Source organism: Kitasatospora brasiliensis (assembly GCF_032654805.1).
Lineage (GTDB): Bacteria > Actinomycetota > Actinomycetes > Streptomycetales > Streptomycetaceae > Kitasatospora > Kitasatospora brasiliensis.
The window spans coordinates 796,132-907,951 of the sequence record NZ_JAUOOW010000001.1; the positions used below are offsets into that span (position 1 = coordinate 796,132).

Genomic DNA, 111,820 nt, shown 5'->3' on the forward strand with positions numbered 1-111,820 from the left:
TGTTCCAGCGCCGACGCGTCCACCTCGCGCGGACGGGCCAGCGCGCTGCGGTGGCCGTCGATCACGATCCGCCGGGCGACCGTGACCAGCCAGGGCCGCAGCGAACCGGCCTCCGGGTCGAGCCGGTGGATGTTGCGCCAGGCGCGGAGCAGCGTCTCCTGCACGACGTCCTCGGCCCGCTGCCGGTCTCCGGCGACCAGGTGGAGCACGAATCCGAACAGCGGACCGGCGTGCTCCCGGTACAGGGCGCGCATCAGATCCTCGTCCGGCGCCCCCGCACGGTGGCCGCCCGGGCGACCGACGGAGTGCTCCTCGGTCACCAGTTCATCGTTGCGCACCCGGGGCTCCTGGGCGAGGGATCAGTAGCCGGGGCTGCCGGGCATCGCGCCCGCTTTGCCGCCGCTCGGGGTCAGCGCGAACCAGGTGCCGCCGACGCCCTGGCCCTTGGTGTCCCCCGGCTTGGTGTCCGGCGAGTAGCGGTAGGCCGGCCGGCCGTTCAGGGTGACCTGCTTGGTGCCGTCGGCGCGGGTGACGGTGCCGACCAGCTTGCTGTCGATGCCCTTGACCGTGACGTTGCCGGTGGCGTGTTCGGGCGGCCAGATGGTGGCGCAGCTGCCGTTGCAGTACGACTCCGGCGGGTTGTGCTCGTCCTGGTCGAAGCGGTACAGCGTGAAACCCGCGCTGTCGGTGACGATGGTGCCCAGTTTCGGGTCCTGGACGGTCTGCAGGGTGACGCTCGCGCTGCTCGGACTGCTCGGACTGCCGCTCGACGGGCTTGAGGAGCCGCCGGACGATCCGCAGCCGGCGATCAGGGCAGCCGCCGCGATGCCGGACGCGGTCAGCGCGACGCTCCGGCGGGTGATGCGGGGTGTGCTGCGCATGGAGGGTGCCTCCCACAGGGGGAAGGAGTCGGACGGACCGGACACCCTCCCGTACGGACGGCGGCCGCCGACTGCTCAACCAGGCCGTCGGGAGTGTGCGGAATACCCCGCCGACCGGGACGGTTGTGGCGGCTACATGGCCTGGCCGCCACCTCCGGAAGGGAAGGAATCACGAGATGAGCAACACGGTCGAGCTGACCAAGGAGAACTTCGACGACATCGTCCCGGGCCCGGAGGGCAAGGACTTCGTCTTCATCGACTTCTGGGCGGGGTGGTGCGGGCCGTGCCGCCAGTTCGCCCCGGTGTACGAGAAGGCGGCCGAGCGCCACTCGGACCTGGTCTTCGCCAAGGTCGACACCGAGGCGCAGCAGGAGCTGGCCGCCGCCTTCGGCATCCAGTCGATCCCGACGCTGGCGATCGTCCGTGAGGGCGTGCTCGTCTTCTCGCAGCCCGGCGCGCTGCCGGAGGCGGTCTTCGAGGACCTGATCGGCCAGGCCCGCGGGCTGGACATGGCCGAGGTGAAGCGCAAGGTCGCCGAGGAGCAGGCGGCCGGCGGCCAGGCCTGATCCGAAGCGTCCTGGGCCCGGGGAGCACCGCCTCCCCGGGCCTTCGGCATGCCCGGGTGCCGGTCAGGCCGCCTCCCGTCAGGTCGGCTCCCGTCGGGCCGGCTCCCGTCAGGTCGGCTCCGCGCCCCAGGCGGCGAGCCGGGCCGCGAGGGCCCGCACCTCGGCGCGCAGCGCGGCGGGCTCACGGACGGTGAACGGCCACCCGAGGCCGGCCAGCAGCACCGCGACGCCGTCCAGGTTCTGCGCCCGGGCCCGCAGCAGCACCCGGCCCCCGGCGAGTTCGGTGAGCGTGCCGACGGCGGGCGGCAGTCGGCGGCGGGCCGCGGTGAGGGTGGTCTCCAGCTCCACCTCCACCCGGTGCCGCCAGGGCGCCCCGGTCAGTGACTCCACCACGTGCTGGACCGGGTCGAAGCCGTCGGGCGGCTCGAATCCCGCCTCGCCCTGCTCGACCCGGGTGATCCGGTCCAGCCGGAAGGTGCGCGGCTCGCCGCTGCGGTGGTCGAGCCCGGTGGTGTACCAGCGCCCGGAGTGGAAGACCAGCCCGTACGGGTCGAACTCGCGCTCGCTGGGGCGGTCCTCGCGGTCCCGGTAGCCGAGCCGCACCCGGCGCCGCCGGCGTGCCGCATCGGCCAGGGTGAACAGCGCGGTGGCGGCCGGGCCGGGGCCGGTGGCGGGGGTGGCGGTGAGGCCGAGGGTCTGCTCGACGGCGGTGACCCGGTCGCGCAGCGGCGGGGGCAGCACCCGCTGGATCTTGGCGAGCGCGGTCTCGGTGGCCCCCTCCCCCACCGACAGGCCGGAGCTGCGGCCGGCCAGCAGGCCGAGCACCACGGAGGCGGCCTCGTCCGGGTTGAGCATCAGCGGCGGCAGCCGGTAGCCGGGCCGCAGGCGGTAGCCGCCGTAACGGCCGCGTTCGGCCTCCACGGGGATGCCGAGCTCGGCCAGCCGGGCGGCGTAACGGCGGACGGTGCGCTCGTCCACGTCGAGCCGGGCGGCCAGTTCGGCGCCGGTCAGGCCGGGGCGGTCCTGGAGCAGTTCCAGCAGGGCGAGGACGCGGCTGACCGGGTGCTCCATCGTGCGCGCCTTCCTCTCGGTGCCGTGTTCCGTGCGCCGCTTCCGCCGTCCGCCGGAAATCCGGGCGACTTCTGTCCGGATTCGATCCTAGAGTCGGCGGTGGAGCAGGCCCCACCGGGCCCCGGGCCCCTGCCTCTCCGACACATCCCGGATATCCCGGACACCCCCCGATGAAGGAGCGATCCGCCATGAGCACGTTCGTACTGGTCCCCGGGTTCTGGCTCGGCGCCTGGGCCTGGGACGAGGTGGCCGCCCCGCTGCGCGCGGCCGGGCACCGCGTCCATGCAGTGAGTCTGCCCGGATTGGGCGAACGGGCGGGCGAAAAGGGCGAGTTCGGGCTGGAGGAGCACATCGCCGACCTGGCCGAACTGCTGGTCAGGGAGGACCTGCGGGAGGTGGTACTGGTCGCGCACAGCGGCGCCAGCGCGCCGGTGGGCGGGGTCGCGGACCGGATGCCGGAGCGGATCCGCCGGGTGGTCTACCTGGACAGCGGCCCGATGGCCGATGGCTCGTCGGTGTACGGGCTCTGGCAGCCGGACTTCCAGCGGCTGGCGGACGCCTCGCTGGTGGACGGCCGGCTCCCCTTGCCGTCCTGGGAGTTCCTGGCCGAGCACGGTTCGAGCGTGGCCGGACTGGACGAGGCCGCCCTCGCCCACGTCCGTGAGTTCGCCACCCCGGAGCCGGCCGAGGCGTTCCGGGACCGGCTGCGGCTGACCGGCGCCGGGGAGCACCTGCCCCACGCGCTGGTCTCCTGCTCCTACCCGCTCGCCCAGGTGCGGGAGCTGATCGCCGCCGGGCACCCGTTCTTCGCCGCGCTGTCCGGGCCGAACTGGGAGCTGCGCGAACTGCCCACCGGGCACTGGCCGATGTTCTCCCGCCCGACCGACACGGCGGCGGTGCTGGCGGAGCTCGCCGCGCTCTGAGCCCGATGCCCTTGGGCCCCGGTGGCGGCGGGCTGTCCCGTCCGCGCCCACCGCTGTCCCGACGGCGCCCTCGGCGGGCCCGTCCGTCGCGCGAACCCGCCGGGTTCGGCAGGATGGGGCCCACGCCGTATCCGAGCGGAGAACGGGCCCATGCGCGCGCGGCCGAGCCTTACCGAACCGCCCGCCGCCGGGCCGGAGTTCGGGCCGGCCCGTGGCAGCGGGCCGGTCACCCGGCCGCGCGGGGGCCGCGAGAAGTGGCCGTCGGCGGCGGTCCGGGTCAGGCTCGGGTACGGGACCGAAGGCGGCCGCGGCCCGCTCCCCCGTGGGCGCGCCCGGCTGTTCGACCACCGCGGGCGCACACCCGCCGCCCCCGCCCGGCGGGCCGGGGCGGCCATCGAGACGACGGAGGACAGGGCATGACCAGCACCGCCGAGGAGTACGACGTCATCGTCCTGGGGGCCGGCCCGACCGGCGAGAACGTGGCCGACCGGACCGTCGCCGCCGGGCTGCGCACCGTGATCGTGGAGGCCGAACTGGTCGGCGGCGAGTGCTCGTACTGGGCCTGCATGCCGAGCAAGGCGCTGCTGCGCCCGGTGGCGGCGCTGGCCGACGCCCACGCCGTGGCCGGCTCCCGGGAGGCGGTCGGCGACCGGCGGCTGGACCCGGAGGCGGTGCTGGCGCGGCGGAACTCCTTCGCCTCGGATTGGAAGGACGACGGCCAGGTCCAGTGGCTGCGCGACACCGGCATCGAGCTGGTCCGCGGCCACGGCCGGCTGGCCGGGGTGCGGACGGTGACGGTGGAGGCCGAGGACGGCAGCGAGCGGGTGCTCACCGCCCGGCACGCCGTCGCGGTGTGCACCGGCAGCCGCCCGGTGCTGCCCGCGCACGTCCCCGGGCTCGCCACCGTCCACCCCTGGACCAACCGGGAGGCGACCGGCTCGCCGACCGTCCCCGGGCGGCTGGCGGTGGTCGGCGGCGGGGTCGTCGGGGTGGAGATGGCCGCCGCCTGGCGGGCGCTCGGCTCCGAGGTGGTGCTGCTGGTGCGCGGTCACGGCCTGTTGCCGCGGATGGAGCCGTTCGCCGGCGAGCTGGTCACCGACGGCCTGCGGGCGGCCGGGGTGGACGTCCGCTTCGGCACCGAGGTCACCGCGCTGGAGCGGGTCGACGGCACGGTGACCCTCACCCTGGACGACGGCGGGACGCTGGCCGCCGACGAGGTGCTGTACGCGACCGGCCGGGCCCCGCGCACCGCCGACATCGGGCTGGAGCAGGTCGGCCTGAAGCCGGGCGACTGGATGGACGTGGACGACAGCTGCACGGTGCTCGGCGTGGACGGCGAGTGGCTCTACGCCGTCGGGGACGTCAACCACCGGGCGCTGCTCACCCACCAGGGCAAGTACCAGGCGAGGATCACCGGCGCGGCCATCGCCGCCCGCGCCCAGGGGCGCGCGCTGGACACCTCGCGCTGGGGCGCGCACGCCGCGTCCGCCGACCTCGCGGGTGCGCCCCAGGTGGTGTTCACCCAGCCGGAGGTCGCCGCCGTCGGCCTCACCCTGGCCGCCGCCGAGGAGGCCGGACTGCGGGTGAGGACCGTCGACCACGAGATCGGCGCCGTCGCCGGGGCCTCGCTCTACGGTGACGACTACCGCGGCCGGGCCCGGGTGCTCTTCGACCTGGACCGCGAGGTGATCGTCGGGGCCTGCCTGGTCGGCCCCGGGGTGGCCGAGCTGATCCACTCGGCGACCGTCGCGGTGGTCGGCGAGGTGCCGATCGACCGGCTCTGGCACGCGGTGCCCTCGTACCCGACGATCAGCGAGGTCTGGCTGCGGCTGCTGGAGGGCTGCCGGGGGTGAGCGCGGGCCCGGCGGGCGGGCGCGGGTCGGCGGGCCGGCGTGGGTGCGCGCCGGGTCGGGCGCGCGGGTGAGCGCGGGGGCGGCCCCCGCGCTCCCGTCGGCCTCCCGGGTGACGGCGCGGCGAGATGTGACCATCGGTGGACGGGGTGAGACTGGCAGTCGGGGGTCTTCCCGGGGGGCCGTGCTCGTGACCCAGGTGGTGTGAGGCATGACCGAAGTGCTGTTGGCCGTCGGAACCGAGAAGGGCCTCTTTCTCGGCCGCAGCCGCGACCGGCTGACGTGGGAGTTCAGCGGGCCGCACTTCCCGATGAACGCGATCTACTCCGTCTCCATCGACCGCCGCGACGGTCGGACCAGACTGCTCGCCGGGGCCGACAGCAGTCACTGGGGCCCGGCGCTCTGGCGCTCGGACGACCTCGGAGCGAGCTGGGACGAGGCCCCGCAGTCGGCCATCCGCTTCCCCGAGTCCACCGGCGCCTCGCTCACCCGGGTCTGGCAGCTCCAGCCCGCCGGACCGGAGGCCCCCGGCGTCGTCTACGCCGGCACCGAGCCGGCCGCGCTGTTCCGCTCCACCGACGGCGGCGAGTCCTTCGCCCTGGTCGAGCCGCTCTGGAACCATCCGCAGCGCCCGCAGTGGGGCGCCGGCTACGGCGGCCAGGGCCTGCACACCATCCTGACCGACCCGCGCGACCCGCAGCGGCTGCTGGTCGCCGTCTCCAGCGGCGGCGTCTACCGCAGCAAGGACGGCGGCGACAGCTGGGAGCCCTCCAACACCGGTCTGCGCGCCGAGTTCTTCCCGGAGGAGAGCCAGTACCCCGAGTTCGGCCAGTGCGTGCACAAGATCGCCCCGGACCCGGCCCACCCGGACCGGCTCTACCTCCAGAACCACGGCGGCGTCTACCGCAGCGACGACTGGGGCGGCAGCTGGCACTCGATCGCCGACGGGCTGCCCGCCGAGTTCGGCTTCGCCGTGGCCGCCCACCCGCGCCGGGGCGACACCGCGTACCTCTTCCCGCTCGGCGGCTCGGACGACCGCATCCCGCCCGGCCGCCGCTGCCGGGTCTTCCGCACCACCGACGGCGGCACCAGCTGGGAGCAGCTCGCCGAGGGCCTGCCCGGCGAGGACCACTACGGCATCGTGCTGCGCGACGCCCTGCGCACCGACGACGCCGACCCGGCCGGGATCTACTTCGGCAACCGGACCGGCGACGTGTACGGCAGCCACGACGAGGGCGAGAGCTGGTCGCTGCTGGTCTCCCACCTGCCGGACGTGCTCTGCCTGCGGGCGGCCGTGGTGGGCTGACGGACCCGGCCCACGGCCGTCCGCCCACCCCTGGAAATCCGGTTGCCCACGGAGGGAACCTCGGTGAGCATGAGCCGCTGACGGACGATCACACGATTGTGGGGTGGGCCATGGCCGAGGACTGGGTGGTCAGGCGGAATTCCGACGGCGAGCCGGTGCTGCGCTACCTGCTGGACGAGCGGGAGGGGCGGCCCTGGGCCGATCTGCTGGAGGTCCTGGACGAGTCGGTGGACGCCGCCGGGTACATCCGGGCCGAGCTGCCCGGCTGGGTGGTCTCCGGCCCCCCGGAGCTCGGGCAGGAGCTGGTGGCGCACGGCGCGCGGGTGCTGCGGCACGCCCACACCTTCCACCGCGACCTGCACGCCGATCCCCCGCCCGCCGACTGGGCCGGGGCACCGCTGCGCGAGGGCCTGCGGGCGGTGCCCTGCGACCGCTCGCCCGAGGACCTGTACGAGGCCTGGCGGGCCGCCTTCCCGGCGGACCACGTCGACTACTACCCGGGCGAGGACGCCCAGGTGCTGGCCGAACGCCTGGCCCCGCTGCTCGCCGGGAGGGTGATCGGCCCGGTGCTGCCGTCCAGCGTGCTCGCGGTGGACGCCGAGGACCGGGTGGTCGCCGGGCTGATCCTCACCGACCGTGACGGCCGACCGTGGATCGCCGACGTCTTCCGCCACCCGGAGCACGGCTACCGAGGCCTCGGCGCCGACCTGCTGCGCTGGTCGCTCGGCGACGCCGCCGAGCGCGGGCTCCCCGACATGACCCTGGTGGTGAGCGAGGGCAATCCGGCCCGCCGGGTCTACGAGTCGCTGGGCTTCCGGCTCCAGGAGACTTCGCTGACGGTGGTCGTGCCCGACGCCGCGTAGCAACCGCGTCCGGACCTCGCCCGCGCCCCGCAGGGCCCGCGTGCCCCACTGTTCAGGGCCGGGCGAGTTCCAGGACGGCCATCCCGCCCGGCACCGTGAGCGCGGCCGTCATCCGCAGCCGGCCGAGGCGCTCGCGGAACACCACGGCGGCGATCAGCGCCGCGATCACGATGCTGGTCTCGCGCAGCGCCGCGATCGCCGACCTGCTGGACGGCGCGGGCCGGGTGGTGCTGCTCGGCGCCGGGCTGTCCGGCGCCGTGGTGCTCGACCTCGTCTACCGGCTGCGCGCCCTCGGCCTGCTGGTGGACGCCCTCACCCAGACCCCTGCCGGCGCTGCGCGGCCCCCGCGCCGAGCGTGCCCTCGGCCTCTCGGCGGACGTCACGGCGGACTACGCGTACGAGCGCGGGTGCCCGCCCTCGATCCGGGCGCCGCGGACCACGACCATGGTCAGGCCGACCGCGACCAGCAGTTCCGCCCAGAAGAACGCCGCGTAGTCCAGCAGCGAGCCGATCGGCGGGCTGCCGGGCGCGGCGTTGCGCATGCCGACCAGGGCGAACAGCGTGGCCGCCATCCAGCCGAGGGCGGGCCAGACGATGCCGCGCCGCTGCCGGACGATCAGCCAGGCGGCCACCAGCACGGACAGCGCCAGCGCCCACATCGCGGCCATCATGAACCAGGCCAGGATGAAGGTGCTGCGCGAACGGCTGATCCGCTCGGTGACGGCGACGCCGAGGTCCACGCTCTCCTTCCCGGCCTGCCGGAAGGCGAAGAAGGGGTCGGCCTCCTGGAGGCCGACCACCACCGGGACGGGGCGCCCGCCCGCGGTGGCCTGGAATCCGACGAGCGCGTTGTAGTGATCGAACGGGTAGTCCGAGATCCGCCCGTCGAAGAGGTTGAAGGTCACCGCGCTGGAGCCGACCTGCCGCCCGGCCGGGTAGCTGAGCGAGCCCTGTTCCAGCGAGGTGGTCTCCAGCACCACGTCCGTCGCCGGAACGAGCGGGTTGTCCGCCTGGTGCAGGGCGCCGTGCGCCAGGACCAGGACCTTCGCGGTGAGCGTCTGCGCGGCGGCGTCCACCCGTTGGAGTGTCACGTCGACCTCCAGGAAGTCCGGGCCGGGCGCGGCGCCCACCACCTGGGTGCTGCCCCGGCTGGAGCGCTCGTCCAGGTAGAGCAGCAGCCCGGCCGCGCAGAACACCAGGATCACGGCCAGCACCGCGTACGGGCGCCAGGGAGCCACCCTGGGCACCGGTGGCGGGGCGCTCGCGGCGCGCCCCCGGGCGTGGAGGCGGACCCGCGGCCGGGCCGCCGGGCGCGTGCGCCGGTCGGCCCGCCGGTGCGGCGGCGCGCTCATCGGCCTGCTCCCACGGTCGGCGGTGGCGGCTCGTACCGCCCGTCCCGCCACCCTCCGGGCGGTCGGGGCCGCGGGCAACCGCAGAGGGCCGATCGGGCTGCCGCAGGCTCGGCAAACGGGCTGGTCCATGGGGCTGTGTAGGCTCAACCGTCATGGCGAGGGTGACGCGGGACGATGTGGCGCGGGTGGCGGGGACGTCCACGGCGGTCGTGAGTTATGTGATCAACGACGGGCCGCGGCCGGTGGCGCCGGCGACCCGGGCGCGGGTGCTCGCGGCGGTCGAGGAGCTCGGCTACCGGCCGAACCGGGTCGCCCAGGCGATGGCCCGGCGGCGGACCGACCTGCTCGGGATGGTCGTGCCGGACGCCCGTCAGCCGTTCTTCGCCGGGCTCGCCCATGCCGTCGAACAGGCCGCCACCGAGCACGGCCGCCTGCTGCTGATCGGCAACTCCGACTATGCCGACGAGCGCGAGGCGCACTACATCCGGGCCTTCCTCGGCATGCAGGTGGACGGTCTGATCCTGGTCACCCAGGACCCGGCGACCCCCGGGCTGACCGGCTTCGACGTGGGCGACGGCACCCCGGTGGTGCTGCTGCACCACCGCGCGGAGACCGCCGACGGCGTCGCCGTGGTCGCGGACGACGAGGGCGGCGCCCGCGAGGTGGTCCGCCACCTGCTCGGGCACGGGCACGCCGAGGTGCACTGCTTCGGCGGCACCCTCGCGCTCAGCCCGCACGACCCGGTCACCGGGCGGACGGCCGGCTGGGTCGCCGCGCTGAAGGAGGCCGGGCTGCCCACCGAGGGGCGGCTCGTCCCAGCGCCGTTCGACCGGGTCCGGGCGCACCGCGAGGCGCTCGCCCTGCTCGCCCGGCCCGACCGGCCGTCCGCCGTGTTCTGCGCGACGGACGACCAGGCGATCGGTCTGCTGCGGGCCGCCGACGACCTGGGCATCCGGGTGCCGGAGGACCTCGCGGTGGCCGGCTTCGACGACATCGCCGAGGCGGTGATCGCCGGGCCCGCGCTGACCACCGTCACCACGGCGCAGGACGAGATGGCGCGCGCCGCGCTGGAACTCGTCCTCGGCGGGCCGCAGCGCCGGGCCCAGGGCGCCCGGACCTTCCCGGCCACGCTGGTGGTCCGGCGCTCCTGCGGCTGCCCGTCACCCGCCCGGGCCTGAACTCAGTCTTCGAGGAGTTCGTCCGCCAGCAGGTCCATCAGCAGGTTGTCGTGCCAGGTGCCGTCCGCGCCGCGCTCGTACTGGCGCATGGTGCCGACGGTGCGGAAGCCGACCTTGGTGTAGCAGCGGATGGCGGCGAGGTTGTCCGCGGCCGGGTCGATCACGAGACGGTGGTAGTGGTGGTCGTGCACCAGGTACTTGGCCATCGTGCGCACCGCGTCGGTGCCCAGGCCCATGCCGTGCACCGTCGGGTCGATGTAGAGGTCCATCCCGGCGTGGCGGTACTCGTCGTCGTTGTTGGCGTACCACTGGATGGCGCCGACCACCTTGCCGTCGAGGTCGATCGCGAAGGTCTCGGTGCCGGGCGATTCCAGGTCGTTGGCCACCTCGCCGGCGAGGTCGTCGCCGCCGCGCCAGCGGGCGAACACCTCGGGCGTGCCGCGGATGGCCGCCAGCTCCGGAATGTCCTCGCCGGTGGCCGGGCGGAGCGTGACCAAGGTACCGTGCAGAATCGTCCCCATATGGGGCATGTTGGCACGGAAACCCGGCTCCGGCGAGTGATTTCGGACGGCCGTCCGGCCCTCTCGTGACCACTGCCGCCCGAGGTCAGGCGGCGGGGTGCGCCGGGTCGGGAGGGCCCGCAGCTCCGCGACCGTCAGCTCGGCGGGGCGGTCGAGGTGGCCGTGCAGCCGGACGGTGGGTGTCGCCGAGGCCATGGGTGCTCCCTCCTCCGGGTCGCGGCGCCGCGGCCCGGGAGGAGCCCTGCCCGAGCGGCGGCCTCACCATTCGCAGATGCGATGGATGAGGTGCACGTCGGCTCGCAGTTGCTGGTTCCGGGCGGGAGCCGGGAAGAGGCGGAAGAATTCTTCGGGACGGGTGTCGATCCGGCGCCGGCCCGTTCGACGCAGGGGTGAGAGGCGGGGAGGGTCCCCGCCCGCACGACCGAGGAGTCACCATGCCGCGCTTCATGACGCTGATCCGCATCGACGAGAACGCCCGCGGCGGCTGGGAACCGGACCCGGGCTTCGGCCAGCGGATGGGGGCCCTGTTCGAGGAGATCACCAAGGCCGGGGTGATGCTGGAGACCGCCGGGCTGACCCCGACCTCCCAGGGCACCAGGCTGACCTGGAACGACGGGAAGATCGGCTACACCGACGGGCCGTTCACCGAGACCAAGGAGGTCGTCGGCGGCTACGCCATCCTCCAGTGCAAGGACCACGCCGAGGCCCTGGAGTGGACCCGGCGCTTCCTCCAGACCCACCCCGCGCACTGGCCGGTCGAGGCCGAGGTCCGGCAGATCGACGAGATGCCGGAGCCGCCGAGGTAACCGTGGCCGGGTTTGCCTCCCTCTCCGCCGGCTGCTCTGATGGGTGGCCGTGACGGAGAGGGCCGGCACCCACGGGAGCGGGGCCGTGGCTGCTCACAGGAGCGTGGCGGCGCACAGGAACGTGGCGGCGACCGTCGAGACGGTGTTCCGGATCGAGTCCGCGCGGATCATCGCCGGGGCCGCCCGGATCGTCCAGGACGTCGGCATCGCCGAGGAGCTGGCACAGGACGCCCTGGTGGCCGCACTCGAACAGTGGCCGCGGGAGGGCGTCCCGGACAACCCGGGCGCCTGGCTGACGGCCGCCGCCAAGCACCGGGCGATCGACCTGGTCCGCCGCCGGGAGGTCTACGCCCGCAAGCTCGCCGAGGTGGGACGGTCGCTGGAGGACGTGCCGGCGCCCGAGCCGGCCGGGCCGGACGACATCGACGACGACCTGCTGCGGCTGATCTTCACCGCCTGCCACCCGGCGCTGTCCGCCGAGGCCCGGATCGCGCTCGCCCTCCGACTGCTCGGCGGGCTGGCCACCCCGGAGATCGCCCGCGCCTTCCTGGTGCCCGAGCCGACGGTGGCGCAGCGGATCGTCCGGGCGAAGCGGAGGCTGGCGAAGGCGGGGGTGCCGTTCGAGGTGCCGTACGGGCAGGACCGGGAGCGACGGCTCTCCTCGGTGCTGGAGGTCATCTACCTGATCTTCAACGAGGGCTACTCGGCGACCATGGGGGACGACCTGCTCCGCCCCGGGCTGTGCGAGGACGCCCTGCGGCTGGCCCGGGTGCTGGCCGCGCTGATGCCGACCGAGCCGGAGGTGCACGGGCTGGCCGCGCTGCTGGAGTTCCAGGCCTCCCGCACGGCGGCCCGGACCGGGCCGGACAGCCGGCCGGTGCTGCTGGCCGAGCAGAACCGGAACCGGTGGGACGGGCTGCTGATCCGGCGCGGCTTCGACGCGCTCCAGCGGGCGGGCACCGGGCCGTACTCGGTGCAGGCCGCTATCGCCGCCTGCCATGCCGGGGCGCGGCGCTACGCGGACACCGACTGGGCGACGATCGCGGCGCTGTACGAGCGGCTGCTGGCGTTGACGCCGTCCCCGGTGGTGGCGCTGAACCGGGCGGTGGCGGTCTCGATGGACCGGGGTCCGGCGGCCGGACTGGAGCTGGTGGACGAGCTGGTGGCGGAGCCCGCGCTGCGCGACTACCACCTGCTGCCGAGCGTGCGGGGCGATCTGCTGGCCCGGTTGGGGCGGGCGGCGGAGGCCCGGGCGGAGTTCGAGCGGGCGGCGGGGCTGACCCGCAACGAGCGGGAGCGGCAGCTGCTGCTGGATCGGGCGGCCTCGCTCGGCGAAGACTAGGCCTCGTCCAGGCGCAGCCGGGCGCTGACCGCGCCGAGGCCCTCGGCGAGCACCGCGAGCTGTTCGCGGCTGAGCACGTCGATCAGCAGCTCGCGCACCAGGGCGACGTGTCCGGGCGCGGCCTGGCGGAGCGCCTCCCGGCCCTGGTCGGTGAGCTCGGCGATGACGCCGCGGATGTCGCTGGGGCAGGAGCGGCGGGCGACCAGGCCGATCCGCTCCAGCTGGGTGACCTGGTAGGTCAGGCCGCTCTTGGAGGTGACCAGGTTGTCGGCCAGTTCGGTCATCCGCAGCGAGCCGCCGGGGGCGGCGGACAGGTGCACCAGGATCTCGTATTGCTGGTGGGAGAGGCCGGAGTCCTCCTTGAGCTGGCGTTCCAGCCGCCGGTTCAGCAGGTTGCTCGCGGTGACGAAGCCCCGCCAGGCGGCCGCCTCGTCCGGATCCAGCCAGCGGGGTTCGCTCAGTGGGGACATGAGGCCAAGCCTACTCCTGTTGTTCAAATTCGAACTAAGGTGTACCGTCGATCGCAGTAGACGTTCAAATTTGAACTACATTTCCCGACCATCGATCACCGATCACCCGATCACCCGATCGTCGAACCGTCGAATTCGTCCCGAGGAGGACGCCATGAGCGCCGCGGCCCCCGAGCGCATGCCCGCCCTGTACCTGTCGCACGGCGCTCCGCCGCTGGCCGACGACCCGATCTGGCCGGGCGAGCTGGCCGCCTGGTCCGCCGACCTGCCGCGCCCCAAGGCCGTGCTGATGGTCTCCGCCCACTGGGAGGAGGCCCCGCTCGCCCTCGGCGCCGTCACCACGATCCCGCTGGTGTACGACTTCTGGGGCTTCCCCGAGCACTACTACCGGGTCCAGTACGCCGCGCCCGGCGCACCGGAGCTCGCCGAGCGCGTGCGCAAGCTGCTGCGCGCCCCCGGCACGCCCGTCCAGGACATCCCCGACCGAGGGCTCGACCACGGCGCGTACGTCCCGCTGGTCGAGATGTACCCGGACGCCGACGTCCCGGTGCTCCAGATCTCGATGCCCACCCTCGACCCGCGGCGGCTGATGGAGATCGGCCGCAAGCTCGCCCCGCTGCGCGACGAGGGCGTGCTGATCGTCGGCAGCGGCTTCTTCACCCACAACCTGCGGGTGCTCAGCAGCGACGGGCGGGTCAGCTCGGTGATGGCCGAGTTCGACGACTGGGGCCGGCGCGCCCTGGAGGCCCAGGACCTGGACGCGCTGCTCGACTTCGAGCACAAGGCGCCGGCCGGGCGGCTGGCCCACCCGCGCACCGAGCACTTCGCACCGCTGTTCGTCACCCTCGGGGCCGGCGAGGACGACCTGGACAGCCAGCGCAGCGTCATCGACGGGTTCTGGATGGGGCTGGCCAAGCGCTCCGTCCAGCTGGGCTGACCCCCGGCGCGGCCCCGGGGTGCTGGGCCTATCGTGTGACGCTCCGTCGTCCCTCGAAGGAGTGATCATGCGCAACGGCGACACCGTGCGAACCGCCCTGGACGCCTCGCTGGCGGTCCTCGCCCCGCACACCGGGGACCGCGACTGGGGCGCGCCCGCCGGGCTCCTGGAGTGGAGCTGCCGCGACACCGCCGCCCACATCGCCCACGACCTGCTCGCCTACGCCGGCCAGCTCGCCGCCCGGCCCCGGGACCGCTACCTGCCGCTGGACCTCACCGTCGAACCCGAGGCCGACCCGGCCCAGGTGCTCACCGTGGTCACCGCCGCCGGGCAGCTGCTGGCCACCGCCCTGGACGCCGCCCCACCCGAGCTGCGCGCCTACCACCACGGGCCCTGCGATCCGCTCGGCTTCGCCGCGATGGGGGTCGCCGAGACCCTGCTGCACACCCACGACATCACCCGCGGCCTCGGCCTGCCCTGGCAGCCGCCCGCCGAGCTGTGCCGATCCGTGCTCGACCGGCTCTTCCCGCACGCGCCGGAGGAACCGGACGCCCACCCGGCGGAGGTCCTGCTCTGGTGCACCGGGCGCGGGGAGCTGAACGGCCGCCCGCGCAAGTCCTCGTGGACCTGGCGGGCGGCCATGGGCGAGTGGCCGGACTAGAGCCTGCGGCTCAGGACTCTGCTCAGGCCTCGCCGGTGGCGACCCGCTCGGCCGGGCTGCGCTCGACGCAGAACTCGTTGCCCTCAGGGTCCGTAAGGACGAGCCACCCCGTGCCGTCCGGGCGGCGGTGGTCCGCCAGCACGGTGGCACCCAGGGCGACCAGGCGCTCCACCTCCTCCTCCCGGCCGCGGTCCTGCGGCTGGAGGTCGAGGTGGGTCCGGTTCTTCACCGACTTCGAGTCAGGCACCCGGATGAAGAGCAGCGAGGCGCCGGCGGACTCCACCACGGCCATCGGGTCCCCGGGGTGGTCGTCCTCGCCTCGGGTGCCGTCCAGGGCCTGGGCCCAGAAGCCGGCCAGGGCGTACGGGTCGGCGCAATCGATCGTCACATGTCGTACCAGAGAAGCCATGGGACCCAATCTGACCTGCGTCATTCGGGTGCGTCCAGCCATTTTCGGGAGTGCCGGTGGCCGTCCGGACGGAGGCCCGGGACGGGCTGCTGGCGGCGCTGGCGGCGGCCGGGGCCGGCGCACCGGCCACGGACGGGTGACACCCCCGATCGGGGGTGTGCAGCGGGCGGGCGGGAGAGGACAGTGGGGCCCATGCAGATTCCACTCTCCGTGATGGACTTCCTCGACCGGGCCGAGCTGGTCTACGGCGACCGGGTCGGCATCGTCGACGAGCCGGTGCAGCCGGCCGAATCCTGGGGCGAGCTGAGCTACCGGCGGGTCGCCGAACTCGCCCGGGCGCAGGCCGCCGGGCTGGACCGGCTCGGTGTCGGGCCGGGCGAGCGGGTCGCGGTCGTCTCCCACAACTCGGCGCGGCTGCTGACCTCGTTCTTCGGGGTGAGCGGGTACGGCCGGGTGCTGGTGCCGGTGAACTTCCGGCTGCGGGCCGAGGAGGTGTCGTACATCGTCGAGCAGAGCGGCGCCTCCGTGCTGCTGGTCGACCCCGAGGTCGCCGACTCGCTGAGCGGGGTGGTGGCCAAGCACAAGTTCGTGCTCGGCGCGGACAGCGACGCCGTGCTGTACGACTTCGACGCCGCCCCGCGGCGCTACGCGGTGGACGAGAACGACACCGCCACCATCAACTACACCAGCGGAACCACCGCCCGCCCCAAGGGCGTTCAGCTCACCCACCGCAACGCCTGGCTGAACGCGACGCTGATGGCCCTGCACTACGGCGCGAGCGACCGGGACGTCTACCTGCACACCCTGCCGATGTTCCACGCCAACGGCTGGGGCATGCCGTTCGGGCTCACCGGCCTGGGCGCCCGGCACATCGTGCTGCGCAAGGTGGACGGCGCGGAGATCCTGCGCCGGGTCGAGCGGCACGGGGTGACCTTCCTGTCCGGCGCGCCCGCCGTGGTCCAGATGGTGCTGGACGCGGCCGCCGACTGGGACGGCCCGGTGCCCGGCCGGGACCGGGTGCGGATGGTGGTGGCCGGCGCCCCGCCGCCGACCTCGGTGATCCAGCAGGTCGAGGAGCAGCTGGGCTGGGAGTTCATGCAGCTCTACGGCCTGACCGAGACCGCCCCGGCGGTCACCGTCAACCGCTCGCGGGCCGAGTGGGACGCGCTGCCGGCCGCCGAGCGGGCCGAGAAGCTGGTGCGGGCCGGGGCCCCGGCGCTCGGCACCCAGCTGCGGATCGACCCCTCCGGGGAGGTGCTGGTGCGGTCCAACACCGTGCTGGAAGGCTACTGGCAGCAGCCGGAGGCTTCGGCCGAGGCGCTGCGCGACGGCTGGTTCCACACCGGCGACGGCGGCACCCTCACCGACGGCCAACTGACCATCTCGGACCGCAAGAAGGACGTCATCATCAGCGGCGGGGAGAACGTCTCCTCGATCGAGGTGGAGGACTGCCTGTACGACCATCCGGCGGTCGCCGAGGTCGCGGTGATCGGGGTGCCGCACGAGAAGTGGGGCGAGACGGTGAAGGCGCTGGTGGTGCTCCGGGAGGGCCACCAGGGCATCACCGAGGCCGAGTTGATCGCGCACTGCAAGCAGCGGCTGGCCGGCTACAAGTCGCCGACCACGGTGGAGTTCCGGGACGCGCTGCCGCGCACCGCCACCGGGAAGTTGCAGAAGTTCCGGCTGCGCGAGCCGTATTGGGCCGGGCGGGACCGCCAGGTCAACTGAGGCGGGCGCGACCGGCGCAGGGCTCGCCGGGGTTCAACCGACCAGCCCGGACTCCCTTGCGGCAAGCGCGAGTTCGGTCCGGTTGCGAACGCCGAGCTTGTGCATCGCGGACTTGAGGTAGCCCGTCACGGTGTTGCAGGTCAGGCCCAGGTGGGTGGCGATCTCCGGGTTGGTCCGGCCGGTCGCCGCCCACCGCAGCACCTCGTGCTCGCGCGGGGTCAACGGCGGTACGGGGGCGGCCTGTCGGGGCTTCGCGTGGCTCCAGGCGGCGGCCCCGGCGAGCGCCCTGGTGGCGGCCTGGGCCAGCTTGCCGACGGCGGAGATCCGCACGTCGCCGAACGGGACGACGGCGCGCAGCGAGGCGTACACCACGCCGTGCACGGTGCCGCCGTCGATCAGTGGGACGGTGAGCATCGCGTACAGGTCCTCGGCGGCCACGGCCGCGTCGTAGTGGTGCGAAATGGTCGTCGCCGCGCGGTAGTCGGGCACCCAGGTGGGCGCCCGTTCGGCGAGCGCCCGGCCGCCGAGGCCGTGTCCGGCCGGGACGGGCACGTCGTGCAGCAGGTCGGCCCGGGTGCCGGCCCAGTGGCGCAGCACCATGCCCTCGCTGCCGGGGCGGGTGTCGGGCAGTGGCTCGGGCACGCCGACCAGTCCGACGTCGGCGCCGCACTCGGCCACCACCCGGCGGGCGAGGTCGCCGAGCACGGCGTCCCGCACCAGCTCGGCGGCGCGCGCGGTGAGTTCGGGATCATCGGGTTGCGCAGCGTCGTCGACGGGTTGCGCAAGGTGGGGGTCCGCAGCCCTTGTCATCGCGGAATTGTCACATGCGGTGGGGCCGGTGGCGAGAGTCCTGACATGCGTGTTTCGTGGAGTCTCGGACGTCGGCGCCGACCGGGCGTAGGGTGCGCCCGTACGCTACCGGCGGGTAGCAACTCCCGTGGCCGGAAGGGGATCCGATGTCGGAGGAAGAAGCCGGGGGAAAGCCGATGAGCGAGCCGACCGCCGCGGGCGGCGTCCTGGACGGGCTGCTGGCGGACCTGCGGGCCGAGAGCGCGGTGCTGGACGGGCTGGTCGCCGGGCTGCCGGCCGAGGACTGGGCCCGTGCGACGCCCGCCGAGGGCTGGACGGTGGCGCACCAGATCGCCCACCTGGCCTGGAGCGACGACTTGGCGGCGCTGGCCGCGCGCGACCCGGAGGCCTTCGGCGCCTGGCTCGGCGGGAACTTCACCGAACCGCCGGCGGCCGGCGCCGATCCGGTCGAGGAGGGCGCCCGCGAGGGTGCGGCCGCCGAACCCTCGGCGCTGCTCGCCCGCTGGCGGGCCGGGCGACAGGAGGTGCTGGACGCACTCGGCGCCGCCCCGGCCGACGTCCGGGTGCCCTGGTTCGGCCCGCCGATGAAGCCCGCCTCGATGGCGACCGCCCGGCTGATGGAGACCTGGGCGCATGGCCAGGACGTCGCCGACGCGCTCGGCGCCACCCGCGAGCCCACCGACCGGCTGCGGCACATCGCCCACCTGGGGCTGCGCACCCTGGGCTTCGCCTTCGCCCTGCGCGGCCTGCCCGTGCCCGAGCGCCCGGTCCGACTCGAACTGACCGCGCCCGACGGCGGGGCCTGGTCCATCGGGCCGGCCGGTGCCGAGGACGTGGTGAGCGGCCCGGCCCTGGACTTCTGCCTGCTGGTCACCCAGCGCCGCCACCGGGACGACCTCGCCCTCACCGCCGCCGGGCCGGTCGCCACCGCCTGGCTGCCGATCGCCCAGGCCTTCGCCGGGGTGCCGGGCCAGGGGCGGCGGCCGGGCGGGTAGCGCGCACCGGCCCCGGACGGGTAGCGCGCGCCGAGCCCCGGGCACGGCGCTGTCGGCCCCCCGGGGTTGAATGACGGTATGAACGACCTGCTCAGCCGCCTGCCCGCGATCCCCTGCCTGCGCGACCGCTGCCGCGCGCTGGCCACCCTCGACGCGATTCTCTGCCCGGACGACTGGGGCTCGCGGTACCACTCCTTCGACTCCGCCTGGGGGGAGGACGAGGAGATGGCCTCGATGCGCGACGGCGAGGGCGACGACTGGTTCGTGGTGTTCTCCCCCGTCGGCGTCTACGGGCGGGGCTTCGACCACGAGGCGCCCAACGCCCCGGAGCTGCTCGGGTCCGTGCCCGAGGAGTTCCGCCGCTTCGCCGAGGAGCCCGCCTTCGGGGACGAGGACGGCCCGACGGTCACCCGCTGCTTCTGGCGCGCCCACCGGGACGGCGACTGGCACGGCGTGGCCGCCGAGCGCGGGGGTGAGCACCTGTTCGCCATGCTGACCGACGGCTCGGCCGAGGTCTACCGGGACTGGGCCCAGGAGTACTTCGAGCCGGAGCACGAGCTGGACCTCGGCGCGGTCGAACACGTCCTGGCGCTGCGCCCGCTCACCCCGGCCGTGGTGGCGGCGCTCAACCCGGAGACCGACCTCGACGAGCTCGCCGAGGACCTCGCGGAGATCGGCTACCCGAACTGACCCATCGCCCGGCGGGCGTGCGGACCCGGGCTCAGGAGCGCGGCCGGGCGCACGGCGCCGGAGCCGAAGCGCCTCCCGGCCCGGTCGATGACCGGCTCCAGCGCGCGGGCGTCCTCGATGAGCCGGTCGAAGGTCAGTTGCTCGGCCGTACGGGCCGCTGCGGCCGGTTCGCCGACCCGGACGGTCACCGCCCGCACGCGTGCCCGCTGGAGCGCGAGCGCGGAGAACAGCTCGTACAGCACCCGTTGCAGGGCTGGGGTGTGGGCAGTGGGCTCGCGCAAGGTGCGTGAGCGGGTGGTGGTGGAGCGGTCGGCATAGCTGACCTGCAGTTCGACGGTTCGGGCGATCTGCCCGGCTGCCCTCAGCCGGGCCCCGAGGTCGGTGGCGGCGGCGAGCAGCGCGCGCCGGAGCTCAGCGGGGTCGAGGACGTCGCGGTCGAAGCGTCGGGTGCTGGTGATGCCGGCCGGTGGTCCGGCCTGCGCGACGGTGCGCCGGTCGGTGCCGTGGGCGCGCTCGTGCAGGAGACGGCCGGTGGAGACGCCGGCGATGCGCTGCACGGTGGCCGGCGGAAGGTCGGCGAGGTCGCCGACCGTCTCGATCCCGTACCGGGCCAGGGAGCGCTCCAGGGCGGGACCGATGCCGGGCAGGGCACGCAGTCGGCGGCTGCGCAGGAAGTGCTCCGACTCCTCCGGGTCGTCGGGCAGGACGTGGACGGTGCCGGGCGTGGCGGCGTCGGCGGCCAGGGTGGCGAGCATGCGGTTGGGCCCGATCCCACCCGTGCTGGCCAGTCCGTACCGGGCCGCGAGCCGGGTCTGCAGCCGGTCCGCGAGCTGTGCCGGCGTCAGGCCGAAGTACCGTGTGGCGCCGGCCAGATCGAGGAGCGCGCTGTCCGGGGGGAGCGCCTGGATGACGGGAGTGGTGTCGCCGAGCACCGTGAACAGTTCGCGGTAGGTCTCGAAGTCGGCGCGGTGGAAGCGCAGGTGGAGGATCGTCCCCGCACTGGCGTCGGTGGTGGTCATCCGGCGCTCCCCTGGCTGGCGGACCACAGCCGGCCCGCGCCGCCGCCCGGCCTCGGCCGGACCTTCTCCACACCGTCGGCGGTGGAGTGCGGTGCGGGATCGGTGGCGAGCAGGGCCCGGACAGCGGCGGCGCCGCCGTCCTCGTGGGCGTCGGCGATCTCCTGGAGGTTCCAGGCGTGGGTGCCGATCACGGTGACGGACTTGCCGCGGCGCGAGACGGTGCCGCGGGCGAGCAGCAGGAAGTGGTGGAAGAGCGGGTAGGCGGCCTGCTCGTGGGTGTCGTCGAAGTAGGTGAGGTCGACTTGGCCGCCCTTGCCGCCGTCGTCCAGCGACACGAAGATGGTGCGGCGCCCGGACCGCATGGGCGGGGTCTGGATGGCGACCTTCGCACCGGCCACCAGCACGGTGGCGCCGGTCGGCTGCTTCCCCAGCAGGTGGGAGAAGGTGACACCGAGTTCGTCCAGCAGCGGATGCAGCGGCTCCATGAGATGCCGAGAGGCGTCCAGGCCGATCACGTCCAGTTCGGCCTCCATCTCCTGGCCGGGGGTCATCGGCGGCAGTCCGCTCGCCCCCGCGGGCGGGGCGACGGGTGGGGCGAGGGCGAGCTGGCCCGGGCCGACGGCGGCACGGCGGTGCCGGTGGAGTTCGTCGATCTGGAGCAGCAGGTCGCGGCGCTCGCTGCCGGGGGCGATGGTGGCGAACGCGCCGATCCGGGCCAGGCGGTCGGCGACCGGGCGGCTGGGCCGGGCGCGGGCCCAGAAGTCGGCGAGGTCGTGGAAGGGCTGGCCTTCCTGGATGCGCGCGGCCTGGTCGGTGGTGATGCCGTGGACATCGGCCAGCGCGATGCGCAGGCCCAGGCGGCCGTCCGCGAGCCGTTCGGTCCGGTAGTCGGCGGCCGAGTGCTGGACGTCCACCGGCAGGATCGGGACGCCGCGTCGACGCGCGTCGGCCAGCACGAGCCGCTTGGGGTACATGCCGGGATCGTGTTCGAGCAGCCCGGCGTAGAACGGCGCCGGGTGGTGCGCCTTCAACCAGGCGCTCTGCAGGGTCGGCAGGGCGAACGCGGTCGCGTGGGCGCGGGCGAACCCGTAGGCGCCCATGTTCTCCAGCATCCGCCACACCCGGTCGATCACGTTCGGCTCGTATCCGGCCTCGGCGGCGCGCTGCCGGTACCAGGACTGGAGTCTCGCCAGGCGCTCGGGCTTGGCCAGAGCGCGCCGGGCCTCCTCGCCCATCGCCAGATCGGTGCGGGTCATGGTGGCGAACAGGCCGGCCACCTGCTCGTTGTAGATGACGACGCCGTAGGTGGAGCGCAGCCACGGCTCCAGGTCGGGGTGGGGGTAGGTGACGGGCTTCTTGCCGTGGCGGCCGAGGAGGAAGGGCCGGATCATGTCCGCCTGCACCGGGCCCGGCCGGAACAGCGAGATCTCCGCGACCAGATCGGCGAACGTCTCCGGCTGGAGGCGGCCCAGGAGGTCCTTCTGGCCGGGGGACTCCAGCTGGAACACGCCCAGCGACTCGCCCTCGCGCAACAGCTCGAACGCCTCGGGGTCGTCGAGCGGGACCTGGACGGGGTCGTCCAGGTCGATCCGCTCGCCGGTGGTCCGCTCGATCTCACGCACCGCGTACGCCATGGACGACTGCATGCGCACGCCCAGCACATCGAGCTTCAGGAGACCGAGGCCGTCACCCTCGACGTCCTCCTTGTCGAACACCGTGGCGGGAAATCCCTCGGTGGCGGTCGGTACGACGGGGGTGCGGCGCAGCAGGGTGGCGTCGGAGAGGATGATGCCGCACGGGTGCATGGCCGTGCCGCGAGGAAGCGCGTCGAGGCCTTCGACCAGGTCCCACAACCTTCCGTACCGGCCCGCCAGGGCGGCGACCTGCCGCAGTTCCGGCAGTTCCCGCAGCGCGGTGCGGGCCGAGCGGGCCGTGATGTGCGGGAACGCCTTGGCGAGCCGGCCGACCTCGTCCGGAGGCAGGCCGAGGGCGAGCCCGGCGTCACGGATCGCCCCCCGCACCCGGTAGGTCTCCGGCATCGACAGGGTGCACACCCGCTCGGTGCCGAACCGGTCCATGATCCGGCGGTAGACCTCCAGACGGCGGGCGGACTCCACGTCGATGTCGATGTCCGGCAGGGAGCGGCGGCGCAGGTTGATGAACCGCTCCATCAGCAGTTCGTGATCGAGCGGGTTTGCCGAGGAGATGCCGAGCAGGTGCACGACCAGCGAGCCCGCGCCGGACCCCCGTGCCTGCACCCGGATGCCCATCTCCCGGATGTCGTCGACGATCCGGGCGACCGTGAGGGCGTACGTGGGCCAGCCGAGCGTGTCGAGTACGCGCAGTTCGGTGTCCAGGCGGGAGCGCATCGTGGCGGAACGGTCGTAGCCGTGGCGGATCATGGCCGCCTCGCAGCGCTCGCGCAGGACTCGGGCGGAGCTGCCGGGGGCGACGTCGATGACGCGCTCCTCGGGGAAGTGCACCCGCCCGATCCCGAGGTCGGCGGACGGGTCGAGGCCGCATTCGGAGGCGATGCGGGCGGTGGCCGCCAGCAGGTGCGCCGCCCCTTCCGGCCCCTGGCCGGCCGCGCGGGTGGCCTCCTCGGCGAGGTCGGCCATCTCGACGGCCCCTTTCAAGGACCGCTCCCCGTTGCAGACGCGGCCGGGCTGGACGGGGGTGAGCAGCCGAGCCGAATCCAGGACATCGGCGATCGCGGCCCGGTCACGGGTCGCGTAGCGCACGGCGTTGGTGAGGACCGCCGGCAGGTCGAGTTCGGCGGCCAGGCCGACGGTGCGGGCGGCCAGCCGCAGCGACCCCGGCCCGGTGCCGGTGCGGCGGTGGTGCACGGCCTCCAGCCGTAGGTACTGCCCGAAGACGTCACGCCACGGCGCCAGCAGTTCGGCCGCCAGGTCCGGTCGGCCGGCGGCCAGCGCCCGGCCTGGCTCGGATGCCGGGCCCAGCAGCGCGGTCAGGCCTTCGGAGTGCTGCCGGATCATGCGCCAGGGGACGACCGGCTGCCCGCCGCCGGCGTGTTCTCGGGCGGCCCAGCCGGCGGTGATCAGCGAGCACAGGTTCGCCCAGCCCTGCCCGTCACGGGCCAGCAGCGTGATCCGGGGCGCGGAGTCGGCGACGAACGCACCGCCCCGGGCGGGCGGGCGGCCCGTCCGCGGTGCCGGGTGTGCCGGGCGCAGGGGCGGGACCGCGAGGTCCGCACCGAACAACGGCCGGATCCCGGCTCCCGCACAGGCCTGGGCGAATCGGACCGCCCCGGCCACCGTGTCGCGGTCGGTCAGCGCCAGCTCCCGCAGGCCCAGCTCCGCCGCCCGTTCGACCAGCCGGTCCGGCGGCGAGGCGCCGTAGCGCACCGAGTAGCCGGAGGCGACATGCAGGTGGGCGAACACCCGGGACCACCTCCAGCTCCTTCTGTCAGCCCCCTTCTTCGTCTCTTCGTCGACACCCGGCTCCCTCCGGCTCCTCCAGCGTAGACCACATTCGATTACTTGTTCGATTCCCCGTTCGAAACGTCACCCTGGGTAGGCACTTCCTCACTCGTCGCCGCGCGGGGGCCGGCCCGCTCACCGGCCCACCGGCCCGCCGGCCCACCGCGACGGACCGTGCAGCGTCCGGACGGGCTCCGACCGGCGCGATCCGACGTGATCCGCCGGGCCGAGCGGGCCTCACCGCGGCCCGACCTGCGTCAACCGCTCGGCGATGTCACGCAGTTGATCGGCCAGCTTGCGCTGTCAGCGAACGATCCCGCAGCCCCTCATACCCCTGGTGAGATCGTGTTACGTTCATTCAGAACGCTGCGTCACAAGGAAGTTGATGCAGCACCTTTTTCAGGGCTGCGACGGTGGGGCGGCTCGACTGGCTGCGAGATCTACAGGGGGTCCGATGGACTTTCGACAGGGAAACCGGGACGCGATTCTTCCTCGGGCGAACGGCGGTGCGAGCATGAGCATGGGCGACCACGTGTTCAACAGGCTCCTGGGCGATCGGATCGTCTTCCTCGGCCAGGAAGTCGACGACGACATCGCCAACAAGATCACGGCGCAGCTGCTGATGCTGGCGGCCGACTCCGACCAGGACATCTACCTCTACATCAACTCGCCGGGCGGGTCGGTGACCGCCGGTATGGCGGTCTACGACACGATGAACTACATCAAGAACGATGTCGTGACCATCGCCATGGGCTTCTGCGCCTCCATGGGCCAGTTCCTGCTGACCGCCGGCACCAAGGGCAAGCGCTTCGCGCTGCCGCACACGAAGATCCTCATGCACCAGCCCTCCGCGGGCATCGGTGGTTCCGCCACCGACGTGCGGATCTACGCCGAACAACTCGTCCGCACCAAGCGGGAGATGGCGGAGCTGATCGCCCTGCACTCCGGCCAGGACGTCGAGAAGATCGTCAAGGACTCCGACCGCGACCGCTGGTTCACCGCGCAGGAGGCCAAGGAGTACGGCCTGATCGACGAGGTGATGCTCAGCGCGTCCGGACTCCCGGGCGTCAGCGGCGTGATCGGCGTCTGAGCACGCCGTCGGCAGGGGGGACGCCCCGGACCGGAGGACGACCCCCCTGCCAGGAGAGCGCAGCCATGTAGGTATCGACATCCGAGAAGGTCACCGCTATGTCAACGGCAGCTCAAGGCCGCTACATCGTGCCCCGCTTCACCGAGCGGACCTCGAACGGCACTCGTGAGTACGACCCGTACAGCAAGCTGTTCGAGGAACGCATCGTGCTCATCGGCGCCCCGGTGGACAACACCGTCGCCAATGACATCATGGCGCAGCTGCTGTGCCTGGAGGCCGCGGATCCGGACCGCGACATCTCGCTCTACATCAACTCGGCCGGCGGGGAGATCACGGCCCTCACCGCGGTCTACGACACCATGCAGTACGTCAAGCCCGACATCCAGACCGTCTGCATCGGGCAGGCGCTCTCCGTCGCGGCGGTCATCCTCGCGGGCGGCACCAAGGGCAAGCGGGTCGCCCTGCCGCACTCCCGGATCCTGTTGCAGCAGCCGCAGTCGTCAGGCAGGCGCGGCCAGGTCTCCGACCTCGAAGTCGAGGCCCGTGACCTGATCCGGATGCGCGAGCGCGTGGAGAGCCTGCTGGCCGCACACTCCAACCGGGACATCGAGCAGATCCGCCAGGACATCGAGCGCGACACCGTGCTCACCGCCCAGGAGGCGCTGGACTTCGGCCTGGTGGACCACATCGTCACCCCCCGGAACATCAACTCCGCGGTGTAGTAGGGCCGTTCGCGGTCCGGCACCCTCACTCCGTCACGGGCAGGCATTCGGCGAGCAGGTTGACGACGTCGCGCCAGGCGCGTCGGGCGTGCTCCGGGTGGTAGCCGACACCGGGGAGCACCGTGTGGTCGACCGGCGGATGGTGGAAGGCGTGCAGGGCGCCGCCGTAGACCACCAGGCGCCAGTCGACGCCCGCGTCCTGCATCTCCGCGGTGAACGCGTCCCGTTGTGCGGGCGGCATGATCGGGTCCTCCGACCCGACCCCGACCCACACCGGGCAGCGGATGCGCGCCGCCTCGCCCGGCCGGCCCGTGGTCAGGGCGTTGATCGTCCCGATCACCCGCAGGTCGACGCCGTCCCGTCCGAGTTCCAGCGCGATCGCTCCCCCGGTGCCGTAGCCGACGGCGGCGATCCGGTCGGGGTCGGTCCGCGGTTCGGCGCGCAACACGTCGAGCGCCGCGTGGCCGATACCCCGTATCCGGTCGGGGTCGGCGAGCAGGGGGATCGCCCGGGCCAGCATCTCCTCGGGATCGGTGAACCAGCGCCCGCCGTTGATGTCGAAGGCCATCGCCACGTACCCCAATTCGGCCAGGGTGTCGGCTCGGCGGCGCTGGAAGTCGTTCAGCCCCGCCCCCTCGGGCCCGACCAGGACCGCGGGCCGGCGGCCGGCACCGACCGGGAGCGCGAGGTGCCCGACCATCGTCAGGCCGTCGGCCGGGTACTCGACCGTACGCGTTGTCACCGTCGTCATGGGGCCGGACTGTAGTGATCGTCGAGCGCTTCGACGGTGTCGCCACGCTGCCCCTGCTTCGTGTTCACGAGAACCGGGAGTTCCGTACCGCCCCGCAGGTCGACCTCATGTCCTGGTCACGGGCGTCCGTGCGACCGGGCCCTGCGGGTGAACGGCCTTCGGTGGCACGGCCGGTCGGGCTCGGTCCGGTCAGTGGCCTCCCTTGAGCGCCCGGACACTCACCGAGTCGATCGTGGCCCGCACCCAGTCCAGGTCGCCGCCGGCACCGGGTTCGTCCGGGACGACCCGGTAGAGCTCGGCCCAGACCCTGGCGGTGGTCCACTCGGTGAACCGCCGGTGGACCGTCTGCCAGGAAGCCCCGAACACCGGCGGGAGCTGCCGCCAGCTACAGCCCGTGCCGGCGGCGAACACGATCGCCGCCAGGATCTCCCGGTCGCCGGCCCGCCGTCGCCCGCCGCCCTGCGGTCGGACGGGCGCGGCGGGCACCACTTGCTGGAACAGCTCCCACAACTCGTCCGGAACCAACCGGTCGACTACGCCCATGGATCACGGCCCCGGTACGGGTCAAGAGTGAACAGCGGGTCGGACGGATCCATGGATCGCTCCTTGGACGGTTGCGGGCGGTTCGGCGGGACGGGCGCGGTCATCCCAGCGGGGGCCAGGTGAGGAGCGCTTCGTTCTGGCTGGTGAACTTGGACATGGGCGCGAACCGGAAGTAGAGGTCGCGCATCCGGGAGGAGAACGGGCCTTCCAACTGCTCGGTCTCACTGAGCGAACGGGCCGCGGCGACCAGCGCCTCGGTCCGGGGCCGGCGCTGGTCCTCGTAGCCGCGCAGGGCCGAGGGCAGGTCCGTCGCCCCCCTGAGGTGCTCGGCGAGCACCACGGCGTCCTCGATGGCGAGCGCCGCGCCCTGGCCGAGGCTCACCAGCATCGGGTGCGCCGCGTCCCCGAGCAGGGTCATGCGTCCGGTGCCCCACCGCTGCCGGAACGGGCGGTCCTTGGCGGTGATGCTGACGATCGTCTCCTCGGGAGTGACCCGGATCGCCTCCCGCACCTCATCGGCCCAGCCGGCGAAGAGGCCGGCGATCTCCTCCTTGTCGAACGGCCGGCGCCTGGTGGCCCAGGACGGGACGTTCTTCGTCGCCCACCAGTACGCGCGGCCGTGGCCGATGTCGGCGAGGCCGAAGCGCTGGCCCCGCCCCCAGTAGTGCGCGGCGTAGCCCTTGGTCAGCCGCGGATGGCTGAAGGGCACCGTCGCCAGCCAGCACAGGTAGTTGCCGGGCCGCGGATCGTCGGCGTGCGCCGCCTGCCGGCGGATCGCCGAGTTGAAGCCGTCCGCGCCGATCAGGATGTCGCCCGAGACCTTCCGCCCGTCCTCGAAGGTCACCTCGACCCCGTCGTCGCCGGTGACGAACCCCGTGGCCGCGGCGTTCAGTTCGATGACCCGGTCGTCTCCGAGCGCGTCCAGCAGCGTCCGCTGGAGATCGGCCCGGTGGACGGCGTAGTTCGACGCGCCCAACCGCTCCGCGAGTTCACCGAACGGAAGGGCCCTGATCGACCGGCCGCGCTTGGTGAGGAACTTCAGCTCGTCGAAGACCTCACCGCGCTTCTCCAGACCCGAGGCGATGTCGATGTCCAGGGTGCGCAGCGCCAGGATCGCGTTGGACATCAAGGAGACCGCCGTGGTCCCCGGGCGCAGTTCGGGAGCCCGCTCGAAGATCCGGACCTCGACGCCGACCCGGCGCAGCGTGGCCGCGGCCGCCAGCCCGCCGATCCCGGCCCCGATGATGACGGCCGTGGGTGTGGAGTTCTGCGTCACTTTCCGCTCCTGTCGGCCTGCCGGTGATCGAGGCGATCGACCACCGCTTCCACGATCTTCTCGGCGATGACGTTCACGTGCGGCTCCTCCAGCAGGACCAGGTGGTCACCGGGAACGTCCACCACCTGAAGACGACCGGTGGTCAGGGCTCCCCAACCGTTGGTGGGATCCTCGTGCAGGCTCCGCGCGGCCGAGTGCATCGGCCGGAGGATCTCCGGCAGCCCCCCGGTGGCGCGCAGCAGCACCAGGTCCTCGTCCCCCGGTTCGGGCTGGTAGGAGAGGATCGCCTGCCAGTGCGCCTTGAACATCCCGAACAGGCGCCGCACGGTGGTGCGGGAACTGCCCGCCGGCAGCACGCCTGCCTGCGTGGCGTGTTCGACGATGAAGTCGAACTTCTCCTCCTCCGCCAGCCCGTCCGGCAGCGGAACCACCGGCGCGGTCCCGCTGCGGCCCGTCCACAGCAGCTCCCAGAAGAACCACTCCAGCAGCGAGTGGTCGGCGGCATCGGGCCGCTCCCCCTGCTTGACGAAGATCGGATCGATCAGCACGGCGCTCCGGAGGGCATCCGGGTCGGCGCGCCGCAGCTGACGCGCCATCTCGAAGGCGATGAAGCCGCCGAACGACCAGCCGCCGATGACGTACGGGCCTTCGGGGCAGGCCCGGCGCATCGCCTTCAGATAGCTGTCGGCCAGCTCGGGTATGGAGCCGAGGGGCTCCGTGCCGGAGACGGTCCCGGCGGCCTGGAGCGCGTAGACGGGCTGGTCCTGCGGCAGCAGGCGGGCGAGGCGGACGTAGCACAGCACGTGGCCGCCGAGCGGGTGGACCAGGAACAGCGGTGGCTTGTCGCCCTGGGTGCGGATCGGCACGACGGGGTCGAACTCCGCCGCCGAGTTCCCGGCCCGCAGCCGTTCCGCGAGCCCGGAGACGGTCGGCGCCGCGACGAACGACGAGATCGGGACGCTGACGCCGTACCGCTTCTCGATCGTCATCACCAGCCGCATCGCGGTCAGCGAGGTACCGCCGATGTCGAAGAAGTTGTCCCGCACGCCGACCGTGGGCAGCTCCAGCAGCTCCGCCAGGATGCCCACCAGCGCCTTCTCGTGCTCGTCGGCCGGCGGGGCGGCGTGCGCCGTCGGCGCGGCGAGCGGCATGCGGCGCAGCAGCGCGTCGTCCCGCTTGCCGCTGGGCGTCAGGGGCAGGCGCGGCAGCCACTCCAGGTGCGAGGGCACCATGTAGTCCGGCAGCGCCGTGCGCAGGCGGGTCCGCACCTCGTCCAGGTCCACGGCCTCCGCGTCACCGACGAGGAACGCCGCGAGGAACGCGTCGGCGCCCTCCCGGCGCCGGGCCACCACGGCGGCCTCGCGGATGCCGGGCTGCTCCTCGGCGAGTTTGGTGATCGCGAGCTCCACCTCGGCGAGCTCGACCCGGAAGCCGCGCACCTTCACCTGGGAGTCGGCGCGGCCGAGCCACACGAGGTTGCCGTCGGGCATGACCCTGGCCAGGTCTCCGGTGCGGTACAGGCGGGCGCCCGGCTCACCGGAGGGATGCGGTACGAAGCGCTGCTCGGTGAGATCGGGCCGGTTGCGGTAGCCGTGGGCCAGGCAGACACCTCCGACGTAGATCTCGCCCTTCGCACCCGGCGGCACCGGCCGCATCAGGCCGTCGAGCAGGTGCAGCTCGATGCCGTCCACGGGCACGCCGACGGGCGGCAGGTCGGGGAAGTCGGCCGGGTCGCCCGTCATCGTGTGATGGGTCAGCAGATGCGTCTCGGTCGGTCCGTACTGGTTCTCCAACACGGTGCCCGGCAGCGCGGCGCAGAACCGCCGGATCTCGTCGGTGATCCTCAGCTGCTCGCCGGAGGAGATCACGACCCGCAGGGCGCGGGGCCGGATGCCCAGGGCCTGGGAGGTCTCCGCGAGCTGCTGGAGCGCGACGAACGGCATGAAGGCCCGTTCCACCTCCTCGCGGTCCAGGAGGCGCAGCAGCGCCGGCATGTCGCGCCGCTCCTCCTCGGAGAGCAGTTGCAGGGTGCCGCCGCCGCACAGGGTGGAGTAGATCTCCTGGAACGCCACGTCGAAGCTCAGCGGCGCGAACTGGAGGGTCTTGCCGCCGGCCGCGCCGCTGGCGGCGGGGATCTGCCAGCTCATGTAGTTGGCGAGCACCCGGTGCGGGAGTTCGACGCCCTTGGGCTCGCCGCTGGACCCGGAGGTGAACAGCAGGTAGGCGACGGTCTCGCCGGTGATCTCCGGCAGTTCCGTACCGCCGACGGGGGCCGGCTCGACGGCGAGCAGGTCGTCCACGTGCAGCAGCCGGGCGGACCGCTCGAAGAGGTGCGCGTGCGTCTCGTGCGTGATGATCCGCAACGGGTCGGCCTGGGCGACCATGGAGGCGAGCCTGGCCGGCGGGTAGCTGACGTCGAGCGGGACGCAGGTGGCGCCGGCCTTGCCGACCCCCAGCACGGTGGCCAGCGTCTCGGGCGAACGGTCCATGGCGATGCCGACGGTCGATCCGGGCCGGGCTCCGGCGTCGATCAGGCCGCGGGCGATGCGGTTCGCGGCCTCGTCGAGCTGTGCGTACGTCCACTGCCGTGATCCGCAGGAGACGGCCACCGCGTCCGGAGTGCGTGCCACGTGCTCGTCGATCCGGCGGATGACGTTCATGGGCGCGTCCCCGTCGGGGCCGGGGGTGGTGCCGGTGCCAGAGGTGGTGCCGGGGGTGGTGCCGGCCCGCAGTGCCGCTTCGTCCCGCGGATCGCACAGGAAGGCGAAGTCCACGTCCGCGTCGGGGTGTTCGGTCATCCGCTGGAGCACGGCGAGGTACGTCCGGCCGAGGCTCTCCACCTGGGCCCGGGAGAAGGTCCGTCCGTCGCAGTCCATGCGCAGCCACAGGCGCTCGTCCACCGGGTCGACGACCGCGTTGACCAGGAGCTTGAAGTTCGTCTCCTCCCAGGTCCGGAAGTCGGCCAGCACCATGTCGGTGTCCTCGAAGAGCGAGGTGAGGACGTGCAGGTGGACGTAGTTGAAGGCGGTCTCGAAGATGACGTCCCCGCCGCGGTCCTCCTGGATCGCGCTGAGCGGGTAGCGCCGGTGGGGGTGGCTGTCCCGCTCCTGCTGGTAGACCTCGCGCGCCGAGTCCAGCCAGGTCCGCGGCTGGGTGTCGAGGCGCAGCGGCAGCGTCTCCAGGAAGAGTCCGGTGATCCGTTCGGCGCCGGCCTCCTCCGGCCGGCCGCCGGTGACCAGGCCGGTGGTGATGTCCCGCGTGTCGGAGAACAGCCGCAGGGTCAGGCAGTGCGCCGCGAGCAGCAGGGACTTGACCGGCAGGCCGTGGGCGCGCGCCAGGCTGCGCGCCGTGGCGCCGAGGCCGTCCGGCAGTTCCACGTGGTGGACGATGAGTTCCTCGTCGCCCGCGGGCTCGTACGGCCGGAATCCGTCGATCTGGACCAGTTCGGCGCCGGTAAGCAGCCGCTGCCAGTAGCTCCTGGTGGAGTCGGAGGCGAGGGCCCGCCGCTCCTCGCGCACGTAGAGGGCGGGGGACGGCAGCGGTCCGGACGGGACGGCGGCGACGGGCCGCCCGGCGTTGTGGAGGAAGTCCTGGAGCAGTTCGCGGACGAGGGTGGCCACGCTCCAGCCGTCCAGGATCGCGTGGTGGAAGCTGAACACCAGCTCCACGGAGGCGTTCAGGACGTGCGCGCGGAACAGGTACAGCGGCGGGCGGTCCAGCCGGTACTCGTGGTAGCGCCGCTCCTCGACGTGCCGGGCGACCTCGGCCTGCGCCTCCTGCTCGCCGAGGTCGCGCAGGTCCGCGATCTCCAGCCCGCCGTCGACCTCCTGGTGGACGAGCTGCAGCGGTTCGGAGTATCCGCCCAGGTCGAAGGCGGAGCGCAGCACCGGGTGGCGCCGAACCAGGCTGTCGAAGGCCCGGCGCAGCGCCTCCTCGTTCCATTCCGTCGTGAGGGAGTAGCGGAAGACGTCGTGGTACACGGCCGTCCGCTCGCGTTCCCGGCTGTGGTAGAGCAGGCCGAGGTGCAGCCGGGTCGCCGGGTAGGCGTCCGCCAGGCCGGTCAGCCGCGCGCGGTCGATGCCGGACACCAGCGCGAACGGCTCCAGCGGGGCGTCCTGCCCGGTCGGCGACGAGGTGGTCGCGGTCGCGGCGAGCGCCGCCACGGTGGGGTTGCGGACCATGTCGGCCAGGGTGAAGTGGACGCCCGCGCGCCGTGCCTCGGCCTGGATGCGGAGCATCATGATCGAGTCCCCGCCGAGGGAGTAGTAGTCCTGGTCGACGCCGATCCGGTCGGTTTCGAGGACCAGCGACCAGGCCGCCGCGATCTTCGCCTCGATCTCGTTGGTCGGTTCCGCGGTCTTGGCGTCCGCCTCCGCGGCGGGAGCGGGCAGCCGCCGCCGGTCGGCCTTGCCGTTCGCGGTGAGCGGGATCCCGTCGATCCGCACGAAGAACGCCGGGATCATGAACTCCGGCAACGACTCCAGGAGCCGGGCTCGAAGGTCCGCGAGCCGCACGTCCTCGTCCGCGACGTAGTAGCCCACCAGGTGGACGCCGCGGGCCGGCGAGTTCCGGTCCACGACGATCGCGTCCCGGACGCCAGGGAAGGCCGCCAGACGGTCGCGCACCTCACCGAGCTCCACGCGGTTGCCGCGGATCTTGACCTGGTCGTCCAGGCGGCCCAGGTATTCGAGGGTGCCGTCCGCGAGCCACCGCGCCCGGTCGCCGGTCCGGTACATCCGCCCCCGTCGCCCCTCGCCGGACAGGGGCTCATCGCCGGGTGTGAACGGGTCGGCCACGAACACCGCCGAGTCCAGCTCGGGCCGGTCCAGGTAGCCGCGTGCCACGCCCACGCCCGCGATGCACAGCTCACCGGGCACCCCGACGGGCTGGAGGTCGCCGTGTGCCCCGACCACGTAGAGCCGGATGTTGTCGATCGGTCGCCCGATCGGCACCCGCCGTACCTCCTGCGCCGCGTCACCCGGGCAGTCGTGGTACGTGACGTCGACGGTGGCCTCGGTCGGACCGTAGAGGTTGACCAGCCGCGGCGCCGGCCGCCCGGCCGCGGCGAAGATCCGGTTGAACCGGTTCACCTGGGTCGGCGCCAGGGCCTCGCCGCTGCAGAACACCTGCCGCAGGGACGCGACGCCGTCGAGCAGCGCCGGATCCTCTTCCAGCAGGTCGAGGAAGGGGCCGAGCATCGAGGGCACGAAGTGGGCCACGCTCACCCGGTGCGCCCTGACCGTCCCGAGGATGGCCCCGGGATCCCGCTCGCCCCCGGGCGGGAGCAGCGCGAGCCCGGCACCGGTGATCGCCCACCAGAACAGCTCCCACACCGAGACGTCGAAGGTCACCGGCGTCTTCTGGAGCAGGACGTCCCCGTCGCCGACCGGGTAGCGGCGCTGCATCCACTCCAGCCGGTTCACCACGGAACGGTGCTCGACCTGGACGCCCTTGGGCTGTCCGGTGGATCCCGAGGTGTAGATGACGTAGGCGAGGTCACCCGGGCCGCCGACGGGCCCGGACGGCGCGGGCGCGGTGCGCGGGGTGGCGTCCAGCCGCAGCACCGGCACCGCGTCACCCACCAGGGAGGCGGAGACGGTACTGCCCAGCAGCACGGACCTCGCCCCGCTGTCGGCCAGCAGGAACCTGACCCGTTCCGCGGGATGGCTCGGGTCGACCGGTACGTACGCGCCGCCCGCCTTGAGGACCCCCAGGACGGCCGCGACGAGTTGCGGGCCGCGTTCGGCCACCACGGCCACCCGGTCGCCGACGTCCACTCCGTCGCCGCGCAATCGGTGCGCGACGTGGTTCGCCCACGCGTCCAGCTGCGCGAAGGTCAGCGACTCCGCGGGGTCTTCGGCGATGACGGCCGGCCGATCGGGCGTCCTGGCCGCCTGCCGCTCGAACAGCGCGTGGACCGTGGTGTCCTGGGAGTAGTCGGTCACCGGTCCGCTGCCCGCCGCGATCAGGGCGGCACGCTCGGCCTCGCCGATCATGGGGACCTCCGACAGCGGACGGTCCGCCTGGTCGAGGGTGCCCCTGAGGATCGCCTCGATGTGGGTGGCCACCGACTCGATGGGGAAGTCCGCGTCGAAGACGTCGAGGGCGTAGTCCATGTCGACCAGGACATCGCTGACGTCGTCCAACTCGTTGACGACGACCGCCAGTACGTCGTCGTCGTGGGCACGGCCCTGCACGACGGTCTCGTACTCCACGCCCTGGACGGCCAGCGGGCTGGGCCAGCGCAGATAGGCGATGGTGGTGTCGAACAGCCGCTTGGGGCCGCTGCCTTGGAGCGGCACCGAGCGCAGCAGGTCTCCCACGGAGAATCGCTCGTGGGGCTTGAGCGCCCGGGTCCCGGCCTGCACCTCGGCGACCAGTTCGCTCATCGTGCGGTCCCTGCCGGGAGTCACCCGCAGCGGCAGGGTGTTGGCGACGTGGCCGACGGTCTGCTTCTGTCCGGCGGTGGGCCGGTTCAGCAGCGGCACGCCCAGGACGACCTCGTCGCTGCCGTGGATCCGGGAGAGGTAGACGGCGAAGGCACCCGCGACGAACGCGAAGACCGAATGGCCGCGTTCACGTATGCGTTCGATGAGATCGCGCTCGATCAGGAAGCTGTGGCGGGTGCTCCGCCGGGAGCCGGCCGGCGCGGTGCGGCGGAAGAAGGCCGGGGTGACGCCCGCCAGCCGCTCCTGGAAGAACTCGCGGTCCCGCTCGTGGTCGTCCGACCCCCGGTAGCGGCGCTCCTCCTCGACGAAGCCCAGGTACGACGGCACGGGCCGGTCATCGAACCGCCCGGTCCGCCGCACCTGGTCGTACTCCGCGCGGACCTGGGACATGAACAGGTTCAAGCCCCAGGCGTCCGCGATGATGTGATGGACCTTCACATAGGCGTGGACGACGTCCTCGCGCTCCTTGAGGACCGCGATCGTGAACAATCGGCGGCGCTCCACCTCGAACGGGACGTCGAACGCGTCCTTGATCCACGTCTCACAGGCCTCACGTGGCGCGGCGGCTCCGGAGAGGTCGATCGTCGGAATGTCGAACGTCTCGTACTCGGCCCACTGGCACGGAGTTCCGTCCTCCGGAGCGATCCGAAGTCGAAACGCGTCGTTGCGGTCGGCCGCGCGGCGCAGGCACTCCTTGAGCAGTTCGACGTCGACCTCACCGGTGAAGCGGTCGGTGATGAAGCAGTTGAACTGCGGAAGGTCCGGGAAGAGGGAATTCGCGGCCCAGATGTCCTGCTGATAAGCCGTGAGAGGGTAGCGCCCCGGTAGATTCACAATCGCTCCATTGTTCTCGACTGCTGCCTTCGATGTCCGAGCTGTGCGACTACCTCAGTGGGCGTTCTCCGCGGCGATCGTGCTGCCGTGGTACCAGGGGTTTCCGGCGGCCTCGGAGATGAGGTTGCGCGACTTCGTCTCCCGGACCCGACCGAGATCGAGAGTCAGGTACTGGACGAATTCCAGCGCGGTGAAGTACTGGCGCATGAAGGTCGGCTGGTCGAGCTCGATCTCGGTCACGGTGACGTTCGCGTTCTGCGGGATCGGGGCGGTCAGCAACGCCACCAGGTTCTTGCGCTTGGCCTGGGTGTAGTCGTCCTCCTCCGGGTCGGAGAAGACGAGAACGCTGTGCCGGCGCTCGGGGTCGGTGAGCGTGGCCACCTCGCTGTGGCAGAACTCGTGGAAGTAGTTCCGCGTCGCCGGCACCATGGCGATCTCGTTGAAGTGCATCTTGGCGAGCTTCAGCAGGCTCTCGTGCCACTTGGGCGACCCGAGCATGATGATGTTGGCGTTCTCGCTCCGGACGGCGGCGTCGGCGGCCAACTCGCGCAGGGCGGGCGTGAAGTCGGTCTCCAGGGTCTGGGCCAGGGCGCGGACCTCGGGGCCGTAGTCCCTGTCGAGGAGCCCGAGCTTCAGGAACATGTCAACCAGAATGGAGAAGTACTGGCCGACGTGGAACAGCGGGTACTCGCGGTCCGGCTTGCTCAGCGTCCAGCGCGCGATGGACACGCCGTGCTCCTCGCCCAGCTCGCCGAGTCGGCCGCCGGAGGTGAGCAGCAGCACCCGGTCGTGCATCGGGCGCAGCGCGTGGAAGGCGCGGACCGGCTCGTTGGAGTGGCCGCTGTACGAGCTCAGGATGATGAGCGTCCGGTCGTCCTCGATCACCGAGCGCGGAATCAGGTACTCGAATTCGTAGTCGTTGAAGACATGGACTTCGAGGTCGCTCCTGATCGAGTTGAAGAAGACTCGAATCACGTCCGACACGATGGCCGAGCAACCCATTCCGCTGAACACGATGCGGGTGAACCGACCGTCCTGCAGTTGCTTCACGAGATCATCCGAGATCCCGGAGATGTCGTACTCGCCCGACTTCGTGAAACCGGAACGGTACTCCTGCTCCAGGAACTCCTGGTAGCGCTCAAGGCGTGATCGCATGACTTTCCCCTCTTCCTCAATTGCGAGTGATGCCAGAAGGTGGCTTTCAGATTCGCGATCCTCGGATCCGCGGCCTTCGGGTGACTTCCGGACCGGTCACCACATGAACTGCCCGCCGTCCACGATCAGCTTCTGGCCCGTGATGTAGGCGGCGCCGCCACCCACCAGGAACTCCAACGCGTCCGCCATCTCGTCGGTGGCGCCGATCCTGCGCTGCGGAATTTCGTCCAGCAGTGCGTTCATGTATTCCGGCTCAGCCACGCGGTAACGGGTCCGCATCTCCTCCGTGTCGATCATCCCCGGGATGAGGCAGTTCACCCGGATGCTCGGCGCGAGTTCCATGGCCAGACACTTGGTCAGGTGGAGCAGGCCCGCCTTGCTCGAACAGTAATTGGCGCCGTTCAGGCGGGGGCGGATTGCCGTGGTCGCGCCGATGTTGATGATGGAGCCGCCGCCGGCCTCCACCATGTGCGGGGCGAACGCCCGGGTCATGTAGAAGGGTCCCGAGAGATTGGTTTCCAGCACCCGGCGCCAGTCCGAGTCGGAGATCTCCAGCACCGGCCGGTCGATGTTCAGCCCGGCGTTGTTGACCAACACCTGCGGAACTCCGTGCTCGGCGCGCACGAGTTCGGCCAACCGGGCCACGTCGTCGGGGTCCGACACATCCGACCGGACGACCGACAGCCCTTTTTCCATCTCTTTCAGGGCCTGATTCGCGGACTCCTCGTCACTGCGAAACGTGGCGACCACCCGGTACCCCATCCGGGTGAGCCTGTGGCTGAATGCCAACCCGATGCCCTTGGTTCCGCCGGTGACAATGGCCAGCCTGTCAGGTGATTCCACTCAAACCCCCCGTACGGAGCGACTCGGAGCGGCAGCGGTCCATCGCCACCGCGGTGAACCGGCCGCCGATGACGTGGTCATGGGCGGCCGGCTCCAGCCAAATGCGGCAGTTCCTCCGACCGAACGACGACGGCTCAGCCGGCCGCGGGCTTGCGGGCACTGAGGATGACGTCGAACCGCCCGGAGTACTGGCGATCCATCGGCTCGAAACCCGCCTCGGTGTACCACTGCTCGAAATCCCGGGGCGTGTAGATACGGCCCTCGGGCGACGCGACCGTCTGGACGTACGCCGACATGAACGCGGCGTGCGCGGGGCCGGTCTCGTCGTCGTTCTGCGCGCAGGCGACGACCACCAGGTGACCGCCCGGCTCCAGGGCCCGGTAGGCCTTCGCGAAAAGGGCGCGGACCTGCTCCGGGGACCAGATTTCGAGGAACCGGGAGAACACCACGCAGTCGTGGGACGACGTGGGGAACTCGTCCTGCATGACGTCGGCTCCGACCGCGCGAACCCGCTCCGACAGCCCGACCTCGGCGATCCGGTCGTTCGCCATCTTCGCCACGTTCGGCAGTTCGAGGATGGTCGCCTGGAGGTCCGGCCATCGCTGGGCGAAGCCGATGGCGTTGGTTCCGGTGCCTCCGCCGACGTCCAGCACGTGGTGGTACGACGAGAAGTCCACGGCGTTGACGAAGTCCTCGACCACGGAGCGGCTCTGGTGCTCCATCATGGCGGTGAACACCTTTTCGAGGTTCTCGTCCTCGGCGAGGCGTTCGTAGAGCGTGGTCGCCGAGGATCCGGCGAGCAGCTCACGATGCAGCCCCAGGTTGTCGTTGTTCACCAACGATTCGTAGAGCCAGCCAATCGGCCGGTACAACATCTCGTGGGTGTAGCGGATGATGACGGGCATGAAGCCGTCCGGATCGCCCGCCAGGAGATCGGTCGCGGCGGTGTTGTGATATCCGTCGCCGTCCTTGCGCACGAGCTCGAACGTGCAGCACCCCAACATCAGTACGTGTCCCGCGCGTTCTTCCAGCCCCAACGCGTCGGTGATCTCGTCGAGGGTGATGCCCGGCCGCTCCTTGAGCAGGGCGAACAATTTCAGGCGCAATGCGGCGTGCAGGTACGGGAACTGGAAGCTGGTGTACACCATCTTCCACAGCTCGTCCGTGGCGATCGCTGATGGTTCGGTCAAGGTGATCCCCTTCACGGTATCGCGGGCCTCAGGTGCGCACCTTCAGCCGAGTCATGGTGAAGTCCGGCATCGTCCGGTCCTGCCGATCGATGGCCGCTCGGGGCAGACAGCGGGATCAGGCGTTACGGATCGCCATCCGCAGCCCCGGCTGCCCCATCCCGGACATGGAGCATTTCTTGTTCAGCAATCGGCGGGCGTGTCGGCGGAGTTCGTTCTGGTGGGCACAGAGCGCGGCGGCGACGTGGTCAACCTCGGCAAGGTGTGGGCCGGCGTGGCGGCACCCTCCATAGCGACTCCCCCCTCTGGCCCGGCTATTCCGACACGGGTGAACGACATCAGGCGAGCGGTGTCGTCCCTCCACGATCTCCCGCAACACCGGCTCCTCCCGCTGCAAGAGCCAACCTCAAACTCGGAGTTCACACAAGAGCCCTGAAATCACCACCCCTCCGTGGGTGGCTTGAATCGTGCGGCGCCCCCTTCCGCATCCCAATCCATTCACTTGAGAGGCTGTCTCATTTGGAGATCCGCCGGTGGCAAATGAGGGTGGCCACGAAGACGGGGGGAGGCGAGCGGTAGGCGAGGGGAGGCGAGAGAGTGCGGTGCGGCCGTCTCGCTGGTGCGATCGTCTCGGTGGTGCGGCCGCCCTGAGCGCCGCCGCGAGCCGTCCGGAGCCCCGCCGTTCAACCGTGCGCCCGTGCACGACCAAGCGGCCGTCTTCCAAACGAGACACTCTCCCGGGCCACCGGAGCCCCGCAGACTACCGAAGGTTCGGTCGGCTATGCGACTGAAACCTTTCCATCACGGCAGCTACAAGTCATGCCGAAGGGCCCGTCCCGTCCCTCTCCCCTGCTGGTGGAGAGCATCATGTCGGTCGGATCGCCGTGTGGCACCCTGCACTGACCACCCCCGGCGCCGACAATTCCCAGCACACAGCCCCTCACGAGAACCGAGGAACCACCCGTGCGCACCCTGATCAGCACCGCCTTCATCTCGCTCGACGGCGTCGTCGAAGGCCCCGGCGGCGAACCCGGCTACCGCAACTCCGGTTGGACCTTCAAGGACATCGACTTCCTCCCCGAGGCGTTCGAGATCAAGGGGCGGGAGCAGGAGGAGGCCACCGCGATGCTTCTGGGCCGGGTCAGCTACCAGGCGTTCAGCCCGGTCTGGCCGGACATGCCGGAGTTCGCCCGCTACAAGACGCTGCCGAAGTACGTCGTCTCCAGCACCCTCACCGAGGGCGACCTGGTCTCGAACTGGGGCGAGACCTCCATCCTGCGCTCGCTCGACGAGGTCGCCGCGCTGAAGGAGACCGAGGGCGGCCCGATCATCGTCCACGGCAGCGCCACCCTGAACCACTCGCTCTCGGACGCCGGCCTGATCGACCGCTACCACCTGCTCGTCTTCCCGCTGCTGCTCGGCGCCGGCAAGCGCCTGTTCAGCACGACGGACAAGGACACCCAGAAGCTGAAGCTGATCGAGCACGAGACGTACCGGAACGGCCTCCAGAAGCAGGTCTTCGACGTCGTCCGCTGATCGGCACACCTCTTCGGATGACGGGCCGAGCCGGATCCGTTCGGCCCGTCAACGCTCCTGCGTGTTACGCCAGATGAACACCTCGCTGCTGGGCTGCCGCGCCGAGAAGAGGCCCGACGGCGAGCTCCTGGCAAGGAGGCGGCGGAGGTCCGCCTCGAAGGCCGGGCCGCGCTCCGCGAAGAGGTGCGGGGCCGAGGAGGAGAGCGAGAAGACGCCCGCGACCGCGTCGTCGGCCGTGCGCTCCAGCGGCTGCCCGCCCGGGACGACGATCCGCTGCGGGCCGGCGAAGCCCGCCCGGGCGAGGACGGCGGACTCGTCGCCCGGCGTGCCGTGCGGCAGCAGGCCCTGTCCGGCGCGGCGGACCGGGCCGAGGTAGTGCCGGACCAGTTCGCCGATCTCGGCGTTCGGCACCGACGGATGCGGCAGCCCCTCGGTGGGCCGTGGTTCGCCCTTCAGGTCCGAGATATGCGCCAGGGCGCCGCCGGGCCGCAGCATGCTCCGGACGGTCGCCGCCACCAGGTCGCGGTCCATCCAGTGGAAGGACTGGCCGAAGGTTGCCAGCGTGAACGTGCCGAGGCCCGGCGGCAGTTCCTCGGCCCGGGCCCGCACCCAGGTCGCCTTGGGCTCCGCCGCGCCCGCCCGCCGCGCCTCGGCGATCATCCCCGCGTCCGGGTCCACCCCGACGACCTCGGCGAACAGGTGCGCCAGCCCCAGCGCCAGCGTCCCCGGCCCGCACCCCACGTCGAGCAGCCGCCCCCGGCCGTCGAGCCCCAGCGCCTCGGCCAGCGCCTCCGCCAGCCCGGGGGCGTACGGGAGTCGGCCGCGCGGGTAGTGGACGGCCGTTCCGGCGAACAGCGTCTCGTCCCAGGACCAGGCGCCATCGGCCATGGTCACTCCTTCGATGAGGTGCTCATTGTTTGCGAACGTTCCAGATCTTGACATGAATTGACCGCACATCAGGAATGAGGTGGATCGGAAATCGTTGGACAGGTTTACGGTGGCCAACAGACTGATCCCATGACCGCGACAGATGACAAGACCGACCTTCGGATCTACATCCAGGATGCCCGCGACGCCCTGCTCTGGAAGCTCGAAGGCCTCTCCGAGTACGACCTGCGCCGCCCGCTCACACCCACCGGCACCAACCTGCTGGGGCTGGTCAAGCACGTCACCGGCGCCGAGGCGCTGTACTTCGGCGACACCTTCGGCCGCCCCTTCCCCGAGCCGGCCCCGGTGTGGATCACCGGCCAGACCGAGCCGAACGGCGACCTGTGGGCGCGGGCGGAGGAGAGCACCGAGGAGGTCATCGGGCGCTACCGACGGGTCTGGGCGCACTCCGACGCCACCATCGAAGCCCTGCCGCTGGATGCCGTCGGCACGGTGCCGTTCGGCGCCCGCCACGAGCAGACCCTGCACCGGGTCCTCGTCCACATGATCGCCGAGACCCATCGCCACGTCGGCCACGCCGACCTGGTCCGCGAACTCGTGGACGGCTCCACCGGCCAACGCTCCGACGGCGTCAACACCGCCCCCGGCGACGCCGACTGGTGGCGGGCCCACCACGACCGCGTGGAGCAGGCGGCCCGGGAGGCCGGCGGACTCGACTGAGCCCCGGCCGGGATGGGCCGGGACGGGTGGACCGGGACGGGTGGCCCGGGACGGGGATGGGCCGGGACGGTCGGCCTCGGCACGCTGATCTGTGTGTTCGGGCCGCGCGTAGGCTGGGCCGGTTCGGTCACTCGAAGGGGCGTCGGAAGGACACACGAGGGATGCACGGCGATACGAGGGAGCTCTACCAGGCGTTCGCGGAGCGGGAAGCGCGGGGCAACTCGCCGATCTACCAGGAGCTGGCCGAGCGCGTCGCCGAGGACGATCAGTTGCGTGTGCTGCTGGACGGGCTTGCGGGCACGAAGCGGCAGCCGAACCTGCTGTTCGGCGCGGTCCGGCACCTGGGCGGGCCGGTGGCGGAGGGCTGGTCGGCCTTTCGCGACTGGACGGCGGAGCACTGGGCCGAGGTCTCGACGACGATGCTGGAGCGACGGACGCAGACCAACGAGGCGGGTCGCTGTGCCACCCTGCTGCCGCTGCTGGCCACACTGCCGCAGCCGCTCGCGCTGATCGAGGTGGGGGCCTCGGCCGGGCTCTGTCTGTACCCGGACCGGTACCGCTACCGCTACCTGGCCGGGGAGGGGGACGGCGGGGACGGAAGGGACGGACGCGAGCGCGGGAGTGGGAGTGGGAGTGGCACCCCGGTGGCCGAGTTCGGCGCCGTGGCGAGCCCGGTGACGCTGGACTGTGTGGTGAGTGGACCGGTACCGCTCACCGACGCCCTGCGGGAACGACTGCCCGAGGTGGTGTGGCGGGCCGGGATCGACCTCAATCCGCTGGACGTGCGGGTGGAGGAGGACATGCGCTGGCTGGAGTCGCTGGTCTGGCCGGAGCAGACCCACCGGCTGGACCGGTTGCGCGGCGCCGTCCGGGTCGCCCGGGCCGAACCGCCGCTGCTGGTGCGCGGCGATCTCAACGCGACGGTCCGGAAGTTGGTGGCGCGGGCCCCGGCAGGGGCGACGCCGGTGGTGTTCCACAGTGCGGTGCTCGCCTATCTGTCTTCGGAGGAACGGGAGGAGTTCGCGGCGACCATGCGCGAGCTCCCCGGGCACTGGATCTCCAACGAGGCGGTCTCGGTGCTGCCGACCGTCGCCCGGCGTCTCCCCCGCCAGGCCCCCGCCGGCTCCGGGCTGTTCGCGCTCGCCCTGGACGAGCGGCCGGTGGCCTTCACCGGTCCGCACGGGCAGTCCCTGGACTGGTTCGACGAGGGGTAGGCCGCGCGCAGACTTCGGGCATGAATTCGGGCTTGAAGCTGCCGCAGCGGCAGCTTCTACCGTCGTGACCAGGGCCGGAGAACCGGCCCTGGTCCAAGCGAACGTACGAACGCGGGACGTTGGACGCGGGAACGTTGGGGCCCGGGACGTTGGACGCGGGAACGTTGGGACGCGGAACGAGGGAGGCAGCGCATGGCCTGGCCGATCGCGGAGGTCGCCCGGTTGTCGGGCGTGACCGCCCGGACCCTGCGGCACTACGACGAGGTCGGACTGCTGCCTCCGGCCTGGATCGGTTCCAACGGCCACCGCTACTACGAGGAGCGGCAGTTGCTCCAGCTGCAACAGATCCTGGTACTGCGGGCCCTGGGCGTGGGGCTGACCGAGATCGCCCGCATCCTGGGCGACCAGGTGGACGAGCTGGAGGCCCTTCGGGGCCACCGCCGGCGGCTGGTCGCCGAGCGCGACCGGCTCGACGCCCTGGCCGCAACCGTGTCCCGCACGATCGCCGACCTGGAACGCTCCCAGAAGGACGGCACACCCATGACCATCAACCGCCCCGAGAACCTGTTCGACGGAGTCCAGCCCGAGGACGTCGATGCGAGCCTGCGCGACTTCCCCGAGCACGCCGAGGCGGCCCGGCGCGCGACCGCCGCGATGTCCCCGGCCGAGATCGAGGCCGGACAGCGCGAGCGGACCGCCCGCATGATCCACCTGGCCGAGCTGATGGCGGCCGGCCACCCGGCCGAAGCCGAGCCCGTACAGAGCACGATCGACGAGGAGTACCGCCTGCTCGGCACCATCCGGTCCGTCCCGACCGAGGAGTACCTGGAGATCGCCCGCTCCTGCACCGAGAACGAGCAGTGGAGCGCCGCGTACGAGGCCATCGCCCCGGGCCTGGCCGCGTACCAGCGTGCCGCCATGGAGGCGTACGCGGCGGAGCGGCTCTCCTGAGTCGGTCCTGGTCAGGTGGCCTGGGTTGGGTCGGACAAACCCAACCCAGGCCGGCCCGGCTCGGTGACCCGGCCCGGTGACCTGGCCGGGTGACTTGGCGAGGTGACCCGGCCTGGCGGCCTGGACCGGCCGACGCCTGGCCTCTCCCCCGCCGTCACTCCGTCCGCAGCGCCGTGACCGTCCGGGTGCGGGCCGCCCACGTGGCCGGGAGGACGGCGCCGAGCAGGCCCAGCACCAGGCCGCCGAGTATCAGCGGCCCCGTCACCGACGGAGCGAACACGGCGAGGTCGGCGTCCGGCATTCCGATCCCGGCGGCCCGGGCCATAGCGGGCATCACCTGGTGGTGCACCAGGATGCCGATCGGGACCCCGATCAGCCCGGCCACCAGCCCACTGCCGCAGACCGAGGTGAGCACCATGCCGACGGTCTGCCGGGGCGACATCCCGAGTGCCTTGAGCACCCCGAGGTCGTGCACCCGCTCCCGGGTGTCCAGGAGCACGGTGTTGAGCACCCCGAGCCCCGCCACCACGGAGAGCAGCAGCGTGAGCACGCCCGCCAGGGTGTTCATCGCCAGCACCACGATGTTGAGGTGCTCCTCGCCGGGCTCGGCGCCCAGGCCCAGTGGCTTCACGGCCTGGTCCAGCCCGTCGGCGTAGGCCTGCGCATCGGCGCCCGGGGTGAGGTCGATGTGGAAGGAAAGCGCCTCGGGATGGATCGCGCCGCCGAGCGGCGCCAGCGTGGACCGGTCCGTGAACACCAGGTCGTTGGTGGTCAGCACCTCGCCGGTGATCTTCGCCGGGGTGCCGTGCCCGTGGTCGGTGAGGGTGACGATGTCACCGACCTTCGCCTGGTTGGCCCTCAGGTAGGCGGCGGCCACCACGACCTCGCCGGGGCCGTGGAACCAGCGGCCGGAGACCAGCTGGAAGCCGCTCCAGGAGGCGTCGCCGTTGAACGCGACCACCATGGAGCGCCCGGTGTTGCCGGCGAGGGCGACCGAGGTCGGGACGCTGCTGTACCAGGCCCGGGTGTCCGGACGGGAGTCGATGGCCTTGGCCACCGCTGCCTCGTCCACGTGGTCGACGGGCTGCGTGGAGCCCTCGATCGGAGCCTGGACCACCACTTTGCCCGCGCGGTCGGCCGTCAGGCCGTCCTGGAGGGAGCTCAGCGAGAGCGTCAGGCCGACGCAGAGGGTGACCCCGACCGTGCCGAGCACCACGGCCGCGCCGGTGGTCGCCGAGCGGCCAGGGCGGTTGAGCGGGGAGGCCAGCCCGAGGCTGAGCGCCCGTGGCAGCGGCAGCCGGCCGATCAGGTCCTGCGCCCGGGACAGCAGGCCCACCGCTCCTGCCCCCTCGGCCCCGCCGCTCGCGGCCGCCCGCTTGGCGCCCGGCGCCGCCCGGCCGACCGCGAGCGCCTGCACCGTCCGCAGCCGTCCGGCCCGCAGCGCCGGTACCAGCGCGGTGCCCGCCACGGCACCCAGCGCCGCCACCACGACCACGGCGTCCACCCAGAGCGGTATGCCGAGCAGCCCGCCGCGCAGCGCCTTGTGGGCCAGCCCGAGGACCGGCACGGACAGCAGGTTTCCGAGGAGCATGCCGAGCGCCGTCCCGACCCCGGCGGGGATCAGCGCCTGGGCGACGTAGGCGCGGGCCACAAGGGCCGGAGTGAAGCCCAGGGACTTGAGGATGCCGATCCGCCGGGTGGCGGCGCTGACGGCGCCGCTGACCACGACGCCGATGATCAGCACCGACATGGCCAGCCCGAGCACCCCGAAGGCCGTGACGAACGGGACGAAGGTCGAGGCCGTCCGGTTCGCCTCCGCCTGGGCGGGCCGGTAGGAGGTGGCCTTGGTGAGCGCCCCGCCCGGGACCGCGGCGGCCAGCACGGCGTGGTCGGCCTCCACCTCGGCGTCGCTGCCGGCGTGGGCGAAGCGGTAGAGGTACTGGGCGGCGGGCGTGGTGCCGGGCGGCGTCAGCCCGGCCACCTGCTCCGGGGCGACCCAGCCGTCCGCGCTCCAGGAGACCGAGGCCGCCAGCCCGACGACCTTGAGCGTCGGCTGCCCCGGCAGGTCCGGGAACGCCATGCTGTCGCCGACCGCGAGCGGGGAGTGCCCGTCCAGGAGCACCACCTCGCCGGGGCCCGCGATCCAGCGGCCGCGGGTGATCCGCAGGTCGTCCAGCGGGCCGCTCTCGGCGCGGCCGACCAGCGTCATGGGCGGCAGCGGGCTCCCGGGCGGCGGGATCTGGGTGCCGGCGCCGGAGCGCGGCTGGACGGTGACCGCCTGGTAGGGACCGGCCGAGGCCGTCACACCGGGCGCGTGGGCCGCCCCGGCGAGCTGGGCGGGGCTCGCCTTGGCCTGGTCGTACAGCACATTGAGGTGGGCGCCGTGCTGGTCGGCGAAGGAGCGCTGGTACGGGCCCTGGGCGGCGACCAGCAGCCCGAGCGCGAGGATGCACGCCGTCACGGACATCATCGTGGTGAGCACCATGACCAGGGTCTGCACCCGCCGGCGGCCGACCCCGGCGCGCACCACCTTGCCGAGCGCGCTCATCGGCCACCGCCCGGTGCCGGCACGGCCGCCGTGTCCCGGACCAGCCGACCGTCGAGCAGCTCGATCGTGCGGTCGGCGCAGGCCTCGGCGAGCGCGGTGTCGTGGGTGACCAGCAGGATCGTCTGGCCCTCAGCGTTGAGCCCGCGCAGCAGGTCGCGGACGTCGGCGGCCGAGGCGGTGTCCAGCGCCCCGGTGGGCTCGTCGGCCAGCAGCAGCGGCGGACGGTTCATCAGCGCCCGGGCCACCGCGACCCGCTGGCGCTCGCCACCGGAGAGCCGGCCGGGGAAAGCCTTGGCGTGCCGGGCCACCCCCAGCCGCTCCAGCAGCTCCGCCGCCCGGGCGCGGGCCTGCTCCCGTCGCATCCCCGCCAGCTGGGCCGGGAGCAGCACGTTGTCCTCCGCGTTCAGGTCATCCAGCAGGTTGAAGAACTGGAACACCATGCCGATCCGCTCCCGCCGGTACTCGGCCAGCGCGGCCTCGCCGAGCCTGTGCACGGCCACGCCGTCCACCTCCACCTCGCCCTCGCTCGGGCGGTCGAGGCCGGCGATCAGGTTCAGCAGGGTGGACTTGCCGCTGCCCGAGCGGCCGAGCACGGCCAGCGCCTCGCCGGCCCGGACCTCCAGGTCGAGCCCGGCCAGGGCGGGTCGGGCGGCGTCGGATCGGTCGTACGTCTTGCTGACGCCGCGGATCCGGATGATCGGCGCGTTCACGGGCCCTCCACGATTCGAGGTCCGGCCACGGGAGCCCCGGACCGGCTGACGGAACATCACGCTAGGAATCGGAGGCGGGGGGCCGACAGCCGTCTGGACGGCCTCTGCGGGGTGTATCCAGATACACCCCGAACTGGGTGTTCAGGCCTAGAGCGCCGGGTGTCTCGGCCGGGCAGACTGACCCATCGACAGACCGGAACCGGGGCCCACGGGGGGCTCCCGGGCCGCGGTTCGAGGCCCCCTGGACGGGGGCTTCGGAAGGGAAAGGGGGCGCGTCATGAGCGCGGGAGTGCTGAGTGGGCTGACCCTACGGGTCGGCCGGGCCTGCGTGGACGGGGTGCGCGCCTGGTACGCGGTGACGCTGGCGGTGACGGGCTTCCTCGCGCTGCTGGCCGCGCCGGTCGCGCTGGCCGCCGCGCTGTTCGGTCCGGACGAGCCCCGGCCGGACTTCCACGCGGGCGGCCCGTTGATCCTGGCGGTGCCGATGGCACCGGTCGCCCTCTGGGCGCTCTGCTGGGCCACCGGGGGCGGCGGCCGAGCGGTCGGCGCCGCGCTGTTCGCCCCGGGCGCGATAGCGCTGATGGCGACGCACGTCTACGGCGGTGCCGCGCCCGGCGGCCGGTCCGTCTCGGTCGGGCTGGCACCCTCGCTGTTGTTGCTCGGGCTGTTCGGCGCACGCTGGATCGCGACGGAGAGCAGGCGGATCGTCGGCAAGTGGAGCGGGCGGCCGATCCCGGTGCCGCACCGCCGGGCACCCGGCGCCGGGCCCTGGCAACGGCTGCGGGCCGGCGGCTGGCTCACCGACCCGGCGACCTGGCGGGACTTCGCCTGGACACTGCTCACCGGCGGCGCCGTGCTGATCACCGCCGCGATCGTCCTGCTGGCCCCCGTCGCCCTCCAGGTCTTCGGCCGGAACGGACCGTTCTTCGCGCTGGGCGTCATCTACGCCCTGGGCCTGTGGATCGCCCCGCTGGCCGTCCTGTGGGCCGCCCCTCCGGTCCTGCGGATCCATGAGCGGGCCGCCCGGGCCTTGCTCGGGCCCTCCCGACGGGCCGAGCTCGCCCGCCAGGTCCACCACCTCGCGCGGACCAGGGCGGACACCATCGACGCCGGAGCGGCCGAGCTGCGCCGGATCGAGCGGGACCTGCACGACGGAGCGCAGGCCCGGCTGGTGGCACTGGGCATGCTGCTGACCGTGGCCGAGCAGCTGAAGGACGACCCGGACGCCATCGGACCACTGCTGGCCGAGGCCCGGCAGTCCTCGGTGAAGGCACTCGGCGAGCTGCGGGACCTGGTCCGCGGCATCCACCCGCCGGTGCTCGCCGACCGCGGCCTGGCAGACGCGGTGCAGGCGACGGCACTGGACCTGCCGCTGCCGGTCAGCTTCACCGGCAATCTGCCCGGCCGGGCGCCCGCGCCGGTGGAGTCGGCCGCCTACTTCGCGGTGACGGAGCTGCTGGCCAACGTGGTGAAGCACGCCGAGGCCTCGCACGTGTGGATCGAGATAGGGCACAGTGGCGGACTGCTGCGGATATCGGTCACCGACGACGGGCGCGGAGGCGCCGACCCGTCCCGGGGAACCGGCCTCAGCGGAACCGAACGCCGCCTGGCCGCCTTCGACGGGGTGCTCGCGATCAGCAGCCCGTCCGGTGGGCCGACCATCGTGAACCTGGAGATCCCTTGCGCGTTGTCATCGCCGAAGACCTCTTCCTCCTCCGGGACGGTCTGACCCGGTTGTTGGAGGCCAACGGCATGAAGGTCACCGCGGCGGTGGAGGACGGCGAGCAGCTGCTCGCCGCGGTGGCCGCGGACCGGCCGGACATCGCCGTGGTCGACGTCCGGCTCCCGCCGAGCTTCACCGACGAGGGGCTGCGGGCCGCCCTGGCGGCCCGTCAGGCCCACCCGGGCCTGCCCGTCCTGGTGCTGTCGCAGTTCGTGGAGCAGTTGTACGCGCGCGAGCTGCTGGCCGGCGGCACCGGCGGGATCGGCTACCTGCTCAAGGACCGGGTGATGGGCGGCACCCAGTTCATCGACGCCGTGCAGCGGGTCGCCCAGGGCGGCACCGTGATGGATCCGGAGGTGATCACCCGGCTGCTCACCCACAACTCCTCGGCCGGTCCGGTCTCCACCCTCTCCCCCCGTGAGCGGCAGGTGCTGGCGCTGATGGCGGAGGGGCGTTCCAACGCGGCGATCGCCCAGCAGCTGGTGATCACCGAGCGGGCCGTCGCCAAGCACACCGCGTCGATCTTCGTCCGGCTCGACCTCCAGCCCTCCGACGACGACAACCGCCGGGTCCTGGCCGTCCTGGCCTACCTCAACAACTCCTGAGCCGCCCCGGCCTCCCTCATCCACCTAGGAAACAGGAAAGGAGCCGCCACCGCGCGCACCGCCACCGGCCCGGTCCGCCCCCCTACCCACCCCGCCCTACCCACCCCGCCCCGCCCTGCCCTGCCCGGCCCCGGCAGCCCGGCCCCGGCAGCCCGGCCCCCTGCGAATGCCCCACCGCTGCACGGGGCTCGCCTACCGCCGAACGGGTCAATTAGGCTGAGGAGGTGCTCATCCTTGTTCGCCGCCGCCACGTGGACCTGCTCCGCGTGACGAGCATGTCCTGTCGACGCTCCGGCTGAACCCCGCGCCACCCACCCTCAACGGCGGCCCCGCCAGGCCGCCACCACCTCCCGGCTCCCGGAGCGCCCGCCGCACCAGGCGGCTGCTCCGGCCGTCCACGGTCGACCACCGGGACCAGTCGGGACGAGACCAGCGGATGTCACACATGACGCAGCAGCACACGCCCATATCCGGCATATCCGAGACGGGCCGCGGCTCCACCCCGGCGGACGCCCTCCCGGTGATCGACCTGTCGCTCGCCGACGGCAGCCCGGACGACCGCCGCCGACTGCACGACGAGCTCCGCGCCGCGGCCACCGGCGTCGGCTTCTTCCAGCTCGTCGGGCACGGCGTCACCCCGGAGGAGACGGCCGCCCTCACCCGGGCCATGCACGCCTTCTTCGCTCTCCCCGAGGCCGACCGCCTCGCCGTGAGCAACCTCAACTCCCCCCACTACCGGGGCTACACGCGCACCGGCGACGAGCGCACCGGCGGCAGCCAGGACTGGCGCGACCAACTGGACATCGGCGCCGAGCTGCCCCCGCACGTCCCCGGCGCGGGCGAGCCCCCGTACTGGTGGCTGGAGGGGCCCAACCAGTGGCCCACGGCGCTCCCCGAACTTCGCGGCGCCGCACTCGGCTGGATCGACCACCTCGGCGCGGTCGCCCGCCGCCTGCTGCACGAACTCCTCACCGCGATCGGCGCCCGCCCCGACTTCTACGACGAGGCCTTCGCGGGCCACCCCCACCTGCGCCTCAAGCTGGTCCGCTACCCCGGCACCGCCCCGACCGGCGCCGGCCAGGGCGTCGGCACCCACAAGGACTACGGCTTCATCACTCTGCTGCTCCAGGACACCGTCGGCGGCCTCCAGGTCGAACGCGCGGACGGCACCTTCCTGGACGTCCCCCCGCTCAGCGGCGCCTTCGTCGTCAACCTCGGTGAGCTGCTGGAGGTAGCCACGGACGGCTACCTCAAGGCCACCAACCACCGGGTGGTCAGCCCGCCCGGCGCCCGCGAACGCTTCTCCGTACCGTTCTTCTACAACCCCCGGCTCGACGCCCACATCGAGCCACTGGACTTCCCGCTCGCCCACCACGCCCCCGGTGCCACCGAGGACCCGGACAACCCGCTCTTCGCCGATTTCGGCCTCAACGAGTGGAAGGGCTACACCCGAGCCCACCCCGAAGTCACCCGCCGCCACCACACCACCCCCGCCTGACCCCACCACGGGCAGCCCCCGACGCCCCTGCCCGCCGCTGCCCCCGGCGGATCGCAGGGGCGTCGGCGCATACACGTGCGCCGACCCGGTCGCGCACCCGGCTCAGTGCCGACTTCGGCCCCCACGAGTGGAAGGCCTACACCCGAGCCCATCGGTGGACCCGGCGCACTCGCCACTGTCACACTGCTGGTGTCACAGCGGGAGTGTGCCAGTGTGGGAGGCGGCTACGGATGGGGGAGTTCGGCGAGGCGGGGGGCGAGGTGCGGCTGACGGTGGACGAGTTGGCGGCGCGGGCCGGGGTGACGGTGCGGACGGTGCGGTTCTACGGGACGAAGGGGCTGCTGCCGCCGCCGGAGCTGGGGCCGCGGCGGGTGGGGCTGTACGGGGAGGCGCACCTGGACCGGCTGGGGCTGATCGAGGAGTTGCAGCGGCAGGGGCTGACGCTGGCCGCGATCGAGCGCTACCTGGCGCGGCTGCCGGAGGACAGCACGCCGCTGGACCTGGCGATCCACCGGGCGCTGGTGGCGTCCTGGACGCCGGAGAGCCCGGAGCAGGCCACCAGGGCGCAGCTGGAGCGGCGGGCCGGACGGGGGCTGACGGAGGAGCAGGTCGAGCGGCTCGCCGCGATGGGCGCGCTGGAGCGGACATCGGATCCGGAGGTGTTCCGGGTGGATCCGGGGCTGCTGCCGCTGGGCGTGCGGATCCTGGACGTGCCGATCCCGCTGGAGACGCTGCTGGCCGCCCGCTCGGTGGTGCTGGAGCACAGCCGGGCGACGGCGCGGGAGTTGCAGCGGCTGTTCCGCGAGACGGTGTGGAAGCCGTACCGGGAGAGCGAGCCCGCGCCGGCGGAGCTGGCCCGGATGAAGGCGTTGACGGACCACATCCAGCCGATGGTGGCGCAGGCGCTGGTCACGGCCTTCCAGCGGTACCTGCGGGAGGAACTGGGCGAGGAGTTGCGCCAGGAGTACTGACGGGTCCCGAGCCCGGTGGGGCCGCACGCCGCACGGCCCCACCGGAACCCGAGCCGGAACCCGAGCCGAATCCTCGGGTCAGTCCGTGAAGGTCAGTCCGTGAAGGTCCGTCCCTCGGCCGCCACCCGCTCCAGAAGCGCCGGCGGCGCGAACCGCTCGCCGTACGCGGCGGCGAGTTCCCGGGCGCGGGCCAGGAAGCCGGCCGGGCCGCCCTCGTACCCGTTGATGTACTGGAACACGCCGCCCGTCCAGGCCGGGAAGCCGATGCCGAGGATCGAGCCCACGTTGGCGTCGGCGACCGAGGTCAGCACGCCCTCCTCCAGGCAGCGCACCGAGTCCAGCGCCTCGCTGAACAGCATCCGCTCCTTGAGGTCCTCGAACGGGACCTCGAACGGGACCTCGGAGGAAGCCGATGCCGAGGCCGATGAGCCGCCGAAGTGCTCCAGCAGCCCCGGCCAGATCCGCCCGCGCTTGCCGTCCTCGCCGTACTCGTAGAAGCCCGCGCCGCCGCTGCGGCCCGGGCGGCCGAACTCGTCGACCATCCGGTCCATCACCGTGTCCGCCGGGTGCGGGGTCCAGGTGCCGCCGGTGGCCTCCACCGAGCGCCGGTACTCGTCGCGGATCTTGCGCGGCAGGGTGAGGGTGAGCTCGTCCATCAGGGAGAGCACCTTGGCGGGGTAGCCGGCCTGGGCGGCGGCCTGCTCGATGCTGGCCGGGTGGATGCCCTCGCCGACCATGGCGACGCCCTCGTTGAGGAACTGGCCGATCACCCGCGAGGTGAAGAAGCCACGGGAGTCGTTGACCACGATCGGGGTCCGGTCGATCTGCCGGACCAGGTCGAAGGCGCGGGCCAGGGCCTCGTCACCGGTCCGCGGGCCGCGGATGATCTCGACCAGGCGCATCTTGTCGACCGGCGAGAAGAAGTGCAGCCCGATGAAGTCGTCCTGGCGCTCGACGCCTTCGGCGAGCAGGCCGATCGGCAGGGTGGAGGTGTTGGAGCAGAGCAGTGCGTCGGGGTCGACCACGCTCTCGATCTCCTGGAACACCTTGTGCTTGAGTTCGGTGTTCTCGAAGACCGCCTCGATCACCGCGTCGCAGCCGGCCAGGTCCGCGGCCTCGGCGGTGGTGGTGATCCGGGCGAGCAGTTCGTCGCGCTTGGCCTCGGTGGAGCGCCCGCGCGCGATGGCCTTGTTCAGCAGCCCCGCGGAGTAGGCCTTCCCGCGCTCGGCGGCCTCGACGCTGACGTCCTTGAGCACGACCTCGATGCCGGCCTTGGCGCAGGTGTACGCGATGCCCGCGCCCATCATCCCGGCGCCGAGCACCGCGACCTTGCGGACCAGCCGCTTCTCGACGCCCTTCGGGCGCCCGGCACCGGAGTTGACCGCCTGCATGTCGAAGAACAGCGCCTGGATCATGTTCTTGCTGGTCTGCCCGCAGGCCAGCTCGGTGAAGTAGCGGGCCTCGATCACCATCGCGGTGTCGACGTCCACCTGGGCGCTCTCCACGGCGGCGGCCAGCACGTTGCGCGGGGCCGGGTAGGGCGCGCCGTTGAGCTGCTTGCGCAGGTTGGCCGGGAAGGCGGGGAGGTTGGCCGCGAAGGCCGGGGTCGCCGGGGTGCCGCCGGGGATCTTGTACCCCTTGACGTCCCAGGGCTGGACGGCGGTCGGGTTGGCCTCGATCCAGGCGCGCGCCCGGGCGGTCAACTCCTCCGGCGTCCCGACCAGTTCGTGCACCAGTCCGTGCTCCAGCGCCTGCGCAGGGCGGTACTGGCGGCCCTGGATCAGGAACTTCAGCAGGGCGTCGGTGATGCCGAACAGCCGGACCGTACGGACCACTCCGCCGCCACCCGGCAGCAGGCCGAGGGTGACCTCCGGCAGGCCGATCCGGCTGGCGGGGGTGTCGAGCGCGATCCGGTGGTGGCAGGCGAGGGCGATCTCCAGGCCGCCGCCGAGCGCGCTGCCGTTGACGGCGGCGACGACCGGCTTGCCGAGGGTCTCCAGCTTGCGCAGCGCGCGCTTGATCCGCATCGACTTCTCGAAGACGGCCTCGGCGTCCTCGGGTCGGGCGGCGGAGAGCATCCGGAGGTCTCCCCCGGCGAAGAAGGTCTTCTTGGCGGAGGTGATCACCACGCCGCGCAGCGCGTCCGGGGCCTGCGCGGAGGCCAGGTCCGCCAGCCGGTCGACGACGGTCTCGAAGTCGGCGGTGAAGGCCTCGTTCATGGTGTTGACGGACTGGGTGGGGTCGTCGAGGACGAGGGTGACCACGCCGTCCTGGTCCTGCTCCCAGCGGATGGTGGTGGTGTCGCTCATCAGGTACTCCAGATCTGGGAGGGAGGGTCAGACGCGCTCGACGATGGTGGCGATGCCCATGCCGCCGCCCACGCAGAGGGTGATCAGGCCGTAGCGCAGGTCGCGCCGCTCCAGCTCGTCGACCACGGTGCCGAGCAGCATGGCCCCGGTGGCGCCGAGCGGGTGGCCGAGCGCGATGGCGCCGCCGTTGACGTTCACCTGGTCGTGGCGGAAGCCGAGTTCGCGGATGAAGCGGAGCGCGACCGCGGCGAACGCCTCGTTGATCTCGACCAGGTCGATGTCGGCGGCGGTGAGCCCGGCCTTGGCGAGCGCCTTGTGGGTGGCCGGGGCGGGGCCGGTGAGCATGATGGTCGGCTCGGAGCCGGAGACGGCGGCGGAGACGATCCGGGCGCGCGGGCGCAGCCCGTACCGCTCGCCGACCTCGCGGTTGCCGATGGCCACCAGCGCGGCGCCGTCGACGATGCCGGAGGAGTTGCCCGCGTGGTGGACGTGGTCGATGGCCTCGACCCAGTGGTACTTCTGGAGCGCGACGGCGTCGAAGCCGCCGGCCTCGCCGATGGCGGCGAAGGAGGGCTTGAGGCCGGCCAGGGTCTCGACGGTGGTGCCGGGGCGGATGAACTCGTCGCGCTCCAGCACGACCAGGCCGTTGCGGTCGCGCACCGGGACGACCGAGCGGTCGAACAGGCCGTCCGCCTGGGCCTTGGCGGCGCGGGCCTGGGATTCGGCGGCGAAGGCGTCCACGTCGGTGCGGGAGAAGCCCTCGATGGTGGCGATGAGGTCGGCGCCGATGCCCTGGGGAGCGAAGTTGGTCTCGTACGCGGTCATCGGGTCGGCGAACCAGGCGCCGCCGTCGGAGGCCATCTTCACCCGGGACATCGACTCCACGCCGCCGGCCAGGATCAGGTCCTCCCAGCCCGAACGGACCTTGGCGGCGGCCAGGTTGACGGCTTCCAGACCGGAGGCACAGAAGCGGTTCTCCTGGACGCCGGCGACGGTGTCCGGCAGGCCGGCCGCGACGGCGGCGATCCGGGCGATGTCGGAGCCCTGGTCGCCGACCGGGCTGACCACGCCGAGCACGATGTCGTCGATCGCGGCCGGGTCCAACTCGGGGTAGCGGTTGCGCAGTTCGTGGATCAGTCCGACGACCAGGTCGATCGGCTTGGTGCCGTGCAGCGAGCCGGAGGCCTTGCCCCGGCCGCGCGGGGTGCGGATCGCGTCGTAGACGTACGCTTCGGTGGTCACGGTGGGAACGCCTTTCAGCGGGATTTCAGGGGCAGTTGCGGAGGGAGCGCTCAGCCGAGGATCGAGCGGCCGACGATCTCCTTCATGATCTCGGTGGTGCCGCCGTAGATGGTCTGGATGCGACCGTCGGTGAATGCCCGGGCGACCGGGAACTCATTCATGTACCCGTATCCGCCGTGCAGTTGGAGGCACCGGTCGGCGGTGCGCTTCTGTAGTTCGGTGGCCCACCACTTGGCCATCGAGGCGTCGGCCGGGGTGAGCGCGTAGCGGTTGTGCTCGGTGATGCAGCGGTCCACGAAGGTCCGGGTGACGGCGCACTCGGTGGCCATTTCGGCGATCTCGAAGCGGACGTGCTGGAGCTTGGCGAGCGGACGGCCGAACGCCTCGCGCTGCTTGACGTAGTCGGTGGTGATCTCGACCAGGTACTCGGCGCCGGCGATCGCCGCGGCGGCGATGGTGAGCCGCTCCTGGGCGAGGTTCTGCATCAGGTGGACGAAGCCGCCGTTGAGCTCGCCGATCAGGTTCTCCTTCGGGACCCGGACGTCCCCGAAGAACAACTCCGCGGTGTCCTGGGCCTTCTGGCCGATCTTGTCGAGGTTGCGGCCGCGCTCGAAGCCGGGCGTGCCGCGCTCGACGGCCAGCAGGCTCAGCCCGTGCGCGCCGCCCTCGGGGGTGGTGCGGGCGACCACGACCACGAGGTCGGCGAGGATGCCGTTGGAGATGAAGGTCTTGGCGCCGTTGAGCAGGTAGTGGTCGCCCTGGTCGACCGCCTGGGTGCGGATGCCCTGGAGGTCGGATCCGGTGCCGGGTTCGGTCATCGCGATCGCGGTGATCAGCTCGCCCGAGCAGAAGCCGGGCAGCCAACGGCGCTTCTGCTCCTCGGTGGTGAGCGAGGTGAGGTACGGGCCGATGATGTCGTTGTGCAGGCCGATCGCCAGGCCGGAGGCGCCTGCCCGGGCGAACTCCTCGGCCAGCACGGCGGCGTAGCGGAAGTCGGGGGTGCCGCCACCGCCGTACTCCTCGGGGACGGCGAGGCCGAGCAGGCCCTGCCGGCCGGCCGCGAGCCAGACGGAGCGGTCGACGATGCCGGCCTTCTCCCAGCGGTCGTAGTGCGGCAGCACCTCCTTGGCCAGGAAGGCCCGCACGGTGGCCCGGAAATCGTCGTGCTGCTCGGTGAAGATCTCGCGCTGCAACGCTACTCTCCTTGCTCTGCCGTGGAGTTGGTGGATGGGGCGCCGGGCTCCAGAGAGGCGACGCCCCAGTCCCGGGCCACCTCGGCGGTGTCCGCGCCCGGCCGGGCCGGCGGGCGGCGCAGGGCGCCGGGGGTGGCGGAGAAGCGCGGGGCGGGGGCCGGCTGGGTGACGCCGTCCACCTCGACGTACGTTCCCCGCGCCAACAGGTGCTCATCCGTGGAGGCTTGACGCATCGTCAGCACTGGTTCCACGCAGGCGTCGGTGCCGGCGAACACGGCCTCCCACTCGGCCCTGGTCCGGGTGGCGAAGCGGGCGGCGATCAGGGCGTGCAGCTCGGGCCAGCGGGCGAGCTCGTACTGGCCGGGCGCGTCCGGGCCCAGCTCCAACAGCCGGGCGAACTCGGCGTAGAAGCGCGGCTCCAGCGCGCCGACGGCCAGGTGGCCGCCGTCGGACGCCCGGTACACCGCGTAGAACGGTGCGCCGCCGTCGAGCAGGTTGACGCCCCGGCGGTCCTGCCAGTGGCCGGCCGCGAGCAGGCCCCACAGCATGCTGGCGAGGTGCGCCGCACCGTCCACGATCGCGGCGTCGACGACCTGTCCGGCACCGGTGGTCCGGGCGTGGTGCAGCCCGGCGAGCAGGCCGACGACCAGGTAGAGCGAGCCGCCCGCGTAGTCGCCCAGCAGGTTCGCCGGGATGCCGGGAGGCTCCTCGGCCCCGCCCGGCGCCGCCACCATCCCCAGCACGCCGGCCACGGCCGCGTACCCGAGGTCGTGCCCGGCGGTCGCCGCCCGCGGCCCGTCCTGCCCCCAGCCGGTCATCCGCCCGTACACCAGCGCCGGGTTGCGCGCCAGGCACGCCTCGGGCCCGACCCCGAGCCGCTCCGCGACGCCCGGCCGGTAGCCCTCGATCAGCAGGTCCGCCCGCTCGACCAGGTCCAGCACCCTCCCCCGCCCCTCGGGGGACTTCAGGTCGATCAGCACCGAGCGCTTGTTGCGGTTGCTGAGGTCGTACGCCGGATCCGTCCCGAGCGGCGAGGGCTCCGGCCGGTCCACCCGCACGACGTCCGCCCCGAGGTCGCCCAACAGCATCGCCGCGAACGGCCCCGGCCCGATCCCGGCGAGCTCCACCACCCGCACCCCCACCAACGGCCCCCTGGCCTCCGGCGCCCTGCTCGCGTCACGCACTGGCTGCTGAACCCTTCCCTGGGGTTTGACAGTAAAGCTGTAACACTCGGGATGATAGGCAAGCGACCCGCCGGTAACAAGACCTCCACACCAGCGCCGAACCGCCGATTCCCCCTTGACCGAACCTCGGTGAACCCGACGACTCCCCGCGCATCCGGTGCCACGGAGGGTGGGTCCGTGTGCTGACGGAGGCTCCCTGTACGGTCGTCATGTAGCGGAGGGGGAACAGCCGCTCTGCACAGTGGGGAGGAATGCACACAATGAGCACCCAAGGGTTCATCACGGGCCCGGTCGCCCCGGCCCCGGCGCCGATACCCGAAACCGCCGCGACGCCGCCCTACGCCGGGCTCGTCCTGGCGAGCGCCGGAAGCTCGGCCGCGTCCTCACCCGGCTCGGGGACCACCCAGCTCGACACCCCGTACGAGCTCGCCGCCTCCGCCGGGATGGCCCGTCAGATCGCCACCGACCTCGACAGCGCCAACGGCAAGGCCGGCGCCGGCGCGCACAGCCTCACCGAGTACGCGAGCACCGCGTCGACCAAGCTCCGCGGCTTCTCCTTCGGCGGCGCCCTCACCAGCAGCACCGAGCGGTGGATGCAGCAGTGCAAGGCGCTGCACGACAAGCTGGGCAGCGCCGCCGAAAACCTCGACAAGACCCAGCAGAACTACCACGCCAACGAATCCCGGACCGCCGCCGATCTCTGCGCGGTCCGGTAGCGGGGGAGGGAAACAGACAGATGGTGTCCTTCAAGGAACTGCACGAGGCCGACTTCTCCGGGATCAACGACGCCGCCGAGGCGTGGTCCGGCGTCGCCAAGGCCCTCACCTCCCTGGACGGTCGAGTCGCCAAGGACCTCACCAGCACGGCGCAGCGCGCCGGTTGGAAGGGTACGGCCGCCGACGAGGCGACCAAATCCCTTCAGGGCATGGACAGCGACTTCAAGCAGGCCTCGGCCGTCGCCACCGCCCTCGCCGCGATCATGAAGACCGCCGCCGAGGACTTCGCCGCCGCCCGCCGCGACCTCGACACGGCGATCCACGACGCGCAGACCGACAACATGACCGTCTCCGCGGACGGTGCGGTCAACTGGACCCTGCCGAAGGAGGCGCAGAACGACACCGACCGCGACGTGGTGGCGAAGGAGCAGAAGGCCAAGGCCGAGGCCATCGCGGCCCGCTTGACCAAGGCCGTCGAGAAGGCCACTTCGGCGGACCAGCGAGCAACCGTCGCCCTCCAGGGCGACATCGGCACCAGCACCACGTCCTTCAACCCCGCCCCGTACGGCGGCGGCCCGGTCGCGGACGCCAACCGGGCCAAGGACCTGATGTCCAAGGGCGGCAGCCTCACCGACGACCAGCTCAACCAGTTGCAGGCCCTCATGGCCGCCAACGCGGAGAACAAGGACTTCTCCACCACCCTGCTCAACGGCCTCAACTACGGCGGCAAGACCGGTCCGGACGCCCTGCTGGAGTACAGCAAGGTCTACGACGGCCTCGCGCACGGCAACCACAACGCCAAGGGCTACCAGGACGTCTACGGCAACCTGTCCGTCGTGCTGGCCACCGCCACCCGCGACGGCGGGATGGGGAAGGCTTGGGAGGACGGCCTGCTCGCGGCCGCACACCGCCCCGGCGCGTCCGCGGCCGGGTACAACGACAACTACCCCGCGCTGACGAAGCTGATGGGCGCCAAGGGCGTGTTCGACAAGTCGTTCCTCCTCAAGGTGGGCAACGACCTGGTCGGCTACGAGCGCAACAGCAAGGTCAAGGGTGAGGAGCTCTGGGGCCCGGACTGGAGCGCCATCAGGGGCCAGACGGACCCGGTGGGCGGCCTGATGACCGCGCTGAGCCGCAACCCGGACGCGTCGAAGGACTTCTTCGACCCGGGGAAGGGCAAGAACCTGGACTACATGCTGCACGATCGGAAGTGGCCCAACCAGGGCTACGAGCAGAACCAGACGGGCGACCTGGTCCGCGACACCTCACGCGCGGCGTTCGGCGACGCCTTGGAAGCCGCCACGACCGGCCGGGACCCGCACGGCAACCAGCCGCCGGTCCGCCCGCACGACAAGGTCATGTCGCAGATCATGGACGAAACCATGAAGTCGTTCGCCGGCACCGGCCAGGGCGACAAGACGTCCCTTCCGGCCGGACTCCGGCGGCCGATGGCCGACATGATCGCCGACTACGCGGCCGACATGCACGAGATCCTCGGCAAGGAGCACCTGCACGGGCCCTCCGAACCCGACGGGCTCACCGTCTCCAAGGACCAGCTCCTGCGACTCATCCGAGGTGCCACCGAGGACCCGGCTTCCTTCGCCGTCATCCAGCACGCCGAGACCCAGGAGATCGCCCGGCGCCTGGACGCACTCGACTACGACGCCATGAAGCCCGATGCGACGGGCCACACGAAGCCCGAACTGGAGTCCCTGATCCACAACTCGGCCAACAGTCTCGGCGCACTCGATGCGGTGTACGCCGACTCCGCGGTCGACCACGCGGACAGCGACAAGTCGGCCAAGGACTGGCAGGCGAAGATGAACTACCACCTTCTCGGTACACCCGCGAACCTGCTTCCGGGTGTGGGCGACATCGCTCAGCGCTACGTCGACATCGGGACCGCCACGTACGCCGATGCCGCGAAGGCGGAGATCGATACCAAACTCAAGGACAACTTGAGCTCCCACTTCTCAGCCGGACGCCAGCAGTTGGACGCGATGATCGAGCAGAAGATGGTCGTCTCGGGATACGACGGCAAGTCCTTGGACCGCGATGGCAGCGTCCCGCGACAAGCCCAACAGCAGGCAGGGATCGCCTACAACTCCGGCATCGACAACACCTATCGCACCGTGTTCGGAAGGTCGTGAACTCGTGGGAACGCCGAACGGGACCGGGAGTCCCCGCGACTGCGCGGGGCTGACCGACAAGGCCGACGCGGCACTCGACCGGCGGGGGTTCACCACCCGGGGGCTGCGGTCGCGGGCAGCCGCGGTGGTGCTGGCGCTCTCGCTCGTTCCGGTCGGGGCGGCGGGGTTCGCGGCCTACCGGCTGACGAACCTCGGCGGGCCGGACAGCCTGTGCGACGGGGCCGTCACGGCGGATCAGGTGCACGATCTCCTGGGGGGCGGGCGGGTCGAGGACAGCAAGGAGCCGCGCTACTCGATGACGGAGGACTACAGCGGGAACAGCTGCTCCGTCCGGGTCCGTTCCGGCCTGTTCGACACTTCCGAGAAGCACGTACAGGTCACGATCGCCCGGAACGCTGACGACGGCCCGGGCACGTTGGCCGCGTCGAACGCCCGGCTGTTCTCCGGTGACTCGGCCGGTTCGGTGACCCCGAACCTCGCGTGGGCCGTACTCCCCGAGGGGTGCCAGAAGGGCGTGCGCATCGAGGTCCGCACCAGCGAGGCCGGCGCTGACGAGGCGAGGGCCCGTCTGGCCGTGGCCTTCGCCAATGGTGTGGCCAAGGCGCGCTCGTGCGGGGACCGGGCGCTCACGGCTCCGAAGGAGCTGTCGGCGAAGGCTGCGGAGACGGCTCCTGACTGGGCCAACCTCTGCGGACTACCCGGGTTCGCACCCGCGAGGAACCCCGAGGCCCAGTGGCGCGAGGCACAGCAGGTGACGACCGGCTCCGCCCCGATCTGGTCCTGCACGATCGGCGGGGATCCGAAGTATGACAGCCGGTCGAAGGTCTTCTCGATCACCACCGACCCACGGGTCACCGCCCTGACCCAGAAGGACGGCAAGGAGCCGCCCGGCCCCGGGCGGGCCCGTTGGGTGGCCGGCGGGACCCTCGTCGTCGCTTGTCAGGGCAAGGACGTCTTCTTCACCCTCGCGGGCGACACCGGAAGGCCTTCCTTGTTCCCTGACCAGGAGGACCTCGTGCGCCAGTTCCTCACCGCGGGCGGCAAAGCGATCGGCTGCGAGCCGATCCTGTAGCGGGCGGGGAACGGGCGGGGAACGGGCGGGGAACGGGCGGGCGGAAATGGGCGAGCGGGCGTCGCGGGTAATGGTCTATCGTGCGATGGAACCATTACGCGATTCCCGGGGAGCGCCATGACCACCATCACCGACCCGACCGCCCGCACGATCGTCGCCGTCTCCGAGCGGCTGGTGCTGACGCAGCCTCAGGATAGCGATCTGGAGGCGATGTTCGCGATCCACGGGGATCCGGAGACCAACCGGTACAACCCGGACGGGCCGCAGCGGGAGATCGCCGAGGCGCGGGAGATGCTGGACGGGTTCGTCGCCGACTGGGTGCGGGACGGGGTGGGGTACTGCGCGGTCGCCACCCGGGAGGAGCCGGGGGTGGCCATCGGGTTCGCCGGGCTGTATCTGCACACCCTGGACGGGGAGCCGGTGTTCAACCTGTACTACCGGTTCCGGCCGTCCGCCTGGGGCCGGGGGTACGCGGCGGAGGCGGCCCGAGCGGCGATGGCCGAGGCGTTGCCGCGCTTCCCGGGCATCCCGGTGATCGCGCTGATCCACGCCGACAACCTGCCCTCGCGGCGGTTGGCCGGGCGGCTGGGGCTGGTCGCCGACCCGGACGGGCGGACGGACGAGGAGGACCGGCTGATCCACCGGATGGTCTGAGCCGTGGGTCCCCCGCCGGGGGGAGGGGGATCGCCCCCTCGGCGGAGGACTCGGGGCGGGGCCCGGCGGAAGGCTGGGGGCATGAGGATCGACGAGCGCGCGGTACGGGCCGGGGCGGCGTGGACGGCGGTGGCGGCGACGGTGCCGTACCTGACGCTGAAGACGCTGTGGTTGACGGGGCATCCGGTGGGGACGGACGATCCCGCCGCGATGGACCGGCTGTGGCTGGTGAACCTGCTGACCGTCGGCATGGACGCGATCGCCGTGGCGCTGGCGCTGGCGTTCGTCCGGCCGTGGGGTCGGCGGGCGCCGGCCGGGCTGGTGGCGTTCCCGATGTGGGTGGCGACCGGGTTGCTCGGCACGATCCTGGTCGCGCTGCCGCCGTACCTGCTGAGCCTGCTCCTGCTCGGGCCGGAGAGCGGGAGCGGCGACCCGGACGACCAGGGCCCCGGGGACTGGGTCTTCCTCCTGGTGTACGGCGGCTTCGCCGTCCAGGGCGTCGCGCTGCTGACCGCCTTCGCGCTGTACGCCCGCCGCCGCTGGGCCGGGCTGCTGCGGGAGCGGATCGGCGACCTGCCGGACTCCCCCACCCTCAGCGTGCAGCGCGTCCTCGCCTGTGTGGCCGGGCTGCTCGCCGCGGGCGTCGCGGCGGCCCGGGCGTACTGGGCGCTCGGCGGCACCGCCGGACTGCCGCAGGCCATGGTGGAGGACCGCAACCGGGGCATGGCGGTGATGGACGGGGTGGCCGCGGTGATGGCGGTGGCGGCGGTGGCGGCGCTGCTGGTCCTCGTCTTCCGGGTCCGGCCGGAGCGCCGGCTGCTCCGGCCGCTGCTGGTGGTCTGGACGGCGGCCGGCTCGCTGTTCGGTTGGGGCGGCTGGCAGTTGGTGGCCCTCGGGGTCTCGACGACCCGGGTGACCGAGCTGCGGATGGCCGTGCCCGGACTGCTGCCGCTGGTGGAGGCCGCCCAGGTGGTGGCCGCGGTGCTGGTCCTGGCGGTCGGGGCGGTGGCGCTGACCGAATGGGGCGCCCGCCGGCGCGCCGCTGCCGTAGAGTCGCACGAATGATCGCGGGGGCGGGCGAGCGGGCCGCGGGCGAGCGGGCCGTGGACGAGCGGGCGGCAGACAAGTCGGCGGCGGGCGGCAGACTACGGCGTACGGTCGGGGCGGCGGTCGGGCGGCGGGCCCGGCTGCGCTGGGTGCACCTGGTGCTGGGCGGCGCGCTGCTGATGCCGTACTGGATGCTGTCCATGGTGCTGCTCGGAGCGCTCAACCCGAACCAGTCGCCGGCCCGCCAACTGCTGCTGTACGTCCTGTCGTTGTTCACCTCGCTGCCGATGGCGGCGATCACCGCGCTGGTGCCGACCGTCCGGGGCCTGGAGGGCGCGGCGGCGCGGGCGCTGTGCGCGGCGGCCCGGCCGGAGGAGCTGGCCACCGGGCCGGCCCGCTCCTGGGCGGCCCGGTGGCGCACCGCGCTCTGGTACGTGCTGCACGTGCTGTTCGGCGGGGTGGTCGCCGGGATGACACTGACCGGCACCCCCGTCGCGGTGGTGCTGTTCCTGAGCTTCGAAGGCACCGACGAGTTCGTCCGGGCGTGGCGGCGGCACTTCCCCGACTTCCTGGCCGCCGGTCCCATCCTCGGCCTCGGCCTGCTGCTGCTGATCGTCGGCACCAACGCCGCCTGCGGCGCGCTGCTCGCCCGCTGGGCGCCCGCCCTGCTCGGCCCGACCCCGGAGGAGCGGGTGGCCGCCGCCGAGCGCCGGGCCACCGTGCTCGCCCAGCGCAACCGGCTGGCCCGCGAGCTGCACGACTCGGTCGGGCACGCGCTCAGCGCGGTCGGCATCCAGGCCGCGGCCGCCGCCCGGGTGCTGCGCAGCAACCCCGACTTCGCCGCCGAGGCCCTCGAAGCGATCGAGGAGACCGCCCGGGCGGCCGTCACCGAACTGGACACCGTGCTCGGGCTGTTGCGCGAGGAGGACCCGGAGGTCGCCGAACCGGCCGGGCCCACCCTCGCCGGGCTGGACGACCTGCTGCGCCAGCTCGGCCGCGCCGGGGTCGCGGTGGACGCCGACCTGGCGCCCGGACTGGCCGCACTGCCGACGGCCGTCTCCCGGGAGGCGTACCGGATCGTGCAGGAGGGCCTGACCAATGTGCTGCGCCACGCCGGGCCCGCCCCGGCCGGGCTGCGGGTCGCGCTGGCCGACGGCCGGCTCGACATCGAGCTGACCAGCCCGCTGGGCACCTCGCGCCCGAGTCGCCCCGGCGGAGGGCGCGGGCTGCGCGGCATCGCGGAGCGGGCGGCCGTCCTGTGCGGCGGCAGCACGGCGGGGCCCGGCGAGGACGGAACGACGTGGCGGCTGGCCGTCTGGCTGCCGGTGGGAGGAACGACGTGAACGACGTGAACGACGTGAACGACGTGAACGGCACGAACAGCATGGACCCGAACGACGCGACGGGTACGGGATCCGACAGCATCCGGGTGGTGATCGCGGACGACGAACGGCTGGTCCGCCTGGGCCTGCGGGTGGTGATCGACAGCGAACCGGACCTCACCGTGGTCGGCGAGGCCGCCGACGGCGCCGAGGTCGTCCCGCTGGTGCGCGAGCTGCGCCCCGACGTGGTGCTGATGGACGTCCGGATGCCCGGCATCGACGGCATCCGGGCCACCGAGACGCTGGTCAACGGGATGACCCCGCCGCCGCGCATCCTGGTGGTCACCACCTTCGAGCACGACGACCACGTGTACGACGCGCTGCGCGCCGGCGCCACCGGGTTCCTGCTGAAGCGGGCGCGGGCGGAGGAGATGGTGCAGGCGGTGCGGCTGGTCGCGCGCGGGGACTCGCTGCTCTTCCCGGCGGCCGTCCGCGACCTCGCGCTGCGCCACGGCGCGGACCGGCGGCGGGAGGCCGACGCGGCGGACCGGGACCGGGGGCCGTTCGGGCGGCTGACCGAGCGGGAGGGACAGGTGCTGCGACTGATGGCCACCGGGCTCAACAACGGCGAGATCGCACGGCAGCTGGTGGTGAGCCAGGAGACGGTGAAGACCCATGTCGGCAGCGTGCTGGGCAAGTTGGGCGCGCGGGACCGCACCCAGGCGGTCATCGCCGCGTACGAGTCGGGCTTCGTGCTGCCGGGCTGACGTCCGTTCAGGTCCGCCACGGTGGCACCGGGCCGCCGCGCCCGCCGAACGCGGGTTCCATCCGATCGACACCAGCGAGTAGAGTGCAGCCTTCCCCCCTGACGCCCGATACATCCCGTATCGCCTGAAACGAACTGGTGGCCGCATGACAGTCCGGACCCGACCCGCGCTGTGGTGGCGCATGGGAATCGTGCTCTCGGCGGGCCTCGGCCTGAGCCTCGGCACCGCGCCGCTGGTGTACTTCACCGTCCAGAGCAATGTGGTCGTGTTCGGCTACTTCATCGGCGCCGTGTACTGGATGCTCAAGCGCGACACCGTGGACGCGCCCGCGCCCCGGCTGCGCGGCGCCGCCACGCTGTACATCCTGATCACCGGACTGGTCTCGCACATCCTGCTCGAACACGGCGCCAACCCGCTGCCCGGACTGGTCGACGGGCCGGACAAGCTGGCGCACTGGTCGTCGTTCTTCCTGCACTACGTGACGCCGGTGATGGTGATCGTCGACTGGCTGGTGCTCAAGCCGCGCAACGCCTCGGCCTGGAAGGACATACCGCTCTGGCTGGCCTTCCCGCTCGGCTACGCGGCGATCGTGCTCACCCGCAACGCGCTGTTCGACAACTACCCGATGCCCTACCCGTACTTCTTCTTCGACCCGACCACCAAGGGCTACGGCTACGTCTGGGGCCAGATCGCCCTGCTGACCGTCGAGTTCGTGGTGCTCGCCGCACTCGTCGTCGGGCTGGACCGGCTCGGGACGCGGGTCGCGGGCAGGCTGCGACCGGCACAGCAGGCGTAGCACCCGGACGTCCACGGCGACGCCCGACGGACGTCCATGCGCGGCGGCCGGCCTCAGATCCGCCGGCCTCAGATCCGCCAGGCGCGGATCCGGTCGGCCGCCGCGTACACGTCCGCCCGGCCCTCGGCTATGTCGCGGGCCAGCTCGACCAGCGCCCCGTAGGGCGGGTCGAGCCCCTCCCCGGCCGCGTGCATGTACGCGGCCGTCGTCATGCAGGCGTACAGGTTGTTGCGCACCGGCAGCGGGCGCAGCAGCACGATGGTGTGCATCAGGGTGGCCGCGCACCAGGACGGGTCCGCGTCGTGGCCGAGTTGCGCGGTGTTCACCCGGTGCCGGGCGACGGCGGCTTGCAGCGCCGAGTAGTCCCGCACGCTGAGGTCCTCCGGGGAGGCCAGCTCCTGGACGTCGAGCAGCCAGCGCAGGTCGACGCGGAGCAGTGACGCTCCCCCGTTCCTCACCGCGCCGCTCCCCCGCCCCTCACCGCGCCGCTCACGCGGCGGGCGCGTCCTCGGGGAACGCGGCGTCGAACTCGGCCCGGTGCGACTTCCAGAAGGCCACCGCGTGGTCCACGAAGACCCGCCGCTGCTGCTCCCGCACGCTGAGGTCGTGGACGTACGCCTTCACGGTCTTGCCGTCCGCTGCGGCGGCCTCGCGGATCGCGGCGAGCTCGTGCTCCGTGTACTCGATGTTGAGCGCAGGCATGTCGCCGATGGTACTGGAGCGAACGGGAGTTGGGGGCGCGACCGGTGGATTTTCACCCGCACCGAGACGGTTCGCCGTCGCGCCCGGGGAGGATTCGGCGGGCTCCGGATGGGCCCGGAGGAGGAAGCCACGGCGACTCACCGGATGACGCCCGGGCGGCGGGGCCGGCCCTAGCGTCGTACGGGAGCGGTGGCGGAGGGGTTCCGCGGGGGAGACCGGGGTTCGGCGGAGGCCGGAAATGACACGCAAGAGCACGCGCGGGAGCGCACGCACGAACGCGCAGGAGAGCGCACGTATGAACGCGCACGGGAACGCGCGCACGAACACGCGCGGCAGCGCCCGCAGGAACGCCGGCAGGGTGGCGGCCGCGACGGTGGCGCTCGCGACGGCGGTGGGCCTGGCGGCGCCGGGGGCGGCCGCGGCGCCGAGGGGGCCGCTGGAGGGGATCTGGCGGACGGAGGGCTACGGCCTGCTGATCGCGGTCGACGGGGACCATGTCACCACCTACGACGTGACCGGGCACAGCTGCGTGCCCGGCTGGATCACCGGGACGCGGTCCGGCCCGCCCGGCCCGGACGGCACCATCCGCTACGCCGTGGGCAACCTCGCCCTGACGCTCACCCCCAAGGGCCGCGACCGGGCCGTCGAACGCGAGGAGGGCGGGGTCGGCACCAAGTCGCTCAGCCGGCTGGACGCCCTGCCGCCGTTGTGCGCCACGCCGGCCCCGAACGACCCGCTCGCGGTCTTCGACCGGTTCTGGGAGAACTTCGAGGAGAACTACCCCTTCTTCGCCGCCAAGGGCATCGACTGGCACGCCGTCCGGGACGAGAAGCGGCGCACGATCACCCCGGCGACGACCGTCGACCAGTTGCAGGCCGTCTTCACGGACATGCTCCGCCCGCTCGGCGACGCCCACACCGGACTGGCCCGGGTGGTCGACGGGCAGCCCAAGGCCGTCTTCGACGGGCAGCGGCCCGGGACGACAGTGCAGACCGATGAGCTGACCGCGCGGGCCCGGCAGGCCGCGGCCGCCCAGCTCACCGGCCCTGAGCAGCTCTTCGCCGGCGACCGGCTCGGCGTGGGCCGGCTCCCGGGCGGCATCGGCTACCTCCGGGTGAGCAGCTTCTCTGACTACACCGACGGCGACTTCCCGAGCCAGGCCGACGAACTGGACCGGGCGCTGGACGCCGTGCTGGCCGGCCCGAACCGGCCCACCGGCCTGGTCGTCGACGTGCGGCTGAACGGCGGTGGCTCGGACTCGCTCGCGCTCCGGATCGCCGCCCGGCTCACCGACCGCCCGTACGTCGCCTATCGGAAGGTCGCGCGCAACGACCCGGCCGACCCGACGAAGTTCACCCGGCCCGAGCCGATCACCGTACGGCCCTCGGCGGGCGCGCGCTTCACCGGCCCGGTGGCGGTGCTCACCTCCTCCATCTCCACCAGCGCCGCGGAGACCTTCACCCAGGCCATGATGGGCCGCTCCCCGCACGTGCTCCGGGTCGGCGAGAACACCCAGGGTGTCTTCTCCGACATCCTGATCAAGACGCTCTCGCCGGACTTCCTGGTCGTCCTGCCGAACGAGAAGTACCTCGCCCGGGACGGCGGCACCTTCGACGGACCGGGCATCCCGCCGGACGTGCGCACCCCGGTGTTCACCCCCGCCGAGCTGGCCGGGCTCAAGGACTCGGCCCTGAGCACAGCCCGCCGGATGCTCGCCCGGAACGCCCAGAACGCCCAGAACGCCCAGGGCGACCAGAACGTCCGGGGCCGCGAGCAGTAGCCGCTACATCGGCTCCACCGCCCGCAGTTCGCCGTCCAGCTCCAGCCACCGGGTGAGGCCCAGCCCGCGCAGGAACGGCAGGTCGTGGCTGGCCACGATCAGCGCGCCTTGGTACGCGGCCAGCGCCTGGGTGAGCTGGCGGACGCTGGCGAGGTCCAGGTTGTTGGTCGGCTCGTCGAGCAGCAGCAGCTGCGGCGGCGGGTCGGCCAGCAGCAGGGCGGCCAGCGTCGCCCGGAACCGCTCGCCACCGGAGAGCGTGGCGGCGGGCTGGTCGGCCCGGGCGCCGCGGAACAGGAAGCGGGCGAGCCGGGCACGGACGGCGTTGTCCCCGGCGGCGGGGGCGAACAGCTTGACGTTCTCCGCCACGGAGCGCTCGTCGTCCAGCAGGTCGAGCCGCTGCGGGAGGTGCCGCAGCGGCACCGGGGTGATGACCTCTCCTTCCAGCGGGGCGAGTTCGCCCGCGATGGTGCGCAGCAGGGTCGTCTTGCCGGCGCCGTTGCGGCCGACCAGGGCGATCCGCTCGGGTCCGCGCAGATCGAGGTGGGCGGTGGTGCCGTGGGGCAGCCGGACCTTGTCCAGGGTGAGCACGGTACGGCCGGCCGGGACGGCGGTGCGCGGCAGGTCGATCCGGATCTCGGCGTCGTCGCGCACCGCCTCCTCGGCCGCGTTGAGCCGCGCCTTGGCCTCCTCCAGCCGCTCGGTGTGCATGCCCTGGAGCCGGCCGGCCGTCTCCTGGCCCTTGCGTTTGAGCATGCCGGCGAAGATGTGCGGGTCGTTGCGGGTGACGGAGCGCTTCTTCCCGTACGCGGCACTGCGATCCAGCCGGCTGCGGGCCTCGACCAAGTCCCGCTTCTGGCGCTGGACGTCGGCCTCGGCGTTGCGCAGCAGCCGCTCGGCCGTCTCCTGCTGGGCGGCGAGGGTGCGCTCGTAATCGTCGAAGTTGCCGCCGTACCAGGTGACTTCGCCGTCGCGGAGGTCGGCGATCTGGTCGACGTGCCGGAGCAGTTCGCGGTCGTGGCTGACGATCACCAGCACGCCCGTCCAGCCGGCCACCGTCTCGTAGAGCCGCTCGCGGGCGGCCCGGTCGAGGTTGTTGGTGGGCTCGTCGAGCAGCAGGACGTCGGGGCGGGCCATCAGCAGGGCGGCCAGCCGCAGCAACACCGCCTCGCCGCCGGAGAGTTCGCCGGTGGTGCGGTCGAGACCGAGGCGGTGCAGGCCGAGCCGGTCGAGGGTGGCGCGGGCACGCTCCTCGACGTCCCAGTCGTCGCCGACCGCGTCGAAGTGGTGCTGGCCGGTGTCGCCGGACTCGATGGCGTGCAGCGCCTCGCGGGTGGCCCGGATGCCGAGGGCTTCGTCCACCCGCAGCGTGGTGTCGAGCGTCAAGCCCTGTGGCAGGTAGCCGAGTTCGCCGCCGATCCGGACGGTGCCGCCGGTCGGGGTGAGCTCCCCGGCGATCAGCCGCATCAGGGTGGACTTGCCCGCGCCGTTGAGCCCGATCAGGCCGGTGCGGCCGGGGCCGACGGCGAGGTGGAAGCCGTCCAGGACGGACTTGCCGTCGGGCCACTCGAACGACAGCTCGGTGCAGAGGACGGCGGTGGTGGTGGGTTGGTGTGCCATACAGGCCTCCCGGGGTGGTTGCCGAAGGGGTGGTGAGCAACACGGGAGACACCGCGGGTGCGGAACCGGAGACGGCCGGAAGGAGGTGAAGGGGTGGTGGCGTCACGCAGAGGAGCGCCACGGGCCGTGACTGAGGTCGCACACTCGCACACCGCGCGACGGCAGCAGTGCCTGCGCGGCGGGGGCGGTGTCCCGGGACCTCAGTAGAGCAACGGCCTTCTCCTTGTCTGGCTGATGACCCGGACCACGCTAGGCACTCGACACGACCCCCGCAACCGAATTATTCGGCGAAGACCCCGCAGGCCCCCACACGCGGGCCCCACACACAGGCCCCCACACGCGGGCCCCACACAGGCCCCCACAGCCCCGCGGCAAAGGCCCGGTGCCGATCCCGTGCCGATCCGGTGACAGGCCCGCACCGGTCGGGGGCGGGTGCCGGGAGTGTCCGCGCCGCATGGCAGACTCCTCACCTGCCATGCCTGCGGCCGAGTGGGGCCGCACCCGGGGACCGGGCCGCATGGCGGTAGTCAACAGGGGGATTTGAACTCATGTCACCGATATCCCGGCCGAGCCGTGCCGTCCTGGGCGCTTCCGTCGCCGCGCTGACCATGGTGGTCGCCACCGCCTGCGGGCCGGACAACGCCGACCCGGCCGTGACCGCGGCTCCCGCCGCCGACGCCGGCGCCAGTGCCAGTGCCACCGGCAAGCCGGGTGCGGCGCCGATCAAGCTTCCGACGCTCGAAGAGCTGAAGACCTGGAAGCTGGAGGACTGGGACAAGTGGGCCCAGGCGAACGTGATCACCCCGGCGGTCAAGGGCTACTGGACGCTCCAGAAGCTGCTGGAGGCCAAGCCGAAGCCGCTGCCGCAGCCCGCGCCGGACGCGACCCAGCCGCCCGCGCAGCCCACCAGCGCCGCACCGGCCACCAGCGCGCCCACCACCTCCCAGCCCACCGCGGCCCAGCCGGGCGGTTCGGACCAGCTGCCCGCGATGGTCCCGGCCAAGCCCGTGGCGCACCCCTTCCCGAAGAACATGCACGTCAACGGCAAGATCTTCTTCAAGGACGGCGGCGAGGACTACGTGTGCTCCGGCACCGTCGTCTCCGACCCGACCAACCCGGGCAAGAGCAACCTGGTGTGGACCGCCAGCCACTGCCTGCACGGCGGCAAGGGCAACAAGTACTACACCGACATCACCTTCGCCCCGGCCTTCAACAGCAACGGCGTGCTGAGCAACGGCAACCGCCAGGCCAAGCTGGAGGACGCCGAGCCGTACGGCGAGTGGCCCGCCACCTCCGGCATGGTCTCGCCGCAGTGGACCGCCGAGGCCGACCCGGAGAAGGGCGGCCCGTGGAGCCAGTACGACTTCGGCATCATCAAGGTCGCCAACCCGGCGGGCGGCAAGTCGCTGGAGGAGACCGTCGGCGGCTCCGTCCCGCTCTGGTTCAACGCCCCGCGTGACCAGGTCGGCAGCGTCAGCAACTACGGCTTCCCGGAGGGCAAGCCCTTCGACGGCGCCGAGCTGGAGCACTGCGACGGCGGCAAGCCGTCCAAGAAGGCCGCCGACCCGAGCCGCCCGGCGATGCTGCTGATCGGCTGCAACATGACCGGCGGCAGCAGCGGCGGCGGCTGGTACGCGACCAAGGACGGCAAGCCGGCGCTGGTCAGCGACACCTCGATCGGCAACGCCGCCAACACCTACGAGGCCGGTCCGTACCTGGAGGACGTGGCCCAGCACATGTTCGACTACTTCTCCAAGAAGGCCAAGTGACCTCCTGAGGAGGACCCCGGGGGCCGTGGCTTCGACAGCCGCGGCCCCGCGTCTTTTCCGCCACCCGGCCCGCTCCTCCTACAATCGGCCTCATCATGAGCGCCACACTCGTAGTCAAGGACCTCAGCGCCGGCCACGGCGAACGCATCCTCTTCTCCGGCCTGGACCTGGTGGTCGCCCCCGGCGACGTGATCGGCCTGGTCGGCGTGAACGGTGCCGGCAAGTCGACCCTGCTGCGGCTACTGGCCGGACTGGACACCCCCGAGGGCGGTTCGCTGCGGCTGAGCCCGGCGAGCGCCAACGTCGGCCACCTGCCGCAGGAGCCGGAGCGCCGCGAGGGCGAGTCGGTGCGCGACTTCCTGGCCCGCCGCACCGGCGTGTCGGCCGCCCAGGCCGCGCTGGACGAGGCCACCGAGGGCCTGGTCGAGGGCCGGGCGGGCGCCGACGACGCGTACGCCGTCAGCCTGGACCGCTGGCTGGACCTCGGCGGCGCCGACCTGGAGGAGCGGGCCGAGGAGGTCGCCGACTCGCTCGGGCTGAAGGTCTCGCTGGACCTGCCGATGACCACCCTGTCCGGCGGCCAGGCCGCCCGGGCCGGCCTCGCCTCGCTGCTGCTCTCCCGCTACGACCTCTTCCTGCTCGACGAGCCCACCAACGACCTCGACCTGGACGGCCTGGAGCGGCTGGAGGCCTTCGTCAAGGGCCTGCGCGCGGGCACCGTGCTGATCAGCCACGACCGCGAGTTCCTGGCCCGCACCGTCACCAAGGTGCTGGAGCTGGACCTGCACCAGCAGCAGGTCAACGTGTACGGCGGCGGCTACGAGGCGTACCTGGAGGAGCGGGCGGTGGCCCGTCGGCACGCCCGCGAGGAGTACGAGGAGTACGCCGACACCAAGTCCTCGCTGGAGGCCCGCGCCCGGATGCAGCGCGGCTGGATGGAGAACGGCGTGCGCAACGCCCGCCGCAAGTCCTCCGACAACGACAAGATCGGGCGCGCGATGCGCACCGAGTCCACCGAGAAGCAGGCCGCCAAGGCCCGGCAGACCCAGCGGATGATCGAGCGGCTGGACGTGATCGAGGAGCCCCGCAAGGAGTGGGAGCTGCGGATGGAGATCGCCACCGCGCCGCGCTCCGGCTCGGTGGTCGCCACCCTGCGCGGGGCGAGCGTGCGGCGCGGTGACTTCGCCTTCGGCCCGGTGGACCTCCAGATCGACTGGGCCGACCGGGTCGCCATCACCGGCGCCAACGGCGCGGGCAAGTCCACCCTGCTGGCCGCGCTGCTCGGCCGGCTGGAGCTCGACGGCGGCAGCGCCACGCTGGGCTCCGGCGTGGTGGTCGGCGAGGTGGACCAGGCGCGCGGCCTGTTCCTCGGCGGGGAGCCGCTGTCGGAGGCCTTCGCCGCCGCCGTGCCGGAGCTGGCGCCGGAGGAGGTGCGCACCCTGCTGGCCAAGTTCGGCCTCAAGGCGGCGCACGTGCTGCGCCCGGCCGACACCCTCTCCCCCGGCGAGCGCACCCGGGCCGCGCTGGCGCTGCTCCAGGCCCGCGGGGTCAACCTGCTGGTGCTGGACGAGCCCACCAACCATCTGGACCTGCCCGCGATCGAGCAGCTGGAGTCCGCGCTCGGCTCGTACACCGGCACCCTGCTGCTGGTCACCCACGACCGGCGGATGCTGGACACGGTGTCGGTGAACCGGCGGCTGGAGGTCCGGGACGGGCGGGTGCACGAGCTGTAGGCCTCCGACGGCCCTTCAGCGGCCCTCCCCGGCCCCTCCGGCGGCCCTCCGCCGGACCCGATTGGTCTCTACCTCTCGGTCTGAACCTCTTCCCGGGAGGAGTCGTCATGTGCTGTGCTGTCCGCCATGGTTGACAGCACAGACAGCGCCGTGGCGGAGACGTCCTACCCGACCGTCCCGCTCACCCCGATGACGGTGCCCGCCCACGAGGCCGAGGCCCGCGGCAGGTCCTTCCACGACGTGATGGCCCAGCGCCGGACCGTCCGCGACTACTCCACCCGCCCGATCCCGGACGGGGTGATCGAGTGGGCGGTCCGGACCGCGAGCACCGCGCCCAGCGGCGCCCACGTCCAGCCCTGGCGGTTCGTGGTGATCACCGACCCGGAGCGCAAGCGGCTGCTGCGCGAGGCGGCCGAGACGGAGGAGCGGGAGTTCTACGGCCACCGGGCCTCGGAGGAGTGGCTGGCCGCGCTCGCCCCGATCGGCACCGACTGGCGCAAGCCGTTCCTGGAGGACGCGCCGGCCGTGATCGTGGTGTTCGAGGTGCACAAGGGCCCCAACTCGCCGCGCCCGTACTACACCAAGGAGTCGGTGGGGATCGCGGTCGGGCTGCTGCTGGCCTCGCTGCACCAGGCCGGGCTGGCCACGCTGACCCACACGCCGAGCCCGATGAAGTTCCTCAACGAGGTGTGCGACCGCCCGGCGGAGGAGCGCGCGGCGTACGTGATCCCGGTCGGCTACCCGGCCGAGGGGGCGCGTGTGCCGGATCTGCGGCGCAAGGAGCTCGACGAGGTGATGGTCCGGCTCTGACGCGCCGGGGCGCGGCCGGGCGCGCCCTCCGTCGGGGGGACACCGGGTGCTGGCAGGTCCCGGCCAAGGACATAATCGCCGCCATGAGCCCAGCACAGCCACGGCCTCGTGGCCCCGCGCCGGCCACGGGCCCGGAGGCGGTGACGGTGACCCCCGGACGGCCGCCGGAGCGGCTGCGGCTGCCCGGCGGCCTCTGGCTCCGGCGCTGCCGCAGCAGCCACGCGGCGGCGCTCAACCAGGCCGTCCGCGCCGACCTGGACCATCTGCGGCCCTGGATGGCGTGGGCCGCCGAAGCCCCCTCCCGGGCGCAGACCGCCGAGCTGACCAGGGCCGGCGCCGCCGCCTGGGAGGCCGGCACCGACTTCATGTACGTGGCCGGCCTGGACGAGGAGCCCGGCCGGGTGATCGGCGCCTTCGGCCTGCACGGGCGGATCGGCCCGGGCGCGCTGGAGCTCGGCTACTGGGTCGCCGCCGGGCACATCGGCCGGGGCATCGCCACCGCCGCGGCCGGGGCGCTGACCGAAGCCGCGCTGGCGCTGCCCGGGATCACCCGGGTGGAGATCCGCTGCGACCTGGCGAACGTCGCCAGCGCGGCCGTCCCGCGCAAGCTCGGCTACCGGCTGGACCGGGTCGCCGAGGCCGCCGTCCGGGCTCCGGCCGAGACCGGACGGCAGCTGGTGTGGGTCATGGAGCGCTGAACGCCGCCCCCGAACCCCGCCCCCTGAGCGCGGTGCCTCAGTAGCGCGTGCCGGTCGCGGCCGGCAGCGCGTCCAGCTCGGCCAGGTCCGCCGCCGAGAGCTCGACCCCGGCCGCGCCCACGTTGTCCGCCAGGTAGCGCGGCGTCTTGGTGCCCGGGATCGGGAAGACGTACCGGCCCTGCGCCATCACCCAGGCCAGTGCGACCTGCGCGGGGCTGGCGCCGATCCGCTCGGCGACCGCCCGGACCTTCCCGACCAGCGCCAGGTTGGCGGCCAGCGCGTCCTGCTGGAAGCGCGGCAGCCGGCGGCGGAAGTCGTCGGCGGGCAGCTCGTCGACGGAGGTGATGCCGCCGGTCAGGAAGCCCCGGCCGAGCGGCGAGAACGGCAGGAAGGCGATGCCCTGCGACTCGGTGTACGGCAGCACGTCGGCCAGCACGTCCCGGGTCCACAGCGACAGCTCGGACTGCACCGAGGCCACCGGGTGCACGCTCTGCGCCCGCTTGATCTCCTCGACCGTCGCCTCGGAGAGGCCGATGCTCCGCGCCTTGCCCGCCGCGACGACCTCGGCGAACGCGCCCCAGGTCTCCTCGATCGGGACGTCCGGGTCGACCCGGTGCAGCTGGTAGAGGTCGACGTGGTCGGTGCCGAGCCGGCGCAGGCTCTCGTCGATCGAGCGGCGCACGTGCTCGGGCCGGCCGTTGCGCTCCTGCTGGCCCGCGCCGCCCGGCACGATGCCCACCTTGGTGGCCAGGAAGGCGCGCTCCCGGTACGGGCCGGCCAGCGCGGCGCCGACCACCTCCTCGTTGGTGTACGGGCCGTACATGTCGGCGGTGTCGATCAGGTCGACGCCGAGGTCGAGCGCCTGCCGGATGACCCGGACGGAGTTCTCGTCGTCCCGGTTCCGGACGTCGTACGCCCAGGTCATCCCCATGCAGCCGAGGCCGATGACGCCGATCTCGGGGCCGTTGGTGCCGAACGAAGCCTTGCGCATGACGGTGCTCCCATCGTGGGTGCCGCGGTCGGGCCGCGGCGCTGTCTGATCAACGCGTTCAGCTTTCACCTTGGAGTGCACTCAAGGTCAAGTCCCTTCAGAACAGGGGCGCAAGCGGGGCGTGCACTTCCGGTTTCACCACCGGGCCCGGAGCCCCCGCCGTCAACCCGCGTTGCCCACCACCGGCCCCTTCACCCGGTCGCCGCAGGTGACCGCCCGTCAAACCGGCGCGCGAGAGCCCGGGGGCGGACCTCCGCACCACCGGGCGCCACCCGGTCGGTCTTGGCAGCGGCCACGGCGACGGTCGACGCTCTGTGCACGGCAGATCATCGGCTCATCACCGCACCATCCGCCGCACCACCCGCCGTACCGCTCACCGGGGAGAAACCATGTCGCTCGTGCGCACCCGCGTCGCCGTCGTCGCTCTGCTCGCCGCCACCGCCACCGCCACCGCCACCGCGCTCAGCGTCCCGGCGCAGGCCGCCGCCAGCCGCTTCGACGACGGCAGCTTCGAGTACCCCAAGGCCCCGGCGAACTCCTTCCTCCCGAACCTGGGCGTCGGCCAGACCATCGGCCCGTGGCAGGTCGTCTCGGGCAACGTCGACCTGATCGGCGCGGGCTTCTGGCAGGCCGCCGAGGGCGACCAGTCGATCGACCTCAACGGCAACACCAGCGGCAGCATCGCCCAGACCTTCACCACCGCGCCCGGCACCACCTACACGGTGACGTACTCGCTGGCCGGCAACCCGGCGGGCGGGCCCGTGCTGCGGACCGGGTCGGCGCGGATCGACGGGCAGGACTTCCAGGACTTCAGCTTCGACGTCACCGGCAAGACGCGCGCCGCGATGGGCTACGTGGGACGGCAGTTCACCTTCGTCGCGCAGAACTCCACCACCACGCTGGGCTTCACCAGCACCGTGGGCGGGGCGTTCGGGCCGGTGATCGACAACGTCCAGGTGAAGGAGTGCAAGGCCTGCTGCGAGTGACCGGACGCGCCCCGCGCCGTCGCTCTCCCAACAGTTCCTAAAACCTGCCCTCGGTAAGGCTCCTGGGCCCGGGAAGTGCTTGACGTGCACAGCTGGTCTAGTCCAGTTTGATGCTCAGCACCGCGCTCCTCCCCCGCACCGGACCACCCCCAAGGCCGCCGCCCGCCCCGTGTCTCCCCCCTCGCGGCGCGGGCGGCCACCACGTCCCGAGAGGCAACCCCCACATGCCCAGCGCGCTCCAGCCTGCCCCCACGCACCTCCGCCCCGCCCGCCGGACCACCCTGCTGAGCCTCGCCGCGGCCACCGCGCTCGCCGCCGGCGGCCTGGCCGTCCTCGCCGGGAACGCCGGCGCCGCCGACGGCAACCTGCTCACCAACGGCGGTCTGGAGAGCGGCTCGCTCAGCCCCTGGAGCTGTTCCGCCGGGACCGGCAGTGTGGTCAACTCCGGCGCGCACAGCGGTACTTACGCCCTCAAGGGCGCGGTGAGCGCGAGCGACACCGCGCAGTGCGGCCAGACCGTCAGCGTCCAGCCCAACACCACCTACAGCCTCAGCGCCTGGGTGCAGGGCCAGTACGTCTACCTCGGCGCCACCGGCAGCGGCATCACCGACCCGGCCGTCTGGACCGCCGGCGGCCCCAACTGGAAGCAACTGTCCGCCAGTTTCACCACCGGCCCGGCCACCACCAGCGTCACCGTGTACCTGCACGGCTGGTACGGGCAGGGCGGCTACCTCGCCGACGACATCGCCCTGACCGGCCCCGGCGGCGGCAACCCCTCCACCCCGCCGCCGAGTTCGACCCCGCCGAGCCCGACCGGCACGCCCACTCCGGCACCCGATGTCGCACTGCCGGTCGCCCCGTACATCGACATGGGCGCCTGGCCCACCCCGTCGATGCCCGCCATGGCCAAGGCCGGCAGCCTCAAGGGCTACACGATGGGCTTCGTCACCGGCGTCGGCTGCAAGGCCAGCTGGTTCAACGCCTACGACCCGCGCACCGCCTGGGCCAAGGACCAGGTGGACGCGCTGCGCGCGGCAGGCGGCGACGTCAAGGTCTCCTTCGGCGGCGCCGCCGGCACCGAACTCGCCGCCGCCTGCACCACGGTGGACTCCCTGTTCGCCGAGTACGACGCCGTGGTGAACGCCTACAACCTGCGCTACGTCGACTTCGACATCGAGGGCGCGGCCATCGCCGACACCGCCTCCAACGACCGCCGCTCCGCCGCGCTCGCCAAGCTCCAGCAGGCCCACCCGGGGCTGAAGGTCTCCTTCACCCTGCCCGTGCTGCCCGAAGGCCTGACCGCCGAGGGCGTCGCCATCGTCAAGTCCGCCCGGGACGCCGGGGTTTCCGTCGACCTGGTCAACATCATGGCGATGGACTACTACCGGACCGGGACGGACTACGGCAACGCCGCCGTGCAGGCCGCCCAGTCGCTGTTCGGCCAGCTCAAGGCGCTCTATCCGGCGAAGACCGACGCCCGGCTGTGGGCCATGGTCGGCGTCACCCCGATGATCGGCGAGAACGACGACCACCAGATCTACAACCAGGCCGACGCCCAGCAGTTGGTGGACTTCGCCCGGCAGAACCACATCGGGATGCTCGCCTTCTGGGACGCCACCCGGGACGCCAACGCCTGCACCGGCGGCTCGCTGTCCAAGTGCACCAACATCCCGCAGCAGCCGTACGAGTTCGCGAAGATCATCGGCCAGTACGCGGGCTGAGCGCCCCGAGTGCCCGCCCCCGGTGCGGCTGTTCAGGTTTCGTAGCAGCCGCACCAGGGGGCGCGGAAGCCCAGCTGGTCCGGGTAGAGCTCGGCGGTGACGCGCTCGTCGTCCTCCAGCTCCTCGTCCTCGTCGTCCTCCTCCTCGATGACGAGCCCGAACAGCACGCCGTCGACCCGGACCTCGAACGGCGCGATCGCGATGCTCCGGTACTCCCGGCCGGGCAGGGCGTCGAGCCACTCCCCCAGCAGCAGCCGGGCGGCCTCGGGCTCCGCGCCCGTGGCCCGGATGCGCGAGTCGAGGTGCCGGCCGGCGGGGTCGAAGCGGTGCAGCGCCGCGTACCACTTCGCCTGGCCGACCGGGCAGGTGAACGAGGCGAAGAACTCGCCGCCCTGCCAGGCGCCGATGGTGCCGGTCCGCCCCTGCGGGTCGTGCCGGATCGGGATCAGGTCGGGAACGTTCATGGTCGAACCCTAGGGTCTGACCAGTGACAACGCCCCGACCGGCCCCCTCAGCGCCCGGTGGGCAGGTTGGCGCCGCCGGTGCAGTCGAGCACCACGCCCGTGACGAAGCCGTTGGCGGCCATCAGGTGGATCGCCCGCGCGACGTCCTCCGCCCGGCCGACCCGACCCACCGGGGTGGTGGCGGCGAGGCCCTCGAACAGCGCGGCCCGCTGCTCGGCCGGGACGCGGTCCCACCAGGGGGTGTCGATCACGCCGGGCGAGACCGCGTTGACCCGCAGCGGGGCGAGCTCGACGGCCAGCGGCGGGACCATCGCCTCCAGCGCGCCGTTGATGGCGGCCAGTCCGGCGGTGCCGGGGAAGGCGGCGCGGGCCGAGGCGGCGGTGATCAGGGTGACCGAACCGTCCTGGCGCAGGTGCGGCAGCGCCGCCTGGAGGACGCGCACCTGCGGCCAGAACTTGCCCTCGAAGCCGGCCGCCAGCTCGGCCAGGTCGAGCTGGGCGAACGGGCCGCTGCCGGCCGCGCCGCTCACCGCGACGACCAGGTGGTCGACGGTGCCGACCGTGGCGAAGAACTCGGCGAGGGCCGCCGGGTCGGCCGCGTCCAGCCGGCGACCTGCGGTCTTGCCGCCGATCCGGGCGACGGCGGCGTCCAGCCGGTCGCGGTCGCGGCCGGTGATGACGACCTCGGCACCGTCCGCGGCGAAGGCCGTGGCCGCCGCCTCGCCGATGCCGGAGCTGCCGCCCATCACGACGACGAGCTGACCGGCGAAGAGGTTTGACGCAGTGCTCATGGGGTGGGCCCTTCAGCTTGTCGAGACTAGCGGTTCCGGCAATGATGGTTGTCGAGACTGCTAGTCTTGTCAAGGGAGAGAGGGAGAACGATGAGCGAGACCGCGAACGTCGAGACCGCGAACGCCGGGGCCGCGAACGCCACGCGCCCCCACACCGGGCGCCGCCGCAACGAGGCCGCCCACCGGGCGATCCTCGACGCCGCGCTACGCCTGCTCGCCGAGTCCGACGGCACGCCCGTCACCGTCGACGCCATCGCCCGCGCGGCCGGCGTCGGCAAGCAGACCGTCTACCGCTGGTGGCCCTCCAAGGGCGCCGTCCTGCTCGACGCCCTCACCGACCGCGCCGACCGGGACGTCCAAGGCCCCGACACCGGCGACCTGCGCACCGACCTGCACGCCTTCATCACCACCACCTTCGACGCCGCCCAGCGCGACACCACCGCCTCCGCGCTGCGCACCGTCGTCCGCGAGGCCGCCCGCGACCCGCACCTCGCCGACCTGATGCGGGACTTCACCGCCACCCGCCGCGCCGCGCTGCGCGACCTCCTCACCAAGGGGCGCGAGCGCGGCGAACTCGCCGGGGACGCCGACCTGGACCTCATCGCGGACCAGGTCTACGGGGTGTTCTGGTACCGCTTCCTGCTCGGGCACGGCGCCCTGGACACGGACACCGCCGAACGGCTCGCCGACTCGCTGACCAGGGGGAACGCCGCTCGCTGACGCTAGGGACGCCGCCCGCGCAGCAGGGGTAGGTAGACCTCGTCCACGATCTCCACCAGGACGTCGTCCGGCGCCGTCGGCACCCCGCGCACCACGAACTCGTTGCGCAGCAGCACCACCGCCACGGTCGCCACCCGGGGGCGCAGCACCTCGGGGGCCAGCTCACCCCGGGCGACCGCGCGCCCCAGGACGGTGAGCCAGGGCGCGGCCGCCGCGTCGCCGGACTGGTCCTGCAACTGCGCCAGGAACTCCGTCGCGCCGCCGGCCGCGGCCAGCAGTTCGCGCAGGACGGCGCCCAGCGGGGAGCTCCAGTGGCGGTTCGCCTGGCGCAGCAACTCCAGTGCGTCGCCCCGCAGTTCACCGGTGTCGGGGAGCGGGGCGGTCTTCGCGAGCTGCTTGTACGCGGCGATGCCGAGGGCCAGCCGGTTGGGCCAGCGGCGGTAGATGGCGTTCTTGTTGGTGCCGGCGCGGGCGGCGACCCGGTCCATGGTCAGCCCGGCGTACCCGCCCTCGGTCAGTTCCTCGACCGCTGCCCGCAGGATCGCCTCCTCCAGCGCCGCCCCGCGCCGCCGCGTCTGCCCGGCCATGCCGCCGCCCTCTCCGTAGCCCTTCGACCCATCCTTCTTGCCGCGGCCGATCCCAGGCAACTAAGGTACTGGCCGTACCGTAAGTTCCCTCTCGCCGGAAAGGCGGAAGAACGTGCGCACCAAGGGAATCAGCTATGACACCGGCTTCCTGAGGAACGGGACGTACTCCCGAGCCCGGTTCGATCCCGAGGTGGTCGAGCGCGAGCTGCGGATCATCCGGGACGAGCTGCACTGCACCGCCGTCCGCGTCATGGGCGGTGATCCGGAGCGGATCGAACTCGCCGCCGGGTACGCCGCCGACCTCGGCCTGGAGGTCTGGTTCTCGCCCTACCCGCTGGAGCGGAGCACCGACGAGATGCTGAAGCTCTTCACCGACTGCGCCGAGCGGGCGGAGCGGCTGCGGCGGCGCGGGGCCGAGGTGGTGTTCGTGGCCGGCGCCGAACTCAGCCTGATGAACCCGGGGTTCCTGCCCGGCGCCGACACGGCGGAACGGGTCGCCCTGCTCGCCCGGCCCGAGCGGGTGCGCGAGCACCTCGGCGCGGTCAGCGGCCGGGTCAACGCGTTCCTCGGCCGGGCGGTGGCCGCCGTCCGCGAGCGGTTCGGCGGGCGCGTCACCTACGCGGCGGTGCCGCTGGAACGGGTGGACTGGGAGCCCTTCGACCTGGTCTCGCTCGATCTGTACCGCTCCGCCGAGATCGCCGACCGCTTCGCCGAGGGCGTCCGCGGCCTGACCGCCCAGGGCAAGCCGGTCGCCATCACCGAGTTCGGCTCCGCCGGCTACCGCGGCGCCGGCGACCGGGGCGCGCTGGGCCTGGACGCCGTCGAGTACGACGACCACGGCCCGGTCCGCCTGGACGGCGTCTACCAGCGCGACGAGGCCGGGCAGGCCGCCTACCTGCGCGAACTGCTGGAGGCCTTCGACGCCGGCGGCATCGACGCCGCGTTCGTCTTCACCTTCGCCCTCTACGACCACGTCCACCGCCCGGACGGCGACCCCTGCGAGGACCTCGACCTCGCCAGCTACGGCATCGTCAAGACCTACGAGGACCGCTCGGGCAGCACCTACCCGGGCGTCCCCTGGGATCCGAAGGAAGCTTTCTTCACCCTCGCCGAGTACTACCGCAGCCACTGACCGGCCTCGCCCTCGCGCAGGAAGTCGGCCGGGCCGACTTCCTGCGCGGCGCCCTCACGCGGCGCCCGGCCGGCGGCGGCGGTGGTAGGCCCAGGCGAGGGCGAGGGTGATCGGGCCCCAGAACATCGCCGTCGAGGTGCAGATCCGGCCCAGCGCCAGCCACCAGCCGTTGCGGTAGCCGACCTCCTCGAACACGCCCAGCCAGGCCAGCGGCATGCCGCCGAAGAGGGCCACCAGGACCAGCCCGCCGAGCACCGCCGGGACGAGCGCCGCGAGCGGTGGCACCCGGCGGCCGCGCAGCCCGGGCACCCAGCGCGGGAACACCTCCCCCCAGCCGCTGACCAGCCCCAGGGTCAGGATCGTCAGCGCCTCGGTGAGGACACTCAGCCCGATCACGTACGGGGCGTCCCACCAGACGTACGCCGGGGCGCGGGGGTCCACCGTCCCCATCGGGAAGTCGAACGCGAACGGCAGCCGCCACAAGCAGTGCGGCAGCACCACGAAGGGAAGGGCCTTGGCGAGCCGCAGGGCCCACCGGGGGACGGGGCGTTCGGTGTCGCCCACCGGAATGTTCATCAGCATGGGTCCACCGTCCCGGACCCCGCCCCCGCCCCGCGTCCACCGCGTGGACCCTCCCGCTCCCCCGCGCGGGCGAACCGCGCGTCATCCGGGCGGCGGAGGCGCGGCCGTCAGCCCTTGGCACCCAGGCCGTAGGCGGTCGCCAGCAGCCCGAGGGCGTACGGGGTCTCGGCGCCGTTCAGCGAGGTCGGGTCGACCGAGTACACGACCGTGCGGGAGAGGTCGCGCGTGGCGAAGACGCCGCTGGTGGAGCCGGGCCGGCTGCCGGTCTTGCCCCAGGCCTCGATGCCCCCGGCCGCGAGACGCACGAGCCCCATGCTCATGCACGCCTTGCCGTCCGGGCAGTAGCTCTTGCCCGCGGCCATGGGCACGTCCGGCACGGTGAACAGCTTCTCCTGCTGGGCCGGCGGGAGCAGGCGGCCCCGGAACAGCGCGGTCATGAAGCGCTCCAGGTCGGGGGCGCTGGAGATCATGCCGCCCTCGGCCCACGGCCACGGGCTCTGCTCGGTCACGTCCACCCGGTGCGAGCCGCCGTCGGCGTCCGGGACGGTCAGGTACGGGTGGCTCGCGGGGTGCCGCAGCCGCGGGTCGTCGCCGTCCGGGAGGGAGGTGTCGTGCAGGCCGAGCGGGCGGATGATCCGATCGCGCAGCTCGTCGGCGTAGCGGTGGCCGGTCACCTTCTCGACGACCAGCCCGGCGACGAAGGTGTTCATCCCCAGGTACTGCTGCTCGGTGCCGGGGGTGAACGTCAGGGGCTGACCGGCCATCGAGGCGACGATCCCCTCCACGGAGGGCCAGTCGAACTTGTGCTGCTCGAACCAACCGGTGGTGCCGTCGCCCCAGGCGTCGTTGGAGCCGCCCGGCAGACCGCTGGTGTGGTTGAGCAACTGCCCCACCGTGACGGCCTCGTACGGGAAGTCCGGGAGGTAGCGCTTGACGCTGCCGTCGAGGTCGATCCGGCCCTCGGCGGCGAGCTGGAGGACCACGGTGGCGGTGAAGACCTTCGAGATCGACCCGATCCGGAACCTGCCCTGCGGGTCCACGGCCATCCCGGCCTCCGCCGAGGAGCCCTCGAACCGCCCCGCCGAACCGGTGACCCGCAGGAACCCGGCGGAGACGTCGGCGGCGGGCCGCCGGTCGAGAGCCGAACGGATCGCCGCCGGGTCCAGCGGCGGCAGCGCGAACGGGCTCGCCGAGACCGAGGCCGAAGCCGAGGCCGCAGCTGAAGCCGAAGCCGAAGCAGGGGGCGCTGCGAGGGCGGGCGCCGCGCCCGCCCCGACCGTCAGCGCGGCCGCCAGGGCGGTGGCGGCGAGGACGGTCCAACGGGTGCGGCTCTTCTGCGCGTTCATATGCGGTCCGGCTCCAGACTGGTCGTCGTCCGAGCCGGTGCTTTCCGGCCCGGCGACGAGTCTTCCGGCCGTGCCCGCGTGGGACATCAGGGGCGGAGCGGCGCCGCTCCCTGATTTCGCGTCAGGGTTCCCCCGGAGAGGAACGGAGCGGGAAGTCGGCCCGGCCGACTTCCCGCGCACGACGCCACGGTCAGAGGCCCAGCGCCTCGGCCGCCAGCGCCGTCCCCTCCACGCGGGCCCTGATCTTGGCGAAGGCGGTCTCGCGCGAGGTGGAGACGTCGTCGGCGAACGGGGCGAAGCCGCTGTCGTCGCAGGTCCCCAGCCGGTCCGCGGGCAGGTGACGGGCGGCGGCCAGCACCCGGTCGCGCACCTGCTCGGCAGTCTCCACGACCGGGTCGATCGGGTCGATGACGCCGACGAACACCCGCGCGTCGGCGGGGAGTTGTTCCGCCACGACGGTCAGGACGCGGTCCGGCTCGGCCTCGCCCGCCATGGAGAGGTAGAAGTTGCCCACCGCGAGCTTGAACAACTCGGGCAGCAGCTCCGCGTAGTCGATGTCGAGGCTGTGGGTGGAGCCCTGGTCGGCGCCGGGGTCGGCATGGACGCCGATCCGGGCGCGCTCGGCCTTGCTGAACCGCTCCAGCACCCGGTTGTCGAGAGCGACGAGGTCGCGGAGCAACCCGCCGCTCGGGTCGAGCTTCAACGACAACCGCGCCTCGGTGAAGTCGAGTTGCACGACGTGCGCGCCCGCGTCGAGGCAGCCCCGGATGTCCGCTTCCGCACCGGCGACGAGGTCGTCCAGGAACGTCTCGCGCGAGTACCCGGAGATGCCGTCCGCCGGGTAGAGCAGGCTGAGCAGCGACGGCGCCACGACCGACTGCTTCACGGGTACCGTCGCCGACTTCTGCGCGGACCGGAGGTACTGATCGGCGTGCGCGCGGTAGCGGAAGGGGCCGGACGTCAGGCGCGGAAACGTCCGGATGTGCCCGTCGGCGAACGGGATGACGAAGCCGTCGTCGGCCAGGTTGTCGGCCCCGGCGATCGGATAGGTGTAGGCACTGGGCTTGGCCTGGTCGCCGTCGGTGACGACCGGCGAGCCGAGGGACTCCAGCCGCGCGATGGTGTCCTGGACGGCCCGCTGCCGGATCTCCGCGAACTCCGCGTCGTGGATCCGGCCTGCGGCATGGCCGGCTGTGGCGGAGAGGAGTTCCTGGGGACGAGGAACACTGCCGATGAGTTCGGAGGGGATGCTCATGGCGGCAGCGTAGAAACACGAGCGGGCCGGGCGGTGGAGGTGATCGGAACTGCCCCCGATCACACTCCATAAGGCCAAGACAGCACGCGAAGTCGGCTCGCCCCGGACAAACTCAGACCGTACCGGTCACTCCGTTGAACGGGACCCGCGAGGCCCTCAAGACTGCCCCGACGCTGTGCCGTGACTCCCGGGAGGTCGGGGAATGCGCTCGCCGGAGGCCCCTCCCCCGATCCGCCAGGCCGTGATCCTCGCGGGCGGGCGCGGCACCCGGCTCGCCCCGCACACGGACCTGCGACCCAAGGCGATGGTCGAGGTACGCGGCACGCCGCTGCTGCGCCACCAGCTCGACTGGTTCGCCGAAGCGGGCGTGGAGACGGTGGTCGTCTCGGCGGGCTACCGCGCGCAGGTGATCACCGACTACCTGCGTACGGCGGCCCTGCCCGTCCGCGCCATCGTGGTCGTGGAGGACCACCCGCTCGGCCGGGGCGGCGGGCTGAAGCTCGCCGCCCGCGCGCTTCCGGCGCCCCGGGAGCCGTGGTTCGCCGCCTACGGCGACATCTGGTCCGACCTCCCGCTCACCGCGCTGGGCACCCACCACGTGCGGGGCAGCGCCCTGGCCACCGTCGCCCTGGTCCCGGCCCGACTGCCCCGAGGCAGCGTCGTCTGTGACGGGTCGGGGAGGGTCGTCGACCTCGCCGCGCCGTCCGGCCGCGCGGTCAACGGCGGCGTCTACGCCTTCGCCCCCGCCGTCGTCCCGCTGCTGCCGGACCGGGGGGACCACGCCGACACCACCCTCCCCCACCTCGTACGGCTGCGGCAGCTGGCGGGCCACCCCGCCGAAGGCTTCTGGCGAGCGGTGAACACCCCGGGCGACCTACGGGAGCTACGGGCCCACCCGGCCTCGGTGAGGCCGTAGTTGATCGTGCCGCCTGTTAGCGTGGACGGATGGATGATCTTGGACTCGTGGTGTGGCCGCCCGCGCCGATCAGGACCGAGAGGCTCGTGCTCCGCGAGCCCGAGGCCCGGGACAGAGCGGCGTTCGTGGAGTTGCTCGCCTCGCCGGAGGTGCACACCTACCTCGGCGGCCCCCGGGCGCGGGGCGAGCTGGAGCGCGAGCTGCCCGAGGTGCCCGAGCGGTGGCCCGGAAGCTTCGTCGTCGAGCTCGACGGGCGGATGATCGGCCAGATCCTGCTCCGGAGGGCGACGGGGCACCGCCGCCCGGCAGCAGCCGAGAGGCTCGATCTCGGCTACCTGTTCCTGCCGCAGGCCTGGGGATTCGGCTACGCCACCGAGGCGTGCGCGGCGGCACTCGACTGGCTCGACGGCGTCCTGCCGGGCGAGCCGGTGGTGCTCACCACCCAGAGCGCCAACGCCGGCTCGATGCGGCTCGCGGCGAAGCTGGGGTTCGGGGAGGTGGAGCGGTTCGAGGCGTGGGACGCCGAGCAGTGGCTCGGCCTGCGGCCCGCCCGTTAGGGCCCGGCGCTTCCCGAGCAGAGTGATTCGAAGTCGTCCTGCTGGTCCGCCAGTTGCTGCTGGTCGTCGGCTACCTTCTGGTTGGCGTCGCCCAACTCCGCGCGCAGCTCGGCAATCGCGGCAGGGTCGGGATCGGGCTGGCTGGTGAGGTCGTCCAGCTGGTTCTGGAGATGCCTGACCGCCGCCGAGTCCCGGGCGAGCATGGCCCTGGTGTCGGCCATCAGGTTCCGCAGTTCGGCGCAGCGGGCATCGGCGGCCGGGGACATGGCCTCTCCTTCGCGCTCGGGCGGCGCAGAGCGCACCGCGTCTCCATGATGGCGCCCGGGAGTGCGGGCCGCATCCGCAGGCCCGGAAGCAGGAAGGGAGTGGGAAGTCGGATGGGCCGACTTCCCACTCCTGGGGGTTTACGGGGTCGCGGGGCTATCGCGGGGTTCAGGGGGCACCGGGAAGGGTGAGGTCCAGCTCCGACCAGACGGTCTTGGAGTCGGGGAAGCGCGGGATGGTGCCCCAGCGGTCCGAGAGGGCGTCGATGAGGGTGAGGCCGCGACCGGACTGGGAGTTGGGGCGGAGCTTGACGGGCAGGGCGGGAAGCCTGTCACACCGGGGGTCGCTGATTTCGATGCGCAGGGTAGCACCCCGGCGCACGAAAGTAGTGAGAGAGAGGTGGAAGTCAAATCCACGCCCCGGAACACGTCCGTGCGTGATCGCGTTCGCGGCAAGCTCCGTGACGATCAGGAGCGCGCCGTGGAAACGCTCGGTGTGCGTGGAGTCCAGCTCCCAGTCCGTAAGTTGACGCCTCGCCAGACGTCGACAGATGGCCGCGCCCTTGGGGGTGGCGGGGAGGCTGGTGGTGCTGGACCGGGGTTTGCCGAGGGGGATTTCGGTCGTCATGGGAGATAAGCGTGGTGGACGGGAAGTACTCTGACCATGCATTCGGCAGGTACGGAGAGTGTCTGTACGGGTGCGGAAAGCTTTCGTGTGGCTCAAGCGCAAGAGGGTGATCGCGATGGGTGTGGCGACGGGCAACGGGTCGGGCAACGACGACGTGCGGACGGAGACGCCGGAGGACCTGGCGGAGGTCTCGGACTTCTTCCGCGCGCTCGGCAAGCAGATCAAGATCCTGCGGGAGCAGGCCGGAATGACGCAGAAGCAGCTCGGCGATCACGTCGGCTACACGGAACAGATGATCAGCGCGGTGGAGCGCGGGGTTCGGACGCCGCAGCCTGAACTGCTGATCGCGCTGGACAGGATCCTCCGCGCCAATGGCCTGTTGGCCGTAGCGGCGGACGACGTGATCAAGGCGCGAGACAAGGCCCGCATCCGGCATCCGGCCTGGTTCCGGGGCTACGTCGAGCTGGAGCCCGTGGCGGTCGAGATCCACGAGCACAGCATGTATCTCATCCCAGGCCTCTTGCAGACCGAAGCACATATGCGGGCCCTGTACGGGATGAGGCAGCCCCTGCTGACCGAAGAAGTCATCGACGAGCGAGTGGTGTCGAGGCTCTCCCGCCAGGTGGTCCTGACCCGATGGCCGCGTGCGATCTTCAGCTGGGTCATCGACGAGAGCGTCCTTCTTCGACCCCTGGGTGGCCGGGAGGTTCACGAAGAACAGCTGCGCCGCCTGCTGGAGGTGGGGCGGATGCGGGGGATGGCCATCCAGGTCATGCCGCTGAGCAGGAGTGAGCACGCCGGGCTGGGAGGCCCGTTCCACCTGATCACTCCCAAGGGGCGTCCACAGATGGGATACATCGAGGCACAACAGAGCAGTCGTCTGATCACGGACCAGGAGGAAGTCCGTATCATGAACGCACGCTACGGCGCTCTCAGGGCTCAGGCTCATACGCCGGAAGAGTCCATGACCTTGATCGAGAAGATGCTGGGAGAACGATGAACACGAAGCTGGCGTGGATCAAGAGCAGCTACAGCAGCAACGAGGGCGGCGCCTGCGTCGAGGTGGCCAAGACCCCCGGCGCCGTCCACATCCGTGACTCCAAGGACAAGAGCGGCCCCCAGCTGGCCGTCGACCCCACCGCCTGGGCGGCGTTCGTGAAGTACGCCGCCACCGCGAAGGTCTGACCAAACAGAGCCTCCTCAACGGCCCACCGTCTTCCCGGCGGCGGGCCGTTGGCGTACCGTCACGAGACATGGAACTCGCCTGGTTCAAGAGCAGCCACAGCACCAACGAGGACCCCGCGTGCGTCGAAGTCGCCTGGCGCAAGAGCAGTTACAGCAGCAACGAAGGTGGCCAGTGCGTCGAGGTCGCCGAGACCTCAACCACCGTCCACGTCCGCGACTCCAAGGACAAGGCCGGCCCCCAGCTCGCCTTCTCCCCCACCGCCTGGCAGGCGTTCATCGCCTTCGCCGCCACCACCCCCGGCGCCGCTTAAACCCGACAGATTCACGCTGTACGGGCGGCGGTCCGTTCGGCGCGCTTGGCGAAGACCTTCTCCCGCCGGTCAGCGGTCTGCTTCATCATCCGCTTGCGGTCGCGCGCGGAGAGCCGGTCGATGTACAGCCCGCCGTTCAGATGGTCGGTCTCGTGCTGGAGGCAGCGGGCGAAGTAGCCGATGCCCTCGATCACCACCGCCTCGCCGTACTGGTCGACGCCGTGCACCACGGCCCGGGCCGGCCGCGCGAGCTTCGTGTTGGCCCCCGGCACGGACAGGCAGCCTTCGATCTCCTCGATCAGCTCCCGCCCCGGCTCCTGTTCCTCCACCACCGGGTTGAGCACGTGCCCGGTGTGCCGGACGCCGTCGTCGTCGACGCAGTCGTAGACGAACAGCCGCAGGTCCACGTCCACCTGGTTGGCTGCCAGCCCGCACCCCTCGGCCACCTCCATGGTGACGAACATGTCCGCGATGAGCCGTTCCAGCCATTCGCTGCCGAAGTCCTCCTCGCCCGCCGTCCGGCAGGTGCGGCGCAGGATCTCCTCCCCCACCTCGGTGATCCGCAGGACGGTCGGCCGTTCACGCAGCTCGGACACGGGCACCCCTTCAACCTCACTGGACTTGCTGTCGACTTTGCAAAGTAGCAGACTTTGCAAAGTGACCGAAGACCTCGTCAGCACCGGCCCCCTCCCCGAGCACGCCGTCCGCACCGCGCTGCTGGAGCTGCTCGCCGAGCTCGGCACCGTCACCTCCACCGAGGCCGCCGCCCGGCTCGGCCTCAGCTCCGGCCTCTGCTCGTTCCACCTGCGGCAGCTCGCCCGGCACGGGCTGATCGAGGAGGCCCCGGCCACCGACCTTCGCGCCCGTCCCTGGCGGCTACCGCAGCCCCAACAGCCCGCACCGGCAGGCGAGTTCGACGCCCTCGCGCGCGGCCTCGAAGACGAGAGCCACCAGCGCTGGCTCGCCCACCGCGCCGAGGCCCCGGCGGAGTGGCAGCAGGACGAGGCCTTCAGCGCCGTCGTCTACCTGACCCCCGCCGAGCTGGCCGCCGTCGGCGGCGAGGTCCGCCGCCTGCTGGCCCGCTACCGGGACCGCGAGAGCGACCCGGCCGCCCGGCCCGCCGACGCCCGCCCGGTCGCCGCCGTCGCCCGGCTCTTCCCCCTCCTCGACCAGTAGGTCAGACGGCTCGCACCCGCGCCCGCACCGCCCGGACCACCGGGCCGGTCGCCAACCCCAGCGCCGCCCCCAGGACGACTCCCTGCACCCCGTCCCACACGTCCTGCACATCACAGGTCCGCCCGATCACCGGCAGCGCGTACTGCACCACCGACACCGCGAACGGCAGCGCCGCCGCGCCCAGCAGCGCCGTCGTCACCCGGCGCCGGGTGCCCGCCAGCGCGGCCGCGAAGCCGACCGGGGCATACGTCGCCAGCTTCAGTTCGATGTCCCGGACGTGCAGCAGCTCGTCCGGCGAGCGCCACCGGCCGCCCGCGACGATGCAGTGCCGCACACCGCCCTCCGTGAGCTGGAACGCCTCGGGCAGCAGGGTCGCCACGACCACCCCGCCGAGCCCGAGCAGCAGAACGAAGCCCACCGCCCAGTGGGCCCGCAGCAGCCGCCCCACCTGCCGGTTCAGCAGGGCCGCGGGCACCAGCGAAAGCAGCAGCCCGGGCCAGAACATCGGCATCCCGCCGAGCACCGCACTGATCACGCCTCAACGGACGCCCCGGGCGCCCCGCCCGGTTCTCACCCGGGCCCGGGAAATGCCCGGAGGGTCACCGGCCGGTCACCGCCACCGCGCCCGACCGGTACGAGCATCGCGTCGGGCGCCGACACCAAGCGGGCCCTGGCCAGGCGGACGTGGGAGGACACCCGGAACTACGCGGACGCCAAGTCCGAGGTGATCGCCGGCATCATCGAACGGGCCATCCGCGACGAGGACTGATCAGTGCGGGATGGAGGAGATCAGCTCCTGCGCTCCCTGCCGCTTGAGCGCCAGCGCGACCGAGGTCCCGAGATCCTCCGGGGAGAGGGCGCCCGCCCACTCGTGGGCGTCCAGCACCTGCTTGCCGTCCGGGGTGAAGACCCGGCCGCGCAGCGAGAGGCGGCCGTCCCGCTCCGCCCGGGCGTACCCGGCGATCGGGCTGTTGCAGTGGCCCTGGAGGGCGTGCAGGAACATCCGCTCGGCCGCCGCCTCGCGCCAGGTGTCGTGGTGGCCGAGGCCGGTGACCGCGTCGATGGTCGCGGTGTCGCCCTCCCGGCACTGGAGGACGAGGATCCCGGCGCCGATCGGCGGGCACATCGCCTCGATGCCGAGCACCTCGGTGATCCGCGCCCGCTCGCCGATCCGCTCCAGGCCGGAGACGGCGAGCAGCAGCGCGTCCACTTCCCCGGCGGCCAGCTTGGCGAGCCGGCTGTTGGCGTTGCCGCGGATCGGCACGCACTCCAGGTGCGGGTGGGAGGCGGCGAGTTGGGCGACCCGGCGGACGGAGGAGGTGCCGATCCGGGTGCCGGGCGGGAGGGCGGCGAGCGGCAGGCCCTCGGGGTGGACGAGGGCGTCGCGGATGTCGTCGCGGCGCAGGTAGGCGGCGAAGACGGTGCCCGCCGGGAGCGGGCGGTCGGCGGGCACGTCCTTGAGGCAGTGGACGGCGACGTCGGCCTCCCCGGCGAGCAGCGCGGCGTCGACCTCCTTGGTGAACGCGCCCTTGCCGCCGAGTGCGGCGAGATCACCCGTCCAGCGGTCGCCCGAGGTGGTGACGGGGACGACCTCGGTGCGCAGTCCGGGGTGCAGGGCGGCGAGTTCGGCGCGTACTCGCTCGACCTGGGCGAGCGCCATGGGCGAGGAGCGGGAGACGATGCGGATCAGCTCAGCGGTGGCCATGGCGCGATGATAGGGCGTCGAACAGCCGCCGGTGACGACGCGTCAGCCGCCCGGCGCGTGCCGGGCGGCCAAGCGTGCGAGCTCACTCGTTGTGCAGCACCTCGGCGATCGGCAGCCGGGCCGCCGAGCGGGCCGGGACGAGCGCGCCGAGGACGGCGATCAGCACGCCGGCGAGCGCCAGCCCGCTCAGCAGCGGTGCGCTCCACACATCGAGGGTGTCCGGCTTGAACACGATCGTGCCGACGTTCTCGGTGATCAGCCGGTGGGCCACCACCCCGACGGGGATACCGACGAGCCCGCTGACCACGCCCTGCCAGGCCACCGAGGTGACCGTCATCGCCACCACCTGCCGGGGCGTCATCCCGATCGACTTCAGCATGCCGAGGTCCCGGCGGCGTTCGCGGATGGTGAGCAGCAGGGTGTTGAAGACGCCCAGCGCGGCGACCACCGACAGCAGCACCGTGAAGATCGTGGTGAAGGCGATGACGGCGGCGACCGGCCCGCCCAGGGCGGGATCGAACACCGAGGCGGAGAGGCTCGGGTCGGCGTCCGTCACCGCCTTGCGGTAGGCCTCGGCGTCGGCGCCCTCGGCGAGCCGTACGTCGTACTCGACCACGTGCGGGTCGTCGGTGAGCGCGGCCCTGGTGGCGTCGTTGGAGGCGAACGCCCGGGGGTTGCCCTCCTCCTCCTCGCCGACCAGGGTGACGGGCAGCTTCCGCCCGTCCAGGTCCAGGGTGAGCCTGTCGCCGAGCTTGAGCCCGTGCTGCTTGAGGAAGGAGGGCCCGGCCTCGATCTCGTTCGGCCCGGTCGCCGGGCGGCCCGCCACCACGTCGAGCCGCTTGGAGTTCACGAGGTCGTCGCCGCCGTAGAAGTCGGCGAACGCGGGTTGGCTGTGGCCGACCAGCCCGACCTGGACCAGCCCTCGGGTGCTGACCCGCTCGGCGCCGGGGGCGGCGCGCAGCATCGCCTCGGTCTGGGCCGGGGTGAGCCTGGGCGCGACCTTGTTGCCCGCGAAGTGGGCGGTCTGGACGTTGACGTGGGTGTGGCCGTCGCGGTGGTCCACCGCTTTGGTCAGGGTGCTGCTCAGGCCGGACGTCAACGTCACGGTGACCACGCCGAGCACGATCGCCGCCATGGTCAGCGCGGTACGGGCGGGGCGGGCGAAGGGCTGGCCGAGGCCGAGGCTCACCGCGCGCGGCAGCCGGGTGCCGCTCAACCAGCGTTGGACCTTCAGGCCGCGGCCGCCCTTCGGGGCGCTGCCGGCCGAGATGGCCTGGGCGGCGGGGAGCCGGTGGGCGCGCAGGGCCGGGACGAGCGCGGCGAGGACGACCAGCGCCGGAACGCTGATCAGGGTGGCGAGCGGCAGCCAGCCGGCCGGTTCGATCACGGCGGTGCCGGTGACGATGCCGGAGAACGCGGACTTGAGGATCGGGTACGAGGCCACCCAGCCGGCCGCCGTCCCGAGGACGGTGCCGGCGATCGCGGGCACCGAGACCATGGTCAGGTAGACGGTGAGCACCTGGCGCGGGGTGAAGCCGATCGACTTCAGCACGCCGATGTGCCGGTAGCCGGAGACCACCGCGCCGCTCACCACGTTGCCGACGATCAGCGCGGAGACGACCAGGCCGAGCACGCCGAAGACCGTCATCAGCGGGAGGTAGGCGTCGGCGCCGGCCGAGAAGGCGTCCTTGAGCACCAGGTACGACTGGGCGCTGACGACCGCGTCCCGGGGCACGCCCTCGGTGGCCGCGCCCATGGCGGCGGTGAGGGCCTGCTCGCCGGTGGCGTCGGTGAAGCGGTAGAGCATCTGCCGGCCGGTGGGGTGCAGGGCGGCGGCCTGTTCGGGGGTGACCCAGCCGCCGGCGCTCTGGCTCATGCTGTTGGCGAAGCCGACGATGGTGAGGTGGCGGTCGCCGCCGATCGGGAGCCTGGTGTTCAGGAGCTTCTCCCCCACGCCTCCGAACGGCGAGTTGAGGACCACCTCGCCGGGTGCGGCGGGCCAGCGGCCGGACAGCAGCTCCACCCGGTCCACCGGCCCGGCCGGATCGGCCCGGCCGACCAGGGCCAGCGGTCCGGGCGGGCTGCCGAACCAGTCGGTGGGGATCTCCACCACGGCCTGGTCGAACGGCCCGGCGGCCGCCTCGACGCCGGGCCGGTGGGCGGTGGCGGCCAGTTGCTCGGCGGAGGCCCTGGCCGGGTCGAAGGACGCCACCAGGTGGGCGCCGCGCTGTTGGGAGAAGGCCTCGTCGAAGGGGGCGCGGGCGGCGCTGATCACCGCGAGGCCGAGCAGGACGGTCGTGGTGGCGCAGAAGACGACCAGGCCGATCACGATGGTCTGCACCCGGCGGCGCTTCACGGCCGCCCGCGAGGCCCGCCACACGGCACCGGTCATGACTGGGGCTCCAGCATTCGCTCACGTGCCACTCTGCCGTCCGCGACCTCGACCAGCCGGCTGGCGCAGCGGGTGGCCAGGTTGGGGTCGTGGGTGACGATCAGCAGGGTCTGCCCGATCTGGTTGAGGTCGATCAGCAGGTCCATCACCTGCTCGCCGGAGCGGCTGTCCAGCGCGCCGGTCGGCTCGTCGGCGAGCAGCAGGGCCGGGCGGTTCATCAGGGCGCGGGCCACCGCGACGCGCTGGCGCTCACCGCCGCTGAGGGTGGCCGGGTAGACGTCCTTGCGGTGGGCGACGCCGAGTTCGTCCAGCAGCTCCAGTGCCCGGCGGCGGGCCTGGCGGGCGCCGGTGCCGGTGAGCTGGGCGGCCAGGGCGACGTTGTCGAGGGCCGGGAGGTCGTCGATCAGGTTGAAGAACTGGAAGATCATGCCGACGTGGCGGCGGCGGAACAGGGCGAGCCCGGTCTCGTTCAGCTGCCCGAGGTCCTGCCCCTGCACCCGGACGGTGCCGGCGGTGGGCCGGTCCAGCCCGGCCACCATGTTCAGCAGGGTGGACTTGCCGCACCCCGAGGGGCCCATCACGGCGACCGCCTCGCCCGCGCGGATCCGCAGGTCGACGCCGTCGAGCGCCTTGGCGTCGCCGAACTCCTTGTGGACTCCGGACAGCTCGACGACGACCTGTGCGTCGTCCGGCCGGGAGGTCCCGTCGTGGTCGTTGCTCATGGGGGACGACGGTAGGCGCGGCGCCGTGGCCGAGACGTCCCACCCCGGGTGTAACCGTGGGCGGCCGTAGTACCCGGGATGTACGGGGGCGGCACCCCCGGATGATGTGGATCACGCACCGGCCTGGGAAGCTGGCGTCGTGTGGGGAACGGGGTGGCAGTGGGCGGCGGTCGCGGTGGCCGGCGCGTCGAGCGCGGGCGCCGGCTGGCTGGCCGTGGCGCTCGCACGGGCGCGGCGGCTGCACCGGGCGGCCATCGGCGAGCGCGGCTGGCTGCTGGAACGCGAGCGGGAGAGCGCCGCCCGGACGGCCGTGGACGCCGAACGGGCGCGCATCGCCGCCGAGTTGCACGACATCGTGAGCCACAACGTGAGCCTGATGGTGGTGCAGGCCGGGGCTGCGCGCGAGGTGCTGGCCACCATGCCGGAGGCGGCCGCGGCGTCGATGGCGGCGGTCGAGACGGCCGGACGGGACGCGATGACGGAGCTGCGGCACCTGCTCGGCCTGCTCGCCCCCGCCGCCGACGGCAGCGAGGAACCGGAGGCGGACGGCTTCGCGCCGCAGCCCAGCCTGAGCCGGCTGAGCCCGCTGATCGACCGGTTCGCCTTCGCCGGGCTGCCGGTCGAGGTGCGGATCTCCGGCGAGCCGCGCCCGCTGCCGGCCGGCGTCGACGTGACGGCGTACCGGATCATCCAGGAGGCGCTCACCAACGCGCTCAAACACGGGGACGGGGTGACGGCGGAGGTGACGGTGCGCTACGCGGACCACTACCTGCGGGTGGAGGTGCTCAACAGCGGCCCGAGCGTGCTCTCCGGGGCGCCGGCGCCCGTCGGGTCGAAGCCCGACGGCGCCGGGCGCGGGCTGATCGGCCTGCGCGAGCGGGTCGCGGTGTACGGCGGGGACCTGGACGCCCGGCGCCGGCTCGGCGGCGGCTACCGGGTCCGCGCCCGCATCCCGCTGGACCGGCCGTGACGGCCTCGGTGGAAGGGGCCTCGGTGGAGCAGGACGGGCAGCGCCGCCCCCGGGTGGTGATCGCCGACGACCAGGAGCTGGTCCGCACCGGCTTCCGGATGATCCTCACCGCGCGCGGCATCGACGTGGTCGCCGAGGCCGCCGACGGCGCCGAGGCGGTGGCCGCCGCCGTGCTGCACCGCCCGGACGTCGCGCTGCTGGACATCCGGATGCCCACCATGGACGGGCTGGAGGCCGCCCGGCGGATCCTGGCCCAGGTGCCGGGCTGCCGGGTGATCATGCTGACCACCTTCGACCTGGACCACTACGTCTACGCCGCGCTGTCCGCCGGGGCCAGCGGCTTCCTGCTCAAGGACGTCACCTCGGCCCATCTCGCCGCCGCCGTACGGCTGGTGGACACCGGGGACGCGCTGCTCGCGCCCTCGATCACCCGGCGCCTGGTGGAGCGCTTCGCGGCCGGCGCCCCGCGCCCGGCGCCCGGCGGCGACGGCCCGCCGCCGCACCGCGACCTCGCGCCGCTCACCCCGCGCGAGGCGGAGGTGCTCGCCCTGCTGGGGCGGGGGCTGTCCAACACCGAGCTGGCGCGCGAACTGACGCTCAGCGAGTCGACGGTGAAGACCCATGTGGCGCGGATCTTCGCCAAGCTCAACCTGCGCGACCGGGCGCAGGCGGTGGTGCTCGCCTACGAGACCGGGCTGGTCGCACCGGGCGGCTGAGCTCCAACTCGCCTTCGTTTCGGCCGATTTCAGGTGACTATCATCATCCGAAATCACTCCTTAGAGCTAACTTCCGGCCAGATCCGCCTTTTTACCCATTCATGGGGCACCATCTGCATGTCCACGCCCGAACGAGACCGACCTTCACGGGCGCCACCACCCGGCACGACGAGGACAATTGGACCGGCCCGAGACCACCACTCCCCCCGTCTGGGACTGCCCCTTCCACCACACCGACGCCCTGGAGTTCGACCCCCTCCTGAAGCGGCTGCTCACCGAGGCCCCCGTCGCCAGGATCAGGCTGCCGCACGGCGAGGGGGAGGCCTGGCTGGCCACCCGCTACGAGGACGTCAAGACGGTCACCACCGACCGCCGGTTCAGCCGCGCCGCCGGCATCGGCCGCGACCTGCCCCGGATGACGCCCGCACCGATCGCCCAGGCCGAGGCGATCAACCTGATGGACCCGCCCGCCCACAACCGGCTGCGCCGGCTGGTCGCCCAGGGCTTCACCAACCGCCAGGTCGAGCGGATGCGCCCGACCACCCAGCGGACGGTCGACGGCTACTTCGACGAGATGGCCGAACACGGCGCCCCCGCCGACCTGATGCACTTCCTGGCGAACCGCCTCCCCCTCACCACCATCTGCGAGCTGCTCGACATCCCCGCCGCCGACCGCACCGAACTGCGCGGCCACGCGGTGGCGATGATGCGGATGGGCCCGGACAGCCGCGACGGCCAGGAGGCCGCCAAGACGGCACTGCGCGGCTACTTCACCGAACTCACGGCTGCTCGCCGAGCCCGTCCCGGCGAGGACCTGATCAGCGCCCTCGCCACCGCCCGCGACGGCGACGAACTGCTCGACCCGGACGAGCTGACGGTGATGGCGATGGTCCTGCTGGTCACCGGCCACGACACCAGCACCTACCAGCTCGGCAACCTCACCTACACCCTGCTCACCCACCCCGAGCAGCTCGCCAAGCTGCGCGCCCGGCCCGAGACGCTGCCCGACGCGCTGGAGGAGCTGCTGCGCTTCATCCCGTTCCGCCAAGGCGTGGGCATCGCCCGGGTCGCCACCGAGGACGTCGAGCTGGGCGGGGTGCTCATCCGGGCCGGCGAGGCCGTGCACGTCTCGTACCTGACCGCCAACCGGGATCCGGCGTTCTACGAGCGGCCCGACGAGCTGGACCTCGACCGGGGCGCGCCCACCCACATGGCCTTCGGCTACGGCCAGCACCACTGCCTCGGCTCGCACCTGGCCCGGATGGAGCTCCAGGTCGCCATCGGCACCCTGCTGCGGCGCTTCCCCGGTCTGCGGCTGGCCGTCGAGCCGTCCGAACTCGACTGGGACTCCGGCTCGATCTGGCGCTTCCCGCGCACCCTGCCGGTGGCCTGGTAGCGCCTCCCCGCCCATCGTTCCCGCAGCACTGGGGAGACCCGCCCATGGCAACACTGTGCCGCCCGGCGATCGCCGTGCCCGAGCACGTCATCACCCTCGACCAGACCCTCGCCCTGGCCCGTACCCTGCACGCCGGCCACCCCCAACTCGGCCTGGCACTGCGGCTGATCGAGAACACCGGGGTGCGCACCCGGCACCTGGTCCAGCCGATCGAGCGGACCCTCACCCACCCGGGGTTCACCGTCCGCAACGAGGTGTACGAGCGCGAGGCCAAGCGGCGCGTCCCCGAGGTGGTCGAACGCGCCCTCGGACACGGCGAATTGACGGCCCGGGACATCGACCTGATCGTCTACGTGTCCTGCACCGGCTTCATGATGCCGTCGATGACCGCCTGGCTGATCAACACCATGGGCTTCCGCTCCGACACCCGTCAGGTGCCGATCGCCCAGCTCGGCTGCGCGGCCGGCGGGGCCGCCGTCAACCGCGCCCACGACTTCTGCCGCGCCTACCCGGGCGCCAATGTGCTGATCGTCGCCTGCGAGTTCTGCTCGCTCTGCTACCAGCCGACCGACCTCGGCGTCGGCTCGCTGCTCTCCAACGGGCTGTTCGGGGACGCCGTCGCCGCCGTGGTGATGCGCGGGCAGGGCGGGCGCGGGATGCGGGTCGAGCACAACGGCTCGCACCTCGTGCCGCACACCGAGGACTGGATCTCGTACGGGGTGAAGGACACCGGCTTCCACTTCCGGCTGGACAAGCGGGTGCCCGGCACGATGGAGATGCTGGCGCCCGCGCTGCGAGGCCTGGCCGGGGAGCACGGCTGGGACGTCTCCGGGCTCGGCTTCTACATCGTGCACGCCGGCGGCCCGCGCATCCTGGACGACCTGTGCCGCTTCCTCGATCTGGAGCCCGCCGCCTTCCGCCACAGCCGGGCGACGCTCACCGAGCGCGGCAACATCGCCAGCGCCGTGGTCTTCGACGCCCTGGCCCGGCTGTTCGCCGAGGGCGGCGCCCCCGAGGGCACCACCGGACTGATCGCCGGTTTCGGACCGGGCATCACCGCCGAGATCTCGCTGGGCAGTTGGGCCTGCGACCCGGCCGAACCGGTGCTCCTGCGCCCATGTGCGATCTCCACCTCCGACATCACCCTCGTCCATCCGACCGCCTCCCGCCGTTTCCCGGCCGGCACTACGATCACGGAATGACAGACACCACGGACCGAACCGATGCCTCTGCCAGATCCTCCGAACTCGCCGCACTGTTCCCGGCGTTGCACGCGCCGCAGTACTGGAGCTGGGGGCGGTTCGACGCGCAGTTCTCGACCGAGCTGCCGCCGGACGCGCTGGTCACCAACATCCACCTGGTCGGTTTCGCCGACGGCCAGGTGGTGCTCTGCCGCGACGACCGGGACCACTGGTTCCTGCCCGGCGGCACCCGGGAGCGGGGCGAGTCCATCGCCGCCTGCCTGACCCGCGAGCTGAGCGAGGAGGCGGGCGCCCGGCTGCTCGGCGAGCCCGGGTGGCTGGGCGCGCACCGCTGCCGCACCGAGGACCCGGTGCCGTACCGGCCGTGGCAGCCGCACCCGGAGAAGGCCTGGCTGTGGGGCTGGGGAGAGGTCGCGCTGGACTCCGCGCCGACCAACCCGGCGGACGGCGAGCAGGTGGTCGAGGTCCGTGCGGTGCCGCCCGAGGAGGCCCAGCGGCTGCTGCTGGCCGGGCACGACGCCTGGTGGGGCGAGCTGGTCACCCTGGCGGTGGAGCTGCGGCGGCGGGCCGGGCTGGGCTGAGGCCCTCCCCTTCCGGATATTCCCGCCGGGCGGGAAGAGCACTGGAACGGCCGAACAGCAGGAAGCCGTGTCCGTTTTGCGGTGATATGACTCGGCCATGGACACCAACATGCTGGCCGTGGACTACCCGGTGCTCAACATCTTCTGGACGCTGCTGGAGCTGTTCCTCTGGATCCTCTGGTTCTTCCTGCTGTTCAAGATCATCACGGACATCTTCCGCAGCCACGACCTCAGCGGCTGGGGCAAGGCCGGCTGGCTGGTCCTGGTGATCATCCTGCCGCTGATCGGCGTCCTCGCGTACCTGATCGCCCGGGGGACGTCGATGGGCAAGCGGGACGTCGAGCAGGCGCAACGGTCCGAGGCCGCGTTCAAGGCCTACATCCGGGACGCGGCCGGGACGGCGCCCGGCGAGGCGGGCGGCGGCGGTGGGCCGGGCGGTGGTGCGGGCCGCAGCCACGTCGACGACCTGGCCAGACTCGCGGACCTGAAGGACCGGGGGGCCATCTCCGACGAGGAGTACCAGAGGGCCAAGGACAGGATCCTGTCCTGACGGACTCCCGGTGTGACGGACGACGGCCGGTGGGCGCTCGCCGAGCTCCCACCGGCCGTCGTCACGTACGGGTACCGGCTCAGCGGCGCCCGGAGCGCCGGTCGCCGCCGCCACCGCCGCCGGTCAGGCCCGCGCGGCGCAGCGCGTCCGCCATGGCGCTGTTGGCCGGCGCGCCGGCGCCGAAGCCGCCCCGGTCACCGCCACCGCGCCGGTCCTGGCCGCCACGGCCGCCCTGACCGCCGCCCTGGCCACCACCCTGACCGCCGCTGCGGCGCTCCTGGCGCGGCGGGCGGGCCTGGCGGTCGCCGCGGTCGCCGCCGCGGTCGCCGCCGCGCTCGCGCCCGACCTCGTCGTCCAGCCGCAGGGTCAGCCCGATCCGCTTGCGCGGCACGTCCACCGAGAGCACCCGGACCTTGACGATGTCGCCGGGCTTGACCACCTCGCGCGGGTCCTTGACGAAGGTCCGCGACAGCGCCGAGACGTGCACCAGCCCGTCCTGGTGGACGCCCACGTCCACGAAGGCGCCGAAGGCGGCGACATTGGTGACCACGCCCTCCAGCACCATGCCGACCTCCAGGTCGCCGATCTTGTCGACGCCCTCCTTGAAGGCCGCGGTCCGGAAGGCCGGGCGCGGGTCGCGGCCGGGCTTGTCCAGCTCGCCGAGGATGTCGGTGACGGTCGGGACGCCGAAGGTGTCGTCGGCGAAGTCCGCCGGGCGCAGCGCGCGCAGCCGCTCGCCGTTGCCGATCAGCTCGCGCAGCTCCCCGCCCGTGGCGGCCAGGATGCGGCGCACCACCGGGTAGGCCTCGGGGTGCACGCTGGAGGCGTCCAACGGGTCCTCGCCGCCGGGGATGCGCAGGAAGCCGGCGCACTGCTCGAAGGCCTTGGGGCCGAGCCGGGAGACGTCCTTGAGCTGCTTGCGGGTGCGGAACGGGCCGTTGGCGTCGCGGTGGGCGACGATGTTGTCGGCCAGCGTGCCGGTGATGCCGGAGACCCGGGTGAGCAGCGGCGCCGAGGCGGTGTTCACGTCCACGCCGACGGCGTTGACGCAGTCCTCGACCACGGCGTCCAGCGAACGGGAGAGCTTCACCTCGCTGAGGTCGTGCTGGTACTGGCCGACACCGATCGACTTGGGATCGATCTTGACCAGTTCGGCCAGCGGGTCCTGGAGCCGGCGGGCGATCGATACCGCGCCGCGGATCGACACGTCCAGGTCGGGCAGCTCCTGGGAGGCGAACGCGGAGGCCGAGTAGACCGAGGCGCCGGCCTCACTGACCATCGCCTTGGTGAGCTTCAGCTCGGGGTGGCGCTTCAGCAGGTCCTCGGCGAGCTTGTCGGTCTCCCGGGAGGCGGTGCCGTTGCCGATCGCGACCAGGTCGACGTCGTGCTTCTTCGCCAGGGCGGCCAGGGTGGCCAGGGCCGCGTCCCACTTGTTGGCGGGCTGGTGGGGGTAGATCGTGTCGTACGCGACGACCTTGCCGGTGGCGTCCACCACGGCGACCTTCACGCCGGTGCGAAAGCCCGGGTCCAGGCCCATGGTGGCGCGGGTGCCGGCCGGGGCGGCGAGCAGCAGGTCGCGCAGGTTGGCGGCGAAGACGCGCACCGCCTCCTCCTCGGCCTCGGCGCGCAGCCGGGCGCGCAGGTCGATGCCGAGGCGCACCAGGACGCGGGTGCGCCAGGCCCAGCGGACGGTGTCGCCGAGCCACTTGTCGGCCGGGCGGCCGTGGTCGGCGATGCCGAAGCGGGCGGCGATCCGCTGCTCGTAGTCGTTCCCGCCGGGCAGGTCGCCCTCGGACTCGCCGTCGAACGGGGAGAGTTCGAGGTCGAGCACCTCCTCCTTCTCGCCGCGCAGCATCGCCAGGATGCGGTGCGAGGGGAGCTTGGTGTACGGCTCGGCGAAGTCGAAGTAGTCGGCGAACTTGGCGCCGTCGCCCTCCTTGCCGTCGCGGACGGTGGCGACCAGGCGGCCGCGGGTCCACATCCGCTCGCGCAGCGAGCCGACCAGGTCGGCGTCCTCGCCGAAGCGCTCGGTGAGGATCGCCCGGGCGCCCTCCAGGGCGGCGCTCCGGTCGGCCACCGACTCGTTCAGGTACCGCTCGGCGAGCGCGGCCGGGTCCTGGGTCGGGTCGGCGAGCAGGCTGTCGGCCAGCGGCTCCAGCCCGGCCTCGCGGGCGATCTGCGCCTTGGTGCGCCGCTTCGGCTTGAACGGCAGGTAGATGTCCTCCAGGCGGGCCTTGGAGTCGGCGGCGAGCACCTGGGCGCGCAGCGCGTCGTCCAGCTTGCCCTGGGCCTCGATCGACTCCAGGACGGCCGCCCGGCGGTCCTCCAACTCGCGCAGGTAGCGCAGCCGCTCCTCCAGGCTGCGCAGCTGGGCGTCATCGAGGGAGCCGGTGACCTCCTTGCGGTAGCGGGCCACGAAGGGGACGGTCGCGCCGCCGTCGAGCAGGCCGACAGCCGCGTTCACCTGCCCCTCGCGGACGCCCAGTTCCTCGGCGATCTTGCGCTCGATCGCCTGCTGGGCCTGCCGGGCCACCTGTTCGACTGGCGTGGTCACGAAGCCGGTCACCTTCTCCTTCAGTGCTTTGCGCCGTACGCCCTGCATTCTGGCAGGTGCCGACGGCGGGGCCCGGCCGCCCCGGGTGCGGCCGGGCGTGGCGTACCGCCTCCGGAGCGGGTCGGATCCCGCCGTTCCGCTTCGAACACCCCTCGGAATGGGAGCAGTTCGGGAATCCTGCTGAACCGGAACGAGCGGCGCTGTACGCTGCCGGGCATGTGCGCTGCCACCCGGATGCACCCCGACGGACCGGTGGTCGACGCGGCCCTGGTCCGGCGGTTGATCGCCGCCCAGTTCCCTCAGTGGGAGCGCCTCCCGATCACCCCGGTCGCCGCCGCCGGTGCGGACAACGCGATGTTCCGCCTCGGGCCCGAACTCGCCGTCCGGCTGCCCCGGGTGGAATGGGCCGCGGCCGGTCTGCGACGGGAACAGCAGTGGCTGCCCCGGCTGGCGCCGCGGCTGGCCCTGCCCGTACCGACGCCGCTGGCGGTCGGCCGGCCCGCCGGCGGCTACCCGTGGGAATGGTCGGTGCTGCGCTGGCTGAACGGCGCCAACCCGGCGGTCGGCTCGCTGGGCGCACCCGAGGGACTGGCCCGCGACCTGGCCGCCTTCGTCAACGCGCTGCGCGCCGCCGACCCGGCCGGCGGCCCGACGGCCCAGCGCAGCATCCCGCTCGCCGCCCGGGACGGCGCCACCCGCACGGCCATCTCCCAGCTGGCCGGCTCGATCGACACGGAGGCCGCAACCGCCCTGTGGGACAAGGCACTTCGACTGCCCGCTTACGCCGGCCCGCCGGTCTGGATGCACGGCGACCTCACCCCCGGCAACCTGCTGCTCGCCCGCACCGGCCGGCTCGCCGCCGTCCTCGACTTCGCGCAGCTGGGCATCGGCGACCCGACCGCCGACCTGATCCCCGCCTGGAACCTGCTGCCCGCCACCGCCCGCCCCGCCTTCCGCGCCGCGCTGCGCGCCGACGACGCGATGTGGGCCCGCGGGCGCGCCTGGGCGTTCTCCATCGCCCTGGTGACGATCCCCTACTACCGCCACACCGACCAGGCGCGGACCGCCGACGCCCGGCGGGTGGTGCGCGAGGTCCTGGCGGACCGCAGCGGGTAGAGCTTCGGGGTCTTCGGGGCGCTCGGGATCCTCCGGGCCCTCGGGACCTTCGGAAGCGGCTGCCGTCATCGGCCGTCGTTGCTATGGTTCTCCCCGCCACTACGGGTCGGGGGAGCGGAATTGGCAACAAGCGTCATCAACGTCAGGGTGAGCCGGAAGGTGCTGTGGATCAGCGGGGACGCGTACCCGCTGAACAACATCGCCCGAGCACGACAGCTGGTCTGGTGGCCGCCCAAGCGTTCGCGGGTGATCATCCGGTTCGTCCGGAAGGTGCTCGGGCTGCTGGCCGCCGCCGTCCTGTTCGGCGGGCTCGTCCATGCCGCGACGGGACTCCTGAGCCTCCTGCTGCTCGGAGCCTTCGGCTACCTCGTCTACCGCCTGGTCGCCCAGCTGCGGCAGAAGCCGCTCTACCGGCTGGTCATCGAGACCTCCAGCTCCTCGCACACCGCCGTGGTGAGTTACCACTCCTGGCAGATCGAGGACCTGATCCAGCGGATCATGGAGGCGATCGACAACCCCCTGGCGGAGTTCGCGGTCCAGGTCGAGAACGTCCACGTCGGCGACAAGATCATCCAGTACGGCGACCACAACACCGGAAAGCGGGTCGGACTGTGAGCAACTCCTTCCACTTCGGCGACTCCGTCACCCAGTACGGCGACCACAACGTCGGCATCATCAAGAACCAGGGCCCGACCGACCCGAAGGCCGCGCTGCGCGAACTCGTCACCGCCGTCGCCGCGTTGCGCGGGCAGGTGCCGGCCGAGGACCGCGAGGTGCTCGACGAGTCGCTGGAGGCCATCGGCGACGGCGCCGCCCCGCCGTCGGTGCTGCGCCGCGCGCTGCGCAACATCTCCGGGGTCGCCTCGCTGGTCACCGCGGGCGCGCCGGTGGTCGAGTCGATCCGGCGGATCCTGGACTCCTTCGAGTCCTGACCGCGCGATTTGTCCTATCGGGTCAGCAATCTTCCCTGGTCAACCCCACTGCTAGCCTGACCGCCATGAGCGGACTGCGGGAGCGCAAGAAGGAGCGGACCCGGCGGGCCATCTCCGAGGCGGCCATCACGCTGTTCCTGGAACACGGCTTCGACCGGGTGTCAGTGGCGGACGTCGCGGCCGCCGCCGAAGTCTCCAAACCGACGCTGTTCTCCTACTTCGCCACCAAGGAGGACCTCGTCGTCCACCGCTTCGCCGACCACCAGGAGCAGGCGGCAGAGACGGTCCGCACCCGGCAAGCCGACGAACCCGTGCTCGACGCGCTGCTGCGGGACTTCCTGGACGGCCTCACCCGGCACGACCCCGTCACCGGCCTCAACGACCACCCGGCGGTGCTCGCCTTCACCGCCCTCGTCTACGGCACCCCCAGCCTGGCCGCCCGGGTCGGCGAGTACGTGGCCCGCGCCGAGCGGTCGCTGGCCGAAGCCCTGCGCGAAGCCCCCGACCTGCCCGAACCCCGGGACCTCACCGCCGCCCTGCTCGCCGCCCAGGTCACCGCCACCCAGCGCGTCCTCGCCCTGCACAACTGGCGCCGCATCCAGGCCGGCCGCACCGCCGACGACCTCCACGGCGAAGCCGCCGCGGACGCCACCCGCGCCTTCCGTCTCCTCGTCGACGGCTACGGCCCGCCCGCCGCGCCGTAGGACCCGCTGGCTAGAGTGCCGCGCATGACAACGCGTCACCTCGCCTTCGATGCCCTGCACAACTTCCGCGACCTGGGCGGCCATCCGGCCGCCGACGGGCAGTCCGTCCGGTGGGGGCTGCTGTACCGCTCCGACTCGCTCGGCAAACTCACCTCCCCCGCGGACCTCGACCGGCTCCACGCCCTCGGCGTACGGACCGTGATCGACCTGCGCTACCCCTGGGAGATCGCCGCCAAGGGCCGGGTGCCCGACTTCGAGGGCCTGGAGTACCACAACCTCTCGATCGAGCACCGCCCGTACGACCAGGCCGAGATCGACCCGGAACTCGACCCCTGGCGCTACCTCGCCGACCGCTTCGCCGAGGTCACCGAGGACGGGGTGCGGGAGATCCGCCAGGCCCTGGACGTGATCACGGCCGCCGAGGCCCCGGTGGTCTTCCACTGCGCCTCCGGCAAGGACCGCACCGGCCTGATCGCCGCCCTGCTGCTCACCCTGCTCGGCGTCGACGAGGACACCATCGCCGCCGACTTCGCCCTCACCGAACTCGCCACCCCCCACCTCGTCGCCGACTGGCACACCGCCCACCCCGGCCGCACCCTCCGCTGGCCCGGCTACGGCCGCGCCCCGGAAACCGTCATCCGCCTCGCCCTCGCCGACCTCACCGCCCGCCACGGCTCCGTCCAGGCCTACCTCACCGACACCCTCGGCGTCGACCACGAGCAGATCACCGCCCTACGCACCCGCCTGCTCACCGCCTGACCGCCTCGCAACGCCCGGACACCCCCGACCACCGCGCAACCCCTGCGCGGCGGGGTGGGCGTAACTCGGTGGCGAGGTGGGGGTGGGGCGGGTGACGATGCGCGGTATGACCGAGACCGAGCGTTGGACGCAGGCGACCGTGTACCCCGACATGTGGGCGGATCCGGCGGATGATCCGCGCAACAGCGAGGGGCCGAGCCCCGACGGGGAACTCGCCACACTGCAGGACTTTCTGACGAACCATCGACTGACCCTGCGGATGAAGTGCGACGGGCTGGACGCGGAGCAGTTGGCCCGGCGCTCGGTGCCGCCGTCGACGATGTCGCTGCTCGGGCTGGTGCGGCATCTGGCCGAGGTGGAGCGGGACTGGCGGAACTGGGTCACCTACGGGGAGCCGCTGCCCAAGATCTACGGCCGGCGGGACGCGGACTTCGACGGGGCCGTCGGGGAGCAGGCCGTGGTGGACGGCTCCTTCCGCGACCTGGAGCGCGAACAGACGGCGCTGGACGCCGAGTTGGCGCAGTACCAGGACCTGGGCGAGCGGGTCGGGAGGCAGCGGGTCTCGATCCGGGAGCTGCTGGTGCACCGGATCGAGGAGTACGCCCGCCACTGCGGCCACGCCGACCTGCTGCGCGAGCGCGTCGACGGCCGGGTGGGGCAGTAGGGGGCGGGACTCAACGGCGGCGTCGGCCGCCCTTGCCGGCGCGGGCCGTCGGCGCCGGGGCGGTCGGCGCCGGGGCGGTCTCCGGCCAGTGGGCGGGCCGGGCGAGGGCGGCCGGCAGCCGGGTGGTGGCGTCGCCGCGGGCGGCGTCGAGCTGGGCCTGGGTGAGGAAGAGCGCCGTGCTGAGGTCCGCGCCGGCCAGGTTGGCGTCCCGCAGGTCGGCGCCGACCAGGTCGGCGAGCCGGAGGTCCGCGCCGGAGAGGTCGGCCGCGACGAGCAGGGCGCCGCGCAGGTTGGCCCCGTGCAGGTCGGCGCCGCGCAGCCGGGCGCCGAAGAAGTCGGCGCCCCGGTGTTCGCGGCGGCGCGGGACGCCGGCGCGGACCAGTTCGCCGGCGCGCAGCAGCAGCTCGCTGACCCGCCCGCGGTGGGCGGGGACGTCGACGGCGAGGATCTCCTCGGGGGTGCCGCCGGCCATTCGGTCGGTCTCCGCGAGCGCCTGCCGCAGCTCGTCGTGGAGGGGCTGGGCCGCGTCGAAGGTGAGCGCTTCGGTGAGGTAGCGGAGCAGCTCGTGCAGCTGCCGCACGATCGGGAAGACGTCGAACATCGCCTGGGCGCTGTCCGGCTCCTCGCGCCAGCCGCGGCCGCCGAAGGTCACCTGGGAGACCCGTTGCCCGGCGCCGAAGCAGTCGTAGACGGTGCAGCCCTGGAAGCCCTTGTCGCGCAGCCGGGCGTGGATGCCGCAGCTGAAGTCGGCCTGGAGGTTGTGGCAGGGGTTGCCGGCCCGCTTGTTCTCGGCGAAGTCGGTACCGGCCGTGAACGGCAGGGCGACGCAGCAGAGCCCGAAGCAGTTGCCGCAGTCGGACTTCAGCTCCGGGGAGGCCGCCGGGGTCGGCGCGGCCGCCGTGGGGTCCTGCGGCGACTCGGTCTCGCGCACGTCCGGGGTCCTTCCAGCAAGCGGGCGCCGGGCGGCGCCGTGAACCCGGAAATCCTACTGGGCAGACGACCCTCGGCGCCGGTAAGCTATGCAAGGCCATAGAGACCATTACATACAGAGACCATGACATTCAGGGGTGGGCGCATGCAGGACCCGGACATCAGGACGCTGGTCCGGACGTGGATGTCGGGCTGGACCGTCTCACGCGGCTCCGCCGAACCGGTGGACCAGCCCTGGGGCTGGAGCATCGACGTCGGCGCGCCGACCGAGGTGGGCCGGCACGTGCTGCCGGAACCGACCGAGGCCGAGGTCCGCAAGCTCGTCGAGAACACCACCGCGCCGACCACCTGGCTGAAGGTGTTCGCCGAGGACGCGGTCGTGCGCCCGTGGCTGGACGAGCGGTGGCGCCTGGACGTGCCGGGCTACCTGATGACCGTCCCGCTCGCCCCCGAGCGGCCCGTGGCGCCGGCCGGCTACACCGTGACCAGCTGGGAGCGGGGCGGGGTCCTCCGGACGCTGGTGCGCACCGAGGACGGCCACCTCGCCGCCCGCGGCCAGGCGGGCCTGGCCGGACCGGCGGCCGTAGCGGACCAGATCGTCACCGCGCCCGAGCACCGCCGCCGGGGCCTGGGCGCGCTGGTGATGCGCACGCTCCAGTCCGCGGCGCACGAGCGGGGCGCGCGCACCGGTGTGCTGGTCGGCACACCGGACGGGCAGGCGCTCTACGCCGCGCTCGGCTGGACCACCCACGCCGAGATGACGAGCACCGTCCTGGACCCGACCGGCCCGAGGGCGAACACGCCTCAGCCGTAGGGCTCAGCCGTACGGCAGCAGCTCCGGCCGCTTCGCCGGGCGGCCGTCGCCGGAGGAGCGGCCGGTGAGGCGGCGGCCGATCCACGGGCCGACGTGGGTGCCCAGCCAGCGGGCGTCCTCGCGCAGCTTCTCGGTGCGGCCGGTCGGGGCGGCGGCGGGCAGCGGGGCACGCCAGTCGAAGGCGGCCGGGCGGCCGAGCGCCTCCAGCACGCCTTCGGCGACCCGGCGGTGCCCCTCGGGCGAGAGGTGCAGACGGTCCTCGGCCCACAGCCGGCGGTCGTCGAAGCAGGGCGCGGAGAACAGGTCGACCACGGCGACGCCGTCCTGCCGGCCCAGCTCCTGGACGAAGGCCTTCAGCCGCAGGATGGCGGGCAGCAGCCGGGCGCTGCCGGCCATGCGGCGGGTGGGGTCGGTGCTGGTGAACAGCACGACGGTGGCGCCGGTGGCGCGCAACTCGGCGGCGCAGCGGCCGAGCAGGCGCTCCACCCGGTCGATGTCGCAGCCGGGGCGCAGCACGTCGTTGAGGCCGCCGGCCAGGGTGACCAGCTCGGCGCCCATGGCGGCGGCGGTGGCGAGCTGCTCGTCGTGGATCTGGCCGATGAGCTTGCCGCGCACGGCGAGGTTGGCGTAGCGGAAGTCGTCAGCCTCGGTGGCGAGGGCCTCGGCGACCCGGTCCGCCCAGCCGCGGTAGTGGCCGTCGGGCAGCAGGTCGTCGCACATGCCCTCGGTGAAGGAATCCCCGACGGCGACGTAGCTCGCGTAGCTGCGCTCGGTGGTGGGCACGGGCGGCCTCCGCTCTCCTGAGATGGCTCCGATGAGATGGCTCCGAGATCCGACGATCGTACGTGTGCCGGACGGACAGCCGAACAGCCGGGCGGCGGAAGTGCCGCTCAGCCGCCCACCCGCGAGGCCGTGAACCAGTGCTCCCGCACCGCGTCGGTGGGCCGCTGCTCGCCGAGGGCGGCCAGGCCCCATTCCCCCAGCGCCTCGATGACCGGCCGCAGTTCGCGGCCGCGCTCGGTCAGCTCGTAGACCATCGCGTTGGCCGGCCGTTCCAGCCGCCGGCGGGTGACGAGTCCGTCGCCCTCCAGCTGCTTGAGCCGGGTGGCCAGGATGTCGGTGGAGACGCCGGGCAGGTCGGCGTGCAGGTCGGTGTAGCGGCGCGGGCCGCCGAGGAGCTCACGGACGATCAGGAGGCTCCAGCGCTCCCCCACCGCGTCCAGGGCGCGGGCGACGGCGCAGTACTGGTCGTAGCTTCGGCGTGACATGCGGATCAGCATAGCCAAGAGGTTGGACTTTCCAAGTACACACTTGGTAGAACAAAGCTGAAGCAACGAAGCGGTGGTGACGGTCGGGAGGCCGCAGATGGAGTTTCGCCAGTCCAGCAAGCTGAATGACGTGTGCTACGAGATCCGCGGCCCGGTGGTCGACCAGGCCAACGCCCTGGAGGAGGCCGGGCACAGCGTGCTGCGGCTGAACACCGGCAACCCGGCCCCGTTCGGCTTCGAGGCGCCGGAGGAGATCCTCCAGGACATCATCCGCAACCTGCCCACCGCCCACGGCTACAGCGACTCGCGCGGCATCCTGCCGGCCCGCCGCGCGGTGGTGCAGTACTACCAGCAGCGCGGGGTCCAGGGCGTCGGCGTCAATGACGTCTACCTCGGCAACGGCGTCTCCGAGCTGATCCAGATGGCCGTCACCGCGCTGGTGGACGACGGCGACGAGGTGCTCGTGCCCATGCCCGACTACCCGCTCTGGACGGCCTCCGTCCGGCTGGCCGGCGGCAAGGCCGTGCACTACCTGTGCGACGAAGAGGCCGAGTGGTACCCGGACCTGGACGACATCGCCGCCAAGATCACCGACCGGACCAAGGCCATCGTCGTCATCAACCCCAACAACCCCACCGGCG

General features: G+C 72.7%; 103 protein-coding genes and 2 pseudogenes (2 of these 105 running past the window's edge). 60 read left to right on the forward strand and 45 right to left on the reverse strand.

All coding sequences use genetic code 11. The annotated features are described in order from the left end of the window. Window positions 1-338: the 5' portion of a sigma-70 family RNA polymerase sigma factor gene (locus QWJ13_RS03635; RefSeq protein WP_432277417.1), read on the reverse strand. It extends 235 nt beyond the left edge of the window; 338 of the gene's 573 nt are visible here — the first part of the coding sequence; it begins with the start codon at window positions 336-338; its stop codon lies off the left edge, out of view. Window positions 339-359: 21 nt separating this feature from the next. Then, window positions 360-881: a hypothetical protein gene (locus QWJ13_RS03640; RefSeq protein WP_316520421.1), complete on the reverse strand. Its 522-nt coding sequence runs from the start codon at window positions 879-881 to the stop codon at window positions 360-362. A 125-nt stretch (window positions 882-1,006) separates the two neighbouring features. On the opposite strand from QWJ13_RS03640, the gene QWJ13_RS03645 reads away from it, so the two are divergent. After that, window positions 1,007-1,447 carry a thioredoxin family protein gene (locus tag QWJ13_RS03645; protein ID WP_349256125.1) on the forward strand — a complete coding sequence of 147 codons (441 nt, stop codon included), beginning with the start codon at window positions 1,007-1,009 and terminating at the stop codon, window positions 1,445-1,447. A gap of 108 nt (window positions 1,448-1,555) precedes the next feature. On the opposite strand, the gene QWJ13_RS03650 is transcribed toward QWJ13_RS03645, so the two are convergent. After that, a complete protein-coding gene (locus QWJ13_RS03650; protein ID WP_316520423.1) occupies window positions 1,556-2,518 on the reverse strand; it encodes a helix-turn-helix transcriptional regulator in 963 nt (320 codons plus the stop codon). 188 nt (window positions 2,519-2,706) lie between these two features. Between QWJ13_RS03650 and QWJ13_RS03655 the strand changes: the two genes are divergently transcribed. From QWJ13_RS03655 to QWJ13_RS03670, 4 genes are all read left to right on the forward strand, one after another. After that, window positions 2,707-3,441 carry an alpha/beta fold hydrolase gene (locus tag QWJ13_RS03655; protein ID WP_316520425.1) on the forward strand — a complete coding sequence of 245 codons (735 nt, stop codon included), beginning with the start codon at window positions 2,707-2,709 and terminating at the stop codon, window positions 3,439-3,441. Between the two features lie 416 nt (window positions 3,442-3,857). Continuing rightward, window positions 3,858-5,294: a dihydrolipoyl dehydrogenase family protein gene (locus tag QWJ13_RS03660; protein ID WP_316520426.1), complete on the forward strand. Its 1,437-nt coding sequence runs from the start codon at window positions 3,858-3,860 to the stop codon at window positions 5,292-5,294. Window positions 5,295-5,502: 208 nt separating this feature from the next. Then, window positions 5,503-6,597, forward strand: coding sequence for a WD40/YVTN/BNR-like repeat-containing protein (locus tag QWJ13_RS03665; RefSeq protein WP_316520428.1), 1,095 nt, complete (start codon window positions 5,503-5,505; stop codon window positions 6,595-6,597). A gap of 110 nt (window positions 6,598-6,707) precedes the next feature. Next, window positions 6,708-7,460 carry a GNAT family N-acetyltransferase gene (locus QWJ13_RS03670; RefSeq protein ID WP_316520429.1) on the forward strand — a complete coding sequence of 251 codons (753 nt, stop codon included), beginning with the start codon at window positions 6,708-6,710 and terminating at the stop codon, window positions 7,458-7,460. Window positions 7,461-7,849: 389 nt separating this feature from the next. On the opposite strand, the gene QWJ13_RS03675 is transcribed toward QWJ13_RS03670, so the two are convergent. Further along, the gene (locus QWJ13_RS03675; RefSeq protein WP_316520430.1) at window positions 7,850-8,812 is read right to left on the reverse strand and encodes a DUF4436 family protein; all 963 of its coding nucleotides are present in this window, start codon (window positions 8,810-8,812) and stop codon (window positions 7,850-7,852) included. A gap of 152 nt (window positions 8,813-8,964) precedes the next feature. Between QWJ13_RS03675 and QWJ13_RS03680 the strand changes: the two genes are divergently transcribed. Then, window positions 8,965-9,990 (forward strand): LacI family DNA-binding transcriptional regulator, encoded by a 1,026-nt coding sequence (locus QWJ13_RS03680; protein WP_316520431.1) that lies wholly within the window; start codon window positions 8,965-8,967, stop codon window positions 9,988-9,990. Between the two features lie 2 nt (window positions 9,991-9,992). Here QWJ13_RS03680 and QWJ13_RS03685 read toward each other — a convergent pair whose 3' ends face one another. Then, a complete protein-coding gene (locus QWJ13_RS03685) occupies window positions 9,993-10,511 on the reverse strand; it encodes a GNAT family N-acetyltransferase (RefSeq protein ID WP_432277447.1) in 519 nt (172 codons plus the stop codon). Window positions 10,512-10,945: 434 nt separating this feature from the next. Here QWJ13_RS03685 and QWJ13_RS03690 point away from each other — a divergent pair, with 434 nt between their 5' ends. Both QWJ13_RS03690 and QWJ13_RS03695 read left to right on the forward strand, forming a co-directional pair. Next, window positions 10,946-11,317 carry a YciI family protein gene (locus tag QWJ13_RS03690; RefSeq protein WP_316520433.1) on the forward strand — a complete coding sequence of 124 codons (372 nt, stop codon included), beginning with the start codon at window positions 10,946-10,948 and terminating at the stop codon, window positions 11,315-11,317. Window positions 11,318-11,402: 85 nt separating this feature from the next. Then, window positions 11,403-12,659, forward strand: a complete 1,257-nt coding sequence (locus tag QWJ13_RS03695) for an RNA polymerase sigma factor (RefSeq protein ID WP_316520434.1) — start codon at window positions 11,403-11,405, stop codon at window positions 12,657-12,659. Here QWJ13_RS03695 and QWJ13_RS03700 read toward each other — a convergent pair. Then, window positions 12,656-13,120, reverse strand: coding sequence for a MarR family winged helix-turn-helix transcriptional regulator (locus QWJ13_RS03700; RefSeq protein ID WP_316521635.1), 465 nt, complete (start codon window positions 13,118-13,120; stop codon window positions 12,656-12,658). The genes QWJ13_RS03695 and QWJ13_RS03700 overlap by 4 nt on opposite strands. A 163-nt stretch (window positions 13,121-13,283) precedes the next feature. On the opposite strand from QWJ13_RS03700, the gene QWJ13_RS03705 reads away from it, so the two are divergent. Together QWJ13_RS03705 and QWJ13_RS03710 are read left to right on the forward strand one after the other, a co-directional pair. Then, window positions 13,284-14,066, forward strand: a complete 783-nt coding sequence (locus QWJ13_RS03705; RefSeq protein WP_316520436.1) for a dioxygenase family protein — start codon at window positions 13,284-13,286, stop codon at window positions 14,064-14,066. 67 nt (window positions 14,067-14,133) lie between these two features. Beyond that, on the forward strand, window positions 14,134-14,727 hold the full coding sequence (locus tag QWJ13_RS03710) for a maleylpyruvate isomerase N-terminal domain-containing protein (protein ID WP_316520437.1): 594 nt from the start codon (window positions 14,134-14,136) through the stop codon (window positions 14,725-14,727). A gap of 22 nt (window positions 14,728-14,749) precedes the next feature. On the opposite strand, the gene QWJ13_RS03715 is transcribed toward QWJ13_RS03710, so the two are convergent. Next, the gene (locus QWJ13_RS03715; RefSeq protein ID WP_316520439.1) at window positions 14,750-15,136 is read right to left on the reverse strand and encodes a VOC family protein; all 387 of its coding nucleotides are present in this window, start codon (window positions 15,134-15,136) and stop codon (window positions 14,750-14,752) included. A 192-nt stretch (window positions 15,137-15,328) separates the two neighbouring features. On the opposite strand from QWJ13_RS03715, the gene QWJ13_RS03720 reads away from it, so the two are divergent. Beyond that, a complete protein-coding gene (locus QWJ13_RS03720; RefSeq protein ID WP_316520440.1) occupies window positions 15,329-16,864 on the forward strand; it encodes an AMP-binding protein in 1,536 nt (511 codons plus the stop codon). Window positions 16,865-16,897: 33 nt separating this feature from the next. Here the strand turns inward: QWJ13_RS03720 and QWJ13_RS03725 are convergent, their stop codons facing one another. Beyond that, the gene (locus QWJ13_RS03725; protein WP_316520442.1) at window positions 16,898-17,674 is read right to left on the reverse strand and encodes a helix-turn-helix transcriptional regulator; all 777 of its coding nucleotides are present in this window, start codon (window positions 17,672-17,674) and stop codon (window positions 16,898-16,900) included. Window positions 17,675-17,850: 176 nt separating this feature from the next. Between QWJ13_RS03725 and QWJ13_RS03730 the strand changes: the two genes are divergently transcribed. Next, a complete protein-coding gene (locus QWJ13_RS03730; RefSeq protein WP_316520443.1) occupies window positions 17,851-18,669 on the forward strand; it encodes a TIGR03084 family metal-binding protein in 819 nt (272 codons plus the stop codon). 78 nt (window positions 18,670-18,747) lie between these two features. Next, entirely contained in the window at window positions 18,748-19,359 is a 612-nt protein-coding gene (locus QWJ13_RS03735; protein ID WP_316520444.1) for a hypothetical protein, read from the forward strand. On the opposite strand, the gene QWJ13_RS03740 is transcribed toward QWJ13_RS03735, so the two are convergent. Both QWJ13_RS03740 and QWJ13_RS03745 read right to left on the reverse strand, forming a co-directional pair. Next, window positions 19,347-20,378, reverse strand: coding sequence for a DNA polymerase Y family protein (locus QWJ13_RS03740; protein WP_316520446.1), 1,032 nt, complete (start codon window positions 20,376-20,378; stop codon window positions 19,347-19,349). The genes QWJ13_RS03735 and QWJ13_RS03740 overlap by 13 nt on opposite strands. Next, complete coding sequence (locus tag QWJ13_RS03745) at window positions 20,375-23,779, reverse strand: DNA polymerase III subunit alpha (protein WP_316520448.1); 3,405 nt, start codon at window positions 23,777-23,779, stop codon at window positions 20,375-20,377. The genes QWJ13_RS03740 and QWJ13_RS03745 overlap by 4 nt, the downstream gene beginning before the upstream one ends. A 553-nt stretch (window positions 23,780-24,332) precedes the next feature. On the opposite strand from QWJ13_RS03745, the gene QWJ13_RS03750 reads away from it, so the two are divergent. Together QWJ13_RS03750 and QWJ13_RS03755 are read left to right on the forward strand one after the other, a co-directional pair. Next, window positions 24,333-24,908 carry an ATP-dependent Clp protease proteolytic subunit gene (locus QWJ13_RS03750; protein WP_316520449.1) on the forward strand — a complete coding sequence of 192 codons (576 nt, stop codon included), beginning with the start codon at window positions 24,333-24,335 and terminating at the stop codon, window positions 24,906-24,908. Between the two features lie 98 nt (window positions 24,909-25,006). Then, entirely contained in the window at window positions 25,007-25,630 is a 624-nt protein-coding gene (locus QWJ13_RS03755) for an ATP-dependent Clp protease proteolytic subunit (protein ID WP_316520451.1), read from the forward strand. Between the two features lie 25 nt (window positions 25,631-25,655). Here QWJ13_RS03755 and QWJ13_RS03760 read toward each other — a convergent pair whose 3' ends face one another. The 7 genes and pseudogenes from QWJ13_RS03760 to QWJ13_RS03790 all read right to left on the reverse strand — a co-directional run bounded on the left by QWJ13_RS03760 (window position 25,656) and on the right by QWJ13_RS03790 (window position 38,686). Continuing rightward, window positions 25,656-26,381: a dienelactone hydrolase family protein gene (locus tag QWJ13_RS03760; protein ID WP_316520452.1), complete on the reverse strand. Its 726-nt coding sequence runs from the start codon at window positions 26,379-26,381 to the stop codon at window positions 25,656-25,658. Window positions 26,382-26,535: 154 nt separating this feature from the next. Further along, window positions 26,536-26,924: pseudogene (locus tag QWJ13_RS03765) on the reverse strand (transposase); the annotation flags it as partial. A gap of 100 nt (window positions 26,925-27,024) precedes the next feature. Further along, entirely contained in the window at window positions 27,025-28,200 is a 1,176-nt protein-coding gene (locus QWJ13_RS03770) for an FAD-dependent oxidoreductase (RefSeq protein WP_316520453.1), read from the reverse strand. After that, complete coding sequence (locus QWJ13_RS03775; protein WP_316520454.1) at window positions 28,197-35,483, reverse strand: non-ribosomal peptide synthetase; 7,287 nt, start codon at window positions 35,481-35,483, stop codon at window positions 28,197-28,199. Before QWJ13_RS03775 ends, QWJ13_RS03770 begins: the two co-directional genes overlap by 4 nt. A 54-nt stretch (window positions 35,484-35,537) precedes the next feature. Then, window positions 35,538-36,638: an SIS domain-containing protein gene (locus QWJ13_RS03780; protein ID WP_316520456.1), complete on the reverse strand. Its 1,101-nt coding sequence runs from the start codon at window positions 36,636-36,638 to the stop codon at window positions 35,538-35,540. A 96-nt stretch (window positions 36,639-36,734) separates the two neighbouring features. Further along, window positions 36,735-37,481 carry an SDR family NAD(P)-dependent oxidoreductase gene (locus tag QWJ13_RS03785; protein ID WP_316520458.1) on the reverse strand — a complete coding sequence of 249 codons (747 nt, stop codon included), beginning with the start codon at window positions 37,479-37,481 and terminating at the stop codon, window positions 36,735-36,737. Window positions 37,482-37,615: 134 nt separating this feature from the next. Beyond that, window positions 37,616-38,686, reverse strand: a complete 1,071-nt coding sequence (locus QWJ13_RS03790; protein WP_316520459.1) for a methyltransferase — start codon at window positions 38,684-38,686, stop codon at window positions 37,616-37,618. Between the two features lie 945 nt (window positions 38,687-39,631). On the opposite strand from QWJ13_RS03790, the gene QWJ13_RS03795 reads away from it, so the two are divergent. Then, window positions 39,632-40,204 (forward strand): dihydrofolate reductase family protein, encoded by a 573-nt coding sequence (locus QWJ13_RS03795; protein WP_316520461.1) that lies wholly within the window; start codon window positions 39,632-39,634, stop codon window positions 40,202-40,204. A gap of 48 nt (window positions 40,205-40,252) precedes the next feature. On the opposite strand, the gene QWJ13_RS03800 is transcribed toward QWJ13_RS03795, so the two are convergent. After that, the gene (locus tag QWJ13_RS03800) at window positions 40,253-41,092 is read right to left on the reverse strand and encodes a class I SAM-dependent methyltransferase (RefSeq protein ID WP_316520462.1); all 840 of its coding nucleotides are present in this window, start codon (window positions 41,090-41,092) and stop codon (window positions 40,253-40,255) included. A 129-nt stretch (window positions 41,093-41,221) separates the two neighbouring features. Between QWJ13_RS03800 and QWJ13_RS03805 the strand changes: the two genes are divergently transcribed. The 3 genes from QWJ13_RS03805 to QWJ13_RS03815 all read left to right on the forward strand — a co-directional run bounded on the left by QWJ13_RS03805 (window position 41,222) and on the right by QWJ13_RS03815 (window position 43,977). Further along, a complete protein-coding gene (locus QWJ13_RS03805; protein WP_316520463.1) occupies window positions 41,222-41,812 on the forward strand; it encodes a DinB family protein in 591 nt (196 codons plus the stop codon). Window positions 41,813-41,973: 161 nt separating this feature from the next. Next, window positions 41,974-43,026 (forward strand): DUF2332 domain-containing protein, encoded by a 1,053-nt coding sequence (locus QWJ13_RS03810; RefSeq protein ID WP_316520465.1) that lies wholly within the window; start codon window positions 41,974-41,976, stop codon window positions 43,024-43,026. A gap of 192 nt (window positions 43,027-43,218) precedes the next feature. Then, window positions 43,219-43,977 (forward strand): MerR family transcriptional regulator, encoded by a 759-nt coding sequence (locus QWJ13_RS03815; RefSeq protein ID WP_316520466.1) that lies wholly within the window; start codon window positions 43,219-43,221, stop codon window positions 43,975-43,977. Window positions 43,978-44,131: 154 nt separating this feature from the next. On the opposite strand, the gene QWJ13_RS03820 is transcribed toward QWJ13_RS03815, so the two are convergent. Both QWJ13_RS03820 and QWJ13_RS03825 read right to left on the reverse strand, forming a co-directional pair. Beyond that, window positions 44,132-46,525, reverse strand: coding sequence for an FtsX-like permease family protein (locus QWJ13_RS03820; protein WP_316520468.1), 2,394 nt, complete (start codon window positions 46,523-46,525; stop codon window positions 44,132-44,134). After that, a complete protein-coding gene (locus QWJ13_RS03825; RefSeq protein ID WP_432277418.1) occupies window positions 46,522-47,235 on the reverse strand; it encodes an ABC transporter ATP-binding protein in 714 nt (237 codons plus the stop codon). The genes QWJ13_RS03820 and QWJ13_RS03825 overlap by 4 nt, the downstream gene beginning before the upstream one ends. Before the next feature lie 277 nt (window positions 47,236-47,512). Here QWJ13_RS03825 and QWJ13_RS03830 point away from each other — a divergent pair, with 277 nt between their 5' ends. The 4 genes from QWJ13_RS03830 to QWJ13_RS03845 all read left to right on the forward strand — a co-directional run bounded on the left by QWJ13_RS03830 (window position 47,513) and on the right by QWJ13_RS03845 (window position 52,032). After that, a complete protein-coding gene (locus QWJ13_RS03830) occupies window positions 47,513-48,964 on the forward strand; it encodes a sensor histidine kinase (protein WP_316520469.1) in 1,452 nt (483 codons plus the stop codon). Next, a complete protein-coding gene (locus QWJ13_RS03835) occupies window positions 48,916-49,563 on the forward strand; it encodes a response regulator (RefSeq protein WP_316520470.1) in 648 nt (215 codons plus the stop codon). Before QWJ13_RS03830 ends, QWJ13_RS03835 begins: the two co-directional genes overlap by 49 nt. 445 nt (window positions 49,564-50,008) lie before the next feature. Further along, on the forward strand, window positions 50,009-51,061 hold the full coding sequence (locus QWJ13_RS03840; protein WP_316520471.1) for an isopenicillin N synthase family dioxygenase: 1,053 nt from the start codon (window positions 50,009-50,011) through the stop codon (window positions 51,059-51,061). Window positions 51,062-51,291: 230 nt separating this feature from the next. Then, window positions 51,292-52,032, forward strand: coding sequence for a MerR family transcriptional regulator (locus tag QWJ13_RS03845; protein WP_316520472.1), 741 nt, complete (start codon window positions 51,292-51,294; stop codon window positions 52,030-52,032). Between the two features lie 92 nt (window positions 52,033-52,124). Here the strand turns inward: QWJ13_RS03845 and QWJ13_RS03850 are convergent, their stop codons facing one another. From QWJ13_RS03850 to QWJ13_RS03865, 4 genes are read right to left on the reverse strand one after another with little or no spacing between them, the layout of a single operon-like run. Continuing rightward, window positions 52,125-54,341 carry a 3-hydroxyacyl-CoA dehydrogenase NAD-binding domain-containing protein gene (locus QWJ13_RS03850; RefSeq protein ID WP_316520473.1) on the reverse strand — a complete coding sequence of 739 codons (2,217 nt, stop codon included), beginning with the start codon at window positions 54,339-54,341 and terminating at the stop codon, window positions 52,125-52,127. Between the two features lie 27 nt (window positions 54,342-54,368). Then, window positions 54,369-55,583 (reverse strand): acetyl-CoA C-acetyltransferase, encoded by a 1,215-nt coding sequence (locus QWJ13_RS03855; RefSeq protein WP_316520474.1) that lies wholly within the window; start codon window positions 55,581-55,583, stop codon window positions 54,369-54,371. 50 nt (window positions 55,584-55,633) lie between these two features. After that, window positions 55,634-56,776: an acyl-CoA dehydrogenase family protein gene (locus QWJ13_RS03860; protein ID WP_316520475.1), complete on the reverse strand. Its 1,143-nt coding sequence runs from the start codon at window positions 56,774-56,776 to the stop codon at window positions 55,634-55,636. A gap of 2 nt (window positions 56,777-56,778) precedes the next feature. After that, window positions 56,779-57,960, reverse strand: coding sequence for a CaiB/BaiF CoA transferase family protein (locus QWJ13_RS03865; protein WP_316520476.1), 1,182 nt, complete (start codon window positions 57,958-57,960; stop codon window positions 56,779-56,781). A 260-nt stretch (window positions 57,961-58,220) separates the two neighbouring features. Here QWJ13_RS03865 and QWJ13_RS03870 point away from each other — a divergent pair, with 260 nt between their 5' ends. The 8 genes from QWJ13_RS03870 to QWJ13_RS03905 all read left to right on the forward strand — a co-directional run bounded on the left by QWJ13_RS03870 (window position 58,221) and on the right by QWJ13_RS03905 (window position 66,484). Further along, complete coding sequence (locus QWJ13_RS03870) at window positions 58,221-58,676, forward strand: hypothetical protein (protein WP_316520478.1); 456 nt, start codon at window positions 58,221-58,223, stop codon at window positions 58,674-58,676. A gap of 20 nt (window positions 58,677-58,696) precedes the next feature. Then, window positions 58,697-60,826: a hypothetical protein gene (locus QWJ13_RS03875; RefSeq protein ID WP_316520479.1), complete on the forward strand. Its 2,130-nt coding sequence runs from the start codon at window positions 58,697-58,699 to the stop codon at window positions 60,824-60,826. 4 nt (window positions 60,827-60,830) lie between these two features. After that, entirely contained in the window at window positions 60,831-61,898 is a 1,068-nt protein-coding gene (locus tag QWJ13_RS03880) for a hypothetical protein (protein WP_316520480.1), read from the forward strand. Between the two features lie 117 nt (window positions 61,899-62,015). Further along, window positions 62,016-62,552 (forward strand): GNAT family N-acetyltransferase, encoded by a 537-nt coding sequence (locus QWJ13_RS03885; RefSeq protein ID WP_316520481.1) that lies wholly within the window; start codon window positions 62,016-62,018, stop codon window positions 62,550-62,552. Between the two features lie 81 nt (window positions 62,553-62,633). Further along, complete coding sequence (locus tag QWJ13_RS03890) at window positions 62,634-63,617, forward strand: hypothetical protein (protein WP_316520482.1); 984 nt, start codon at window positions 62,634-62,636, stop codon at window positions 63,615-63,617. Next, entirely contained in the window at window positions 63,614-64,942 is a 1,329-nt protein-coding gene (locus QWJ13_RS03895; protein WP_316520484.1) for a sensor histidine kinase, read from the forward strand. Before QWJ13_RS03890 ends, QWJ13_RS03895 begins: the two co-directional genes overlap by 4 nt. Before the next feature lie 41 nt (window positions 64,943-64,983). Then, the gene (locus tag QWJ13_RS03900; RefSeq protein WP_316521639.1) at window positions 64,984-65,688 is read left to right on the forward strand and encodes a response regulator transcription factor; all 705 of its coding nucleotides are present in this window, start codon (window positions 64,984-64,986) and stop codon (window positions 65,686-65,688) included. 145 nt (window positions 65,689-65,833) lie between these two features. Continuing rightward, the gene (locus QWJ13_RS03905) at window positions 65,834-66,484 is read left to right on the forward strand and encodes a Pr6Pr family membrane protein (RefSeq protein WP_316520485.1); all 651 of its coding nucleotides are present in this window, start codon (window positions 65,834-65,836) and stop codon (window positions 66,482-66,484) included. A 68-nt stretch (window positions 66,485-66,552) separates the two neighbouring features. Here QWJ13_RS03905 and QWJ13_RS03910 read toward each other — a convergent pair whose 3' ends face one another. Then, on the reverse strand, window positions 66,553-66,942 hold the full coding sequence (locus tag QWJ13_RS03910; RefSeq protein WP_316520486.1) for a toxin Doc: 390 nt from the start codon (window positions 66,940-66,942) through the stop codon (window positions 66,553-66,555). 31 nt (window positions 66,943-66,973) lie between these two features. Next, entirely contained in the window at window positions 66,974-67,186 is a 213-nt protein-coding gene (locus tag QWJ13_RS03915; protein ID WP_316520489.1) for a hypothetical protein, read from the reverse strand. Window positions 67,187-67,481: 295 nt separating this feature from the next. On the opposite strand from QWJ13_RS03915, the gene QWJ13_RS03920 reads away from it, so the two are divergent. Further along, window positions 67,482-68,966, forward strand: a complete 1,485-nt coding sequence (locus tag QWJ13_RS03920) for a S41 family peptidase (protein ID WP_316520491.1) — start codon at window positions 67,482-67,484, stop codon at window positions 68,964-68,966. Window positions 68,967-68,969: 3 nt separating this feature from the next. Here the strand turns inward: QWJ13_RS03920 and QWJ13_RS03925 are convergent, their stop codons facing one another. After that, on the reverse strand, window positions 68,970-70,583 hold the full coding sequence (locus tag QWJ13_RS03925) for an ABC-F family ATP-binding cassette domain-containing protein (RefSeq protein ID WP_316520492.1): 1,614 nt from the start codon (window positions 70,581-70,583) through the stop codon (window positions 68,970-68,972). A 548-nt stretch (window positions 70,584-71,131) separates the two neighbouring features. Between QWJ13_RS03925 and QWJ13_RS03930 the strand changes: the two genes are divergently transcribed. The 4 genes from QWJ13_RS03930 to QWJ13_RS03945 all read left to right on the forward strand — a co-directional run bounded on the left by QWJ13_RS03930 (window position 71,132) and on the right by QWJ13_RS03945 (window position 75,593). Next, the gene (locus QWJ13_RS03930) at window positions 71,132-72,352 is read left to right on the forward strand and encodes a trypsin-like serine peptidase (RefSeq protein ID WP_316520493.1); all 1,221 of its coding nucleotides are present in this window, start codon (window positions 71,132-71,134) and stop codon (window positions 72,350-72,352) included. Window positions 72,353-72,447: 95 nt separating this feature from the next. Beyond that, window positions 72,448-74,085, forward strand: a complete 1,638-nt coding sequence (locus tag QWJ13_RS03935) for an ABC-F family ATP-binding cassette domain-containing protein (RefSeq protein ID WP_316520494.1) — start codon at window positions 72,448-72,450, stop codon at window positions 74,083-74,085. Window positions 74,086-74,211: 126 nt separating this feature from the next. After that, on the forward strand, window positions 74,212-74,895 hold the full coding sequence (locus tag QWJ13_RS03940; protein ID WP_316520495.1) for a nitroreductase family protein: 684 nt from the start codon (window positions 74,212-74,214) through the stop codon (window positions 74,893-74,895). A gap of 146 nt (window positions 74,896-75,041) precedes the next feature. Next, window positions 75,042-75,593: a GNAT family N-acetyltransferase gene (locus QWJ13_RS03945; protein WP_316520496.1), complete on the forward strand. Its 552-nt coding sequence runs from the start codon at window positions 75,042-75,044 to the stop codon at window positions 75,591-75,593. A 37-nt stretch (window positions 75,594-75,630) separates the two neighbouring features. On the opposite strand, the gene QWJ13_RS03950 is transcribed toward QWJ13_RS03945, so the two are convergent. Continuing rightward, on the reverse strand, window positions 75,631-76,584 hold the full coding sequence (locus QWJ13_RS03950; protein ID WP_316520497.1) for an aldo/keto reductase: 954 nt from the start codon (window positions 76,582-76,584) through the stop codon (window positions 75,631-75,633). A 389-nt stretch (window positions 76,585-76,973) separates the two neighbouring features. Here QWJ13_RS03950 and QWJ13_RS03955 point away from each other — a divergent pair, with 389 nt between their 5' ends. Together QWJ13_RS03955 and QWJ13_RS03960 are read left to right on the forward strand one after the other, a co-directional pair. Next, window positions 76,974-77,570: a choice-of-anchor C family protein gene (locus QWJ13_RS03955; RefSeq protein ID WP_316520498.1), complete on the forward strand. Its 597-nt coding sequence runs from the start codon at window positions 76,974-76,976 to the stop codon at window positions 77,568-77,570. A 224-nt stretch (window positions 77,571-77,794) separates the two neighbouring features. Further along, window positions 77,795-79,291 (forward strand): carbohydrate binding domain-containing protein, encoded by a 1,497-nt coding sequence (locus tag QWJ13_RS03960; protein WP_316520499.1) that lies wholly within the window; start codon window positions 77,795-77,797, stop codon window positions 79,289-79,291. A 32-nt stretch (window positions 79,292-79,323) separates the two neighbouring features. Here the strand turns inward: QWJ13_RS03960 and QWJ13_RS03965 are convergent, their stop codons facing one another. Both QWJ13_RS03965 and QWJ13_RS03970 read right to left on the reverse strand, forming a co-directional pair. Further along, entirely contained in the window at window positions 79,324-79,755 is a 432-nt protein-coding gene (locus QWJ13_RS03965) for a hypothetical protein (RefSeq protein ID WP_316520501.1), read from the reverse strand. Window positions 79,756-79,802: 47 nt separating this feature from the next. Then, complete coding sequence (locus QWJ13_RS03970) at window positions 79,803-80,546, reverse strand: SDR family oxidoreductase (protein ID WP_316520502.1); 744 nt, start codon at window positions 80,544-80,546, stop codon at window positions 79,803-79,805. 90 nt (window positions 80,547-80,636) lie between these two features. Here QWJ13_RS03970 and QWJ13_RS03975 point away from each other — a divergent pair, with 90 nt between their 5' ends. Next, the gene (locus QWJ13_RS03975) at window positions 80,637-81,266 is read left to right on the forward strand and encodes a TetR/AcrR family transcriptional regulator (RefSeq protein ID WP_316520504.1); all 630 of its coding nucleotides are present in this window, start codon (window positions 80,637-80,639) and stop codon (window positions 81,264-81,266) included. A 2-nt stretch (window positions 81,267-81,268) separates the two neighbouring features. On the opposite strand, the gene QWJ13_RS03980 is transcribed toward QWJ13_RS03975, so the two are convergent. Continuing rightward, entirely contained in the window at window positions 81,269-81,853 is a 585-nt protein-coding gene (locus tag QWJ13_RS03980; protein WP_316520506.1) for a TetR/AcrR family transcriptional regulator, read from the reverse strand. Window positions 81,854-81,965: 112 nt separating this feature from the next. On the opposite strand from QWJ13_RS03980, the gene QWJ13_RS03985 reads away from it, so the two are divergent. Further along, a complete protein-coding gene (locus tag QWJ13_RS03985; protein ID WP_316520507.1) occupies window positions 81,966-82,985 on the forward strand; it encodes a glycoside hydrolase family 113 protein in 1,020 nt (339 codons plus the stop codon). A 54-nt stretch (window positions 82,986-83,039) separates the two neighbouring features. Here QWJ13_RS03985 and QWJ13_RS03990 read toward each other — a convergent pair whose 3' ends face one another. The 3 genes from QWJ13_RS03990 to QWJ13_RS04000 all read right to left on the reverse strand — a co-directional run bounded on the left by QWJ13_RS03990 (window position 83,040) and on the right by QWJ13_RS04000 (window position 86,168). After that, the gene (locus tag QWJ13_RS03990) at window positions 83,040-83,567 is read right to left on the reverse strand and encodes a hypothetical protein (protein ID WP_316520509.1); all 528 of its coding nucleotides are present in this window, start codon (window positions 83,565-83,567) and stop codon (window positions 83,040-83,042) included. Window positions 83,568-83,674: 107 nt separating this feature from the next. Then, window positions 83,675-84,913: a serine hydrolase domain-containing protein gene (locus tag QWJ13_RS03995; protein ID WP_316520510.1), complete on the reverse strand. Its 1,239-nt coding sequence runs from the start codon at window positions 84,911-84,913 to the stop codon at window positions 83,675-83,677. Window positions 84,914-85,103: 190 nt separating this feature from the next. Further along, window positions 85,104-86,168, reverse strand: a complete 1,065-nt coding sequence (locus QWJ13_RS04000; protein WP_316520512.1) for a uroporphyrinogen decarboxylase/cobalamine-independent methonine synthase family protein — start codon at window positions 86,166-86,168, stop codon at window positions 85,104-85,106. 202 nt (window positions 86,169-86,370) lie between these two features. Here QWJ13_RS04000 and QWJ13_RS04005 point away from each other — a divergent pair, with 202 nt between their 5' ends. Next, complete coding sequence (locus QWJ13_RS04005) at window positions 86,371-87,084, forward strand: nucleotidyltransferase family protein (RefSeq protein ID WP_316520513.1); 714 nt, start codon at window positions 86,371-86,373, stop codon at window positions 87,082-87,084. Between the two features lie 29 nt (window positions 87,085-87,113). Next, on the forward strand, window positions 87,114-87,641 hold the full coding sequence (locus tag QWJ13_RS04010; RefSeq protein ID WP_316520515.1) for a GNAT family N-acetyltransferase: 528 nt from the start codon (window positions 87,114-87,116) through the stop codon (window positions 87,639-87,641). Here QWJ13_RS04010 and QWJ13_RS04015 read toward each other — a convergent pair. Together QWJ13_RS04015 and QWJ13_RS04020 are read right to left on the reverse strand one after the other, a co-directional pair. Beyond that, entirely contained in the window at window positions 87,638-87,907 is a 270-nt protein-coding gene (locus QWJ13_RS04015) for a hypothetical protein (RefSeq protein WP_316520516.1), read from the reverse strand. The two genes, QWJ13_RS04010 and QWJ13_RS04015, sit on opposite strands and share 4 nt — an antisense overlap. Before the next feature lie 166 nt (window positions 87,908-88,073). Further along, window positions 88,074-88,532 (reverse strand): ATP-binding protein, encoded by a 459-nt coding sequence (locus QWJ13_RS04020; protein WP_316520518.1) that lies wholly within the window; start codon window positions 88,530-88,532, stop codon window positions 88,074-88,076. 115 nt (window positions 88,533-88,647) lie between these two features. On the opposite strand from QWJ13_RS04020, the gene QWJ13_RS04025 reads away from it, so the two are divergent. The 3 genes from QWJ13_RS04025 to QWJ13_RS04035 all read left to right on the forward strand — a co-directional run bounded on the left by QWJ13_RS04025 (window position 88,648) and on the right by QWJ13_RS04035 (window position 90,028). Then, on the forward strand, window positions 88,648-89,532 hold the full coding sequence (locus QWJ13_RS04025) for a helix-turn-helix domain-containing protein (protein ID WP_432277448.1): 885 nt from the start codon (window positions 88,648-88,650) through the stop codon (window positions 89,530-89,532). Then, complete coding sequence (locus QWJ13_RS04030; protein ID WP_316520521.1) at window positions 89,529-89,717, forward strand: DUF397 domain-containing protein; 189 nt, start codon at window positions 89,529-89,531, stop codon at window positions 89,715-89,717. Before QWJ13_RS04025 ends, QWJ13_RS04030 begins: the two co-directional genes overlap by 4 nt. A 68-nt stretch (window positions 89,718-89,785) precedes the next feature. Then, window positions 89,786-90,028 carry a DUF397 domain-containing protein gene (locus QWJ13_RS04035; protein ID WP_316520522.1) on the forward strand — a complete coding sequence of 81 codons (243 nt, stop codon included), beginning with the start codon at window positions 89,786-89,788 and terminating at the stop codon, window positions 90,026-90,028. An 11-nt stretch (window positions 90,029-90,039) separates the two neighbouring features. Here the strand turns inward: QWJ13_RS04035 and def are convergent, their stop codons facing one another. Further along, window positions 90,040-90,624, reverse strand: coding sequence for a peptide deformylase (def, locus tag QWJ13_RS04040; RefSeq protein WP_316520524.1), 585 nt, complete (start codon window positions 90,622-90,624; stop codon window positions 90,040-90,042). 61 nt (window positions 90,625-90,685) lie between these two features. Between def and QWJ13_RS04045 the strand changes: the two genes are divergently transcribed. Then, entirely contained in the window at window positions 90,686-91,204 is a 519-nt protein-coding gene (locus tag QWJ13_RS04045) for a helix-turn-helix domain-containing protein (RefSeq protein ID WP_316520525.1), read from the forward strand. 1 nt (window position 91,205) lies between these two features. On the opposite strand, the gene QWJ13_RS04050 is transcribed toward QWJ13_RS04045, so the two are convergent. The 4 genes from QWJ13_RS04050 to QWJ13_RS04065 form a co-directional block, all read right to left on the reverse strand. Continuing rightward, on the reverse strand, window positions 91,206-91,739 hold the full coding sequence (locus QWJ13_RS04050) for a hypothetical protein (RefSeq protein ID WP_316520527.1): 534 nt from the start codon (window positions 91,737-91,739) through the stop codon (window positions 91,206-91,208). 234 nt (window positions 91,740-91,973) lie between these two features. Beyond that, a complete protein-coding gene (gene hemC, locus QWJ13_RS04055; protein ID WP_316520529.1) occupies window positions 91,974-92,909 on the reverse strand; it encodes a hydroxymethylbilane synthase in 936 nt (311 codons plus the stop codon). An 82-nt stretch (window positions 92,910-92,991) separates the two neighbouring features. After that, on the reverse strand, window positions 92,992-95,301 hold the full coding sequence (locus tag QWJ13_RS04060; protein ID WP_316520531.1) for an ABC transporter permease: 2,310 nt from the start codon (window positions 95,299-95,301) through the stop codon (window positions 92,992-92,994). After that, entirely contained in the window at window positions 95,298-96,023 is a 726-nt protein-coding gene (locus QWJ13_RS04065; RefSeq protein WP_316520532.1) for an ABC transporter ATP-binding protein, read from the reverse strand. Before QWJ13_RS04065 ends, QWJ13_RS04060 begins: the two co-directional genes overlap by 4 nt. Before the next feature lie 139 nt (window positions 96,024-96,162). Between QWJ13_RS04065 and QWJ13_RS04070 the strand changes: the two genes are divergently transcribed. The 6 genes from QWJ13_RS04070 (at window position 96,163) to QWJ13_RS04095 (ending at window position 101,438) form a co-directional block, all read left to right on the forward strand. Next, a complete protein-coding gene (locus tag QWJ13_RS04070) occupies window positions 96,163-96,993 on the forward strand; it encodes a sensor histidine kinase (protein ID WP_316520534.1) in 831 nt (276 codons plus the stop codon). Beyond that, the gene (locus QWJ13_RS04075; protein WP_316520536.1) at window positions 96,990-97,709 is read left to right on the forward strand and encodes a response regulator transcription factor; all 720 of its coding nucleotides are present in this window, start codon (window positions 96,990-96,992) and stop codon (window positions 97,707-97,709) included. Before QWJ13_RS04070 ends, QWJ13_RS04075 begins: the two co-directional genes overlap by 4 nt. Before the next feature lie 178 nt (window positions 97,710-97,887). After that, window positions 97,888-99,105 (forward strand): cytochrome P450, encoded by a 1,218-nt coding sequence (locus QWJ13_RS04080; RefSeq protein ID WP_316520537.1) that lies wholly within the window; start codon window positions 97,888-97,890, stop codon window positions 99,103-99,105. A 44-nt stretch (window positions 99,106-99,149) separates the two neighbouring features. Then, window positions 99,150-100,307, forward strand: a complete 1,158-nt coding sequence (locus QWJ13_RS04085) for a type III polyketide synthase (protein ID WP_316520539.1) — start codon at window positions 99,150-99,152, stop codon at window positions 100,305-100,307. After that, window positions 100,304-100,888, forward strand: a complete 585-nt coding sequence (locus tag QWJ13_RS04090; protein WP_316520541.1) for an NUDIX hydrolase — start codon at window positions 100,304-100,306, stop codon at window positions 100,886-100,888. Before QWJ13_RS04085 ends, QWJ13_RS04090 begins: the two co-directional genes overlap by 4 nt. 97 nt (window positions 100,889-100,985) lie before the next feature. After that, a complete protein-coding gene (locus QWJ13_RS04095) occupies window positions 100,986-101,438 on the forward strand; it encodes an SHOCT domain-containing protein (RefSeq protein ID WP_316520543.1) in 453 nt (150 codons plus the stop codon). Between the two features lie 79 nt (window positions 101,439-101,517). Here the strand turns inward: QWJ13_RS04095 and QWJ13_RS04100 are convergent, their stop codons facing one another. Further along, window positions 101,518-103,992, reverse strand: coding sequence for a Tex family protein (locus tag QWJ13_RS04100; RefSeq protein WP_316520544.1), 2,475 nt, complete (start codon window positions 103,990-103,992; stop codon window positions 101,518-101,520). Between the two features lie 216 nt (window positions 103,993-104,208). Between QWJ13_RS04100 and QWJ13_RS04105 the strand changes: the two genes are divergently transcribed. The 6 genes from QWJ13_RS04105 to QWJ13_RS04130 all read left to right on the forward strand — a co-directional run bounded on the left by QWJ13_RS04105 (window position 104,209) and on the right by QWJ13_RS04130 (window position 108,167). Then, the gene (locus QWJ13_RS04105) at window positions 104,209-105,108 is read left to right on the forward strand and encodes an aminoglycoside phosphotransferase family protein (protein ID WP_316520546.1); all 900 of its coding nucleotides are present in this window, start codon (window positions 104,209-104,211) and stop codon (window positions 105,106-105,108) included. A gap of 120 nt (window positions 105,109-105,228) precedes the next feature. After that, window positions 105,229-105,723 carry a DUF6232 family protein gene (locus QWJ13_RS04110; RefSeq protein WP_316520547.1) on the forward strand — a complete coding sequence of 165 codons (495 nt, stop codon included), beginning with the start codon at window positions 105,229-105,231 and terminating at the stop codon, window positions 105,721-105,723. Then, window positions 105,720-106,040: a hypothetical protein gene (locus QWJ13_RS04115; protein ID WP_316520549.1), complete on the forward strand. Its 321-nt coding sequence runs from the start codon at window positions 105,720-105,722 to the stop codon at window positions 106,038-106,040. Before QWJ13_RS04110 ends, QWJ13_RS04115 begins: the two co-directional genes overlap by 4 nt. Before the next feature lie 65 nt (window positions 106,041-106,105). Beyond that, complete coding sequence (locus QWJ13_RS04120; RefSeq protein WP_316520550.1) at window positions 106,106-106,744, forward strand: TetR/AcrR family transcriptional regulator; 639 nt, start codon at window positions 106,106-106,108, stop codon at window positions 106,742-106,744. A 24-nt stretch (window positions 106,745-106,768) separates the two neighbouring features. Next, complete coding sequence (locus QWJ13_RS04125) at window positions 106,769-107,503, forward strand: tyrosine-protein phosphatase (protein ID WP_316520552.1); 735 nt, start codon at window positions 106,769-106,771, stop codon at window positions 107,501-107,503. Between the two features lie 97 nt (window positions 107,504-107,600). Continuing rightward, entirely contained in the window at window positions 107,601-108,167 is a 567-nt protein-coding gene (locus QWJ13_RS04130; protein ID WP_432277449.1) for a DinB family protein, read from the forward strand. 10 nt (window positions 108,168-108,177) lie between these two features. Here the strand turns inward: QWJ13_RS04130 and QWJ13_RS04135 are convergent, their stop codons facing one another. Then, on the reverse strand, window positions 108,178-109,098 hold the full coding sequence (locus QWJ13_RS04135) for a pentapeptide repeat-containing protein (protein ID WP_432277419.1): 921 nt from the start codon (window positions 109,096-109,098) through the stop codon (window positions 108,178-108,180). A gap of 144 nt (window positions 109,099-109,242) precedes the next feature. On the opposite strand from QWJ13_RS04135, the gene QWJ13_RS04140 reads away from it, so the two are divergent. Continuing rightward, window positions 109,243-109,911 (forward strand): GNAT family N-acetyltransferase, encoded by a 669-nt coding sequence (locus QWJ13_RS04140; protein WP_316520555.1) that lies wholly within the window; start codon window positions 109,243-109,245, stop codon window positions 109,909-109,911. 3 nt (window positions 109,912-109,914) lie between these two features. Here the strand turns inward: QWJ13_RS04140 and QWJ13_RS04145 are convergent, their stop codons facing one another. Further along, window positions 109,915-110,694: an SGNH/GDSL hydrolase family protein gene (locus QWJ13_RS04145; RefSeq protein WP_316520556.1), complete on the reverse strand. Its 780-nt coding sequence runs from the start codon at window positions 110,692-110,694 to the stop codon at window positions 109,915-109,917. A gap of 131 nt (window positions 110,695-110,825) precedes the next feature. Beyond that, window positions 110,826-111,179: pseudogene (locus tag QWJ13_RS04150) on the reverse strand (winged helix-turn-helix transcriptional regulator); the annotation flags it as partial. Window positions 111,180-111,276: 97 nt separating this feature from the next. On the opposite strand from QWJ13_RS04150, the gene QWJ13_RS04155 reads away from it, so the two are divergent. Beyond that, window positions 111,277-111,820, forward strand: the 5' end (the start) of a protein-coding gene (locus QWJ13_RS04155) for a pyridoxal phosphate-dependent aminotransferase (RefSeq protein WP_316520557.1). It continues 671 nt past the right edge of the window; the window shows 544 of its 1,215 coding nt (coding positions 1-544); the start codon lies at window positions 111,277-111,279; the stop codon falls past the right edge of the window.

Bases quoted from the DNA above. Each gene is read 5' to 3' on its own strand.
- QWJ13_RS04120 (WP_316520550.1), top strand. From the start codon at position 106,106: ATGAGCGGACTGCGGGAGCGCAAGAAGGAGCGGACCCGGCGGGCCATC.
- QWJ13_RS03870 (WP_316520478.1), top strand. From the start codon at position 58,221: ATGAGCACCCAAGGGTTCATCACGGGCCCGGTCGCCCCGGCCCCGGCG.
- QWJ13_RS03840 (WP_316520471.1), top strand. From the start codon at position 50,009: ATGACGCAGCAGCACACGCCCATATCCGGCATATCCGAGACGGGCCGC.
- QWJ13_RS03730 (WP_316520443.1), top strand. From the start codon at position 17,851: ATGAGCGAGCCGACCGCCGCGGGCGGCGTCCTGGACGGGCTGCTGGCG.
- QWJ13_RS03965 (WP_316520501.1), bottom strand. From the start codon at position 79,755: ATGAACGTTCCCGACCTGATCCCGATCCGGCACGACCCGCAGGGGCGG.
- QWJ13_RS03705 (WP_316520436.1), top strand. From the start codon at position 13,284: ATGAGCGCCGCGGCCCCCGAGCGCATGCCCGCCCTGTACCTGTCGCAC.
- QWJ13_RS04030 (WP_316520521.1), top strand. From the start codon at position 89,529: ATGAACACGAAGCTGGCGTGGATCAAGAGCAGCTACAGCAGCAACGAG.
- QWJ13_RS03960 (WP_316520499.1), top strand. From the start codon at position 77,795: ATGCCCAGCGCGCTCCAGCCTGCCCCCACGCACCTCCGCCCCGCCCGC.
- QWJ13_RS03680 (WP_316520431.1), top strand. From the start codon at position 8,965: ATGGCGAGGGTGACGCGGGACGATGTGGCGCGGGTGGCGGGGACGTCC.
- QWJ13_RS03995 (WP_316520510.1), bottom strand. From the start codon at position 84,913: ATGAACGCGCAGAAGAGCCGCACCCGTTGGACCGTCCTCGCCGCCACC.
- QWJ13_RS04090 (WP_316520541.1), top strand. From the start codon at position 100,304: ATGACAGACACCACGGACCGAACCGATGCCTCTGCCAGATCCTCCGAA.
- QWJ13_RS03690 (WP_316520433.1), top strand. From the start codon at position 10,946: ATGCCGCGCTTCATGACGCTGATCCGCATCGACGAGAACGCCCGCGGC.
- QWJ13_RS03820 (WP_316520468.1), bottom strand. From the start codon at position 46,525: ATGAGCGCGCTCGGCAAGGTGGTGCGCGCCGGGGTCGGCCGCCGGCGG.
- QWJ13_RS03685 (WP_432277447.1), bottom strand. From the start codon at position 10,511: ATGGGGACGATTCTGCACGGTACCTTGGTCACGCTCCGCCCGGCCACC.
- QWJ13_RS04105 (WP_316520546.1), top strand. From the start codon at position 104,209: ATGTGCGCTGCCACCCGGATGCACCCCGACGGACCGGTGGTCGACGCG.
- QWJ13_RS04005 (WP_316520513.1), top strand. From the start codon at position 86,371: ATGCGCTCGCCGGAGGCCCCTCCCCCGATCCGCCAGGCCGTGATCCTC.
- QWJ13_RS04015 (WP_316520516.1), bottom strand. From the start codon at position 87,907: ATGTCCCCGGCCGCCGATGCCCGCTGCGCCGAACTGCGGAACCTGATG.
- QWJ13_RS03935 (WP_316520494.1), top strand. From the start codon at position 72,448: ATGAGCGCCACACTCGTAGTCAAGGACCTCAGCGCCGGCCACGGCGAA.
- QWJ13_RS03670 (WP_316520429.1), top strand. From the start codon at position 6,708: ATGGCCGAGGACTGGGTGGTCAGGCGGAATTCCGACGGCGAGCCGGTG.
- QWJ13_RS03980 (WP_316520506.1), bottom strand. From the start codon at position 81,853: ATGGCCGGGCAGACGCGGCGGCGCGGGGCGGCGCTGGAGGAGGCGATC.
- QWJ13_RS03675 (WP_316520430.1), bottom strand. From the start codon at position 8,812: ATGAGCGCGCCGCCGCACCGGCGGGCCGACCGGCGCACGCGCCCGGCG.
- QWJ13_RS04000 (WP_316520512.1), bottom strand. From the start codon at position 86,168: ATGAGCATCCCCTCCGAACTCATCGGCAGTGTTCCTCGTCCCCAGGAA.
- QWJ13_RS03830 (WP_316520469.1), top strand. From the start codon at position 47,513: ATGAGCGCGGGAGTGCTGAGTGGGCTGACCCTACGGGTCGGCCGGGCC.
- QWJ13_RS03940 (WP_316520495.1), top strand. From the start codon at position 74,212: ATGGTTGACAGCACAGACAGCGCCGTGGCGGAGACGTCCTACCCGACC.
- QWJ13_RS04060 (WP_316520531.1), bottom strand. From the start codon at position 95,301: ATGACCGGTGCCGTGTGGCGGGCCTCGCGGGCGGCCGTGAAGCGCCGC.
- QWJ13_RS04010 (WP_316520515.1), top strand. From the start codon at position 87,114: ATGGATGATCTTGGACTCGTGGTGTGGCCGCCCGCGCCGATCAGGACC.
- QWJ13_RS04065 (WP_316520532.1), bottom strand. From the start codon at position 96,023: ATGAGCAACGACCACGACGGGACCTCCCGGCCGGACGACGCACAGGTC.
- QWJ13_RS03875 (WP_316520479.1), top strand. From the start codon at position 58,697: ATGGTGTCCTTCAAGGAACTGCACGAGGCCGACTTCTCCGGGATCAAC.
- QWJ13_RS03715 (WP_316520439.1), bottom strand. From the start codon at position 15,136: ATGGCTTCTCTGGTACGACATGTGACGATCGATTGCGCCGACCCGTAC.
- QWJ13_RS03650 (WP_316520423.1), bottom strand. From the start codon at position 2,518: ATGGAGCACCCGGTCAGCCGCGTCCTCGCCCTGCTGGAACTGCTCCAG.
- QWJ13_RS03970 (WP_316520502.1), bottom strand. From the start codon at position 80,546: ATGAGCACTGCGTCAAACCTCTTCGCCGGTCAGCTCGTCGTCGTGATG.
- QWJ13_RS03655 (WP_316520425.1), top strand. From the start codon at position 2,707: ATGAGCACGTTCGTACTGGTCCCCGGGTTCTGGCTCGGCGCCTGGGCC.
- QWJ13_RS03750 (WP_316520449.1), top strand. From the start codon at position 24,333: ATGAGCATGGGCGACCACGTGTTCAACAGGCTCCTGGGCGATCGGATC.
- QWJ13_RS03930 (WP_316520493.1), top strand. From the start codon at position 71,132: ATGTCACCGATATCCCGGCCGAGCCGTGCCGTCCTGGGCGCTTCCGTC.
- QWJ13_RS04125 (WP_316520552.1), top strand. From the start codon at position 106,769: ATGACAACGCGTCACCTCGCCTTCGATGCCCTGCACAACTTCCGCGAC.
- QWJ13_RS03920 (WP_316520491.1), top strand. From the start codon at position 67,482: ATGAACGCGCACGGGAACGCGCGCACGAACACGCGCGGCAGCGCCCGC.
- QWJ13_RS03800 (WP_316520462.1), bottom strand. From the start codon at position 41,092: ATGGCCGATGGCGCCTGGTCCTGGGACGAGACGCTGTTCGCCGGAACG.
- QWJ13_RS03710 (WP_316520437.1), top strand. From the start codon at position 14,134: ATGCGCAACGGCGACACCGTGCGAACCGCCCTGGACGCCTCGCTGGCG.
- QWJ13_RS04140 (WP_316520555.1), top strand. From the start codon at position 109,243: ATGCAGGACCCGGACATCAGGACGCTGGTCCGGACGTGGATGTCGGGC.
- QWJ13_RS04130 (WP_432277449.1), top strand. From the start codon at position 107,601: ATGCGCGGTATGACCGAGACCGAGCGTTGGACGCAGGCGACCGTGTAC.
- QWJ13_RS03780 (WP_316520456.1), bottom strand. From the start codon at position 36,638: ATGCGATCACGCCTTGAGCGCTACCAGGAGTTCCTGGAGCAGGAGTAC.
- QWJ13_RS04035 (WP_316520522.1), top strand. From the start codon at position 89,786: ATGGAACTCGCCTGGTTCAAGAGCAGCCACAGCACCAACGAGGACCCC.
- QWJ13_RS03950 (WP_316520497.1), bottom strand. From the start codon at position 76,584: ATGCGCAAGGCTTCGTTCGGCACCAACGGCCCCGAGATCGGCGTCATC.
- QWJ13_RS03975 (WP_316520504.1), top strand. From the start codon at position 80,637: ATGAGCGAGACCGCGAACGTCGAGACCGCGAACGCCGGGGCCGCGAAC.
- QWJ13_RS03990 (WP_316520509.1), bottom strand. From the start codon at position 83,567: ATGCTGATGAACATTCCGGTGGGCGACACCGAACGCCCCGTCCCCCGG.
- QWJ13_RS04025 (WP_432277448.1), top strand. From the start codon at position 88,648: ATGGGTGTGGCGACGGGCAACGGGTCGGGCAACGACGACGTGCGGACG.
- QWJ13_RS04085 (WP_316520539.1), top strand. From the start codon at position 99,150: ATGGCAACACTGTGCCGCCCGGCGATCGCCGTGCCCGAGCACGTCATC.
- QWJ13_RS03665 (WP_316520428.1), top strand. From the start codon at position 5,503: ATGACCGAAGTGCTGTTGGCCGTCGGAACCGAGAAGGGCCTCTTTCTC.
- QWJ13_RS03905 (WP_316520485.1), top strand. From the start codon at position 65,834: ATGACAGTCCGGACCCGACCCGCGCTGTGGTGGCGCATGGGAATCGTG.
- QWJ13_RS03760 (WP_316520452.1), bottom strand. From the start codon at position 26,381: ATGACGACGGTGACAACGCGTACGGTCGAGTACCCGGCCGACGGCCTG.
- QWJ13_RS03955 (WP_316520498.1), top strand. From the start codon at position 76,974: ATGTCGCTCGTGCGCACCCGCGTCGCCGTCGTCGCTCTGCTCGCCGCC.
- hemC (WP_316520529.1), bottom strand. From the start codon at position 92,909: ATGGCCACCGCTGAGCTGATCCGCATCGTCTCCCGCTCCTCGCCCATG.
- QWJ13_RS03640 (WP_316520421.1), bottom strand. From the start codon at position 881: ATGCGCAGCACACCCCGCATCACCCGCCGGAGCGTCGCGCTGACCGCG.
- QWJ13_RS03885 (WP_316520481.1), top strand. From the start codon at position 62,016: ATGACCACCATCACCGACCCGACCGCCCGCACGATCGTCGCCGTCTCC.
- QWJ13_RS03845 (WP_316520472.1), top strand. From the start codon at position 51,292: ATGGGGGAGTTCGGCGAGGCGGGGGGCGAGGTGCGGCTGACGGTGGAC.
- QWJ13_RS03890 (WP_316520482.1), top strand. From the start codon at position 62,634: ATGAGGATCGACGAGCGCGCGGTACGGGCCGGGGCGGCGTGGACGGCG.
- QWJ13_RS03900 (WP_316521639.1), top strand. From the start codon at position 64,984: ATGGACCCGAACGACGCGACGGGTACGGGATCCGACAGCATCCGGGTG.
- QWJ13_RS03925 (WP_316520492.1), bottom strand. From the start codon at position 70,583: ATGGCACACCAACCCACCACCACCGCCGTCCTCTGCACCGAGCTGTCG.
- QWJ13_RS03815 (WP_316520466.1), top strand. From the start codon at position 43,219: ATGGCCTGGCCGATCGCGGAGGTCGCCCGGTTGTCGGGCGTGACCGCC.
- QWJ13_RS03805 (WP_316520463.1), top strand. From the start codon at position 41,222: ATGACCGCGACAGATGACAAGACCGACCTTCGGATCTACATCCAGGAT.
- QWJ13_RS04020 (WP_316520518.1), bottom strand. From the start codon at position 88,532: ATGACGACCGAAATCCCCCTCGGCAAACCCCGGTCCAGCACCACCAGC.
- QWJ13_RS04095 (WP_316520543.1), top strand. From the start codon at position 100,986: ATGGACACCAACATGCTGGCCGTGGACTACCCGGTGCTCAACATCTTC.
- QWJ13_RS03725 (WP_316520442.1), bottom strand. From the start codon at position 17,674: ATGACAAGGGCTGCGGACCCCCACCTTGCGCAACCCGTCGACGACGCT.
- QWJ13_RS03735 (WP_316520444.1), top strand. From the start codon at position 18,748: ATGAACGACCTGCTCAGCCGCCTGCCCGCGATCCCCTGCCTGCGCGAC.
- QWJ13_RS03755 (WP_316520451.1), top strand. From the start codon at position 25,007: ATGTCAACGGCAGCTCAAGGCCGCTACATCGTGCCCCGCTTCACCGAG.
- QWJ13_RS03740 (WP_316520446.1), bottom strand. From the start codon at position 20,378: ATGACCACCACCGACGCCAGTGCGGGGACGATCCTCCACCTGCGCTTC.
- QWJ13_RS03720 (WP_316520440.1), top strand. From the start codon at position 15,329: ATGCAGATTCCACTCTCCGTGATGGACTTCCTCGACCGGGCCGAGCTG.
- QWJ13_RS03660 (WP_316520426.1), top strand. From the start codon at position 3,858: ATGACCAGCACCGCCGAGGAGTACGACGTCATCGTCCTGGGGGCCGGC.
- QWJ13_RS03895 (WP_316520484.1), top strand. From the start codon at position 63,614: ATGATCGCGGGGGCGGGCGAGCGGGCCGCGGGCGAGCGGGCCGTGGAC.
- QWJ13_RS03915 (WP_316520489.1), bottom strand. From the start codon at position 67,186: ATGCCTGCGCTCAACATCGAGTACACGGAGCACGAGCTCGCCGCGATC.
- QWJ13_RS03850 (WP_316520473.1), bottom strand. From the start codon at position 54,341: ATGAGCGACACCACCACCATCCGCTGGGAGCAGGACCAGGACGGCGTG.
- QWJ13_RS03810 (WP_316520465.1), top strand. From the start codon at position 41,974: ATGCACGGCGATACGAGGGAGCTCTACCAGGCGTTCGCGGAGCGGGAA.